97 protein-coding genes, 1 other RNA gene and 4 pseudogenes (2 of these 102 running past the window's edge) are annotated in these 115343 nt (G+C 57.5%); 51 read left to right on the top strand and 51 right to left on the bottom strand.

From position 1 onward, the window contains the following. The 4 genes from G9Q84_RS10800 to G9Q84_RS10785 all read right to left on the bottom strand — a co-directional run. Positions 1-227, bottom strand: partial view of a bifunctional protein-serine/threonine kinase/phosphatase gene (locus G9Q84_RS10800; RefSeq protein WP_181643285.1) — the beginning only. 1444 nt of this gene lie to the left of the window's left edge; only the first 227 of its 1671 coding nucleotides appear in the window; the start codon lies at positions 225-227; the stop codon falls past the left edge of the window. Further along, complete coding sequence (locus G9Q84_RS10795; RefSeq protein ID WP_181643284.1) at positions 227-1438, bottom strand: nitrate/nitrite transporter; 1212 nt, start codon at positions 1436-1438, stop codon at positions 227-229. Before G9Q84_RS10795 ends, G9Q84_RS10800 begins: the two co-directional genes overlap by 1 nt. 211 nt (positions 1439-1649) lie before the next feature. Next, positions 1650-2225 carry an ANTAR domain-containing response regulator gene (locus tag G9Q84_RS10790; protein ID WP_095185348.1) on the bottom strand — a complete coding sequence of 192 codons (576 nt, stop codon included), beginning with the start codon at positions 2223-2225 and terminating at the stop codon, positions 1650-1652. Between the two features lie 13 nt (positions 2226-2238). After that, entirely contained in the window at positions 2239-3465 is a 1227-nt protein-coding gene (locus G9Q84_RS10785; RefSeq protein ID WP_181643283.1) for a CmpA/NrtA family ABC transporter substrate-binding protein, read from the bottom strand. A gap of 249 nt (positions 3466-3714) precedes the next feature. Between G9Q84_RS10785 and sctC the strand changes: the two genes are divergently transcribed. From sctC to G9Q84_RS10760, 5 genes are all read left to right on the top strand, one after another. Further along, positions 3715-5163, top strand: coding sequence for a type III secretion system outer membrane ring subunit SctC (gene sctC / locus G9Q84_RS10780; protein ID WP_420875418.1), 1449 nt, complete (start codon positions 3715-3717; stop codon positions 5161-5163). A 15-nt stretch (positions 5164-5178) separates the two neighbouring features. Then, the gene (locus tag G9Q84_RS10775) at positions 5179-5403 is read left to right on the top strand and encodes a FliM/FliN family flagellar motor switch protein (RefSeq protein ID WP_032887609.1); all 225 of its coding nucleotides are present in this window, start codon (positions 5179-5181) and stop codon (positions 5401-5403) included. 142 nt (positions 5404-5545) lie between these two features. Then, complete coding sequence (locus tag G9Q84_RS10770) at positions 5546-5944, top strand: winged helix-turn-helix domain-containing protein (protein WP_032888085.1); 399 nt, start codon at positions 5546-5548, stop codon at positions 5942-5944. After that, positions 5937-6398: a transglycosylase SLT domain-containing protein gene (locus G9Q84_RS10765; RefSeq protein ID WP_032888087.1), complete on the top strand. Its 462-nt coding sequence runs from the start codon at positions 5937-5939 to the stop codon at positions 6396-6398. Before G9Q84_RS10770 ends, G9Q84_RS10765 begins: the two co-directional genes overlap by 8 nt. An 86-nt stretch (positions 6399-6484) precedes the next feature. Further along, positions 6485-7504, top strand: coding sequence for a quinone-dependent dihydroorotate dehydrogenase (locus tag G9Q84_RS10760; protein ID WP_095185350.1), 1020 nt, complete (start codon positions 6485-6487; stop codon positions 7502-7504). 123 nt (positions 7505-7627) lie between these two features. Here G9Q84_RS10760 and rmf read toward each other — a convergent pair whose 3' ends face one another. Then, positions 7628-7843: a ribosome modulation factor gene (gene rmf / locus G9Q84_RS10755; protein WP_002553055.1), complete on the bottom strand. Its 216-nt coding sequence runs from the start codon at positions 7841-7843 to the stop codon at positions 7628-7630. A gap of 532 nt (positions 7844-8375) precedes the next feature. Between rmf and rlmKL the strand changes: the two genes are divergently transcribed. Together rlmKL and G9Q84_RS10745 are read left to right on the top strand one after the other, a co-directional pair. After that, positions 8376-10643, top strand: a complete 2268-nt coding sequence (rlmKL, locus tag G9Q84_RS10750) for a bifunctional 23S rRNA (guanine(2069)-N(7))-methyltransferase RlmK/23S rRNA (guanine(2445)-N(2))-methyltransferase RlmL (protein ID WP_032887613.1) — start codon at positions 8376-8378, stop codon at positions 10641-10643. Positions 10644-10780: 137 nt separating this feature from the next. Further along, positions 10781-13177, top strand: a complete 2397-nt coding sequence (locus tag G9Q84_RS10745; protein ID WP_099602944.1) for a sensor domain-containing diguanylate cyclase — start codon at positions 10781-10783, stop codon at positions 13175-13177. A 52-nt stretch (positions 13178-13229) separates the two neighbouring features. Here G9Q84_RS10745 and dacB read toward each other — a convergent pair whose 3' ends face one another. Beyond that, complete coding sequence (gene dacB / locus G9Q84_RS10740) at positions 13230-14690, bottom strand: D-alanyl-D-alanine carboxypeptidase/D-alanyl-D-alanine endopeptidase (protein WP_032887618.1); 1461 nt, start codon at positions 14688-14690, stop codon at positions 13230-13232. Positions 14691-14928: 238 nt separating this feature from the next. Between dacB and G9Q84_RS10735 the strand changes: the two genes are divergently transcribed. After that, on the top strand, positions 14929-15273 hold the full coding sequence (locus G9Q84_RS10735) for a YggL family protein (protein WP_016979277.1): 345 nt from the start codon (positions 14929-14931) through the stop codon (positions 15271-15273). Between the two features lie 37 nt (positions 15274-15310). Here G9Q84_RS10735 and G9Q84_RS10730 read toward each other — a convergent pair whose 3' ends face one another. Further along, positions 15311-16501 (bottom strand): benzoate/H(+) symporter BenE family transporter, encoded by a 1191-nt coding sequence (locus tag G9Q84_RS10730; RefSeq protein WP_122757033.1) that lies wholly within the window; start codon positions 16499-16501, stop codon positions 15311-15313. Positions 16502-16727: 226 nt separating this feature from the next. On the opposite strand from G9Q84_RS10730, the gene G9Q84_RS10725 reads away from it, so the two are divergent. Beyond that, the gene (locus tag G9Q84_RS10725) at positions 16728-17492 is read left to right on the top strand and encodes a GntR family transcriptional regulator (RefSeq protein WP_181643282.1); all 765 of its coding nucleotides are present in this window, start codon (positions 16728-16730) and stop codon (positions 17490-17492) included. 138 nt (positions 17493-17630) lie between these two features. Here G9Q84_RS10725 and guaD read toward each other — a convergent pair whose 3' ends face one another. The 4 genes from guaD to xdhA form a co-directional block, all read right to left on the bottom strand. Continuing rightward, the gene (gene guaD / locus G9Q84_RS10720; protein WP_181643281.1) at positions 17631-18935 is read right to left on the bottom strand and encodes a guanine deaminase; all 1305 of its coding nucleotides are present in this window, start codon (positions 18933-18935) and stop codon (positions 17631-17633) included. 7 nt (positions 18936-18942) lie between these two features. Continuing rightward, positions 18943-19785 carry a xanthine dehydrogenase accessory protein XdhC gene (gene xdhC, locus G9Q84_RS10715; protein WP_181643280.1) on the bottom strand — a complete coding sequence of 281 codons (843 nt, stop codon included), beginning with the start codon at positions 19783-19785 and terminating at the stop codon, positions 18943-18945. A gap of 123 nt (positions 19786-19908) precedes the next feature. Then, complete coding sequence (gene xdhB / locus G9Q84_RS10710) at positions 19909-22308, bottom strand: xanthine dehydrogenase molybdopterin binding subunit (RefSeq protein ID WP_181643279.1); 2400 nt, start codon at positions 22306-22308, stop codon at positions 19909-19911. After that, the gene (gene xdhA / locus G9Q84_RS10705; protein ID WP_032887628.1) at positions 22301-23749 is read right to left on the bottom strand and encodes a xanthine dehydrogenase small subunit; all 1449 of its coding nucleotides are present in this window, start codon (positions 23747-23749) and stop codon (positions 22301-22303) included. The genes xdhB and xdhA overlap by 8 nt, the downstream gene beginning before the upstream one ends. Before the next feature lie 280 nt (positions 23750-24029). Here xdhA and G9Q84_RS10700 point away from each other — a divergent pair, with 280 nt between their 5' ends. From G9Q84_RS10700 to G9Q84_RS10670, 7 genes are all read left to right on the top strand, one after another. Beyond that, a complete protein-coding gene (locus tag G9Q84_RS10700; RefSeq protein WP_032887629.1) occupies positions 24030-24689 on the top strand; it encodes a GntR family transcriptional regulator in 660 nt (219 codons plus the stop codon). 2 nt (positions 24690-24691) lie between these two features. Beyond that, positions 24692-28180: a chromosome segregation protein SMC gene (gene smc, locus G9Q84_RS10695; RefSeq protein WP_181643278.1), complete on the top strand. Its 3489-nt coding sequence runs from the start codon at positions 24692-24694 to the stop codon at positions 28178-28180. A gap of 258 nt (positions 28181-28438) precedes the next feature. Further along, complete coding sequence (gene zipA / locus G9Q84_RS10690) at positions 28439-29302, top strand: cell division protein ZipA (protein ID WP_032887633.1); 864 nt, start codon at positions 28439-28441, stop codon at positions 29300-29302. Positions 29303-29389: 87 nt separating this feature from the next. Then, the gene (ligA, locus tag G9Q84_RS10685; protein ID WP_095185357.1) at positions 29390-31759 is read left to right on the top strand and encodes an NAD-dependent DNA ligase LigA; all 2370 of its coding nucleotides are present in this window, start codon (positions 29390-29392) and stop codon (positions 31757-31759) included. Positions 31760-31910: 151 nt separating this feature from the next. Continuing rightward, positions 31911-33077 (top strand): zinc-binding metallopeptidase family protein, encoded by a 1167-nt coding sequence (locus G9Q84_RS10680; RefSeq protein ID WP_181643277.1) that lies wholly within the window; start codon positions 31911-31913, stop codon positions 33075-33077. Between the two features lie 236 nt (positions 33078-33313). After that, positions 33314-33410, top strand: an RNA gene (ffs, locus tag G9Q84_RS10675) — signal recognition particle sRNA small type. Between the two features lie 260 nt (positions 33411-33670). Next, complete coding sequence (locus G9Q84_RS10670) at positions 33671-34753, top strand: type I restriction endonuclease (RefSeq protein WP_181643276.1); 1083 nt, start codon at positions 33671-33673, stop codon at positions 34751-34753. A 382-nt stretch (positions 34754-35135) separates the two neighbouring features. Here the strand turns inward: G9Q84_RS10670 and G9Q84_RS10665 are convergent, their stop codons facing one another. Together G9Q84_RS10665 and G9Q84_RS29085 are read right to left on the bottom strand one after the other, a co-directional pair. Beyond that, positions 35136-35747, bottom strand: a complete 612-nt coding sequence (locus tag G9Q84_RS10665; RefSeq protein WP_181643275.1) for a recombinase family protein — start codon at positions 35745-35747, stop codon at positions 35136-35138. A 147-nt stretch (positions 35748-35894) separates the two neighbouring features. Then, positions 35895-36104 carry a hypothetical protein gene (locus G9Q84_RS29085; protein WP_207182452.1) on the bottom strand — a complete coding sequence of 70 codons (210 nt, stop codon included), beginning with the start codon at positions 36102-36104 and terminating at the stop codon, positions 35895-35897. A 165-nt stretch (positions 36105-36269) separates the two neighbouring features. Between G9Q84_RS29085 and G9Q84_RS10660 the strand changes: the two genes are divergently transcribed. Beyond that, complete coding sequence (locus G9Q84_RS10660; RefSeq protein ID WP_181643274.1) at positions 36270-36572, top strand: hypothetical protein; 303 nt, start codon at positions 36270-36272, stop codon at positions 36570-36572. 551 nt (positions 36573-37123) lie between these two features. On the opposite strand, the gene G9Q84_RS10655 is transcribed toward G9Q84_RS10660, so the two are convergent. After that, positions 37124-37996 carry a helix-turn-helix domain-containing protein gene (locus tag G9Q84_RS10655; RefSeq protein ID WP_181643273.1) on the bottom strand — a complete coding sequence of 291 codons (873 nt, stop codon included), beginning with the start codon at positions 37994-37996 and terminating at the stop codon, positions 37124-37126. 495 nt (positions 37997-38491) lie between these two features. After that, positions 38492-39784: a site-specific integrase gene (locus G9Q84_RS10650; RefSeq protein ID WP_181643272.1), complete on the bottom strand. Its 1293-nt coding sequence runs from the start codon at positions 39782-39784 to the stop codon at positions 38492-38494. A 473-nt stretch (positions 39785-40257) separates the two neighbouring features. Here G9Q84_RS10650 and G9Q84_RS10645 point away from each other — a divergent pair, with 473 nt between their 5' ends. Further along, a complete protein-coding gene (locus G9Q84_RS10645; protein ID WP_032887639.1) occupies positions 40258-41304 on the top strand; it encodes an N-acetylmuramidase family protein in 1047 nt (348 codons plus the stop codon). A gap of 1 nt (position 41305) precedes the next feature. Then, positions 41306-41902, top strand: coding sequence for a hypothetical protein (locus G9Q84_RS10640; RefSeq protein ID WP_032887641.1), 597 nt, complete (start codon positions 41306-41308; stop codon positions 41900-41902). A 66-nt stretch (positions 41903-41968) separates the two neighbouring features. Here G9Q84_RS10640 and G9Q84_RS10635 read toward each other — a convergent pair whose 3' ends face one another. Next, positions 41969-42871: a DUF2167 domain-containing protein gene (locus tag G9Q84_RS10635; RefSeq protein ID WP_032887643.1), complete on the bottom strand. Its 903-nt coding sequence runs from the start codon at positions 42869-42871 to the stop codon at positions 41969-41971. Positions 42872-42932: 61 nt separating this feature from the next. Then, positions 42933-43796, bottom strand: a complete 864-nt coding sequence (locus G9Q84_RS10630; RefSeq protein WP_032887645.1) for a LysR family transcriptional regulator — start codon at positions 43794-43796, stop codon at positions 42933-42935. Positions 43797-43898: 102 nt separating this feature from the next. Here G9Q84_RS10630 and G9Q84_RS10625 point away from each other — a divergent pair, with 102 nt between their 5' ends. Continuing rightward, entirely contained in the window at positions 43899-44831 is a 933-nt protein-coding gene (locus G9Q84_RS10625) for a DMT family transporter (protein WP_095185362.1), read from the top strand. Positions 44832-44948: 117 nt separating this feature from the next. Here the strand turns inward: G9Q84_RS10625 and G9Q84_RS10620 are convergent, their stop codons facing one another. Beyond that, the gene (locus G9Q84_RS10620; RefSeq protein WP_095185363.1) at positions 44949-45710 is read right to left on the bottom strand and encodes a substrate-binding periplasmic protein; all 762 of its coding nucleotides are present in this window, start codon (positions 45708-45710) and stop codon (positions 44949-44951) included. A gap of 133 nt (positions 45711-45843) precedes the next feature. Between G9Q84_RS10620 and dnaX the strand changes: the two genes are divergently transcribed. The 5 genes from dnaX (at position 45844) to G9Q84_RS10595 (ending at position 51463) form a co-directional block, all read left to right on the top strand. Further along, entirely contained in the window at positions 45844-47895 is a 2052-nt protein-coding gene (dnaX, locus tag G9Q84_RS10615; protein WP_032887651.1) for a DNA polymerase III subunit gamma/tau, read from the top strand. Positions 47896-47938: 43 nt separating this feature from the next. Continuing rightward, positions 47939-48277 carry a YbaB/EbfC family nucleoid-associated protein gene (locus G9Q84_RS10610; protein ID WP_032887653.1) on the top strand — a complete coding sequence of 113 codons (339 nt, stop codon included), beginning with the start codon at positions 47939-47941 and terminating at the stop codon, positions 48275-48277. Between the two features lie 142 nt (positions 48278-48419). Beyond that, on the top strand, positions 48420-49454 hold the full coding sequence (locus tag G9Q84_RS10605; RefSeq protein WP_032887654.1) for an NADP-dependent oxidoreductase: 1035 nt from the start codon (positions 48420-48422) through the stop codon (positions 49452-49454). A 66-nt stretch (positions 49455-49520) separates the two neighbouring features. Then, on the top strand, positions 49521-50123 hold the full coding sequence (gene recR / locus G9Q84_RS10600) for a recombination mediator RecR (protein WP_032887656.1): 603 nt from the start codon (positions 49521-49523) through the stop codon (positions 50121-50123). Positions 50124-50314: 191 nt separating this feature from the next. Beyond that, complete coding sequence (locus G9Q84_RS10595; protein WP_181643271.1) at positions 50315-51463, top strand: acyl-CoA dehydrogenase family protein; 1149 nt, start codon at positions 50315-50317, stop codon at positions 51461-51463. Between the two features lie 107 nt (positions 51464-51570). On the opposite strand, the gene G9Q84_RS10590 is transcribed toward G9Q84_RS10595, so the two are convergent. Continuing rightward, positions 51571-52119, bottom strand: coding sequence for an adenine phosphoribosyltransferase (locus G9Q84_RS10590; RefSeq protein WP_032887660.1), 549 nt, complete (start codon positions 52117-52119; stop codon positions 51571-51573). Positions 52120-52198: 79 nt separating this feature from the next. Beyond that, positions 52199-52933 (bottom strand): fumarate/nitrate reduction transcriptional regulator Fnr, encoded by a 735-nt coding sequence (gene fnr / locus G9Q84_RS10585; protein ID WP_032887662.1) that lies wholly within the window; start codon positions 52931-52933, stop codon positions 52199-52201. Between the two features lie 153 nt (positions 52934-53086). On the opposite strand from fnr, the gene G9Q84_RS10580 reads away from it, so the two are divergent. Further along, a complete protein-coding gene (locus G9Q84_RS10580) occupies positions 53087-53542 on the top strand; it encodes a hypothetical protein (RefSeq protein WP_181643270.1) in 456 nt (151 codons plus the stop codon). 14 nt (positions 53543-53556) lie between these two features. Here G9Q84_RS10580 and hemN read toward each other — a convergent pair whose 3' ends face one another. The 14 genes from hemN to ccoN (G9Q84_RS10510) all read right to left on the bottom strand — a co-directional run bounded on the left by hemN (position 53557) and on the right by ccoN (G9Q84_RS10510) (position 67596). Continuing rightward, positions 53557-54939, bottom strand: coding sequence for an oxygen-independent coproporphyrinogen III oxidase (hemN, locus tag G9Q84_RS10575; protein ID WP_181643269.1), 1383 nt, complete (start codon positions 54937-54939; stop codon positions 53557-53559). 102 nt (positions 54940-55041) lie between these two features. Further along, positions 55042-55725 carry a sulfite exporter TauE/SafE family protein gene (locus tag G9Q84_RS10570; protein ID WP_032887667.1) on the bottom strand — a complete coding sequence of 228 codons (684 nt, stop codon included), beginning with the start codon at positions 55723-55725 and terminating at the stop codon, positions 55042-55044. Then, complete coding sequence (gene ccoS / locus G9Q84_RS10565; RefSeq protein WP_032887669.1) at positions 55718-55930, bottom strand: cbb3-type cytochrome oxidase assembly protein CcoS; 213 nt, start codon at positions 55928-55930, stop codon at positions 55718-55720. The genes G9Q84_RS10570 and ccoS overlap by 8 nt, the downstream gene beginning before the upstream one ends. Positions 55931-55952: 22 nt before the next feature. Then, on the bottom strand, positions 55953-58403 hold the full coding sequence (locus G9Q84_RS10560; RefSeq protein ID WP_122681184.1) for a heavy metal translocating P-type ATPase: 2451 nt from the start codon (positions 58401-58403) through the stop codon (positions 55953-55955). A gap of 112 nt (positions 58404-58515) precedes the next feature. After that, positions 58516-59055: a FixH family protein gene (locus G9Q84_RS10555; protein WP_032887673.1), complete on the bottom strand. Its 540-nt coding sequence runs from the start codon at positions 59053-59055 to the stop codon at positions 58516-58518. A 15-nt stretch (positions 59056-59070) separates the two neighbouring features. Further along, positions 59071-60486 (bottom strand): cytochrome c oxidase accessory protein CcoG, encoded by a 1416-nt coding sequence (gene ccoG, locus G9Q84_RS10550; RefSeq protein ID WP_032887674.1) that lies wholly within the window; start codon positions 60484-60486, stop codon positions 59071-59073. 351 nt (positions 60487-60837) lie between these two features. Next, the gene (gene ccoP / locus G9Q84_RS10545) at positions 60838-61815 is read right to left on the bottom strand and encodes a cytochrome-c oxidase, cbb3-type subunit III (protein WP_095185370.1); all 978 of its coding nucleotides are present in this window, start codon (positions 61813-61815) and stop codon (positions 60838-60840) included. Then, on the bottom strand, positions 61812-61997 hold the full coding sequence (locus G9Q84_RS10540; protein WP_003175465.1) for a CcoQ/FixQ family Cbb3-type cytochrome c oxidase assembly chaperone: 186 nt from the start codon (positions 61995-61997) through the stop codon (positions 61812-61814). Before G9Q84_RS10540 ends, ccoP (G9Q84_RS10545) begins: the two co-directional genes overlap by 4 nt. Before the next feature lie 6 nt (positions 61998-62003). Then, positions 62004-62612: a cytochrome-c oxidase, cbb3-type subunit II gene (ccoO, locus tag G9Q84_RS10535; RefSeq protein ID WP_003193167.1), complete on the bottom strand. Its 609-nt coding sequence runs from the start codon at positions 62610-62612 to the stop codon at positions 62004-62006. Next, a complete protein-coding gene (gene ccoN / locus G9Q84_RS10530) occupies positions 62612-64054 on the bottom strand; it encodes a cytochrome-c oxidase, cbb3-type subunit I (RefSeq protein WP_032887677.1) in 1443 nt (480 codons plus the stop codon). The genes ccoO (G9Q84_RS10535) and ccoN (G9Q84_RS10530) overlap by 1 nt, the downstream gene beginning before the upstream one ends. Positions 64055-64404: 350 nt before the next feature. Continuing rightward, positions 64405-65352: a cytochrome-c oxidase, cbb3-type subunit III gene (gene ccoP, locus G9Q84_RS10525; RefSeq protein ID WP_032887679.1), complete on the bottom strand. Its 948-nt coding sequence runs from the start codon at positions 65350-65352 to the stop codon at positions 64405-64407. Then, entirely contained in the window at positions 65349-65549 is a 201-nt protein-coding gene (locus tag G9Q84_RS10520) for a cbb3-type cytochrome oxidase subunit 3 (RefSeq protein ID WP_032887681.1), read from the bottom strand. The genes ccoP (G9Q84_RS10525) and G9Q84_RS10520 overlap by 4 nt, the downstream gene beginning before the upstream one ends. Positions 65550-65552: 3 nt before the next feature. Next, entirely contained in the window at positions 65553-66161 is a 609-nt protein-coding gene (gene ccoO / locus G9Q84_RS10515; protein WP_032887682.1) for a cytochrome-c oxidase, cbb3-type subunit II, read from the bottom strand. 10 nt (positions 66162-66171) lie between these two features. Further along, the gene (gene ccoN, locus G9Q84_RS10510; RefSeq protein WP_032887684.1) at positions 66172-67596 is read right to left on the bottom strand and encodes a cytochrome-c oxidase, cbb3-type subunit I; all 1425 of its coding nucleotides are present in this window, start codon (positions 67594-67596) and stop codon (positions 66172-66174) included. Positions 67597-67675: 79 nt separating this feature from the next. Between ccoN (G9Q84_RS10510) and G9Q84_RS10505 the strand changes: the two genes are divergently transcribed. After that, the gene (locus G9Q84_RS10505) at positions 67676-68368 is read left to right on the top strand and encodes an alpha/beta family hydrolase (RefSeq protein WP_181643268.1); all 693 of its coding nucleotides are present in this window, start codon (positions 67676-67678) and stop codon (positions 68366-68368) included. 254 nt (positions 68369-68622) lie between these two features. Here G9Q84_RS10505 and G9Q84_RS10500 read toward each other — a convergent pair whose 3' ends face one another. Continuing rightward, positions 68623-70188 (bottom strand): methyl-accepting chemotaxis protein, encoded by a 1566-nt coding sequence (locus G9Q84_RS10500; RefSeq protein WP_032887688.1) that lies wholly within the window; start codon positions 70186-70188, stop codon positions 68623-68625. Between the two features lie 58 nt (positions 70189-70246). Continuing rightward, positions 70247-70522: pseudogene (locus G9Q84_RS10495) on the bottom strand (CPBP family glutamic-type intramembrane protease); the annotation flags it as partial. Here G9Q84_RS10495 and G9Q84_RS29275 point away from each other — a divergent pair. The 5 genes and pseudogenes from G9Q84_RS29275 to G9Q84_RS10470 all read left to right on the top strand — a co-directional run. Beyond that, positions 70493-70985 (top strand): annotated as a pseudogene (locus tag G9Q84_RS29275) (EamA family transporter); the annotation flags it as partial. The pseudogenes G9Q84_RS10495 and G9Q84_RS29275 overlap by 30 nt on opposite strands. A gap of 99 nt (positions 70986-71084) precedes the next feature. Continuing rightward, positions 71085-71417: an IS66-like element accessory protein TnpA gene (gene tnpA / locus G9Q84_RS10485; protein WP_185160054.1), complete on the top strand. Its 333-nt coding sequence runs from the start codon at positions 71085-71087 to the stop codon at positions 71415-71417. Next, a complete protein-coding gene (gene tnpB, locus G9Q84_RS10480; RefSeq protein ID WP_181643266.1) occupies positions 71414-71749 on the top strand; it encodes an IS66 family insertion sequence element accessory protein TnpB in 336 nt (111 codons plus the stop codon). The genes tnpA and tnpB overlap by 4 nt, the downstream gene beginning before the upstream one ends. A gap of 80 nt (positions 71750-71829) precedes the next feature. Then, positions 71830-73400 (top strand): annotated as a pseudogene (tnpC, locus tag G9Q84_RS10475) (IS66 family transposase). Between the two features lie 22 nt (positions 73401-73422). Next, positions 73423-73517, top strand: a pseudogene (locus G9Q84_RS10470) (EamA family transporter); the annotation flags it as partial. A 222-nt stretch (positions 73518-73739) separates the two neighbouring features. Here G9Q84_RS10470 and G9Q84_RS10465 read toward each other — a convergent pair. From G9Q84_RS10465 to G9Q84_RS10450, 4 genes are read right to left on the bottom strand one after another with little or no spacing between them, the layout of a single operon-like run. Then, on the bottom strand, positions 73740-75143 hold the full coding sequence (locus G9Q84_RS10465; RefSeq protein WP_181643265.1) for an FAD/NAD(P)-binding protein: 1404 nt from the start codon (positions 75141-75143) through the stop codon (positions 73740-73742). 32 nt (positions 75144-75175) lie between these two features. Continuing rightward, a complete protein-coding gene (locus G9Q84_RS29805) occupies positions 75176-75556 on the bottom strand; it encodes a GtrA family protein (protein ID WP_181643264.1) in 381 nt (126 codons plus the stop codon). Between the two features lie 2 nt (positions 75557-75558). After that, entirely contained in the window at positions 75559-76521 is a 963-nt protein-coding gene (locus G9Q84_RS10455; protein ID WP_181643263.1) for a glycosyltransferase family 2 protein, read from the bottom strand. Further along, positions 76521-77915 (bottom strand): DUF6056 family protein, encoded by a 1395-nt coding sequence (locus tag G9Q84_RS10450; protein ID WP_181643262.1) that lies wholly within the window; start codon positions 77913-77915, stop codon positions 76521-76523. Before G9Q84_RS10450 ends, G9Q84_RS10455 begins: the two co-directional genes overlap by 1 nt. Before the next feature lie 943 nt (positions 77916-78858). Here G9Q84_RS10450 and G9Q84_RS10445 point away from each other — a divergent pair. From G9Q84_RS10445 to G9Q84_RS10405, 9 genes are all read left to right on the top strand, one after another. After that, the gene (locus tag G9Q84_RS10445) at positions 78859-79833 is read left to right on the top strand and encodes a glycosyltransferase family 2 protein (protein ID WP_338104092.1); all 975 of its coding nucleotides are present in this window, start codon (positions 78859-78861) and stop codon (positions 79831-79833) included. 4 nt (positions 79834-79837) lie between these two features. Next, positions 79838-80908, top strand: coding sequence for a dTDP-glucose 4,6-dehydratase (gene rfbB, locus G9Q84_RS10440; RefSeq protein WP_181643261.1), 1071 nt, complete (start codon positions 79838-79840; stop codon positions 80906-80908). Further along, complete coding sequence (rfbD, locus tag G9Q84_RS10435; protein ID WP_181643260.1) at positions 80905-81801, top strand: dTDP-4-dehydrorhamnose reductase; 897 nt, start codon at positions 80905-80907, stop codon at positions 81799-81801. The genes rfbB and rfbD overlap by 4 nt, the downstream gene beginning before the upstream one ends. Before the next feature lie 2 nt (positions 81802-81803). Beyond that, complete coding sequence (gene rfbA / locus G9Q84_RS10430; protein WP_181643259.1) at positions 81804-82688, top strand: glucose-1-phosphate thymidylyltransferase RfbA; 885 nt, start codon at positions 81804-81806, stop codon at positions 82686-82688. After that, a complete protein-coding gene (rfbC, locus tag G9Q84_RS10425; protein WP_181643258.1) occupies positions 82688-83233 on the top strand; it encodes a dTDP-4-dehydrorhamnose 3,5-epimerase in 546 nt (181 codons plus the stop codon). Before rfbA ends, rfbC begins: the two co-directional genes overlap by 1 nt. Further along, complete coding sequence (locus G9Q84_RS10420) at positions 83233-84054, top strand: ABC transporter permease (protein WP_181643257.1); 822 nt, start codon at positions 83233-83235, stop codon at positions 84052-84054. The genes rfbC and G9Q84_RS10420 overlap by 1 nt, the downstream gene beginning before the upstream one ends. A gap of 58 nt (positions 84055-84112) precedes the next feature. Continuing rightward, the gene (locus G9Q84_RS10415; protein ID WP_338104094.1) at positions 84113-85459 is read left to right on the top strand and encodes an ABC transporter ATP-binding protein; all 1347 of its coding nucleotides are present in this window, start codon (positions 84113-84115) and stop codon (positions 85457-85459) included. Beyond that, positions 85456-89376 (top strand): glycoside hydrolase family 99-like domain-containing protein, encoded by a 3921-nt coding sequence (locus G9Q84_RS10410; RefSeq protein WP_181643255.1) that lies wholly within the window; start codon positions 85456-85458, stop codon positions 89374-89376. The genes G9Q84_RS10415 and G9Q84_RS10410 overlap by 4 nt, the downstream gene beginning before the upstream one ends. A 457-nt stretch (positions 89377-89833) precedes the next feature. Continuing rightward, positions 89834-90541: an acyltransferase family protein gene (locus G9Q84_RS10405; RefSeq protein WP_274602996.1), complete on the top strand. Its 708-nt coding sequence runs from the start codon at positions 89834-89836 to the stop codon at positions 90539-90541. A gap of 803 nt (positions 90542-91344) precedes the next feature. On the opposite strand, the gene cysC is transcribed toward G9Q84_RS10405, so the two are convergent. The 3 genes from cysC to G9Q84_RS10390 all read right to left on the bottom strand — a co-directional run bounded on the left by cysC (position 91345) and on the right by G9Q84_RS10390 (position 94783). Beyond that, entirely contained in the window at positions 91345-91932 is a 588-nt protein-coding gene (cysC, locus tag G9Q84_RS10400; protein WP_181643253.1) for an adenylyl-sulfate kinase, read from the bottom strand. Between the two features lie 309 nt (positions 91933-92241). Next, positions 92242-93108, bottom strand: coding sequence for an EamA family transporter (locus G9Q84_RS10395; RefSeq protein ID WP_181643252.1), 867 nt, complete (start codon positions 93106-93108; stop codon positions 92242-92244). A 64-nt stretch (positions 93109-93172) separates the two neighbouring features. Continuing rightward, complete coding sequence (locus tag G9Q84_RS10390; RefSeq protein ID WP_420875419.1) at positions 93173-94783, bottom strand: methyl-accepting chemotaxis protein; 1611 nt, start codon at positions 94781-94783, stop codon at positions 93173-93175. 403 nt (positions 94784-95186) lie between these two features. Between G9Q84_RS10390 and aceK the strand changes: the two genes are divergently transcribed. Beyond that, positions 95187-96908 carry a bifunctional isocitrate dehydrogenase kinase/phosphatase gene (gene aceK, locus G9Q84_RS10385; protein ID WP_032887694.1) on the top strand — a complete coding sequence of 574 codons (1722 nt, stop codon included), beginning with the start codon at positions 95187-95189 and terminating at the stop codon, positions 96906-96908. 42 nt (positions 96909-96950) lie between these two features. On the opposite strand, the gene G9Q84_RS10380 is transcribed toward aceK, so the two are convergent. Continuing rightward, a complete protein-coding gene (locus G9Q84_RS10380) occupies positions 96951-97505 on the bottom strand; it encodes a hypothetical protein (protein WP_181643250.1) in 555 nt (184 codons plus the stop codon). 248 nt (positions 97506-97753) lie between these two features. Between G9Q84_RS10380 and hrpA the strand changes: the two genes are divergently transcribed. The 4 genes from hrpA to G9Q84_RS10360 all read left to right on the top strand — a co-directional run bounded on the left by hrpA (position 97754) and on the right by G9Q84_RS10360 (position 103994). After that, on the top strand, positions 97754-101665 hold the full coding sequence (hrpA, locus tag G9Q84_RS10375; RefSeq protein WP_181643249.1) for an ATP-dependent RNA helicase HrpA: 3912 nt from the start codon (positions 97754-97756) through the stop codon (positions 101663-101665). Positions 101666-101993: 328 nt separating this feature from the next. Then, on the top strand, positions 101994-103115 hold the full coding sequence (locus G9Q84_RS10370) for a beta-ketoacyl-ACP synthase III (protein WP_032887699.1): 1122 nt from the start codon (positions 101994-101996) through the stop codon (positions 103113-103115). 37 nt (positions 103116-103152) lie between these two features. Continuing rightward, positions 103153-103767, top strand: coding sequence for an RNA polymerase sigma factor (locus G9Q84_RS10365; RefSeq protein ID WP_181643248.1), 615 nt, complete (start codon positions 103153-103155; stop codon positions 103765-103767). Then, on the top strand, positions 103761-103994 hold the full coding sequence (locus G9Q84_RS10360; protein WP_032887702.1) for an anti-sigma factor family protein: 234 nt from the start codon (positions 103761-103763) through the stop codon (positions 103992-103994). The genes G9Q84_RS10365 and G9Q84_RS10360 overlap by 7 nt, the downstream gene beginning before the upstream one ends. Positions 103995-104114: 120 nt before the next feature. Here the strand turns inward: G9Q84_RS10360 and G9Q84_RS10355 are convergent, their stop codons facing one another. Next, positions 104115-105461, bottom strand: coding sequence for a putative porin (locus tag G9Q84_RS10355; protein ID WP_032887704.1), 1347 nt, complete (start codon positions 105459-105461; stop codon positions 104115-104117). 283 nt (positions 105462-105744) lie between these two features. Here G9Q84_RS10355 and G9Q84_RS10350 point away from each other — a divergent pair, with 283 nt between their 5' ends. Next, positions 105745-106869, top strand: a complete 1125-nt coding sequence (locus G9Q84_RS10350; RefSeq protein WP_032887706.1) for a GNAT family N-acetyltransferase — start codon at positions 105745-105747, stop codon at positions 106867-106869. Positions 106870-106881: 12 nt separating this feature from the next. Here G9Q84_RS10350 and aqpZ read toward each other — a convergent pair whose 3' ends face one another. The 5 genes from aqpZ to G9Q84_RS10325 all read right to left on the bottom strand — a co-directional run bounded on the left by aqpZ (position 106882) and on the right by G9Q84_RS10325 (position 112131). Next, a complete protein-coding gene (gene aqpZ, locus G9Q84_RS10345; RefSeq protein ID WP_032887707.1) occupies positions 106882-107583 on the bottom strand; it encodes an aquaporin Z in 702 nt (233 codons plus the stop codon). Positions 107584-107908: 325 nt separating this feature from the next. After that, positions 107909-109741, bottom strand: coding sequence for an ABC transporter ATP-binding protein (locus tag G9Q84_RS10340; RefSeq protein WP_181643247.1), 1833 nt, complete (start codon positions 109739-109741; stop codon positions 107909-107911). 81 nt (positions 109742-109822) lie between these two features. After that, positions 109823-110386: a peptidylprolyl isomerase gene (locus G9Q84_RS10335; RefSeq protein ID WP_032887711.1), complete on the bottom strand. Its 564-nt coding sequence runs from the start codon at positions 110384-110386 to the stop codon at positions 109823-109825. A gap of 3 nt (positions 110387-110389) precedes the next feature. After that, complete coding sequence (locus G9Q84_RS10330; protein WP_181643246.1) at positions 110390-111193, bottom strand: alpha/beta fold hydrolase; 804 nt, start codon at positions 111191-111193, stop codon at positions 110390-110392. 14 nt (positions 111194-111207) lie between these two features. Next, positions 111208-112131, bottom strand: coding sequence for a PA3225 family LysR-type transcriptional regulator (locus G9Q84_RS10325; protein ID WP_032887714.1), 924 nt, complete (start codon positions 112129-112131; stop codon positions 111208-111210). 49 nt (positions 112132-112180) lie between these two features. Here G9Q84_RS10325 and G9Q84_RS10320 point away from each other — a divergent pair, with 49 nt between their 5' ends. The 4 genes from G9Q84_RS10320 to G9Q84_RS10305 all read left to right on the top strand — a co-directional run bounded on the left by G9Q84_RS10320 (position 112181) and on the right by G9Q84_RS10305 (position 114821). Further along, a complete protein-coding gene (locus tag G9Q84_RS10320; protein WP_032887716.1) occupies positions 112181-112495 on the top strand; it encodes a hypothetical protein in 315 nt (104 codons plus the stop codon). Positions 112496-112646: 151 nt separating this feature from the next. Further along, complete coding sequence (locus G9Q84_RS10315; RefSeq protein WP_181643245.1) at positions 112647-113249, top strand: FMN-dependent NADH-azoreductase; 603 nt, start codon at positions 112647-112649, stop codon at positions 113247-113249. A 211-nt stretch (positions 113250-113460) separates the two neighbouring features. Then, the gene (locus tag G9Q84_RS10310; protein WP_032887720.1) at positions 113461-114336 is read left to right on the top strand and encodes a carboxylate/amino acid/amine transporter; all 876 of its coding nucleotides are present in this window, start codon (positions 113461-113463) and stop codon (positions 114334-114336) included. A gap of 68 nt (positions 114337-114404) precedes the next feature. Further along, the gene (locus G9Q84_RS10305) at positions 114405-114821 is read left to right on the top strand and encodes an Lrp/AsnC family transcriptional regulator (protein ID WP_032887722.1); all 417 of its coding nucleotides are present in this window, start codon (positions 114405-114407) and stop codon (positions 114819-114821) included. A gap of 28 nt (positions 114822-114849) precedes the next feature. Here G9Q84_RS10305 and G9Q84_RS10300 read toward each other — a convergent pair whose 3' ends face one another. Next, positions 114850-115343: the 3' portion of a phenylalanine--tRNA ligase beta subunit-related protein gene (locus tag G9Q84_RS10300; RefSeq protein ID WP_032887724.1), read on the bottom strand. The gene runs 184 nt beyond the window's last position; 494 of the gene's 678 nt are visible here — the last part of the coding sequence; the start codon falls outside the window, past its right edge — the gene reads right to left on this strand; its stop codon occupies positions 114850-114852.

Raw genomic sequence — 115343 nt, 5'->3', positions numbered from 1 at the left:
ACGCCCCAGGTTTGCGGCGTGGCGTAGTAATCCAGGGCCAGGGCCTGCAGAGTTGAGCGGGCGGCCAGGCCACCGTCTGCACACTGGCTCACGCCGTCGGCCATGGCGCACAGATAGCCTTTGCTCGCCGCCAGTTCCGCAGCGGGGGTAACCACCCGCAGCGCATCCTGGTTTTCCGCCCGTGGGCCGATGGCACTGGCGTGGGCGATGCTCAGTTGCAGGCTCATCAGACGCGCGCGGCGGTCACAGCGGCCGAACCCCAAGTAGTTCTCCAGCGGCGCTTGACGCCATGCAGACCGAACCAGGCCAATACGCCCAGGCTCGCGAACAACCACAAGGCCAATTGATAGCTTCCGGTGCTCTGCTTGATCGCGCCCATGCCCGCCGCCAGGGCGAAACCGCCGATGCCGCCGGCCATGCCAATCAGGCCGGTCATTACGCCGATCTCACGCCGAAAACGCTGTGGCACCAGCTGGAACACAGCGCCATTGCCTGCGCCCAAACCGAGCATGGTGCAGACGAAAAGCGCCAGCGCCGCGTAGGAACTGGGCAGGTTGAAACCGACTGCCGCGATGCAAATTGCTGCGACGCTGTACATGCCGAGCAGTGTGCGGATCCCGCCGAAACGGTCGGCCAAGGCGCCGCCCAGTGGGCGCATCAGGCTGCCACCGAACACGCAGGCGGCGGTGTAGTAGCCGGCGGTCATGGGGCTCAGGCCGTATTGATCGTTGAAATAGCCGGGCAGGGCGCTGGCCAGGCCGATAAAGCCACCGAAGGTCACGCTGTAGAAAAACATGAACCACCAACTGTCGCGGTCGCCCAGAGCCTTGAAGTAATCAGCCACGGACTTGGCTTTAGGGCGTTCAGGCGCATTTTTCGCGAGCCAGGCGAACACGATCAGGGTCAGGATCAGCGGAATCAGTGCGAAGCCGAACACGTTGCTCCAGCCAAAGGCCGCCGCCAGTACCGGGGCCAACAATGCAGCGAACACTGTGCCCGAATTACCGGCGCCGGCGATGCCCATGGCCTTGCCCTGGTGTTCGGCTGGATACCACTGGGACGCCAACGGCAACGCCACTGCAAAGGATGCGCCGGCCATACCGAGGAACAGCCCTAGCAACAAGGCTTGTTCGTAGCTGTGAACCCCCAGTTTCCAGGCGCCGAACAACGCGACAATCACAATCACCTGGCCAATCAGCCCGGCTGTCTTTGGGGATAGCTTGTCCGCCAGCATGCCCATCAGGAAGCGCAACACAGCGCCCGCAAGGATCGGTGTCGCCACCATCAAGCCGCGTTGTTGAGTGGTCAGGTGCAAGTCGGCGGAAATCTGTACCGCCAGCGGGCCCAACAAATACCAGACCATGAAGCTCAGATCGAAATACAGGAACGCGGCAAACAGGGTCGGGGTGTGCCCGGATTTCCAGAAGCTTGATTTCATCACGCACCTCAACGGTTGGGAGTCTTGTAAGAAGGCCTAGTGATGGAGCAGCCGGCTGAGGCCGCCCCACCGGCCCCGTGCTGCTGGGGCCAAAACGAAAAAAAGCCGCCATCGGGTTCGCGAGGGCAAACCGGATGTGCGACGTCTTTGTCGTGGAGGGGCAACCGCCGTTGGTTACCTGTGATGATTGTTTAGCAAGTCCCGCGCCACATCAGCCGAGCAGTTCACTCATGGCGATGATTTGCTCTGCCACTTGGATCAGTTTCTGTTGGCGGCTCATGGCTTGGCGGCGCATCAGTGTGTAGGCCTCTTCCTCATTACAGGCCTTCATTTTCATCAGCATGCCCTTGGCCAGTTCGATGCGCTTGCGCTCGGCCAACTGCTGGTCCCGCGCCTGAAGCTGGGCGCGCAAGGCTTGGTCGCTTTCAAAGCGGGCCATGGCCACGTCGAGGATCGGTTGCAGGCGCTGGGCCTGGATGCCCTCGACGATATAGGCACTGACACCGGACTTGATGGCCTGGCGCATCACGTTCGGGTCGTGCTCGTCGGTAAACATCACGATAGGCCGGGGCTGGTCGCGGGTGACGAGCACCACTTGCTCCATCACATCGCGGCCCGGTGACTCGGTATCGATCAGAATCACATCCGGGCGCACTGTTTCGACGCGTGCCGGCAAGTCGATGGTCAGGCCGGACTCATCGATTACCTCGAAGCCAGCTTCGATCAGCGCCGTACGCAGGCGCCCGACCTTGCGCGGGGTGTCATTGATCAACAGGATTCGCAGCATAGAAGTGCTCCTGTCAGCGCAAGGCTTGGCGGTTGGCGTGGTCGGCGATGGCATGCAATCGGAAACTGCGGGCGTAGCCGACGGGGTCCGAGCCGTCCCACACCTTGCCGTCGATCAGTTGGCTGCTGCGCATGTCCTGGCGTTGCGCATTGATGCCCAGCGCGTCTGCCGCCTGGCGATAAAGCGTCAGTTGCTGGACCTGGCGCGCAACGCCCAGGTAATCAGGGTCTTCGCGCAGCAGGCCCCAGCGTCGAAACTGGGTCATGAACCACATGCCATCGCAGAGATATGGCAGGTTCACTTCGCCATCGGCGAAAAAGCGCAGGGCATGGGGATCCTGCCAGTGGTTGCCCAGGCCATCGTTATAAATGCCCAGCAGGCGGGGTTCGATGCAGTCGAGAGGCGCGTCAAGGTACTCGCGGCCGCTGAGCAACTGCGCGGTGGAACGCCGGTTTTCGATACTTTCTTCAATAAAGCGGCTGGCTTCGAGGATAGCCATGACCAATACGCGGGCGGTGTTGGGGTATTGGTCGACGAAGGCCTGTGTGCAGCCGAGCACCTTTTCTGGATGGTTCGGCCAGATCGCTTGGGTGGTTGCCAGTGTAAAGCCCTGGTTTTGCGCGACTGCGCTGGCACTCCAGGGTTCTCCGACGCAAAAGCCATCAATCCGACCAGCTTGCAGGTGCGCAACCATTTGCGGGGGCGGTACCACGACGCTGTCCACATCCTGTAACGGATGAATGCCCTGACTTGCGAGCCAGTAGTACAACCACATGGCGTGGGTACCTGTGGGAAAGGTCTGGGCGAAGGTCAGTTTTGTTCGGCTTTGGTGCACGTGACGATCCAATGCCTCAGGAGTGACCACCCCTTGTCGTTGCAGGGCGTGGGACAGGTTGATGCTTTGACCGTTCTGGTTCAATCCCATCAGCACGGCCATGTCGGTGGGTGCGACGCCGCCGATGCCCAGGTGAACGGCATAGATCAACCCGTACAGGCTGTGGGCGGCGTCCAGTTCACCGCTGACCAGTTTGTCCCGCAGGTTGGCCCACGAGGATTGGCGCTTGAGGTTTAGCGTCAGGCCATAAGGTTGAGCGAAGCCCTGGGTTGCCGCCACCACCAAGGAGGCGCAGTCGCTCAAAGCCATGAAGCCAAGGTCGAGGCTGCTCTTTTCCGGAGCATCACTGCCGTTGACCCAGGCCAGCGGGTCTCTTGTCGGGCTGCTGCCAACCGAATCGTTCATCAACACCTACCTTTTCTTTCAAAAAAAAGCGCCGTTCCCTCAGATGGCGATGCAAGGCCATTGCGGGTAACGACGCCTTTGTCCGTAAGCTCGCTCCGCCGTTGGAGTGCGCTCTGATACCGAGTGCAAAGCAAGGCACATGCCACGGGCCTGGAAGCGCTGTCGGCCGTCACCTTTCCATCAAGATTGAAAATGGACGGCCTCTCAGTATGGCCGCCTCTCACTGCCAGGCCGCCCAGGAAACCTACGGTGTACGCTGACTTCCCCTTAACGACTCCCTGCCTCTGGCTACTGCTTGCCGCGCTGATGCTGGGAGGTGCCGATGCCCATGGCGAAACCTATCAGGCGCAGGACGAGAGCCTGCATACCGTCTTTACTGCCTTGTCCGTGCCTATGGGCCTGCCCATTGTCGTGAGCAGTGAAGTGGCGCGCACACGCATCAGTGAAGTCATTGACCTCGATACACCTCAACACGCCCTGGAGACGCTTGCATTGCAATACGGCTTGATCTGGTACAGCGATGGGCAGGCGCTCTACCTCTATGACGTCAGCGAAGCAAAAAGCTCGACCGTGACGTTGTTGCATATATCCGTCGACAGGTTTCGTGCCCTCATGCGCCGCTCGGGGATTGATGAAACGCGCTACCCCCTTAGGATCAGCGGAGCTCGGACATTCTCCGTGTCGGGTCCGCCTAATTATGTCGATCAGGTGTTGCAACTGGCCCAATTGATGGACCTTGAACGTGCTGATTTGCGCGTGGGTACCCAGGCGTTTGCTGTCGTCCAGGTACTCAACACCCATGTTGCTGACCGGGTGTACTCCATGGGCCCGGAAAAGGTCACGGTGCCGGGGATCGCGTCGCTGATCGACACCCTGCTGGCGTCTGAGGAGGACGGACCACTGGCCGACAAGAGTCTGGTGGTGATCCCCTATTTGGATACCAACAGCCTGCTGATCAAGGGCGAACCTGAGCAATTGGGTTTCATCGAGCGATTGATCGCCGAGTTGGACACACCCAAGCGGTCTGTCGAAGTCTCGCTCTGGATGGTGGACGTGGAGCGTGACGACCTGAAAAAACTGGAGCCTGCCTGGGATAAGGAGGCGAAGGGTCAGGCCACGCGAATCCTGGAACCGATTGACGATAACCGCTTGATGGCGCAAATCGCCACGCTGGAGCATCGGCGGCGAGCGAAAGTGATGACGTTACCGGTGATTCTCACCCAAGAGAACGTGCCAGCGGTATTTCAGGATAACCACACCTTCTATCTGCCCGCTCCCGGACAGGATCATGCTGATTGGAAGCCTGTGCATTACGGCTCCCAAGTCAGCGTGTTGCCGCGTTTTGCCGAAGCGAATCAGATCGAGATGCTTCTCCACGTTGAGGATGGTCGCCAGATGAGCCAGGCCGGTCGGCGCGGCAAACCGAGCGCGGTCGGGCGGGTGAGTATCAGTAGCGTGGTGCAAGTGCCGCAGGGCAAGCGCCTGTGGTTGGGGCCGTTTAGCCGTGAGGCCAATGAGCAGGGACGAAACGCCGTATCAAATGGCTCGGCCAAGGTTCGTCTGTTTGTGATTCAGTCCCGGGCCGTGGGTAGCGAGAAGGCCTTACCGGCAGGCGTTGGTGCGCCGCCGTTGACTGCGGCGCAATACGAACGAGTGCAACGTGCGTTTGTGCACCCGGGTCGCGATATCTCTCCGTGAAAAAGGTGCTAACCCGTGCATATGGAAATTCTTCTACAGGAACAACTGGTCAGTTTCAGGCGCCTTTCAGCCTTTGCGCCTGGGAAGGTGCTGCCATTGGCGCCTGGAATCAACCACTGCGTGGAGGTTCGGGTTAACGGCCGGCTATTGGCGTTGGGGGAGTTGGTGCAGTTGGAGGATCGCCTGGGGATTGAATTGCACGAGGTCTATCGAAAAGGGGCATCTGACAGTTGTAAATGAACGGTCTTACAGGGTGATGCTGAAAAGCGGCGGCTGTATGGGTTTTTTCCTAGCGTGGGCTGCAAGGCGGTTTTTTATAGTCATGACGTGGGCACAAGAGCCAGTACTGGAAATAAGGAATGAGTCGGATGCCGAGGTGGATATGGCCGTCGTGAATGATGGGTTGACTGCGACTTCCCTGTATTTCTCCCAGTGGATACTGCATGGCGATGGTCGTCTAAGCGGTAAAGTCAGCGATGTTCAGTTGCCGCCCAAGGAGCTGCATGTTTTGCGGTTGCTGCTTGCCTCTGGCGGTGTCCTGATGACCAAGGATCATTTGCTTGAACTGGCCTGGCCACAAGGGGAGGTCGCGGAGGAGTCACTGACCCGTTGCATTTACTCGCTGCGCAAGCATCTTGGAGCCGACAAGGGTTTTATCAAGACCATCTACGGTCGTGGGTATCGCTTCACCTGTCCGGTGAACGTTGAGCGGCATGGGGCCGGGCATACGGATGCCGCGCAGCACCTGTGTTCGGCCTGTGGCCAGCTCAGGCGTGGCTAAGCTGTGGCGCAGGCTGCTGTTGCTCGGCCTATTGATCAGCGCAAACCAGGCGTTTGCCTACTGCTGGGAGGAAACCGCCAGTCGCTACGGTATCGAGCCTGAATTGCTGCAGGCTATCGCTGCCGTGGAGTCGGGGTTTCGTGCAGATGCGATCAACCACGCAAACCAAAATGGTACGCGTGACATCGGCCTGATGCAGATCAACAGTATCCATTTGCCCCGCTTGCTCAAGCTGGGCATTACCGAGGAGCGGCTGTTGAGTGAGCCGTGCCTCTCAGTGGAAGTAGGCGCTTCCATACTGGCCGATTTCATTCAGCGCTTTGGCTACAACTGGACGGCGGTAGGTTCCTACAATGTTGGCGCCGGCTCAGGCCCTCAGCGCGACGCATTGCGCATGCGCTATGCAGAGAAAATCTGGGCACGCTATGAGTTGCTCGTACAGCAGCGCTATTGATGTTTGGGTAGCACGCCTCGCGTGCACCCCGTCACCCCGGCTATAATCGCCGCCACCTTTCGCCGCCATCCGAGTCTAGCCCGCCCATGTATACCCTGGCCCGCCAGCTGTTGTTCAAACTCTCCCCGGAAACCTCCCACGATCTGTCCCTGGACCTGATCGGCGCCGGTGGCCGCCTGGGGCTCAACGGCCTGGTGTGCAAGGCACCCGCAAAAATGCCGGTATCAGTGATGGGGCTCGACTTCCCCAACCCGGTCGGACTGGCCGCTGGCCTGGACAAGAACGGCGCGGCCATCGATGGCTTCGCGCAACTGGGTTTCGGTTTTGTCGAGATCGGCACCGTGACGCCACGGCCGCAGCCCGGTAACCCCAAGCCGCGGATCTTCCGCCTGCCTGAAGCCGAGGCGATCATCAACCGCATGGGTTTCAACAACCTCGGCGTCGATCACCTGCTGTCGCGGGTTGAGGCTGCGAAGTACAAGGGCATCCTCGGCATCAATATCGGCAAGAACTTTGATACACCGGTTGAGCGAGCGGTGGACGACTACCTGATCTGCTTGGACAAGGTCTACGCCCACGCCAGCTATGTCACCGTCAACGTCAGCTCGCCGAACACACCGGGCTTGCGCAGCCTGCAGTTCGGTGACTCCCTCAAGCAGTTGCTCGAAGCCCTGCGCCAGCGCCAGGAAGATTTGGCAGTGCGCCATGGCAAGCGCGTGCCGCTGGCCATCAAGATCGCCCCGGACATGAGTGACGAGGAAACCGTGCTGGTAGCCCAAGCCCTGGTGGATTCGGGTATGGACGCAGTGATCGCTACCAACACCACCCTCAGCCGTGTCGGCGTCGAAGGGTTGGCCCATGGCGACGAAGCCGGTGGCCTGTCAGGTGCGCCGGTGCGGGACAAGAGCACCCATATCGTCAAGGTGTTGGCTGCTGAGTTGGCCGGGCGTTTGCCGATCATTGCAGTGGGCGGTATCACCGAAGGCAAGCACGCTGCCGAGAAGATCGCCGCCGGCGCGAGCCTGGTGCAGTTGTACTCCGGGTTTATCTACAAAGGCCCGGCGCTTATTCGTCAATCGGTGGATGCGATAGCAGCATTGCGTTGAAGGATCGCCCAATAAAAAGGGCTCCTTAAAAGGAGCCCCTGGGCCGAAGCCCGCCGCCTTGAGAGGGCGTGCGTGGTTAAGTCGTCATCTATTCGTGGTGGTGTCGGAATTAAGTGCCCTTGATTAGCCGACGGCGTGAAGTTCGTTGAGTCTGTGGATTCCCGCAGTGCCAGTCATACCGTCCCAGTTGTCGCCTCGTCCTTCTCGCCAGCCGTTGATCCAGGCTTGGCGTACCGACGGTAGAGTAAATGGGCAAAGCTCACGGGATTTGCCATGAACGCCATATTGATATCCGCGTAAAAAAGCTCTTTCCAACGGATCACGCTTAAGTCTTCTCATAGGGTGTTTCCCTCACTTGTTGACTGTCTTGATATCCTTCGGCCTCGTCTGAGGCCGGGCAGAGTTTTTCTGCCGTTGGTGGGCTCGCTGCCGGCGTGGCGAGCCTAGGTGTTGGCGTCGTTACGGCGCCAACCTGTGTTGAGTTCTAACCAATAGGTCACACGGATTCAATGATCGTTTTGTCATAAGCACGTAACGATTACGATGCTATAGCCATAAGCTGGGATGGCTTTTCGCCCCTTTTTTGAGGCAAAGCCAGCTATGATGCACCCTGCAAAGAGGATGGGTTTAATCCTTTAGTGAGAATGCTGGCCCGTTGCGGTCGGTTACTATTCGACGAAGGGTCGGAATATTTCTTTTTGTTGCTTAAAAAAATCACTCTGCCCCGTCAATAAAGGCTCAAGGGCCCGTCAGACGGGGTGGGACGGCACATTCGTGCCACGCGAGCACTCTTCGAGAAAAGTGCTTGATTGAAAACCGAACCGGCGATGCGTCGCCCGTTCATTTATTGCTGAAAAGCCTGGAATGCCCCATGTCGGACCGTTTTGAACTCTTCCTCACTTGCCCCAAGGGCCTCGAAGGCCTGCTGATCGAGGAAGCCGTCGGGCTTGGCCTTGAGGAAGCCCGCGAGCACACCTCGGCCGTGCGCGGCATGGCCGACATGGAAACCGCCTATCGCCTGTGCCTCTGGTCGCGCCTGGCCAACCGCGTGTTGCTGGTGCTCAAGCGCTTCCCGATGAAGGATGCCGAAGACCTCTACCACGGCGTGCTGGACATCGAATGGGCCGACCACATGGTCTCCGACGGCACCCTGGCGGTGGAGTTCAGCGGTCACGGTTCGGGCATCGACAACACCCACTTCGGCGCGCTGAAGGTCAAGGACGCGATCGTCGACAAGCTGCGTACCCCGACCGGCGAACGCCCGTCCATCGACAAGATCAACCCGGACCTGCGCATTCACCTGCGCCTGGATCGTGGCGAAGCAATCCTGTCCCTCGATCTTTCCGGCCACAGCCTGCACCAGCGCGGCTACCGCCTGCAGCAGGGCGCGGCGCCGTTGAAGGAAAACCTGGCGGCGGCGATCCTGATTCGTGCCGGCTGGCCGCGTATTGCTGCCGAAGGCGGCGCGCTGACTGACCCGATGTGCGGTGTGGGGACCTTCCTGGTCGAAGGCGCGATGATTGCCGCCGACATGGCCCCCAACCTCAACCGCGAACTGTGGGGCTTCACCACCTGGCTTGGCCACGTGCCGGCGCTGTGGAAGAAACTTCATACAGAAGCCACTGAACGTGCCGCCATCGGCATGAACAAAACCCCGCTGTGGGTGCGTGGCTACGAGGCTGACCCCCGTCTGATCCAGCCCGCGCGCAACAACATCGAGCGTGCTGGTCTGAGCCATTGGATCAAGGTGTACCAGGGCGAAGTCGGCACCTTCGAGCCGCGCCCGGACCAGAACCAGAAAGGCCTGGTGATCTGCAACCCGCCCTACGGCGAGCGTCTGGGTGACGAAGCCAGCCTGTTGTACCTCTACCAGAACCTCGGCGAGCGTCTGCGCCAGGCCTGCATGGGCTGGGAAGCCGCGGTGTTCACCGGCGCACCGGACCTGGGCAAGCGCATGGGCATTCGCAGCCACAAGCAGTATTCGTTCTGGAACGGCGCGTTGCCGTGCAAATTGCTGCTGATCAAGGTCAACCCGGATCAGTTCGTTACCGGCGAGCGTCGTACCCCGGAACAGCGCCAGGCTGAACGTGAGCAGGCTGTTTACGACCAAGCCCCGGTCGAGCCACAAGAGCGCCAGTACAACAAGAACGGCAACCCGATCAAGCCAGCCCCGGCTCCTGTGGTCGAGCAGGCGCGCCTGAGCGAAGGCGGGCAGATGTTCGCCAACCGCCTGCAGAAGAACCTCAAGCTGCTGGGCAAGTGGGCCAAGCGTGAAGGGGTGGATTGCTATCGCGTGTACGACGCCGATATGCCCGAATACTCCATGGCCATCGACCTGTACCACGATTGGGTGCATGTGCAGGAATATGCCGCGCCGAAGTCCATTGACCCGGAAAAAGCCTCTGCACGTATGTTCGATGCGCTGGCGGCGATCCCTCAGGCGCTGAACATCGACAAGAGCCGCGTGGTGGTCAAGCGTCGTGAGCGCCAGAGCGGCACCAAGCAGTACGAGCGCCAGAGCGCCCAAGGCAAGTTCACCGAAGTCAGTGAAGGCGGCGTGAAGCTGCTGGTCAACCTCACCGATTATCTCGACACCGGCCTGTTCCTAGACCATCGCCCGATGCGCATGCGTATCCAGAAGGAAGCGGCCGGCAAGCGTTTCCTTAACCTGTATTGCTACACCGCCACCGCCAGTGTGCATGCAGCCAAGGGTGGCGCGCGCAGCACCACCAGCGTCGACCTGTCCAAGACCTATCTGGACTGGGCGCGTCGCAACTTCTCCCTCAACGGGTTCTCCGACAAGAACCGCTTGGAGCAGGGTGACGTGATGGCCTGGCTGGAGGCCAGCCGCGATGAGTTCGACATGATCTTCATCGACCCGCCGACCTTCTCCAATTCCAAGCGCATGGAAGGCATTTTCGACGTGCAGCGTGACCACGTGCAGTTGCTGGACCTGGCGATGGCACGCCTGGCACCGGGTGGTGTGCTGTATTTCTCGAACAACTTCCGCAAGTTCGCGCTGGAGGAAAACCTCAGCGAGCGCTACACGGTCGAGGAAATCAGCGACAAGACCATCGATCCGGATTTTGCGCGCAACGCCAAGATCCATCGGGCCTGGAAAATCACCGCTCGCGGTTAACCAACAGCCTGAAGCCGCAAGCCTGGTTTAATCCGGTCTTGCGGCTTTTTTACGCTGGTCAAACTCTGGGCCGATAGCTATAACTTAAGGCCTAGCCAAAGTGACACCCCCGCACGCTGGCGTTGTGAGTGTTGCTTATGCCGATGCAAGCCGTTCGCCCGAAAATCCTAGGCTTTATCAGTGAACAGGCGTCGGCTTGGCTGGTGGCATTGGTGGTGTTTCTGGCGGGCTGTACCCTGACGCTCATCGTCGCCTGGGCGTCCTTCGATCTCTATCAACAACAGGTGCGCCAGCGTTTCCAGTTGCTGGTCAACGAGCGGTATACCCGCCTGCAGGAACGCTTCGAAGATCAGGAACAGCGCTTGAACAGCCTGCGGCGGTTCTTCGTCAATTCCGACGACGTGTCCCGTGAAGAATTCGATGGTTTCGCCCAGCCTTTGCTATTGCGCACCCGGGCCTACGCCTGGGCGCCGCGCGTGTCTCGCGATCAACGCAGCCAGTTCGAACAAGAGGTGTCCCGCCAGCGTGGTGCGCCCTTTGTCATCCGTGAGTTAAATAGCGCCGGAGAACTGGCCCCGGCGCCTGAGCGTGATGAATACGTGCCGGTGCTCTACAGCCAGACTCAAAGTCTGCTGGGCTCTCCATTGGGTTTTGATCTGCTGGCCCAGCCCCTGCGGCGCTCAGCCCTTGAGCGCGCACAAAAAAGCGGCAAGCTGGCGGTTTCCCAGCCCATGCAACTGGTAGGCGTTGAGCCTGCTTATGCCACTGGCGTATTGCTGGTGGCGCCGGTCAGTCACCTGTCCACTTCCGAGCAGTCCCAGCATGAGCCCTTTGGCTACGTGATGGCCGTGATCAGCATGCGCCAGTTAGTAGCTGACGGCTTGCCCAAGCCGGAACGGGACAACCTGGTGATGCAGATCGTCGATACCTCCGACCTACAGAAACGTGTGCTCTACGAATCGAGCAATAGCGTGGCAAACGGCGACCTGATCGGTGCGCGCCGTCTTACCTTGGGGGACCACGTTTATGCCCTGACCCTGCGTCCGAGCCAGGTGTTCGACCAGACTAACCATTCTTCGTTGATCACGATCCTGACGATGGGCGGGTTGCTCAGCCTGTTGCTCAGCGCTTTGCTCTATGTGCTGGTGAGCCAACGCCAGCGCGCCGTGAAGCTGGTGGAACAGCGTACCGTGCAGTTGCGCCTGCGTGAGCAGGAGTTACGCGGTGCCCATGGCCAACTGCGCAGCGTGCTGAATGCGGCGACCCAGGTCGCCATCATTGCCACCGACTTACGCGGCGTCATCAACACCTTCAATGCCGGTGCCGAACAAATGCTCGGGTTCTCAGCCGAGCAGGTGGTGGGTAAGTTGACCCTGGAAAGCTTGCACTTGGCGTCGGAACTGGAAGCCCGTGCAGCTAGCCTGAGCGTGGCCTTGGGCAAGCGAATCCCTGCCAGTCAGGCGATGCTGGTCGAGAGCCCGGATAACCTGCACGAAGCCCGGGAATGGACCTTGGTGCGCGAGGATCGCAGCCAGTTGACTGTGAACATGCTGGCCACTGTGTTGCTGGATGATCACGGTTTGTGGATCGGGCACTTGGCGATTTACCTGGACATTACCGAGCAAAAACGCGCTTACGAAGCATTGGCGGCCCGTGACCGCCTGCTCAAGAAACTCAGCGCCCATGTGCCCGGCGGTATCTTCCAGTTCACCCTGGAGCCCCGCGAAAACTGGCGGTTCATCTATGCCAGCGATGGTATGCGCGACATTTATGAAATCGAAACCGGTGTGTTGCAGCAGGACGCGAAGAAAGTTTTCGAGCGTATCCACCCGCTGGACGTGGAGCGGGTACGAGCCTCGATTCGCCTGTCGGCGTTGCAGTTGAGCCATTGGCGCGAAGAGTACCGGGTGCAGTTGCCACAACGGGGTCTGCGCTGGATTCGCGGCGAAGCCACACCGGAAGAGTTACCGGGTGGCGGTACGCTGTGGCATGGCTACGTGTCGGACATTTCCGATTTGAAGCGGGTTGAAGAGGAGCTACGCGCACTGTCCATCACTGATTCCCTGACCGGAATTCACAATCGCCGCTATTTTCAGGACCGACTCAGGGCCGAGATGGTGAGGCTCAATCGGACCAGCGGGGCATTGTCGGTGATCATGCTCGATATCGATCACTTCAAGCGCATCAACGACAAGCATGGTCACGCGGTCGGCGACGCGGTGTTACAGGAGTTGTGCAAACGCATCGGCCAACGCTTGCGTCGTTCCGATGTTTTCTGTCGGCTGGGTGGCGAGGAATTCATGGTGCTTTGCCCCAACACCGGTGGCGAACAGGCCTACAGCCTGGCGATGGAATTGTGGCAGTCGCTGCGCAACGAGCCTATGGAAGCGGTGGGCATCGTCACTGCCAGCTTTGGTGTGGCCAGTTGGCGGATCGACGAAGGCATTGATGGGTTGTTGCTGCGCGCCGACTCGGCCGTTTATGTAGCCAAGCAGGCGGGCAGGGATCGGGTAGAGGCGACGCCGCTGTGTTGAGTGACCTTTGTGGTGAGCGGGCAAGCCGCTCACCACAGGCCCCAGTTCAGCGTCAGAGTACTGGGGCTGAAGCCGCCAATTTAGGTTGGCGATACAGGTCCAGCAGCACCTGATCCAGCACCGACGAAGCGCCCCATGGCTTCGGATCGTTGAGAATCGCCACCACCGCCCAGGTATTGCCGTTGTTGTCGCGGCTGAACCCGGCAATGGCGCGTACGGTGTTCAAGGTGCCGGTCTTGACGTGGGCTTCGCCGCGCATCGCAGTGGTCTTCAGGCGTTTGCGCATGGTGCCGTCGGTGCCGGCAATCGGCATCGAACTGATGTATTCGGCAGCGTAGGGGCTTTTCCAGGCGGCTTGCAGCATCGCGGCCATCTCGCGGGCGCTGACCCGTTCGGCACGGGACAGCCCGGAGCCGTTCTCCATCACCAGATGCGGTGCAGTGATACCTTTTTTCGCCAGCCACTGACGCACTACGCGTTGCGCGGCCTTGGCGTCGTCGCCGTCGGCATCGTTGCGAAACTGCGCGCCCAGGCTCAGGAACAACTGCTGCGCCATGGTGTTGTTACTGTATTTGTTGATGTCGCGGATGATTTCCGCCAGGTCCGGCGAGAATGCGCGGGCCAACACCTTGGCATCCTTGGGCACGGGTGCCTGGATATCACGGCCCTGGATGCTGCCGCCCAACTCCTGCCAGATTGCCCGCACGGCGCCGGCGGTATAGGTGGCATGGTCGAGCAGCGACAGGTACGTCTGGGAGCTGCAGCCGTCGCCCAGTTGGCCACTGACGGTGACCGTCACGCTGCCATCGGCGGCAGTGACCGGGTTGTAGCGCACGTCGCCGGTGCATTGCTTGGCGTTGGAAACCTTGACCTGATTGTCGATGCGAATACTGGCGATCGGCGGCTCCACCGATACGATCACACGGCCTGAGTCGTTGCGGGTCACAAAGCGCAGGGCCTTGAGGTTGACCAGCAGGGCGTCGGGCTTAACCAAGAAGGGCTTGTTCTCGTCGTTGCCGTCGTCATTGAATTCCGGCAGTTGTGGCGGGATAAAGAAGCCACGGTCCAACACCAGGTCGCCAGTGACTTGCTGTACGCCATTGGCGCGCAGGTCGCGCATCAGCAGCCAGAGTTTTTCCATGTTCAGCTTGGGATCACCGCCGCCCTTGAGGTAAAGGTTGCCATGCAACACGCCGCCGCTGAGGGTGCCGTCGGTGTAGAACTCGGTTTTCCACTGGTGGTTGGGGCCGAGCATTTCCAAGGCGGCGTAGGTGGTAACCAGCTTCATGGTGGAAGCGGGGTTTACCGAGACGTCAGCGTTGAAGACGGTGGGGGTGCCAGGGCCGTTCAGGGGGATCATCACCAGTGACAGCGCGGTGTTTTGCAGCTTGGCTTTGGCCAGGGCCTGCTGAACATTCGGGGGGAGGGTGTTATTGACTGGGGCAGCTGTGGCGCTGAGGGCCAGTGGCAAGAGGAGACCGGCTAGCAAGACTGAACGTAAAGATTTGATCATAAGAAATGAAACCCTACTGCTGAGGAGGGTGAAAAAGGCGAGGGGTAAATAGGAAAAATCCCTCATTGGTCATGAAAGTGTCGGCATTATGCCCCAAGGTGGGCGCGCTTGTGGCTGAACCATAGCTGGAAATCAGCGTTTTTTTTACAGGCAAAGTGCCGCCTGTCCCAGAGAGTCGGGCAATCGTCGCCTTAAACTGCTAAAGTGCCGCCCGTTATTACTTATGAGGATTGTTCCAATGGCGACTAACCGTTCCCAGCGTCTGCGCAAAAAACTGTGCGTTGATGAATTTCAAGAGCTGGGTTTCGAACTGAACCTGGACTTCAACGAAGGCCTGAGTGAAGAAGCTATCGACGCTTTCCTCGAAGCATTCATTAAAGAAGCCATGGAAGCCAACGGTCTGGGCTATGTCGGCGGCGATGACTTCGGTCTGGTTTGCCTGCAGAAGCGTGGCTCGGTCTCCGAAGAGCAGCGCGCTGCTGTTGAAGCCTGGCTGAAAACCCGTTCCGAGCTGACCAAGGCTGAAGTCAGCCCGTTGCTGGACGTGTGGTATCCGGAAAAGCCGATCAACGCGGCTAAGTGATACTGAAAAAAACGGCGACCTGAGGGTCGCCGTTTTTTTATGCCTTGCGCCAGTTCAGAATCAGCAGCGTCAATACCCCCGCCACAATCCCCCAGAACGCCGACCCGATGGAAAACAACGTCAAGCCTGACGCGGTGACCATAAAGGTGATCAGCGCCGCTTCCCGTTCCTTCGGCTCATTCATGGCGATACTCAAGCCGTTGATGATCGAGCCAAACAACGCCAATGCCGCAATCGACAGCACCAGCTCCTTGGGCAATGCTGCGAACAATGCCGCCAACGTGGCGCCGAACACGCCTGCAACCCCGTAGAAAACCCCGCACCACACGGCCGCGGTGTAGCGTTTGTTGTGGTCTTCGTGGGCATGGGGCCCGGTGCAGATGGCTGCGCTGATCGCCGCCAGGTTGATGCCATGGGAGCCAAAAGGTGCCAGTACCAGCGAGGCCAGGCCGGTGGCTGTGATCAGTGGTGATGCCGGCACGTTGTAGCCGTCGGCGCGCAACACGGCGACGCCGGGCATGTTTTGCGAAGTCATTGCCACCACAAACAGCGGAATGCCGATGCTGATCGTCGCGGCCAGTGAGAAGTGCGGCGTGGTCCAGACCGGCGTCGCGACTTCCAGGTGGAAGCCGCTGAAATCCAACAGCCCCATCACCCCGGACAGCGCGGTGCCGATCACCAGCGCGGCCAGCACCGCATAACGTGGCGACAGACGCTTAATGATCAGATACGTGAAGAACATCCCCAGCACCAGGCCGGTGCGATGCTGCGCGGCAACGAAAATCTCGCTGCCGATCTTGAACAGGATCCCTGCCAATAAGGCCGCCGCCAGTGAGGCAGGAATGCGTTTGACCAGTTTTTCAAAGCTGCCGGTCAGCCCGCAGATCGTCACCAGCACCGCACAGGTGATATAGGCACCGATGGCTTCGCCATAACTCACGCCGCCCAGGCTGGTGATCAACAGCGCCGCGCCAGGCGTGGACCAGGCAATGGTGATCGGTGTGCGATAGCGCAGGGACAGGCCGATGCTGCACACCGCCATGCCGATGGAAATTGCCCAGATCCATGAGGAAATCTGCGCGGTGGTCAAGCCGGCGGCTTGTCCGGCTTGGAACATCAGCACCAGGGAACTGGTGTAGCCGGTCATCATCGCAATGAAACCCGCGACGATGGCCGATGGAGAAGTGTCGGCCAGCGGGCGCAAAGGCGCTTGAGTGGCTTCGGTCATGGAGAGGTGTTCCTTTTACCTGGGTATTTGCCGGTGATGGCGCAGATTCAAGCCTAAACTCAAACGTAACTAGTCATTGCAATACAGCCGCCGGCGCAATCAGCCGTACAGTGTGTTGGCGCATTGGGTTGTGTACAATGTGCCGTGTTTTTAGGTGATACTTGCCAGCGACCCTCGCTTGCCGTATTACCGTTAATTCGCCGCCGTTCTCCAAACCCGAGTGCCCATGAACGAACAGTTGCAACCTCTCAAGAAACAACCGCGAGCCGGCAAGGCCGGTCGCAGCGGAACCCAGGACGATATCGTCTATGCGCATATCTTCGAGGCCATCCTCGAACAACGCCTGGCGCCCGGCACCAAATTGAGCGAAGAAGCACTGGGCGAAATCTTCGGCGTAAGCCGCACCATCATTCGTCGCGCACTGTCGCGCCTGGCCCATGAAGGCGTCGTGCTGTTGCGGCCCAATCGTGGCGCGGTGGTGGCGAGTCCAAGCGTGGAAGAGGCGCGCCAAGTGTTCCTGGCACGGCGTCTGGTGGAGCGGGCGATCACCGAGTTGGCGGTGCAGCATGCTACCGCCGAACAACTGGCCGAGCTGCGCCAGATGGTCAACGACGAGCGCGACAGTTTCTCCCGTGGTGATCGCGGTGCGGGTATCCGCCTCTCCGGCGAATTCCACCTCAAGCTGGCCGAAGCGGCAAAGAACGCGCCGCTGATCAGCTTCCAGCGCAGCCTGGTGTCCCAGACCTCACTGATCATCGCCCAGTACGAAAGCGGCAACCGCTCGCACTGTTCGTATGATGAGCACACCCAGTTGATCGACGCGATTGAAGCGCGGGACGCGACACTGGCGGTGAATTTGATGATGCATCACATGGATCACATCGACAGCAAGCTCAACCTCGACGAGGAAAGTGCGTCGGATGATTTGCATGCGGTGTTTTCGCATTTGCTCCAGACCAAAAAGCCGGTGCGTTCTTCGGTCAAACTGTAATTTCCCCGTTTCACCCGGAAACAAATGTGGGAGGGGGCTTGCTCCCGATAGCGCTGGATCAGTTAACACATGACTAACTGAACCACTGCCATCGGGAGCAAGCCCCCTCCCACGTTTGGTTTTGTGTAGCGGTTGAGATCAGCGTTGGTGCACGAGTTGGCCGGCAGCGTAGGTCTGCAACACCGTCCGATCATCCCCCAGCGTCATCAACACAAACAACGTATCGGCAATGTTGTTCGCCTGTTTCAAGCGATAGCTGAGCAGCGGCGTGGCGTTGTAATCCAACACCAAAAAGTCCGCATCCGTGCCCGGCTGCAACGTGCCGATCTTGTCCTCCAGGCGCAGTGCACGCGCTCCGCCGAGGGTCGCCAGGTACAGCGATTTGAACGGGCTCAACCGCGCCCCTTGTAGTTGCATGACCTTGTACGCTTCGTTCAACGTTTGCAGCAGCGAGAAACTGGTGCCGCCGCCCACATCAGTGCCCAGGCCCACATTCAACTTGTGCTTCTCGGCCATTGGCAGGTTGAACAACCCACTGCCGAGGAAAAAGTTCGACGTCGGGCAGAACGCTACCGCCGAGCCCGTCTCTGCCAGCCGCGCGCACTCGTCATCACACAGGTGCACGCCGTGGGCAAATACCGAACGCTCGCCCAGCAGGTTGTAGTGGTCGTAAACATCCAGATAGCCTTTGCGCTCCGGGAACAACTCCTTCACCCATTCGACTTCCTGCTTGTTCTCACTGATGTGCGTCTGCATGTACAGGTCCGGGTACTCGCCCAGCAGTTGCCCGGCCAATGCCAGTTGTTCCGGCGTGCTGGTCGGTGCGAATCGCGGCGTGACGGCATAGTGCAGACGGCCCTTACCGTGCCAGCGCTCGATGAGCGTCTTGCTTTCCTGGTAGCCGGTTTCGGCAGTGTCGGTGAGGTAGTCCGGCGCGTTGCGGTCCATCATCACTTTGCCAGCGATCATGCGCAGGTCGAGTTTCTCGGCCGCTTCGAAGAATGAGTTCACGGACTGCGGATGCACGCTGCCGAACACCAGCGCCGTGGTGGTGCCGTTGCGCAGCAGTTCCTTGATGAAAATATCCGAGACTTCGTCGGCGTGGGCCTTGTCGGCAAATTGGCTTTCACACGGGAAGGTGTAGGTGTTGAGCCAGTCCAGCAACTGCTCGCCATAAGCACCGACCATGCCGGTCTGCGGCAGGTGGATATGGGTGTCGATCAGGCCTGGGGTGATCAGCGCGTCCTGGTAATGGGTGACTTCGATGTCGGCCGGCAGGGTCGGCAGCAGGTCGCCAGCATGGCCGACAGCGCTGATCTGGCCGTTGTCGATCACCAGCAGACCGTCTTCGAAATACTCATAGGACGCTTCGATCCCAACGATGGCGGGGTCGGCGATGCTGTGCAGGATGGCGGCACGGTAGGCTTTGCGAGTCAAAGGCATGGTTATCTCAATTCGTGGCTTGGCTGCGGCGTGACACCGGCAGCAATTTGGCAATGGGTTCGGCGCTCGCGGTGTGCTGGCCGAAATTAGCGTTATAGGTGGCGATGATTTCGCCGGCGATGGAGATGGCGATTTCTACCGGTAATTTGCCCTTCACCTCGGTGAGGCCCATGGGGCAGCGCATGCGTTGCAACTGCGCGGCGTCGAAGCCACGGTCACGCAGGCGGTGTTCAAACTTGACGCGCTTAGTCTTGGAGCCAATCAGGCCGAAGTAGGCGAAGTCATTGCGCTTGAGCAGGGCGGCGGTGAGTTCCAGGTCCAGCGCGTGATTGTGGGTCATGACGATGCAATAACTGCCCGCCGGCAAGTCGGCAATTTCGTCGACCGGTTCTTCGCTGACGATTTTACGCACGCCCTGGGGGATATGTTCCGGGAACTCCTGATCGCGGGAATCGATCCAGCGTACCCGGCACGGCAGGCTCGCCAGCAAGGGCACCAGCGCGCGGCCGACGTGACCTGCGCCGAATACCGCAATCTGCGCCTGCACCTGGCCCATCGGTTCAAACAGCAACACGGTGACGCCACCGCAGCACTGGCCCAGGCTGGCACCGAGGCTGAAGCGCTCCAAATGAGTGTTTTGCTGGCCGCGCGCGAGCATCTCGCGGGCGATCTGCATGGCCTTGTATTCCAGGTGCCCGCCACCGATGGTGTCGAAGGTCTGCGCGGCGCTGATCACCATCTTCGAACCAGCATTGCGCGGCGTGGAGCCGAGTTCTTCGATGATGGTCACCAGTACGCAGGGGTCGCCTCTGTTTTGCAGGTCGGCGAGGGCGCTGATCCAGTTGTTCATGTTTACCTCAACATTACTGTTGTCAGTCAGGCCGCTATTGGGGGCAAGCCCCCTCCCACATTTGAGGGTATTCACAGATCAAAATGTGGGAGTGGGGCTTGCCCCCGATGGCAGCGCCTCGGTCTAGAGCGAAGCCATCTCGGTATCAGCCTCAACCACCTTCGCAGCAGCCAACTTGCGCATCTGCTCACACCCCCACAACACTCGCTCCGGCGTCGCTGGCGCATCGATTTTCGGCTGATGGCGATAGTCACCCAGACTCGCCACCGCATCCTTGATCGCGCACCACGAGGCAATCCCGAGCATGAACGGCGGTTCGCCCACGGCCTTGGAATGGAACACTGTGTCTTCCAGATTTTTGCGGTTTTCTACCAGCTTCACCCGCAGATCCAACGGCATGTCCGCCACCGCCGGGATCTTGTAGCTGGCCGGGCCGTTGGTCATCAGCTTGCCCTTGTTGTTCCACACCAGCTCTTCCATGGTCAGCCAACCCATGCCCTGGATAAAGCCGCCCTCCACCTGGCCGATGTCGATGGCCGGGTTCAGCGAGGCGCCTACGTCATGCAGGATGTCGGTGCGCAGCATTTTGTATTCGCCGGTCAGGGTGTCGACGATCACTTCGCAGCAGGCTGCGCCGAAGGCGAAGTAATAGAACGGCCGCCCGCGTGACTGGCTGCGGTCGTAGAAGATTTTCGGGGTCTTGTAGAAGCCGGTGCTCGACAGCGACACCTGAGCGAAGTAGGCCTGCTGGATCAGTGCCTCAAAGGTCAGGATCTGGTCACGCACGCGCACATGGCCGTTGTGGAATTCAACGTCCGCCTCGCTCACGTCGTATTTGCGCGCCGCAAATTCCACCAACCGTTGCTTGATGGTTTCGGCGGCATTCTGCGCGGCTTTGCCGTTCAGGTCCGCGCCGCTGGAAGCGGCGGTCGGCGAGGTGTTGGGCACCTTGTCGGTGTTGGTGGCGGTGATTTGCACGCGGTCGATTTCCACCTGGAACACTTCGGCCACTACTTGCGCCACCTTAATGTTCAAACCCTGGCCCATCTCGGTGCCGCCGTGGTTCAGGTGGATACTGCCGTCGGTGTAAATATGGATCAGCGCACCGGCCTGGTTCAGAAAGCTGGCGGTGAACGAGATGCCGAACTTCACCGGTGTCAGCGCCAGGCCTTTCTTCAGGATTGGGCTGTGCGCGTTGTACAGGCGAATCGCTTCGCGGCGCTCGGCGTATTGGCTGCTGGCCTCCAGTTCGGCGGTCATCTCTTCGAGCATGTTGTGCTCGACGGTCTGGTAGTAGTGGGTGACGTTGCGCTCGGTCTTGCCATAGTAGTTGGCCTTGCGCACCGCCAGCGGGTCCAGCGCCAGATGGCGGGCGATGGCGTCCATCACTTCTTCGATAGCGACCATACCTTGGGGCCCGCCGAAGCCACGGTAAGCCGTGTTGGACGCGGTATTGGTCTTGCAACGATGGCCGTTGACCGTGGCATCGCCCAGGTAATACGAGTTGTCGGAGTGGAACATGGCACGGTCGACAATCGAGTTGGACAGGTCCGGCGAGCAGCCGCAGTTGCCGGCCAGCTCCAGGTTGATCCCGTGCAGGCGGCCGCTGTCGTCGAAGCCCACGTCGTATTCGATATAGAAGGGGTGGCGCTTGCCGGTCATCAGCATGTCTTCCACACGCGGCAAGCGCATTTTGGTCGGCTGTCCGGTGAGGCGCGCCACCACTGCGCACAGGCAGGCGGGGCTGGCGGCCTGGGTTTCCTTGCCACCGAAACCACCGCCCATGCGGCGCATGTCGACGACGATTTTGTTCATCGACACATCGAGTACTTCGGCTACCAGTTTCTGCACTTCGGTGGGGTTTTGTGTGGAGCAGTAGACGATCATGCCGCCGTCTTCGGTGGGCATCACCGACGAGATCTGGGTTTCCAGGTAGAAGTGTTCCTGGCCGCCGATGTGCAGAGTGCCCTGGATACGGTTTTTCGCCGTTGCCAGTGCGCCTGCCGAATCGCCGCGTTGATGGGTATGACTGTCGAGCACAAAGTGTTTTTTGCGGTAGGCCTCGACCACGTCCAGCACCGGTTCCAGGTCTTCGTATTCGATCACGGCGGCCATGGCGGCTTTGCGTGCGGTGTCCAGGTCACGGGCGGCAACCGCCAGTACCACTTGGCCAACGAACTGCACGGTATCGATGGCCAGCAGCGGGTCGCCGGGCATCAGCGGGCCGATGTCTTTCAGGCCCGGTACGTCTTCGTGAGTGATAGCGATGCGCACACCTTCGAAGGCGTAGCAGGGCGCGGTGTCGATGCTGATGATTCGGGCGTGAGCGCGGTCAGACATGCGCGCATACAGGTGCAACTGGTTGGGGAATTCCAGGCGGTCATCGATGTACTGCGCCTCACCGCTGACGTGCTTGGCGGCGCTGTCATGCTTGACGCTGCGACCGACTCCGGAGGTCAGGTCCTGGGCGAACAGCTCGGCGAGTTCGGCCTGGGTTTTTTCCACGGCGTGATGGTTAGACATAAGCGGTCACCCGAGTCTCGATGTGCGGCGTTTGCAGTTCGATGAAGTATTTACGCAGCAGGTTTTGCGCGCTGAGCAGGCGATATTCCTTGCTGGCGCGGAAGTCCGACAGCGGCGTGAAATCCTGGGCCAGGGCGGCGCAGGCTTTCTCCACGGTGGCGGCGTTCCAAGTGGCGCCGACCAATGCGGCTTCGCAGCTTTTCGCGCGTTTTGGTGTCGCGGCCATGCCGCCGAACGCGACGCGTGCCTCACGAATTACGCCGTTGTCGATCTTCAGATTGAAGGCTGCGCAGACGGCGGAAATGTCATCGTCCAGGCGCTTGGAAACCTTATACGCACGGAACAGCGTATGGCCCTTGGGTACGATGATTTTCTCGATGAATTCACTGTCCTGGCGGGCGGTCACGCGGTAGTCGATGAAGTAGTCTTCCAGAGCCAGAGTGCGGCGTACGTCGCCCTTGCACAGCACGATCTGCGCGCCCAGGGCGATCAGCAGTGGCGGTGAGTCGCCGATGGGTGAGGCGTTACCGATATTGCCGCCCAACGTGCCCTGGTTGCGGATTTGCAGAGAGGCGAAGCGGTGCAGCAGCTCACCGAAGTCCGGGTATTCGTGATGCAGTGCGGTGTAGCAGTCAGAGAGGGCGGTGGCGGCGCCTATTTCCAGGCGGTCGTCGAACGATTCGACGCGCTTCATTTCTTCAATATTGCCGACGTAAATCATCACTGGCAGTGTGCGGTGAAACTGGGTGACTTCCAGCGCCAGGTCGGTGCCGCCGGCCAGCAGGCGGGCTTGGGGGTAGGCGTCATAGAGGTCGGCCAGGTCGGCCACGGTCAGCGGCACCAGGCAGCGTTTGTCGCCGCTGTTGAGCTCGCCCGTTTGGGTCGGCGCGATGGCTTTGAGGCGTGCAATGGTCTCGGCCTGGCGGCTGTCGAACTGATCCTGGGGCTTGTTGCAGCAGGCCTGTTCGGCGGCTGCAAGAATCGGGCGGTAGCCGGTGCAGCGGCACAGGTTGCCGGCCAGGGCTTCATGGGCTTTCTGGCTGTCGGGAGCGTCGCTGTTCTTTTGCAGGGCGAACAGCGACATCACAAACCCTGGAGTGCAAAAGCCGCATTGCGAACCGTGGCACTCAACCATGGCTTGCTGCACGCTGTGCAGTTGGCCTTGGTGCTTGAGGTCTTCGACGCTGATCAGTTGTTTGCCGTGCAGCGACGACACAAAGGTCAGGCACGAGTTAAGGCTGCGATAACGAATCTGCTCGACGCCTTGATCGTCGCGATGCAGCTCGCCGACCACCACGGTGCACGCACCGCAGTCGCCGCTGGCGCAGCCTTCCTTGGTACCGGATTTGCCCACGTGCTCACGCAGATAGTTGAGCACGGTCAGGTTGGGGTCCAGGGCGTGCTCGCTACGGAGTTCCTGGTTGAGTAAAAACTGGATCACGGAAGGCCTCGCAGACTCATTATTGTTGTTAACCGCTTTTCGCCGAATCTAGTCATGTCTGACTTTTCGGTCAATGATTTTCTGACCAGCAGGTCAAGAAAATGCGATCGCAACACTCTCAATTATGGTCCAGTCTTTTGGAACCGGCGTTTTTGCGGGCTTACGCTGCTCAGCCGCTGCTTATTTCATGCCAAATTCGCCACGGTGGGCGTAGCGCCATCAGCCAGCCAATGCGCTACACTGCCGCGCTTGTACCGATAGAAGATTTTGAAGGGAAAACATGACGTTCAAGGCGCCGGACAGTCTCGCCGAGCAAATCGCTCACCACCTCGCCGAACGCATTATTCGCGGCGATCTCAAGCCTGGTGAGCGCATCCAGGAACAGAAAGTCACGCTGGCGCTCAATGTCAGCCGTGGTTCTGTGCGCGAAGCCTTGCTGATCCTCGAACGGCGCCACCTCATCGCGATCCTGCCGCGCCGTGGCGCCCACGTGACCGAGCTCACCGCACACAAGGTGCAGAGCCTGTGCACGCTGATGAGCGAGCTGTACATCCTGCTCGGCAATGCCGTCGCCGAAGGCTGGCAGACCCAGGCCGACATGGCGCCGTTCGTGCAGATCCAGCAGCGCCTGGTGACCAATTTCGAGCGTGAGGACATCCGCGCCTTCGTCGAAGAATGCTTTAACGTGATGCGCGCCGCGTACCCCTTTGCCAACAACCCGTACCTGCAGGAAACCGTCGAGAACCTGCAACCGGCGATGAACCGCGCTTATTACCTGGCCCTGGATCAGCGCAAGGCCTCCATGAGCGAGTACCTGGCGCTGTTCGAGCAACTGCTCGCCGCCGTACTGGCCCGTGACGTGCCGCAGATTCGCCTGGTGCTGTCGGCCTACTGCCAGCGCAGCAGCTCGTTGGTCATCGCAGCGTTGGCGGACGGCTAAGCGTGCGGCTCAAGTGCATCAAACTGGCGGGGTTCAAATCCTTCGTCGACCCGACCACGGTGAACTTCCCCAGTAACATGGCGGCGGTGGTCGGGCCCAATGGTTGCGGCAAGTCGAACATCATCGACGCCGTCCGTTGGGTGATGGGCGAGAGCTCGGCAAAAAACCTGCGCGGCGAGTCGATGACCGACGTCATCTTCAACGGCTCCACCAGCCGCAAGCCGGTGAGCCAGGCCAGCATCGAGTTGGTGTTCGATAACTCCGACGGCACCTTGATCGGCGAGTACGCGGCCTACGCGGAAATTTCCATCCGCCGCAAAGTCACGCGCGACAGCCAGAACAGCTACTTCCTCAACGGCACCAAGTGCCGTCGACGTGACATCACCGATATTTTCCTTGGCACCGGCCTGGGCCCGCGCAGCTACTCGATCATTGAGCAGGGCATGATCTCCAAGCTGATCGAAGCCAAGCCCGAAGACCTGCGTAACTTTATTGAAGAAGCGGCCGGCATCTCCAAGTACAAAGAGCGCCGCCGCGAAACCGAAAACCGCATCCGCCGTACCCACGAAAACCTTGCCCGCCTCACCGACCTGCGCGACGAGCTGGAGCGCCAGTTGGAGCGCCTGCACCGCCAGGCCCAGGCGGCCGAGAAATACCAGGAATACAAGGGCGAAGAACGCCAGCTCAAGGCACAACTCTCGGCCCTGCGCTGGCAGGCGCTGAATGAGCAAGTGGGGCAGCGCGAAGCGATCATCGGTACCCAGGAAATCAGTTTTGAAGCCTTGGTGGCGGAGCAACGTAACGCCGACGCCAGCATCGAGCGTCTGCGCGACGGGCACCATGATCTGTCCGAACGCTTCAATCTGGTGCAAGGCCGCTTCTATTCGGTAGGCGGCGACATCGCCCGTGTCGAGCAGAGCATCCAGCACGGCCAGCAGCGCCTGCGCCAATTGCAGGACGATCTGAAGGAAGCCGAACGCGCGCGTCTGGAGACCGAATCTCACCTGGGCCATGACCGCACCTTGCTGCTGACCCTGGGCGAAGAGCTGGACATGCTCACCCCAGAGCAGGAAATCACCAGCGCCGCCGCCGAAGAAGCCGCCGCGGCCCTGGAAGAATCTGAAACCACCATGCATGGCTGGCAGGAACAGTGGGACGCTTTCAACCTGCAATCCGCCGAGCCGCGTCGCCAGGCCGAGGTGCAGCAGTCGCGCATCCAGCAACTGGAAACCAGCATGGAGCGCCTGGCCGAGCGCCAGCGCCGCTTGCAGGAAGAGCGCGTATTGCTCGCCGCTGATCCGGAAGACGCCGCGATCATGGACCTCAGCGAGCAACTGGCCGAAAGCGAAATGACGCTGGAGGAGCTGGAAGCCAGCGAAGAACAACAAGTGGAGCGCCTGGAGCAACTGCGTCAGCAACTTCAACAGGCGACCCAGGCCCAGCAGCAGGCCCAGGGCGATTTGCAGCGGCTCAATGGTCGGCTGGCATCCCTTGAAGCCTTGCAGCAAGCTGCGTTGGACCCAGGTACCGGCACCGCCGAATGGTTGCGCGACCAGCATTTGGCCGAGCGGCCACGCCTGGCGGAAGGCCTGAAGGTCGAAGCCGGCTGGGAATTGGCAGTGGAAACCGTGCTCGGTGCCGATCTTCAAGCAGTGCTGGTGGATGACTTTGGCGGTTTCGACCTGGCCGGGTTTGCCCAAGGCGATCTGCGTTTGCTCAGCCCCGCCGCCGATGGTGCGCGGGTGCCGGGCAGCCTGCTGGATAAGGTCGAGGCCGCCATTGACCTGTCGCCGTGGTTGGGCCAAGTCAAACCGGTGGATTCCCTGGAGCAGGCCCTGGCCCAGCGCGGTCAATTGGCAGCCGGCGAAAGCCTGATCAGCCGCGATGGCTATTGGGTCGGCCGGCACTTTTTGCGGGTTCGCCGCGCCAGTGAAGCGGAAAGTGGCGTTCTGGCCCGTGGCCAGGAAATCGTCAACCTGATCGCTGAGCGCGAAGAGCGTGAAGCGACCCTCGAAAGCCTGGAAACCGAACTGCAAACCCTGCGCGCCACCCAGCGCCAGCAAGAGACCGGCCGCGAACACCTGCGCCGTCTGTTGCAGGACGAAGCGCGTCAGCAAGGCGAGTTGAAGGCGCAACTGTCGGCGAGCAAAGCCAAGGCCGAACAACTGACCCTGCGCCGTACCCGTCTTGATGAAGAAGTCGCCGAGATGGGCGAGCAACGCGCCCTGGAACATGAACAGATCGGCGAAGCGCGCCTGCACTTGCAGGAGGCGCTCGACAGCATGGCCCTCGATACCGAGCAGCGCGAACTGCTACTGGCCCAGCGCGACAGCTTGCGCGAACGCCTTGACCGCGTGCGCCAGGAAGCCCGGCAGCACAAGGATCACGCGCACCAATTGGCGGTACGCCTCGGCTCGCTGCGCGCCCAGCATGATTCCACACGCCAGGCCCTTGAACGCCTGGAGATGCAATCCGAACGCCTCACCGAAAAGCGCGAGCAACTGAGCCTCAATCTGGAGGAGGGCGAAGCGCCGTTGGAAGAGCTGCGCCTCAAGCTCGAAGAATTGCTCGACAAGCGCATGACCGTCGACGAAGAACTCAAGACTGCGCAGATCGCCCTGGAAGACGCCGACCGCGAATTGCGCGACGCGGAAAAACGCCGAACCCAGGCTGAGCAGCAATCCCAATTGATTCGCGGCCAACTCGAACAACAGCGCATGGAGTGGCAAGCCCTGACCGTGCGCCGCAAAACCTTGCAAGACCAATTGCTGGAAGACGGCTACGACCTGCACGGCGTGCTCAACACCCTGACCGCCCAGGCCAACGAGAAAGAAGCCGAGGAAGAACTTGAGCGGATTGCTGCACGTATCCAACGCCTGGGCGCGATCAACCTCGCGGCCATCGATGAATATCAGCAGCAGTCCGAGCGTAAACGTTATCTGGATGCCCAGGACGCCGACCTGGTCGAAGCCCTGGATACGTTGGAAAACGTGATCCGCAAGATCGACAAGGAAACCCGTAATCGCTTCAAAGATACCTTTGATCAGATTAATAGCGGTTTACAGGCGTTATTCCCGAAAGTTTTCGGCGGTGGCAGCGCTTACTTGGAACTGACGGGCGAAGATCTACTCGATACAGGGGTAACGATCATGGCGCGGCCTCCAGGTAAGAAGAACAGCACCATTCATTTGTTGTCCGGCGGCGAAAAAGCCCTGACCGCATTGGCCCTGGTATTTGCCATCTTCAAATTGAACCCGGCGCCGTTCTGTATGCTCGACGAAGTTGACGCTCCATTGGATGACGCTAACGTTGGACGCTATGCACGACTGGTCAAAGAGATGTCCCAGACCGTGCAGTTCATCTATATCACCCACAACAAGATCGCCATGGAAATGGCTGATCAGTTGATGGGTGTGACGATGCATGAACCGGGCTGTTCGCGTTTGGTCGCAGTGGATGTCGAAGAAGCGATGGCGATGGTGGAATCCTGAGCTGCGCCATGAGAGATAGTTTTCATGCGATGTCAGGTGATTTACCGGTCAAGTGAAAGTGGCAAATGGACATATTTGTTCAAGGCATTTTGACAGACGGTGTAAAGTTATCTTTGGTCGTGCTAGTTTAATGTCAATTTTTCGTGTGCGTGGGCAAAACGTCAGTCAGAACATAGAGTTGGCGCCACGTTTTAAAGCGGTTTGCACGGTGCTAAACCCCTTATTTTTCAGCATTTTTTATTAGAGGCACGGGATTACATGGAAATCGGTCTGCGCGAGTGGCTGATCGTCATCGGCATTATTGTCATTGCCGGTATTCTTTTTGATGGCTGGCGCCGCATGCGCGGTGGCAAGGGCAAGCTCAAATTCCGTCTGGACCGCAACCTGTCCAACTTGCCTGACGACGACGGCAGCGCCGAGCTGCTGGGGCCGCCCCGTGTGCTGGACACGCATAAAGAGCCGCAACTGGACGAGCACGACTTGCCGTCGATGAGCGCGCCGTTGCGTGAAGCCCGTGAACCGTCCTCCAAACGTGGCAAGCGCGCCAATGCCGCCGTGGCCGAGCCCCATCAGGGCGACCTGAACCTCGACGTCGACGAAGGCCCGAGTTTCAGCAGCCGTGACGATGACTTCCCGGACGAAAACGTTGGCAAGAACGCGCCGCGCCAATCGGTTAACGATCAGCCTGCTGCTGAAGAAGTGCTGGTGATCAGCGTGATCTGCCGCGACGCCGCCGGCTTCAAAGGCCCGGCCCTGTTGCAGAACATCCTCGAAAGCGGCCTGCGCTTTGGCGAGATGGATATTTTCCATCGCCACGAAAGCATGGCAGGCAACGGCGAAGTGCTGTTCTCCATGGCCAACGCAGTCAAGCCCGGCACCTTCGACCTGGACGACATCGACCTGTTCAGCACTCCAGCGGTGAGCTTCTTCCTTGGCCTGCCAGGCCCGCGTCACCCGAAACAAGCGTTCGATGTGATGGTGGCTGCAGCACGCAAGCTGTCCCAGGAGTTGAACGGCGAACTGAAGGACGACCAACGTAGCGTCCTGACCGCCCAGACCATCGAACACTACCGTCAGCGCATCGTCGAATTCGAGCGTCGCGCCCTGACACAGAAACGCTGAGGTTTGGCTTCAAGCGTTGTCGATAGAATTAAGCGCACCAACATTTGAGCAGCTTCGGCTGCTCTTTTGCTTTATGAGAGAACACCCATGACCGCCGCCCACACCCGCATCCTCGAACTGCGCGCTGAACTGGATCAGCACAACTACCGTTACCACGTCCTCGACGAGCCGAGTATTCCGGACGCCGAGTACGATCGGCTGTTCCACGAGCTCAAGGCTCTGGAAGCTGAGCATCCGGAACTGGTCACACGGGATTCGCCGACGCAGCGGGTCGGCAGCGCGGCGTTGTCGGCGTTCACTCAGGTCAAGCACGAGATCCCGATGCTCAGCCTGGGCAACGCCTTTGATGAAACCACGATGTTGGAGTTTGATCGCCGGGTGACTGAAGGCCTGGACTTGCCGGTGGGCGACCTTTTTGGCGCTGGTGCTGAAGTGGAGTACAGCTGCGAACCCAAACTGGACGGCCTGGCGGTCAGCCTGCTGTATCAGGACGGTGAGTTGGTGCGCGGTGCCACCCGAGGTGACGGCACCACTGGCGAAGACATCAGCGTCAACGTGCGCACCGTGCGCAATATCCCTTTGAAACTGCACGGCAGCGGCTGGCCGGCGACCTTGGAGGTGCGTGGCGAAGTCTTTATGTCCAAGGCCGGCTTCGAACGGCTCAATGCCTCGCAACTGGAAGTCGGCGGCAAGACCTTCGCCAACCCGCGCAATGCCGCCGCCGGCAGTCTGCGTCAGTTGGATTCGAAAATCACCGCCAGCCGCCCGCTGGAATTCTGCTGCTATGGCATTGGCCAGGTAACTGCTGACATCAGCGATACCCACATCGGGAACCTGCAGCAGTTGCAAAAATGGGGCATGCCCATCAGTCATGAACTGAAGCTGGCCAAGGGTATTCAGGATTGCCTGGATTACTACCGCGATATCGGCGAGCGGCGTAACAGCCTGCCCTATGAGATCGACGGCGTTGTCTTCAAGGTCAACAGCATTGCTGCTCAGCGTGAATTGGGCTTCCGCGCCCGTGAGCCGCGCTGGGCCATCGCCCATAAATTCCCGGCGATGGAAGAACTCACTGAGCTGCTCGACGTGGAATTCCAGGTCGGCCGCACCGGCGCCGTCACCCCGGTAGCGCGTCTGAAGCCCGTCAAGGTCGCGGGTGTGACTGTGTCCAACGCCACCTTGCACAACATGGATGAAGTGGCGCGTCTGGGCGTCATGATTGGCGACACTGTGATCATCCGGCGCGCTGGAGATGTGATCCCTCAAGTGGTGTCCGTAGTGCTTGAGCGACGTCCGGCCGATGCCCGCGCGGTACCGGTTCCCGAGAGCTGCCCGGTGTGTGGCTCGCACGTGGAGCGCACTCAACTGGTCAAGCGCAGCAAGGGCAAGGAAACCGTCAGCGAAGGCGCCGTGTACCGCTGCGTCGGGCGCCTGGCCTGTGGCGCTCAGCTGAAGCAGGCGATCATTCATTTTGTCTCGCGCCGGGCCATGGACATTGATGGGCTGGGTGACAAGACCATCGAGCAACTGGTGGATGAAAAACTCATCGGTTCGCCAGCCGACCTCTACACGCTCAAGTACGAGCAGATCATCGACCTGGAAGGCTTCGCCGACATCTCCAGCAAGAAGCTGATCGCCGCCATCGAGAACAGCAAGACGCCGACCCTCGCGCGTTTTATCTACGCGCTCGGCATCCCCGACGTGGGCGAGGAGACCGCCAAAGTGCTGGCACGCTCGCTGGGGTCCCTTGAGCGCGTGCAGCAGGCCTTGCCGCCGGTGCTGACGTACTTGCCCGACGTGGGCCTTGAAGTGGCGCACGAGATCCACAGCTTCTTTGAAGACAGCCATAACCAGGAAGTGATTGGCGCACTGCTGTCGCCGGAGAAGTGCGGCCTGCAATTGCAGGATCAGGGCGACCTCAGCGCCGAGTTCGCCGCTAGCACCACCTTGGGCGGCTTGCTCGACAAGCTGCACGTACCGTCCGTGGGCCCAGGCGCTGCGCAGAAGCTGGCGGACAAGTTCGGCAGCCTGGAAGGCGTGATCAAGGCCGACTGGCTGGACATGCGCCAGGCGCTGCCCGAAAAGCAGGCCAAGGCCGTGCGCGACTTCTTCGACAACCCGGACAACGCCCAGCACGCCTTGGCCATTGAGCAGCAGCTCAAGGACTTCGGCATGCACTGGCAAAGCGAGAAAAAGGTCGTAGAAGGCTTGCCTGAAGCCGGACACACGTGGGTACTCACTGGCTCCCTGGAGCTTATGAGTCGCGACGTGGCCAAGGAAAAGCTCGAAAGCCTCGGCGCCAAGGTGGCCGGTTCCGTCTCGGCGAAAACCCACTGCGTGGTGGCCGGGCCGGGTGCTGGTTCGAAACTGGCAAAGGCCAGCGAGTTAGGCTTGAAGGTGCTGGACGAAGAGGCCTTCGTGGCCTTTCTCGCCACGCACAACATTCCAGTCAGTTGACCCTCACCTGTAGGCGTCCGGCTTGCCGGCGATCGCGCGCCAAGGAGTGCCATCGTCGGCACGCCTGACGCCTATAGGGATGTCATCCCATTTTTGGAACGATCTTCGAAGGGAATTGATCTAGTCTTGGTCACCCCAGGAAGAGATCGCCATGTTCCGCTACTTCGAGCAACTCAGTTCGCGCATTGCCGCACCGTTCATGGCCGAATCCTCGCGCAACAGCAAGGTTTGGCAATGTCGTTGCGGCCAGTCCCTATTCTTTCGCAACAGCCAATGCCTGGCATGCGCAGCGCTGCTGGGCTATCAACCCCGGCAAAGTCGCTTGTCCTCGCTGCAACCCGGCCCCGTCGAAGGCACCTGGCTGCAGGACGATAACCTCGACGCCGGCGCCTTTCGCCGCTGCGCCAACCTTGGCACGCCTGCCGCCTGCAACTGGCTGATTCCGGCCCACAGCACCGCACCGCTGTGCGTGGCCTGTAGTCTCAACCGCACGATCCCCGACCTGTCGATCCCGGAAAACCATGAGCGCTGGCGCAAGGTAGAAACCGCCAAGCGCCGGTTGGTGGCGCAACTGATCAGCCTGGGCCTGAGCGTCGTGCCCAAGAGCGTTGACGAAGACACCGGCCTGGCCTTCGATTTCGTTGGCATCGACCTGGAAGGCAACGCCCCGATGACAGGCCATTCGAACGGCTTGATCACCCTCGACATCAAGGAAGCCGACGACGCCCACCGCGAAAAAATCCGGGTGCAGATGCGCGAGCCTTACCGCACCTTGCTCGGTCACTTTCGCCATGAGGTCGGCCACTATTATTGGGATCGCCTGATCGCCAATACCCACTGGCAGGACTCCTTTCGCACCCTGTTCGGCGACGAACGCGCCAGTTATGCCGACGCCCTTGACCAGCATTACCAAAACGGCCCGCGTCCTGACTGGCAGCAAACTTGCGTCAGCGCCTACGCCACCATGCACCCTTGGGAAGACTGGGCCGAAACCTGGGCTCATTACTTGCACATGATGGACGCCGTCGACACTGCCCTAGGCTTTGGCATGAGCGCCCGCGAGATGGACCTGGATTACCAGCCGTTCCCCCTTACTACGCTTTACGACCCCCAACATCCCAGCGGTCCTGCGTTCCTGTCGTTCGTTAACGCCTGGATTGAACTGGCGGGCATGCTCAATGAGCTGTCGCGCGCCATGGGCCAGCCGGATTTCTACCCGTTCGTGCTACCACCGGCGGTGATCGCCAAGCTGCACTTCATTCACTTGGTGATCCAGGAAGAGGGCGGCCGGGCGGATGAGGTGTTGCAGGCGCAATGACGAACCAATGTGGGAGGGGGCTTGCCCCCGATAGCGTTGGGTCAGTCACTGATTTATTGGCTGGCAGTCCGCTATCGGGGCAAGCCCCCTCCCACAGGGGATGGCGGGGAAGCTAATGGCCATGGCAAGTGCTTGAACCCCTTCATATTTTTAATCCGTCACCAACGGTTGTAACTTCCGATGAGATCGGTACAATGGCCCCGCTTGCCGAGAGGCAGGCGTCGTTATGGTGACCCCATCGGTCCCCCCGCAACGATTACCCGTGAACCTGGTCAGAGCCGGAAGGCAGCAGCCACAGCGGGAACATTGTGTGCCGGGGTGTGGCTGGTGGGGTTACCACCTATCTCTAAGTCCTTGATTTTACAAGGATTTCTCAGTCAAAAATCTCGAAGTGTGACAGCGTGTAGGTACACCGAAGTGGTGCATCATGCTCGACATTTTAGCTTGCAGCCTACCTCCTTCCAAGTCTCTCTCCGCATCGTCTCAATTTTCGCAATCCACCACTGGTCTCTTCGTTCGGCTGGGGTGTGATTCAGAATTGCCAGCATTGGTGGCTCCCACTAGGATAGTGCTCTCTATGCAAGGAACGAGATATGGAATTTCTAGAGCGACTGAACGCGTTATCCGCCAAAATTCGACAGCAGGGCGCTGCAATCCAGACGGAAGAGGCTACGAAGATTGCCTTCGTGATGCCTTTCATCAATTCCGTGCTCGGGTATGACGTGTTTGATCCTTCAGAAGTGACGCCAGAGTACATCTGTGATGTCGGGACCAAGAAGGGTGAGAAAATCGACTACGCAATCATGAAGAATGGAGAGATTCAAATTCTGATTGAATGCAAGAAGATTGGAGAACCGCTGAATATCAATCATGCCAGTCAGCTTTTCAGATATTTCCACGTCACCAATGCTCGGATTTCGATCCTGACCAATGGGCGGGTCTACAAGTTCTTCACTGACCTTGATGCACCGAACAAGATGGATGAAAAGCCATTTCTAGAGCTTGATCTGCTCGATCTTGATGAGCATGTGCTTCCTGAGCTTCAGAAGCTCACCAAGTCGGCCTTTGACGTCGATTCGATCATCAGTGCTGCTGGCGAATTGAAGTATGTAAGCCAGATCAAGAAGGAAATGGCGGTTCAGTTCAGTCAGCCGACTGAAGATTTCGTCAAGTTCTTCGCTGCTCGTGTATATGATGGGATCATTACACAAAAGGTTCGGGAGCAGTTTACTACTTTGACCCGGAAAGCGGCTGCTCAGTTTCTCGGGGATCAGGTTAATGATCGTTTGAAGTCTGCTATGAGCGGTGCTGTCGAACCATCCTATGCAATGGCGGCAGTGCAAAGCGATGCAGCAAATGATACCCCCGAAGAGTCTACTGAGGATCGCGTGCAGACGACACTTGACGAGCTGGAGGGCTTTCATATCGTCAAGGCTATCGTAAGGACAGTAGTTGACGCGAAGCGAATTGTCCATCGAGACACGCAAAGCTACTTCGGTATTCTACTCGATGACAACAACCGTAAACCAATTTGCCGACTCCATTTCAATCGGAGTCAGAAGTACATCGGTCTTTTCGATGGGGAGAAGAACGAAACTCGACATCCGATAGAGTCGCTAGATGATATCTTTGTTTTCGCAGAACAGCTGAAAGGGGTTATCTCGTACTACGAGTAATTTTTTATCTCGATCGTTCATTCGCACTGAGAGGCTCCCCACTTTCCAGAAAATGGGTGGGGTAGTCCGCTTCTATTCTTGGTGGAAAGAGCCTTTAAGTTTGCAGCGATATAACTCATGGCGGCTATAATTAGAGCTGTTCTGGTGCAGCAACCGGACAAGTGACTTTGACACGGTTTTCTATCCCGCCCCGAAAATTTCCAGTGCACTTACATATCTATTCGATTATCTAGCTGGAAATGTAATGTGTTGTTATTGCCCGAGGTGCTTAGCCAAGTGCGAGCTGGTCAATAGGAATCGTTCTTGATTTCAAAATAAGTTAGGGCAATCAGGGTTCGTCGCCCCTGACCGGGCGGCAGGGACGTGGCAAGCATCAATGATGTTACGCGGCCTTCACTCGTTGCACCGTGGACACTGCACAGCCGACAATCTCGGCAGTCTTGCGGATACTCTTACCAGCCTCGAGACATGCCTTGATGCGGTTATGAAGTGCCTGATCGATCTGTCGGCCCTTGTACACCTCTCTGGCCTTGGCTTTCTCAATACCCTCAGCCTGACGGCGGCGACGGTCGTCATAGTCCTTGCGTGCGACCACAGCGAGCATGTCGAGCAGCATTCCGTTTACGGCAGTGATCATGCCTTTGGTGAAGTCATCTTGGCCTTGAGTGGGCTTCAATGCTGCATGGCTGGTAGCCAAGTCAAGGGACACCACTGTGACTTTCTTGGCTGCGATGATGGCTTTCAGGCTCGCCCAGTCATCGGGAGACAAGCGAGAGAGCCTATCCACCTGCTCAATCAGCAGCACATCACCATCGTGGCTATCGTCCAGTAACCGGAACAGCTCAGCTCGGTCTAGCTTCGTCCCTGATTCGTTCTCGGTGTAGAAGGAAGCGATCTTATGACCGTTGTCAGCAGCAAACTGAATCAGAGCGCCTTTAGCACGATTGGCGTCTTGAGAGTCGGTCGAAGCTCGGAGGTAAGCACGGATGAACATGATGCTGAATGCCTTGTACCGTTTTGGGTGTGCCGATTGTATCTGTGCTCGTTTGGGTTGTCTATAGGCGTAGTCGGTACACCTGCAAGGCGCCATCAAGCCGTACTCGCTGATGTATACGCAACTAGGTGCACTGGTGATACAGAATCAGTCGCGTCGGAAAATCTCCCAAAGCACTTGGTTACCAGCCGGAGTAAGTGAGGCGTTGATAAACTCGGCTTCGTCACTACTCGTACCCGTTACCAAGCCCCTGCCGAGCAACATCCTAAACGTCGAGGCATCTTCCTTGGCAATCCTCGTTTTCCTGCCTTCGTGAATTGCGATCAAAAGCCTTTCCTCCGTCACAAACATACGCATAGCAGTATTCCTTTCGTTCTCTGGAGCTGAACTGGTGAGGAAGCAGCTCTATCCTGTGGTGGTGAGTATGTATCTTCAGGGGGGATGCTAACTCACCTTGACCCTTTGCACTTCTGTACAATCTGGCAATCTGATATTGGAGCGCCAACAGGCAAAGGGGTAGGGATGAAACATCTGGTCATTAAGGTTGTGAGCTTTTTCGCATGGTTAGGTATCCTCTTCAGTGTCATCGGAGGTGCCATTGTGGGTTCCGGAGCAGGCCACCAAGTCATCGGTGCAATACTGGGTTTTCTGGTTGGCTGCTTCGGTTCGGGCATTTGGTTCCTACTGGTGTCTATGCACGACAAGCTCACGATCATTGCAGACGCAGCCAGTGGTCATGACTCTTCTGTTCGAAAAGCACCAATCCTCGCACCAGAGGAAAAGACTCCGGGGTGGTTGGATGTAATTTCGGGGGGTAAGCCTTAAGTCGACTTCCTATCCGGCCACTACTGGGTCGTTCGCACCGAAAGCGGCAAGCTTTCAGTAGTTCATGCTCAATCGTTGAACGCCACTGACCTGACGGTCGAACAGAGCACCAATAACAAATCATCACAAATCCAGCTCTTGCCTTTGATCTTGACTATTGGTGCAAGATGGTTAGCGAGAGCTAACGATGGTATCTGTACAAGCTTCGCTTGACTGGTTGCACCACAAGGCGGTCAGCCTTCAGGTTTTTGGGGATGATATTGTATATCATTCATCCCCCTTTCCATTTCAGTAGAATCAACCTGTAAGCGCCGCTTAAACGGGGTACCCATCATGCTCCGCATACCAAGTACATCAAGGTCAAAAGCGAGAAGCCTTGGAGTGTGCTGATGCTATTGGATTGGATGGTGTGCTGATCCAGTATCGGGACGATACGACTACTGTTGTTCTAGCTCATGCCTCGCATGAAATGGTATTCCACCCAATGCTCCGCATTGAAGTGCTTCTATGATACATGCGGCCGAATTAGTCCCCCCCCCGAGTGAAGCCGCTCAAGCGGCCTGCAACTCGACCTGCACAGTCTGCATTTCGTCACGCCACTTCCTGATGGTCTTTGCCGATACATCAGTGTCCCTCTCAATGGCCTTAACCGCCATGCCTTGTGCGAGCATCCGTAACACATCCTGCTTCTTGGAGTGCTGTTGACGAATAGGGAAAGCTACGACACTTGAAGATGCTGGAAGCATTGGGTATTCCGCTTCGTACTCTTCCGCAGTCCTAAACTCGGTCAAGGTGCGTAAGTCGTGGTGAAGCTTCGCCAGCTCTTCGGTGCTCGGTCTGTAGAGATCGTCACTGTCATCCCATTCGCATGCTTTCGGCTCAGGCTCGATGCCATCCATCTCGTTGATGAGGGATCGAGGGCGGCACTCCATCATGCTAGGGATGATCAGCTCAATCGCCTTGACGTAACGTCTGGCGTGTCTCTCTCCGAGGCGAAGTAAGTCTTCTACCGCTTCGTTGGTAACGACAGGAAGGCTTTCGATAATCACGGCAAGGTTACGTACAGACAATGGCATGGACTTTCCGCCTGTCCCGATAGGGCGGTCATGCCAATCCAGCCTCGCTACTCCTTCTATAACGCTTTCTGCAAAGACCGGGTAGCGTCCCCAATACGTCGTGTAACCGATGAAGCCATAGAATGGGTTCACAATGATCTTGGGCTTTCTCCCGCGCTCACTCTTTGTCTTACGTGGGGCCTTCGTTCTGGTCTTCGGTGCATTGTCTGCCAGCCACTGTTCGGCGTTAGCGGCGATACGCGCATTCAATGCTTCCACTTCTGCTGGGGAGAGTAGGTCGGAAGTGGGGAGGAATTTACTGGTGGCGGTGGTGTTGGTACGCGATTTGAAGGCGAGCGGATGCGACATGGATTGTTCTCCTTTGTTAGTTCATTTCGATAGGCAATTCCTCTCGGTAGCTGCCGGTTAGGGTTGGTAAATCACAGGCGTTAAAAAGCCCCCTTGCAAGGCACCAATTTGGTGGTCGCGGTGGAGGCTTCTAAGCTGTCTGTCTACCTACTGGGTAGGCGGAGAAGTATACACGATTTCGATGATCGGTCAAGACCGGACTTGACAAGCTAGATTTCGCCAAAAACCAGTTTCATGGTGAGGAACGCCTTTTGCTTAGTCCAGACAACAATGTAAGCCCGTAAACACTGGACAGAACGGAAGTGGGTGATTGGAATGTGAAGGCAGTGGTGCAAGTTTTGCCGAGGTTTATCAAAGTTTTCAGCAGGTTTCCGATCCGTGCTCAAGTAGCTCGAAAGTCTAGAACGTCTGCCTCCATAAGCTAATGAGCAGCCATGTTGATGGTGTCCAGTGATGGGGCGCTGGCGTGTGAACCAGTCGCCCAGTCTCTGTTGGTCAGGTGATGTGTTTCAGTGCCGCCGCCATCGCTTTCAGCGGTGTCCTGCTGCCATAGATGCCGAATGTCACCGAGCTGTCCTCATGTCCTACGATTCGCTTGATCAGTGAATCTTGCACACCAGCGTCCCGCAAATCATCAATCAGCGTATGGCGGAAGCTGTGGAACGTCTTCTTCGGATCAGTGATGCCGCACTTCGTCTTGTATCTGCCAAACCACTTGGAGGGGGCATGGCCCAGCTTTCCTCTTACTGGCTCCAGTTCAGGGAACAGGCGATCTACTCCAGTCGTTCGGACTGATTCAACCTGCTGTAGTAGGCCAAGCTCGATCAAGGTGGGGTGGAGGGGTAGCAAGCGTCGGCTGCTGGCGTTCTTGAGGTTCTGGCCTTCACGGCTGTCATCGATGCGGATGCACTGCATGCCCTGTTGCTCGATGAAGTCATCCACCCGCAATTGGCAGAGTTCTTCCAATCGTGCCCCGGTGGCTCGCCCTAGGAGCGGCAACCAGTAGCGCCATGGATGCTTTCGGGCTTCTGTTTTGAGTGCATCCAGATTGAGCAGGGTGGTCAGATCGTGTCGATCAAAGGACAACCGTGCCTCCTTGGCCGATCCAGTCATCACCTTCATGCCCACCAGAGGATTATCCACTACATATCCATTTGTCTTGCACCAGTTCAGGAAGGCAGAGAGCTTGCGTAAGCGATTGTTCACGGTAACGGCGGTGATGGTCTTGTAAGTGGCGCCTGACTCAACCACCTGCTTTAGGGTCTTGCCCTCGTACTCGGGGCGTAGGCCGAAGTATTGCGGGCAGCGACTCAAACGATCTTTCAACAGGCGGGCTTGCTGGACGTCGAATGCTTCCACGGGCATGTCACCCATCAGTTCGAACAAGTCTCGTAATGAGCGTTCGATTTCGTGCGTGCTGACCTCACGCCATGTGCCACCACGTTTTCCTTCTTCTATATAGAGCTTGGATAAGCTGGCGAGTGTAGGGCCGTCGCTATTCCGCTTCATGGTGGCAGCTGGCGCCTTCCTTGGAGCAGTCTGGATGGGCTGCGTTGGGGTAGCATCTCGCCACTCCGAACACAGCCTACGCAGCGTCTGAAGGTCGGCCATGGGGTGGGCGTTCAAGTGGCTGTGGACTTGCTGGGCGAGTGAAGCAGCGAGGAACAGGGCGCTCTGCCGCTGCCGGATGTTCAGGCTCAAACGTAAAGTGTGACACCTCGGGAAGAGGAGCTTGGGTAGCTTGAGATTGAGGTAATAGAGCGCCCCGCGCTTGATCATGTAAGCCATGGGTGTGACACCAAAGTGTTACAGCAAAGTGTGACAGTGCTGGCTACACCCCAAGTTTTTACTGCCCGTGCAGGGAGTTTGCACGGTAGAGATATTGCAACCAAAAGAGCCTGAAACCCTTGTACCGTAAGGCCCGCAACGATTGCCGAGCATGCTTGCATGCCACCCGGTCAGAGCCGGAAGGCAGCAGCCACAGCGGGAACATTGTGTGCCGGGGTGTGGCTGGTGGGGTTGCCTCCATAACGCTCCTCCTTGCAATACCCCTTCGATTCAAATCAAAACTTCTTATTTTCAGCCAACTGCCGATCTTTATTGCGCAGTCGATGACGGCTGTTTCACAACTTTCCAAACCCCCGCTGGACAACCCTAAACCGCCTTGTTAGTTTGCGCCGGCCACTTGTTTCAGAATATGACAATGGCGCTGAATTGATATTGAAGTGCTATCACTTCTTTAACTAACAAGGATGTCTGTGATGAAAAGCCTGCAAGGTTTACCTCGTCTTATCAGTGCTTCGGTAGGCGCTCCGGGTAAAGCCCGCAACTTGCCCGCCGATGTGCAGTGCATCCAATATTTATTCAATCTGATCATTCCCAAGATGGGTTTCCCGTTGGCCGAAAACGGCAAATGCGATGGTCAGTTGGTGCAGTGCATCAGCCAGTATCAGTTTCGCCATCTCAAATACGCCCATCCAGATGGTGTGGTCGACCCCACCGGTCGCACGTTTAACAGCCTGATCGAAGAGGCGGTGAAGGTGCCGGTGAAGTCCTTCCCGACGATGCGTATACCGAGTTTTCTCAACGCATTTGGCAACAACCAGGGCGACGCGGTGCAGGCCACGGTCAATGTGTACCTGGACCGCATGCGCGCGATGATTGAGGCCGAGCGGCGTAACCGGCAATTGATGCTCCAGGCCACGTGCGACGGGGGCATGACCCTTAGCGAAACGGACTTCCAGAACGCCGCTACGCAACTGGGTAGCGGTATTTCGGTGAATATCATCAAGGCCTTCGCCACCGTGGAATCTGGCGGGCGCTCCGGCTTCGGGCCGGCCAAGCTGCCGGTGATCGCCTTTGAAGGTCACCTGTTTCGCAAATACACCAAGCACATCTATGACCAGGCGCACCCGCTGCTGTCCTACCCCTACAAGAAAAAAGCAGGGCCGCAGTGGCAGGCGAACAACAAGGACCAGACAAAGGCTTGGGAAACCATGGCTACCGCATTCGCCCTGGATCAGGAAGCCGCATTGATGTCGGCATCGTGGGGCATGTTCCAGATCATGGGTTTCAACTTTGCGTCGTGCGGGTACAAGACGGTATTTGAGTTTTCGGCGGCATTAAAGGTGAATGCTGGCAACCAACTAAAGGCGTTCCTCGGCTTTTGCAGTAAGAGCCCTGCGTTGATGAAGGCCATGAAGGCCAAAGACTTTACTGGAATGGCGCGTAACTATAACGGTGAGGACTACGGCAACTACGACGTCCTTATGCAAAAAGCCTACGAAAAACTTGAAGGGAAAAAATAGGATGATCCGTTTACTCGCGATAGGTGTGTTGTCGTTGTGCGCCGTGGCACCTGCCATGGCTGGTTCGGCCGCGCTGCATTCGGGCAAGTACGAAGGGCTGATGCTGGCAGTGACGCCGGAGCATCAGGTCGAAGGTTTTTACACGGAATCAATGGGTGAGGGCGTGACGCGCAGCTGTGCGTTCTACCTGCAAGGTAAGCCCGACGCGCTCACCACTTGGCTCGACGACGCCTACCCTGGCAGCGTGGCGCCGTCGTCCGACGGTGTGACCCTGACCGTGGAAGAAGGCCGTCAGCATCCCGGCTGCATCAACGTACTGATGCCGGAAATCGCCACCGGCCTTGATCTGACCCAGACCGCCAGTAAGAAGTGGATCGGCCTGGTCACAGTGTCTGCCGACAAGGCTTACTTGCAGAAAACCCCCGGCGCCAAGGCGGCCAAGCGTCCGTATATCGTCAAGAACGATGTGGTAGGGGTGCTGGCGTTCAAGGATGGCTGGGCTCAGGTTGAGTTCATCAATGCTGAGGATCGCTCGTTTAAGGGTTGGATCACCCAGGATCAATACAGTCGTCTGGCCGCGCCCACTGCAAAAAACTGAGCAGAACCGCGCGCACAAAAACGCCGCAACGTGTCCAGCACGCTGCGGCGTTTTTGTGTGCGGCGGTCAGGCCTTGTTGCGGTTGAACAGCTTGCGGATCACCGCGAACAACGCCACGACACCTACCACCAGAAACTTTTTCGCGGCCAGCAGGAAGATCCCGATCTTGGCGAATAAACCGGCCTTGGCGGCAATCCCGCCGGCAACCAACGCGGCTAGGCCGTAAGTGGCGAGCTTGTCGGTTTTCGGGTTGAAGTCGGTGTAGAGGTTGCCGTCGGTGAAGTTGGTAAACGCCAGGACCTTGGGCAGTTCCTGCTTGATGGTCGGCAGGTCGGCCATCGCCGCGACGGCATTGAGTTCCAGTACGCCCTCACGGCCCAGCACGCGGATGCTGTAGTTGAGGGTGTTCTGGTCGGCGTCGTCGGCCTTCAGTTCACGGGCCCAGTACATCTTGTGGGTGGTGTCGTCGTAGCGCGGCGGCTCGGCCCAGCCCACCAGATGCAGGCCGGCGTAGCCTTGTTTCTGGCGTTCCTTGTTATCTGTTTCGTCTTCTTCCTGCATTTGCTTGAGCAGGTCGGAGTAGTCGATTTTTGCGGCATCTTCGTCGGAAATATGCCCGTCGGCCTTGTAGCTGACGATGACGCCCCAGCCGCGTTCCGACAGTGGGCTGACGGCTTTAGGCACGATCATGCCCAGGGTCTTGAAGCCCGGCGGGTTGCCCCAGCCATCGGTGAGCAAGCGCTCAGTGTCGGCGGGGTCGAGGTAATAAAATTCGTCGTTGAGCTTGAGGGTGGCAATGCCACTTGGGAGCGTGACGGTGCCGGTCTTTTGCTTAAGTGACGCCAGAAAGTGCTCGGCCGTTTCGGCGGGGGCACTGGCCTCAACGGGGGCAGGCGAGGCAGCAGCAACGGCAGGTGCGGTAGGCAGGCTCAGAGCGGCCGCCGCCAACAAAAGGCGGAAGTAATTCATGGTAGTCCCTTACATTTTGAATTAATTTCGTAAGAGGATAACCGAAACAACATGTTGCGAGTTAGCCGAAAGTCTCCCGCAACAGCCCCGCGAATGCATCCCGTGCCAGGTGGCGTTGGGTGTCCTTGTGCCAGAACAGCAGGTTATCCACGGCCGCCAGCTCTTCAAATCGATAAGACGCCAGCTGATTGGCCTGCTCATAGCGCGCCAGGATGCCTTCCGGCGCCAATGCCACGCCAATCCCGGCGCTGACGCAACCGATGATCGTGCCCCAACTGGCATAGCTGGCAATGGTCGGTTTGAAGTTGTGCGGCTTGACCCAGTTTTCCAGTGCTGCGCGATACGGGCAGCCAGGCGGCCAGACCAGCAAGGTGCGGCCGGCGAGGTCCTCGGCGCCATTGATGGGTGCACTGGATGCGCTGGCGATCAGCACCAGGCGCTCGCTGTAGACCACGCTGTGTTCGAGCTTGGAGCGTTTGTTGCCGGCGGCCACGAGCGCCACGTCCAGGCGATGGTGTTGCAGGTCGTCGAGCAACGGGCCCCAGGCGCCTGTCACCAGTTCCAGGCTGACATCCGGGTAGCGCCGGTGATACTCCGCCAGCAGCGGCGGCAAACGTCCGCTGGCGCTGGATTCCACCGCGCCGATACGCAAAGTGCCACGGGGAATGGCGCTGGCGTCCACGGCGCGTTTGGACTCATCCACCAGCGCCAGAATGCGCTCGCAGTACTCCAGGAAAATCTCACCGGCGGCACTGATCGCCAGCCCACGCCCGGCGCGGATGAACAGTGGTGTGCCCAGCTCGCCTTCCAGCTGCTTGATGCGCGTGGTGATGTTGGACGGCACGCAATGCAGCAGCACGGCTGCTTGGGCCACGCTGCCGGTTTGTGCCACGGCTCGCACCATTTTCAGTTGGGCCAGTTCCATTGCTCAGTTCCAGTGATTGCAGAAGTCAGAAACGGTTAATTGTCCTGCGCCTTACGGCGGCCAAGACTGACGGCACACCTTCTCAGTTTCTGGACGCCGTCGATGAATAACCCTTCACCCGCAAAGCTTACGCTAGTCATCGCCAGCGTCATCCTGTGTTGGGCCTATTCGCCGATTGGCGTGCACATGGGGCTGCACAGCTACAGCCCCGGACAATTGGCGTTGTTAAGGTTTTTGATTGCGTCGGTGTTCATGGGCGGTGTGGCACTGGTGATGGGCATCGGTCGGCCGCGCTTGCGGGACTTTCCGTGGTTGCTGGTGCTGGGGTTCTTCGGCGTGTTCCTGCACCACACCAGCCTCAACTATGGGCAGCAATGGGTCACGGCAGCGGCGTCCAGCGTACTGGCGCAGTCGGCGCCGCTGTTCAGTGTGCTGATCGCGTTTTTCTGCCTGAAGGAGCGGGTCAGCGCTTGGCGCTGGGGCTGCGTATTGCTGGGGCTGCTCGGCGTGCTGGTGGTGATCTGGGGGGATCAGGGGCTGGGTGAGATCGACCCGCGTGGCTTGTTGATCCTGCTGGCGGCGGTGTCGTGGAGTGTGTATTTCGCCCTGCAGAAACACTATGCCCACCGCTACAGTCCGCTGACTATGGCGTGCTACATGGTGTGGGCGGGCACCCTGATGCTGTGCGTGAACCTGCCGGGCCTGCCTGCTGCGGTGGTGCAGGCGCCGTTGGCGGAGAACGTCGCGGTGCTGGTACTCGGTATTTTTCCCAGCGCCTTGGCGTATCTGGCTTGGGGTTATGTGTTGAAGCATGTGGAGGTCAGTCGCGCGTCGGTGGCGATGTACCTGATCCCGCCGGTGGCGATGGTGATGGCCGCGACGTTGCTGGGTGAACACATTGCCTTGCAGGTGATGATGGGCGGTGTGATCGTGCTGGCCAGCGTGGCGGCGATCAGTCTGGAAGGGCGCTGGCGGTTAGTCGTTCAGACAAAACGCACGCAAACGGTGGCCATCGAAGTCCAGGGCCGGCGGTGACTGGATAACGATGGCGCCGCATTCTACCCATCGGTCCCGCAGCAAGAAGCCCACTTCACCGCCGGCTGTAAGCTGGACTGCGGCTCGACCAGAGCCCGAGCCTATAAGGAGCGGCTGTCAGTTTTTGTCAGGGGCGAGCAGGGGCGCCGGGTTTTCGCCGGTGTACAGCTTGATGATGTCGTCGATTTCGCCGGACATTTTCATCCGCAACAAGGTGCGCAGGATTTTTTGCGCCGGCACGTCGGGATCGTTACGCACGATGCAACCGAGGTTTTGCTCGTCAATCAACGCGACCTTGTGCAGCCGCTGGCTGATCGGCATTTTCTGGTTGAAACGGTCGACGATCCATTCGTTGCTCACCGCATAGTTGAATCGCCCCGCCACCAGTTTGTGCAGCACCAGCTCTTCGCTATGGGCGTCGTCGCGGGTGAGTTGGCCGTTGGCAAACAGCGGGTCGAGGGCGGCATAGCGATAGTTGAGCACCGTGCCGATCGGCTGAGGTGCCAGCTTGAGCACCTGTACCGGCTGGTTTTGCGCACTGACCAGCACATTGCGCTGCACCATTAAAGGCAAGCTCCAGATGTAGTCGCCGGACAGGTTGTCGACCCACGCCTGGGTGACATAACAGCGCACATCAATGTCGCCGTGTCCCATGGCCGCAGAGATGCGTGCCCGGGCCAGCACGTGGAACTGCGCCGGATGGCCAACCTGGGTGGCCAGGCTCAGCATCACGTCATACAAAATGCCCTGGGTCGGCCGACCGTTCTCCAGTTGCACCATGGGCATCGCCCAACTGTCGGAAACCGAGAAGCGCAGCGGTGCAGGCGCCGCCAGGCTAGCCGTGGTCATCATCCATAAAGCGCCCAGGACTACGCGCATACACTCTCCGGGTTCAGGCCTTTTGGAGGCCAGTCAGCAGAGCTTAGTCAGATTAGGCGAGCGTGCCGGATGCAATTTCCCCCTTGCTCCGCTAGCATTACCGGCTTCCGCTTCCCAGTTGCGACGGTTTTCGATGAGTTATCAGGTTCTTGCACGTAAATGGCGTCCGCGCTCGTTCCGCGAAATGGTCGGCCAGACCCATGTGCTCAAGGCTCTGATCAATGCCTTGGACAGCCAACGGCTGCACCACGCCTACCTGTTCACCGGTACCCGGGGCGTGGGCAAGACCACCATCGCGCGCATCATTGCCAAATGCCTGAACTGTGAAACCGGTATCACTTCGACGCCTTGTGGCACTTGCTCGGTGTGCCGCGAGATCGACGAAGGGCGTTTCGTCGACCTGATCGAGATCGACGCCGCGAGCCGCACCAAGGTCGAAGACACCCGCGAGTTGCTCGACAACGTGCAGTACGCGCCTAGCCGCGGTCGCTTCAAGGTCTACTTGATCGACGAAGTGCACATGCTGTCCAGCCATTCCTTCAACGCGCTGTTGAAAACCCTGGAAGAGCCGCCGCCCTACGTCAAATTCATCCTGGCCACCACCGACCCGCAGAAACTTCCTGCAACGATCCTGTCGCGGTGCCTGCAGTTCTCCCTGAAAAACATGACCCCCGAGCGCGTGGTCGAGCATTTGACCCACGTGTTGGGTGTCGAGAACGTACCGTTCGAAGACGACGCGCTATGGCTGCTCGGCCGTGCCGCCGATGGTTCGATGCGTGATGCCATGAGCCTTACCGACCAGGCCATCGCCTTCGGTGAAGGCAAGGTCATGGCCGCCGATGTGCGCGCCATGCTCGGCACCCTCGACCACGGCCAGGTGTTCGATGTGCTGCATGCATTGATCGAAGGTGATGCCAAGGCGTTGCTCGAAGCCGTGCGCCACCTCTCGGAGCAAGGCCCGGACTGGAATGGCGTGCTCTCGGAAATCCTCAACGTCCTGCACCGCGTCGCTATCGCCCAGGCTTTGCCGGAAGGTGTCGACAACGGCCATGGCGACCGCGACCGCGTGTTGGCCCTGGCCCAGGCGTTGCCGGCCGAAGATGTGCAGTTCTACTACCAGATGGGCCTGATCGGTCGTCGGGACTTGCCTTTGGCGCCGGACCCGCGTGGGGGCTTTGAAATGGTCCTGCTGCGCATGCTGGCGTTCCGGCCAGCTGATTCGGCCGATGCGCCGAGACAGCCGCTAAAGCCAGTGGGGATCAGCCAGGCCACAGTTGATTCCGCCAAACCAGTGGCTGGCGCGGCGGTGGTTGCGCCAGTGGTTGCTGCCCCGGTTGCGCCGGCGCCTGAGCCAGCCCCTGTGGTGGTGGCACCTGTGGTTGAGCCGGAGCCGGTGGTTGAGCCCGAGCCTGTCGTCGACTTGCCTTGGAATGACCCGGTAGAAGCCGAGGTCGAAGAAGTCGAACAGCAGCCCTATGTTGAGCCCGTGCTCGAAACCGCCAGCGAGCAGCCTGAGCTGACGCCTATGCCTGCGCCGACACCGGACAGCGTGGTGCCAGCCGCTCCTGAGTGGGTTTCAGCACCGGTTCCCGAGCCGACAGTCGCCCAGGTTGAGGCCGCAACCCCAGGCATCGACCTCGACGACGAGCCGCCGCTGGACGAAGACTACATCGAGCCGGACATGGATTCGGCCTACAGTTACCTGGACGATTTGGCCAGCGAACACACCGCCGAACCGGCCCCCGAGCCCGAAGCAGAACCCGCGGCAGCCCCGGCCACCGGCCTGGCGTTGCAATGGCTGGAACTGTTCCCGAAACTGCCGATCTCCGGCATGACCGGCAGTATTGCCGCCAACTGCACCCTGATTTCCGTCGACGGCGACCATTGGCTGTTGCACCTGGACCCGGCCCACAGCGCCCTGTTCAACGCGACCCAGCAACGGCGCCTCAACGATGCCCTGAACCAGTACCATGAGCGCACGCTGACCATCACCATCGAGCTGATCAAGCCCGAGCAGGAAACCCCGGCCCAGGCCGCGACCCGCCGGCGTATCAACCGTCAGCGCGAGGCTGAGGATTCGATCCACGCAGACCCGCTCATCCAGCAAATGATGCAACAGTTTGGTGCGGTCGTTCGTCACGATACTATTGAACCTGTCGAAGCCCCGGTGACCCAAGCGTCATGACACCGGGCTATTAATTGATCCACGTACTTTTGAGGTGATTCCCATGATGAAAGGTGGCATGGCCGGCCTGATGAAGCAGGCGCAGCAGATGCAGGAAAAGATGGCCAAGATGCAGGAAGAACTGGCCAACGCCGAAGTCACCGGTAAAGCCGGGGGCGATATGGTCAGCGTGGTGATGACTGGGCGTCACGACATCAAGCGCGTGAGCATCGACCCAAGCGTGCTGCCAGGCGTGGGTGAAGATGACCTGGAAATGCTCGAAGCGCTGTTCGCCGCGGCCGTCAACGACGCCGTGCGCAAGATCGAAGCCAATAGCCAGGACAAAATGTCCGGCGTGACCGCTGGCATGCAACTGCCACCGGGCATGAAGATGCCGTTCTGATTCTCCAGCGTTAGCTAGACTCCAATGCCAGGCCCAGTGCCTGGCATTTTTGTTTGTGCCTATTCAATCGAATCCCGATCGAACCCTGGCCCGGCACCCATGGTCTGCAACCTATACCGATGAATTCGATAAGGAGCCCCTGATGCCTCAAGAACTGACCCTGAACCAACGCATCGTGCTGGTCTCGCGGCCCCAAGGCGCGCCCACTCCGGAAAACTTTCGCCTGGAGCGCGTGAGCTTGCCGGAGTTGGCGGACGGCCAAGTGCTGCTCAAGACCCTCTACCTGTCCCTTGACCCCTACATGCGCGGGCGCATGAGCGACGCACCTTCCTACGCCGCCCCGGTGGAAATCGATGAGGTGATGACCGGCGGTGCTGTCAGCCGTATCGAGCAATCCCGTAACCCTAAATTCGAAGTGGGTGATCTGGTGGTCGGCGCCACCGGTTGGCAGAGCCACAGCATTTCCGACGGCCGCAACCTGATTCCGGTGCCCAAAGGTCTCGCCAGTCCGTCCATGGCGTTGGGCGTATTGGGGATGCCGGGTATGACCGCCTACATGGGCCTGATGGACATTGGTCAACCCAAGGCTGGGGAAACCCTGGTGGTCGCCGCTGCCTCCGGCGCAGTCGGTTCGGTAGTGGGCCAGGTCGCCAAGCTCAAGGGCCTGCGCGTGGTCGGGATTGCAGGCGGTGCGGACAAGTGCCGCTATGTCGTGGATGAACTGGGCTTTGATGCCTGTATCGACCATAAGAGCGCAGACTTCGCCGATCAACTCGCCCAGGCTTGCTTCAACGGCGTGGACATCTATTTCGAGAACGTCGGTGGCAAGGTGTTCGACGCCGTGGTGCCTTTGCTCAACCCCAAGGCACGCATTCCTTTGTGCGGGCTGATTGCCGGCTACAACGCCCACGAAGCCCCCAGCGGGCCTGATCGCTTGCCGGCGCTGCAACGCACGTTGCTGACCAAGCGGGTGCGCATCCAGGGCTTTATCGTGTTTGATGACTACGGTGATCGTCAGCCAGAGTTCCTCAGTGCCATGGCGCCCTGGGTCCGCGACGGTAAGATCAAGTTCCGCGAGGACGTGGTCGATGGCTTGGAGCAGGCGCCCGAAGCCTTTATCGGCCTGCTTGAAGGGCGCAACTTCGGCAAGTTGGTGGTGCGGGTCGCGCAGGATTGAGGATTTGACGCTAATCCGGGGCGCGGGTATAAACCGCGTCTCGTTGTTTTGTCGGACCATTGCCCCATGAGCTTCAGCCCCCTGATTCGCCAACTGATCGACGCCCTGCGCACGTTGCCGGGTGTCGGCCAGAAAACCGCCCAGCGCATGGCGCTGCAACTGCTGGAGCGTGATCGCAGCGGCGGCACCCGGTTGGCCCAGGCCCTGAGCCAGGCCATGACGGGCGTCGGCCACTGCCGCCAGTGCCGAACCCTCACCGAAGAAGACCTTTGCCCGCAATGCGCCGATCCGCGTCGCGACGACACGTTGCTGTGTGTGGTGGAAGGCCCGATGGACGTCTACGCGGTGGAGCAGACCGGTTATCGCGGGCGTTACTTCGTGCTCAAGGGCCACCTGTCGCCGCTGGACGGCCTGGGTCCGGAGGCCATCGGCATTCCGCAACTGGTGGCACGTATCGAAGAGCAGGGCACCTTTACCGAGGTGATCCTGGCCACCAACCCGACCGTGGAAGGTGAAGCCACCGCCCATTACATCGCCCAACTGCTGAGCAACAAAGGCCTGATCACTTCGCGTATCGCCCATGGCGTACCGTTGGGTGGGGAGTTGGAGCTGGTGGATGGCGGCACGCTGGCGCATTCGTTCGCCGGTCGCAAGCCGATCGCGCTCTAACAATAAACACCAGCCAAATGTGGGAGGGGGCTTGCTCCCGATGGCAGTGGATAAGTCATGAATCTATTGGCTGACACACTGCTATCGGGAGCAAGCCCCTCCCACAATGGTTTTGCGGTGTGATTGAGATCTGTGTTGCTAACCAAGCAAGCGCTTGGTAATTTCGCTCCACCTCTCCGTGGAGCTTGCAGATGTCTGCCTATCAGGACTACTTCGACCCCAGCCACCAATTGCTCCGCGACAGCGTGCGCCGTTTTGTCGAGCGGGAGCTGTTACCGGGCATCGAGCAATGGGAGGAGGCGGAGAGCTTTCCCCGAGCGTTGTACCTTAAGGCCGGTGCGGCGGGGATCCTCGGTATCGGTTATCCCGAATCCTTGGGCGGCAGTCACGAGGGCGATCTGTTCGCCAAGGTGGCCGTCAGCGAGGAATTGATGCGCTGCGGCTCCGGCGGCGTGGTCGCGGGATTGGGCTCGCTGGATATCGGCTTGCCTCCCATCATCAAATGGGCGCGGCCCGAAGTGCGCGAACGTGTGGCCCCGCAAGTGCTCTCGGGCGAGAAGATCATCGCCTTGGCCGTCACCGAACCCAGCGGCGGCTCCGATGTAGCCAGCCTGCGCACCCGCGCCGTGCGTGATGGCGACGTTTACCGGGTCAGCGGCAGCAAGACCTTTATCACCAGCGGCAACCGCGCCGATTTCTACACCGTTGCTGTTCGTACCGGCGGGCCAGGCTTTGGCGGCATCAGCCTGTTGCTCATCGAAAAAGACACCCCGGGTTTCACCGTCGGCCAGCCCCTGAAGAAAATGGGTTGGTGGGCGTCGGACACGGCAGAGTTGTTCTTCGATGATTGCCAAGTGCCCGTAGGCAACCTGATCGGCGCCGAGAACATGGGGTTTGCCTGCATCATGGGCAACTTTCAGAGTGAACGGCTGGCGCTGGCGTTGATGGCCAATATGACCGCGCAGCTTGCGCTTGAGGAAAGCCTCAAATGGGCCGCGCAGCGTGAAGCATTTGGCAAGCCCATTGGCAAATTCCAGGTGCTCAAGCATCGCCTGGCGGAAATGGCGACGGCTGTGGAAGTGTCCAGGGAATTCACCTACCGCCAAGCCGCCAAGATGGCCGCTGGCAAGAGTGTGATCAAGGAGATATCCATGGCCAAGAACCTGGCCACCGATACCGCCGATCGGGTGACTTATGACGCCGTGCAGATCCTCGGCGGCCAGGGCTATATGCGCGGCAGCCTGGTGGAGAGGCTGTATCGCGACAACCGTATCCTGTCGATCGGCGGCGGCACTCGTGAAGTGATGAATGAAATCATCAGCAAACAGATGGGGCTTTGAGGCGGCTTACCTGCCTCATCGGGGCAAGCCCTCTGCCACATTTTGATGTGTAAACACCTTCAAGTGTGGGAGGGGGCAGCCCTTGATAGCGTCAGTCCAGCCAAATATTACCGCTCGGACAGCGCAAATTGCGTCAGGCAAAACGTCGGAATTCCCATGTCTTCCAAACGCTGCGAGCCACCCAGCTCCGGCAAATCAATAATTGCCGCGGCTTCAAAAATCTTCGCACCCATGCGCCGCACCAGGTTCGCCGCAGCGATCAAGGTCCCGCCTGTGGCGATCAGGTCATCGAACATCAGCACCGAGTCGCCTTCGCACAGGCTGTCGGCGTGCACTTCCAGGAAAGCTTCGCCGTATTCGGTCTGATAACCCTCGGCCAGGACATCGGCCGGCAGCTTGCCCTGCTTGCGGAACAGGATCAGCGGTTTGTTCAGTTGGTAGGCAATGATCGAACCGATCAGAAACCCGCGGGCATCCATCGCGCCGATGTGGGTGAAATCGGCTTCGACATAGCGATGGGCAAAGGTATCGGCCACCAGGCGCAGGGCCTTGGGCGATTGGAACAGCGGCGTGATGTCACGGAAGATCACCCCAGGCTTGGGGAAGTCGATGACGGGGCGGATCAGGGATTTGATGTCGAACGAATCGAAGGTCATCGTCGAAGAGTCCTGGGAGGAAAACGGACTCGAAGTATACCTGCGGCCTCACCGATTGGCGCGGCCACAAGTGTCTGCATCAACCCTCTAGAGAACCACCCGCCAGCGCACACAGCTGGATCGGGTCGAGAATGTGCACTTCCTTGCCTTCGGCGGCAATCAACTCGTTCTGCTGGAAACGGGTGAACACGCGGGACACGGTTTCCACCGCCAGACCCAGGTAGTTGCCGATTTCGTTACGCGACATGCTCAAGCGGAACTGGTTGGCCGAGAAACCGCGTGCCCGGAACCGGGCCGACAGGTTGACCAGGAATGTCGCGATGCGCTCGTCGGCGGTTTTCTTCGATAACAGCAGCATCATCTGCTGATCGTCACGAATTTCTCGGCTCATCACGCGCATCAACTGGCGGCGCAGTTGAGGTAATTGGATGGCCAGTTCGTCCAGGCGTTCGAAGGGGATTTCGCACACCGACGTGGTCTCCAGCGCCTGGGCCGACACGGGATGCATCTCGGTGTCCATGCCCGACAAACCCACCAGTTCGCTGGGCAGGTGAAAACCGGTGATCTGCTCCTCGCCGTTGTCGCTCAGGCTGAAGGTCTTCAACGCGCCCGAACGTACTGCATAGACGGAGTCGAACTGATCGCCCTGACGAAACAGGAACTCGCCTTTCTTCAGCGGGCGACCACGTTTAACGATGTCGTCCAGCGCATCCATGTCTTCCAGATTCAGCGAAAGTGGCAGGCAGAGGGGGGCCAGGCTGCAATCCTTGCAGTGAGCCTGGCTGTGAGCGCGCAGTTTGACTGGCTCGGACATTTCTTAAATCCTTGTGGGAAAACACACATAAGACGTAAGGGTAACGCACTGGGGGGCAGTGAGGCCAGCGTGTACAAAAAACAGACAGCCGTATAAAGCTTTGTGTATCGGTGCCGATACATATGTGTACGTTCATGAGCAGGAGCTCAGCGCATGTTGATCATCGCCGCCAACAACCCCTCCATCCGTGTGCCAAACCCAGAGCCGGCCCCGCCCGCTGCGGCGGTTGAGACGCAGGATGCCGTGTCAACGCCTGCCACGAGCGAAGGCGTGAAGGTGAGCATTTCGCCGGATGGCTTCAAGGCTGCGGGTGCGGCCAAAAGTGCCAACGCCGATATCGACGACAGCGGTCTGGACGACAACGTTAAGCAAGTTCTTAAAATGATCCGTCAGTTGAAGCAGCAGATCGCCGAAAAATTGGCGGAGCTTCAGGCCATCGCCGCGGACAAAAGCCTGACGCCGGAGGAGGTTCAGGCCAAGGTCGCTAACGTGCAAGGTGCCATCAGTTCCTTGCAGGCCGGCTTGATGACGGCCCAAATCTCCTTGGCCAATGCCATGAAAACCATGAGTGCCGATCAGGCGCTCAAGGCCGCTTCGTTGTCGATGTAACTAGGTCGATGTAACTAGATCACCCGTGAAAACCGTTGCCGGTTCTGGTGTTCCAGGTACGCGTCGAACACCATGCACACCGAGCGCACCAGCAAGCGCCCTGCGGGCAGCACCCGAATGCCCTGGGCGTCGAGCGCGATCAGGCCGTCCTTGGCCATGGCCTCAAGTTGCAGCCAGATCTCATCGAAGTACCCGCGAAAATCAATATTGAAGGCCTGTTCGATACGCTCGAATACCAGGCTGAAATTGCAGATCAACTGCTGAATCACTTCCCGTCTTAGTCGATCGTCTGTGGTGCAGACCAAGCCACGGCTGGTCGCCAGCTGCGCGCCGGCCAGGGTGTTCTGGTAGCCGTTGAGGTCACTGCTGTTCTGGCAATACAAGTCGCCGATCTGGCTGATCGCCGACACACCCAGGCCGATCAGGTCGCAATGGCCGTGGGTGGTGTAGCCCTGGAAATTGCGTTGCAGTGTGCCTTCTTCTTGGGCGATGGCGAGTTCGTCATCCGGCAGAGCGAAGTGGTCCATGCCGATGTAGCGATAACCCGCCTCGGTCAATTGCGTGATGGTGGTTTGCAGCATCAGCAGTTTTTCCGCCGGTGCTGGCAGCTCGTCGCTGTCGATGCGCCGCTGGGGCATGAAGCGCTCCGGCAGGTGCGCATAGTTGAACACCGACAGGCGATCCGGTTGCAGCTTGATCACTTCTTCCACGGTGCGCGCGAAGTTGATCGGCGTTTGCTTGGGCAGGCCGTAGATCAGGTCGATATTGATCGAGCGAAACTGCAAAGTGCGCGCCGCATCGATTACTGCGCGAGTCTCTTCCAGGCTTTGCAGGCGGTTAACGGCCCGCTGCACCTCGGGGTCGAGGTCTTGCAGGCCAATGCTGACGCGGTTGAAACCGAGTTCACGCAGCAGGCCCATGGTGGCCCAGTCGGCTTCGCGCGGGTCGATTTCGATGCCGTAGTCGCCGGAATCATCATCGAGCAAATTGAAGTGCTGGCGCAGGGAGCCCATGACCTGACGCAGTTCGTCGTGGCTGAGAAACGTCGGCGTGCCGCCGCCGAAATGCAACTGCTCCACCGGCTGTTTCGGGTCGAGGTGGCAGGCCACCATTTGGATCTCCTGCTCCAGGCGGTGCAGGTATGCCTGGGCGCGGCCACGGTCTTTGGTGATCACCTTGTTGCAGGCGCAGTAGTAGCAAATGTTCGCGCAGAACGGCACATGCACATACAGCGACAATGGGCGCACAGCCTTGCGACTGTCGCGCAGGGCGTGTAGCAGGTCGAATGTGCCGACCTGGCTGTCGAATTGTATGGCGGTGGGGTAGGACGTATAGCGCGGTCCCGCCAGGTCGTAGCGATGAATCAGATCGGTGTCCCAACGAATGGCGTCGAGCATGCGGGCGTCCCCCGGATAGGCTAGTGGGCCGAGTCTAGAGGCGTGGGGCAGAGGGCATCTTGATTTGCATCAACGAGCAGCGGCGCTATGCCACATGGCCTTTTAGTGGCCCATCAGCCAGTGCTGGTGCGGCCCTGGCAAGGTCCAAATACCGAACACAATGACCAGCAATCCACCGGCCATGCGCACGCTGCGTTTGCGCAATAACGCGGTGACGCGTTCGGCGGCCAGCCCAGTCGCCAGCAGCACGGGCCAGGTGCCCAACCCGAACGCGAGCATCAGCAAGGCACTGTCCAGCGCATTGCCCTGGCTCGCGGCCCACAGCAGGGTGCTGTAGACCAACCCGCACGGCAACCAGCCCCACAGCGCGCCCAGCAGTAGAGCGCGGGGCAGGCTGGACACCGGCAGCAAACGGGTGGCAACGGGCTGGATATGCCGCCACAGGCCGCGCCCGAGGCTTTCGATACGGGTAAGGCCGCTCCACCAACCGGCCAGGTACAGGCCCATGCAGATCAGCAGCAGACCGGCCAGCACGCGCATGAACATCGCCGCCGGGCTATTGGCCACGGCCCAGCCGGCCAGGCCGATCAACAGCCCAGCCGTGGCGTAACTGAGGATTCGCCCCAGGTTGTACGCCAGCAGCAGGCGAAACCGGCGACTGCGTTGTTCCTTGGGAATTGCCAAAGTCAGCGCGCCCATCAGCCCGCCGCACATGCCCAGGCAATGACCGCCGCCCAGCAGGCCCAGAATCAGCGCGGAGACCAGCAGCGGCGCCAATTCAAGCATGAGGTGGGTCTTTGGGCGGTTGTTCCGGACCGTTGGCTTCGTCGATGGCGGCCAGGTGGTTCGGGTCCTGGTCGTCGAACAGCACGCTGTGGGCCGGGCCGTCGAGGTCATCGTACTGGCCGCTGTCCACGGCCCAGAAGAAGATGTAAATAGCGATGGCCACTATCAGCAGCGCCGCCGGAATCATCACGTATAAAGCTGGCATCTGCACTCCATGCCCGCGCGGCTCACGCGGGCAGCGGGCGGGTGATTGAGGGGGCGCTGGCGGCCTGTGCGCTCGGCACGCGAGTCAGGCGCAGGGCGTTGAGTACCACGGTCAACGAACTGATGGACATGCCGACTGCCGCCCAGATTGGCGTGATCCAGCCCAAAGCAGCAAACGGCAACATCAGGCCATTGTATAGGCCCGCCCAGAGCAGGTTTTCAATAATCACTCGTCGGGTGCGCCGCGCCAGGCTGAAAGCCTGCACCAGAGCGTCGAGGCGATTGGAGAGCAACACCGCATCGGCACTGGTCTTGGCCAGGTCGGTGGCCGAGCCCATTGCCACGCTGATATCGGCGGCGGCGAGGACGGGGACATCGTTGACGCCATCGCCGAGCATCAGCACCTTGCGACCTTCCTTGTGCAGCTGTTGCAGCACGTGCAGCTTGTCGTCGGGACGCAGGCCGCCGTGGGCCTCGTCTATGCCCAGCTCAAGGGCGACACTGGCGACCATCGGCGAACTGTCCCCGGACAGCAGCAGTGTGCGCCAACCGCGCGCCTTGCAAGCGGCGAGCAGGGCGGGGGCGTCGCTGCGCAGGCGGTCATCCAGTACGAACCAGGCGAGGGCGCCGCTGCGGTCGCCCAGCAGCAGCCATTGCCCGGCGTCGTCCGGCGGAGCGGGGATCGGGCAGCCACTGAGTTCGCAGACGAAACCCGGCTGGCCGATGCGCAGCAGACGCTCGCCCACTCGACCTTCCAGACCGAGACCGGGCGTACTGAGCACTTCGTCAGCGGCCAGTGGCGCACGGCCAAAGGCGCGGGCAATCGGGTGTTCCGAGCGGTTTTCCAGGGCGGCGGCGAGACCCAGGCAGTCGTCGCTGCCCAATTCGCCCAGCGGCCGGATCGCGCGCAGGGCCAGGCGACCTTCGGTGAGGGTGCCGGTCTTGTCGAAAATCACCGTGTCGATCTGGTTCAGGCCCTCCAGCACATGGCCACGGGTCAGCAGCAGCCCGAGTTTGTGCAGGGTGCCGGTGGCGGCGGTCAGGGCGGTAGGTGTAGCGAGGGACAACGCACATGGGCAGGTCGCCACTAACATCGCCAGCACGATCCAGAACGCTCGTGATGAGTCCAGTTCCCACCACAGCAGGCCGATCAGCGCAGCGGCGATCAGCGAACACAACAGGAACCACTGCGCGGCGCGGTCGGCGATTTGCGCCAGTCGCGGTTTTTCGGCCTGGGCGCGCTCTAGCAGGCGCACGATGGCGGACAGGCGGGTCTCGTGGCCAAGGGCGCGCACTTCGACGGTCAGCGCGCCGTCGACGTTGAGGGTGCCGGCGGTGACGGTGTCGCCGACTTGGCGCGGTTGCGGCAAGTACTCGCCGGTGAGCAGGGACTCATCAATGCTGGACTGGCCATCGAGGATCACGCCGTCTGCTGGCAGCACCGCGCCCGGATGCACCAGCACGCGGTCGCCCAGGGCCAGTTCGCTCAACAGGATGCGTTCGCTCTGGCCGTCGTCTTTCAAGCGCAGGCACGACGCAGGCAACAGGTTGACCAACTGCGCAGTGGCCGCCGCCGTGCGCTCCCGGGCACGGCGTTCCAGGTAGCGACCGGCCAGCAGGAACAGTGCAAACATGCCCACTGCATCGAAATACAGCTCGCCGACGCCGGTGATCGCGGTCCATATTCCCGCCAAATAAGCCCCGCCAATGGCGAGGGATACTGAAACGTCCATGGTCAGGTGCCGCGTGCGCAGGTCGCGCATGGCGCCCTTGAAGAACGGCGCGCAGCTGTAGAACACGATGGGGGTTGTCAGAAACATCGCCACCCAGCGCAGGATTACATGCAGCTCCGGGCTCAGGTCGATATTGAATTCCGGCCAGGTGGCCATGGTTGCCATCATTGCCTGGAACCACAGCAGCCCGGCGACACCGAGTTGGCGCAAAGCCAGGCGGTTTTCGCTGGCCAGTTGCTCGGCGGCGCGGTCGGCCTGATAAGGATGGGCGGCATAGCCGATATGGCGCAGCTCACTGAGCACTTGGCTCAACGGCAATTGCCCGTCGGCCCAGCGCACCTGCAAGCGATGGTTGGACAGGTTCAACCGCGCCTCGGCAACGGCGGGCAAGCTGCGCAGGTGTTTTTCGATCAGCCAGCCACAGGCGGCGCAGCTGATGCCTTCCATCAACAGGGTCGTTTCAGCCAGTTCGCCTTGGTGGTGCACGAAGGGTTTTTGCACGTCCGCGCGGTCGTACAGCGCCAGTTCATCCACCAGTTGCACCGGCAGCGTTTCGGGGTTGGCCGAGGCTTCGCTGCGGTGCTGGTAATAGCTTTCCAAACCTGCGGCCACGATTGCTTCGGCCACCGCCTGGCAGCCCGGGCAGCAGAGTTCGCGGCGCTCGCCGAGGATATCGGCGGTGAACCGGCTGCCGGGCGGTACGGGCAGGGCGCAGTGGTAGCAGGGAGTGGGGGTGGTCATGGTTCGGGATCTTTGGTGGCTGGGAAGGCCCCATCGCCGGCAAGCCGGCTCCTACGAGAGGGGTGTGGGTCTGTAGGAGCCGGCTTGCCGGCGATGCGCGAAGCGCAGGTGTTTATTTCTTCAGGTCTTCGGCACCCTGCAACGGTTCATCACCCAACAGCAAGTCTTTGTCGTGGCTGACTTCTTCTTCCTCGAACAGCCGCCAGGTCTTGTCGCCTTCCACGCCCAGCAGTTCCACGAAGCGGCGGCCTTCGACTTTGTCGGTGACCTGGCCGATGTAGCGGCCGGGTTCGCTGTCGCTGCGGGCCAGGTTGATTTTGCGATCTTTCTCCGGCTGAGTCGGGGAAATCAGGTTCAGTTCCAGGGTGTTCGGGTTGCTGTAGCCGGTGAGCTTCAGCTCGACTTCACCGGTCAGTTCGTCCAAATGCAACTTGGCGCGCAGTTGCAGGGTCTGCGCCAGGCGTTCGCGGTCCAGTGAGCGGTTGATGCCCTTGCCAGCCTCGTAGTAGTTGTCGTTGACCAGGTTGTCCGGGTTGTTTACCGCGATGGTCACCATGGACAAGGTCAAGGTCACCGAGCAGGCGAGGATCCCGATGATGATCCAGGGCCAGAGGTGCTTGTACCAAGGGCTTGCGGCAGTGGCTAAGGGCATTGTTCCGTTCTCTCTTTATCGAACTTGTGGGCCGATGAATCGGCTCTTGGCTTCAATGTTGACGCTGGCGTCATCGGCATCGGTGAGGGTGAATTTCACCTCGTTGGTGCTCGACGGCAGTTGTTCCGGCGCACTCGACAGTTCCACTGGCATGCTGACGATATCGCCGGCAGCCACCTTGATCTCGCGCCGGCCCTGCAGCTTGAGGTCTGGCAGGCCTGATGCGTCGAGCACGTAGGTGTGGTCGCGCTGGTCCTTGTTCATGATCTTCAGGCTGTAGACGTTTTCGATACGGCCTTCGGCGTTTTCGCGGTAGAGCACGCGGTCTTTGCTCACGTCGAAGCCCACCAGCGACCGCATGAAGAACGCCCCGGCCAACAGGCTGATCATCGCCAGCAACACCAGGGCGTAACCGATCAGGCGTGGGCGCAGCTTGTGGGTTTTCTGCCCGGACAGGTTGTGCTCGGTGGTGTAGCTGATCAGGCCGCGCGGGTACTCCATTTTGTCCATGATGTTGTCGCAGGCGTCGATGCACGCGGCGCAGCCGATGCACTCGATTTGCAGACCGTCGCGGATGTCGATGCCGGTGGGGCACACCTGCACGCACATCGTGCAATCGATGCAGTCGCCCAGGCCTTGGGCCTTGTAGTCGATCCCTTTTTTACGCGGGCCACGCAGCTCTCCACGACGTGGGTCGTAAGAGACGATGAGGGTGTCTTTGTCGAACATCACGCTCTGGAAACGCGCGTACGGGCACATGTAGATGCACACCTGTTCGCGCAGCCAGCCGGCGTTGCCGTAGGTGGCGAGGGTGAAGAAACCGACCCAGAAATACGACCAGCCATCGGCCTGGCCGGTGAAGAAATCGAACACCAGTTCGCGGATCGGCGAGAAGTAGCCGACGAAGGTAATCCCGGTGGCAAAACCGATCAGCAGCCACAGGCTGTGCTTGCTGAATTTGCGCAGGAATTTGTTGGCGCCCATCGGCGCTTTATCCAGCTTGATGCGTTGGTTGCGGTCGCCTTCGGTGACTTTTTCGCACCACATGAAGATCCACGTCCACACGCTTTGCGGGCAGGTATAACCGCACCACACGCGGCCGGCGTACACCGTGATGAAGAACAGGCCAAACGCCGCGACGATCAGAATGCCCGACAGCAGGATGAAGTCTTGGGGCCAGAAGGTTGCACCGAAAATGAAGAACTTACGCTCCGGCAGGTTCCACCACACGGCCTGGTGGCCACCCCAGTTCAGCCACACCGTGCCGAAGTAGAGCAGGAACAAAGCAGCGCCGCCGAGCATTCGTAAATTGCGGAACAGGCCGGTAAAGGCGCGGGTGTAGATTTTCTCGCGCGGGGCATAGAGGTCGACGGTGGCGGTCGAGTGTTTGGCAGGCGGGGTAACGTCATGTACCGGTATTTGGTCGCTCATCATTGCATCCCACGGCGGTGGAGATTTGCCTCGGCCAGTACGTGCCAACCGGGGTCAAATTAGGGGTCTTGCAGTGGCGTAATGATACGCCCCCGATGCTGCGCAAGGGGTGCGACCTTTGGTCGCGTTGGGGAAAATCAATTGATGGTGTACGTGATCTGGATCAATTGACTTGTGAAGTATGGACGGTTTTTGCGGGCTCAACCTTCAAAAAGCCGAAGATCCAATGTGTGAGGGGGCTTGTTCCCGATAGCGGCGTGTCAGTCAGAGTCACTAATACTGATCCACCGTCATCGGGAGCAAGCCCCCTCTCACAAGGGTTTTTTGGTGTTTCTGGGTAAGGGGGTCGCCTTACTGCTCCTCGGCCTTCTTATCCCCATGGGACAAGCTGTAAACATACGCCGCGAGCAAGTGCACCTTGTCATTGCCTTGCAATTGTTCCTGCGCCGGCATCTGGCCCTGGCGGCCGAAACGGATGGTCTGCTGCAGTTGGGCGAAGCTCGAACCGTAGATGAAGGCGCCGGGGTGGGTCAGGTCGGGCGCGCCCATTGCTGGGGTGCCTTTACCGGCTGGGCCGTGGCAGGCCACGCAGTTGGCGGCGAAGAGTTTTTCGCCGTTGGCTACGTCGGCCTTGACGCCTTCGGGCAGTTTGCGGCCGTCGAGTTGAGTGACCACGTAGGCCGCCACGTCGCTGACACCCTCTTCTTGCAGCACCGGAAGCCAGCCCGGCATCACGGCATGACGGCCTTTCATGATGGTTTCCTTGATCGTCGCCGGCTCCCCACCCCAGCGCCAGTCGGCGTCAGTCAGGTTGGGGAAGCCGTAGGCACCCTTGGCGTCGGACCCGTGGCACACCGAGCAGTTGGACGCGAACAAGCGGCCACCCATCTTCAGGGCTTGCGGGTCTTTGGCGACTTCCTCAATGGGCATGGAGGCGAATTTGGCGAAGATCGGACCGAACTTGGCGTCCGACCGGGCCATTTCCTTTTCCCATTCGTGCACACCGGTCCAGCCGGTCTGGCCGTTGGCGAAGGGGGTTTGTTTGTCGTTGTCGAGGTAGTTGTAGCCCGGCAGCAGGCCTTTCCAATTTCCCAGGCCTGGGTACAGCACCAGGTAGCCAAGGGCAAAAATGATGGTGCCGACGAACAGCATGAACCACCACTTGGGCAATGGGTTGTCGTACTCCTCGATGCCATCGAACGAGTGGCCGACGGTCTCGTCGGTTTGCTCGGCGCGCTGGCCCTTGCGGGTCGACAGCAACAGCCAGGTCAGGGCGAAAATGGTACCCAGACTGAGGACTGTGACGTACAGACTCCAGAACGTAGTCATTCTTTGTTACTCCTAGAAGCTTGCTCGACGTGCTTGATGGCTTCGGGATCATCCGCAAAGGGCAGCAAGGTCGCGTCTTCAAACTCCGACTTGCGCTTGGGGCTGAACACCCACAACGCCAGGCCGATAAAGGCCACCATCACCACAACGGTGCCCAGGCCACGAATCATCCCGATATCCATGAAGAATCACCGTTTGCTTTTGATGATGGTGCCCAGGCCTTGCAGGTAGGCCACCAATGCGTCCATTTCGGTCTTGCCCTTTACGGCTGCAGCTGCACCGGCGATGTCTTCGTCGGTGTAGGGCACGCCCAGGGTGCGCAAGACTTCCATCTTCTTCGCGGTGTCCTTGCCGTCGAGCTTGTTTTCCACGAGGAACGGGTACGCCGGCATTTTCGACTCAGGCACCACGTTGCGCGGGTTGTACAAGTGCGCACGTTGCCAGTCATCGGAGTAACGCCCGCCAACACGGGCCAGGTCAGGGCCGGTGCGCTTGGAGCCCCACAGGAACGGGTGGTCCCATACGCTTTCGCCGGCGACCGAGTAGTGGCCGTAGCGTTCGGTTTCGGCGCGGAACGGGCGGATCATCTGCGAGTGACAGCCCACGCAACCGTTGGCGATGTAGACGTCGCGGCCTTCCAGTTCAAGGGCGGTGCGCGGCTTCATGCCTTCCACCGGCTTGTTGGTCACGTCCTGGAAAAACAGCGGAACGATCTGGGTCAGGCCGCCGATACTCACGGCGATGACCATGAAGAAGGCCAGCAGGCCGATATTCTTCTCGACTACTTCATGCTTCATCAGTGGGCTCCCACAACGGCAATCTTGGCGGCGGCTTCGGCTTCTGCCGGGTCCGAGGCACGCACGGTGCGCCAGACGTTGTAGGCCATGAACAGCATGCCGGCAGCGAAGAACGCACCGCCCAAGGCACGGACGATGTAGCCCGGATGGCTGGCTTGCAGCGCTTCGACGAACGAGTAGGTGAGGGTGCCGTCATCGTTGATCGCACGCCACATCAGGCCTTGGGTGATGCCGTTGACCCACATCGAAGCGATGTAGAGCACGGTGCCGATGGTGGCCAGCCAGAAGTGCGTGTTGATCAGCCCGACGCTGTGCATCTGCGCACGGCCGAACAGTTTGGGGATCATGTGGTACAGCGCACCGATGGAGATCATCGCCACCCAACCGAGGGCACCGGCGTGAACGTGGCCGATGGTCCAGTCGGTGTAGTGGGAGAGCGAGTTGACGGTCTTGATTGCCATCATCGGCCCTTCGAAGGTCGACATGCCGTAGAACGCCAGGGATACCACAAGGAAGCGCAGGATCGGGTCGGTGCGCAATTTATGCCAGGCACCCGAGAGGGTCATCATGCCGTTGATCATGCCGCCCCAGCTCGGAGCCAACAGGATGATCGACATCGCCATGCCCAGGGACTGTGCCCAGTCCGGCAGTGCGGTGTAGTGCAAGTGGTGCGGGCCGGCCCAGATGTAGAGGGTGATCAATGCCCAGAAGTGCACGATGGACAAACGGTACGAGTAAATAGGACGTTCGGCCTGTTTCGGCACGAAGTAGTACATCATCCCCAGAAAACCGGTGGTGAGGAAAAAGCCTACGGCGTTATGCCCGTACCACCACTGGATCATCGCGTCCGTCGCGCCGGCATACGCCGAGTAGGACTTGAACAGGCTGACCGGCAGCGATGCGTGATTGACGATGTGCAGCATCGCCGTGACCACGATGAACGCACCGTAGAACCAGTTGCCCACGTAGATGTGCTTGGTTTTGCGCTTGACGATGGTGCCGAAGAACACCGCACCGTAGGTCACCCACACAATCGCCAGCAAAATGGCGATCGGCCATTCCAGCTCGGCGTATTCCTTGGTGGTGGTGTAGCCCAGTGGCAGGCTGACGATGGCGCCGACGATGACCGCCTGCCAACCCCAGAAGGTAAAGGCGGCGAGGCCATCGGAGATCAGTCGCGTCTGGCAGGTTCGCTGCACGACATAGTAGGAGGTGGCAAACAATGCACATCCGCCGAAGGCGAAAATCACCAGGTTGGTGTGCAGCGGGCGTAGGCGACCGAAGGTCGTCCATGGCAAGTCGAAATTCAATTCCGGCCAAACCAGTTGCGAGGCGATGAACACCCCGAGCCCCATGCCAAGGATCCCCCAGACCACCGTCATGATGGCGAACTGGCGGACTACCTTATAGTTATAAGCAGTCGGACTGATTGCTGTGCTCATTCTAAGGTTCCACGGTTTAGGTTTTTTTATAGGTAAAATCGGCCGCAAGTATGTAGAAAGCGAGGGGCCATTGCAACGCAATGGCTGACCTGGATCAATGCGTTCCACGCCAGATTCTGCGCCCTTTCCATGTTTGGCGTAAGGACAAAATCAGAAATCGAAAGCTGATCGAGTGGACAGGAAATTTTGGGGGTCGCAACGACTGTCGTCGCGTACGCCAAGATCGGTCCGCTGTGCAAGCAAGCGTAGACCCGAATGGCAGTAGGGGAAAGTTGTGCTTTGGAGGGGTGTGACACTTGGTCGCGTAGCGCGGTAGAGCTGCCGCCCCAAATTGGGGCGGCAGTCAGGTGTTACTGAGCTGCGCTTTCTGGCATTGCACCATCAGCGTTGTGAGACAGGCTGTACACGTAAGCTGCGAGCAGGTGCACTTTGTCGTTGCCCTGCAACAGTTCCTGCGCCGGCATCTGGCCCTGACGGCCGTGACGAATGGTCTGCTGCAATTGCGCCAGGCTGGTGCCGTAGATATAGCCGCCTGGCAGCGTCAGGTTCGGCGCCCCCATGACTTCCATACCGTGGCCTTCCGGCCCATGGCAAGCCACGCAGGTGGTGTTGAACGCCGCTTTGCCCGCATCCAGGTCGGCAGTGCTATCGGCCGGCAGTGGCAACTTGGCCAAATCGTGACGTACATAGGCAGCGACGTTTTTCACACCGTCGTCACCCAGCACCGTACCCCAGGCCGGCATCGCCGCGTGGCGACCGTTCAGGATAGTGGTCTTGATGGCCTCAGCCGAGCCGCCCCAGCGCCAGATGTTGTCTGCCAGGTTAGGGAAGCCGAACGCGCCCTTGGCGTCCGAGCCGTGACACACCGCGCAGTTGGACGCGAACAGGCGACCGCCCATCTTCAGCGCTTGCGGGTCTTTAGCGACTTCTTCAACGGGCATGGCCGAGAATTTGGCGAAGATCGGCCCGAACTTGGTGTCGGCCTTGGCCATCTCCTTGTCCCACTCCTTGGCCGAGGTCCAACCGTCTTCATAGCCCGGCAGCACACCTTTCCAGTTGCCCAGGCCCGGGTAGAGCACCAGGTAGCCGACCGCAAACACCAGGGTGCCGGCGAACAGCATGAACCACCACTGGGGCAGCGGGTTGTCGTATTCCTCGATACCGTCGAAGGCGTGGCCCATGGTCTGGTCGACACTGCCCTTGGTCTCGCCCTTGCGGGTGGCGATCAATAGCCAGGTCAGCCCGATCAGGCTGCCGAGGGTCAGTACGCAGATCCATGTACTCCAGAATAGGGTCATGGCCGATTGCTCCTTGTTGCAGGCTCTTCTTGAGCGTCGGATGGAGAAGGTTCATCGGCGAAGGGCAGCAGGCGCGCCTGCTCGAATTCCTCATTGCGCCGGTTGTTGAACACCCACAGCGACAGGCCGATAAAGGCGATGGCAACGACCAGCGTGCCAAGGCCGCGGATGGTGCCCGCATCGAATTCAAATCCCATGGCTCACCTCTTGCTCTTGATGGCAGTGCCGAGTACTTGCAGGTACGAAACCAGCGCGTCCATCTCGGTCTTGCCCTTGAGGCTGGCCACGGCGCCACTGATGTCGTCGTCGGTGTATGGCACGCCGAGGGTGCGCATTACTTTCAACTTGTTCTCGGTGTGGCTGCTGTCGACCTGGGCCGTGACCAGCCACGGGTAGGCCGGCATCTTCGACTCGGGCACTACGTTGCGCGGGTTGTACAAGTGCGCGCGGTGCCAGTCGTCCGAGTAGCGGGCGCCAACGCGGGCCAGATCCGGGCCGGTGCGCTTGGAACCCCACAGGAACGGGTGATCCCACACGCTTTCGCCCGCCACCGAGTAGTGGCCGTAGCGTTCGGTTTCGGCGCGGAACGGACGGATCATCTGCGAGTGGCACTGCACGCAGCCTTCGCGGATGTAGATGTCGCGGCCTTCCAGTTGCAGCGCGGTGTAGGGCTTCATGCCTTCCACCGGCTTGTTGGTCACGTCCTGGAAGAACAGCGGGACGATCTGGGTCAGGCCGCCGATGCTCACGGCGAGCACCATGAGCAGCATCAGCAGGCCGACGTTCTTTTCAATCGTTTCGTGTTTCATCACAGACTCCTCAGGCCAGCTGCGCAGTGGTGGCGGCTTCGACAGGCTGCGGCGAACGCACGGTGCGCCACGTGTTGTAAGCCATCAGGAACATGCCGCTGAGGAACACCGCACCGCCCACCAGCCGCACGATGAAGCCTGGATGGCTGGCCACCAGGGTTTCGACGAAGGAGTAGGTCAAGGTGCCGTCTTCGTTGATCGCACGCCACATCAGGCCCTGGGCGATGCCGTTGACCCACATCGAGGCGATGTAGAGCACGGTGCCGATGGTGGCCAGCCAGAAGTGCGCGTTGATCAGGCCGAGGCTGTACATCTGCTCGCGACCGAAGACTTTCGGGATCATGTGGTACAGCGCGCCGATGGAGATCATCGCCACCCAACCGAGGGCGCCGGCGTGTACGTGGCCGATGGTCCAGTCGGTGTAGTGGGAGAGGGCGTTGACGGTCTTGATCGCCATCATCGGGCCTTCGAAGGTCGACATGCCGTAGAACGCCAGGGACACCACCAAAAAGCGCAGGATCGGGTCGCTGCGCAACTTATGCCAGGCGCCCGAGAGGGTCATCATCCCGTTGATCATGCCGCCCCAGCTCGGAGCCAGCAGTACCAGAGACATCACCATGCCCAGGGACTGCGCCCAGTCCGGCAGCGCGGTGTAGTGCAAGTGGTGCGGACCGGCCCAGATGTACAGGGTGATCAGCGCCCAGAAGTGCACGATGGACAAGCGATAGGAATACACCGGACGTTCGGCCTGCTTGGGCACGAAGTAGTACATCATCCCCAGGAAGCCTGCGGTGAGGAAAAAGCCTACCGCGTTGTGCCCATACCACCACTGCACCATTGCATCCGTCGCACCGCCGTAGAGGCTGTAGGACTTGGTCAGGCTGACCGGGATTTCCAGGTTGTTGACGATATGCAGGATCGCCACGGTGATGATGAACGCACCGAAGAACCAGTTACCGACGTAGATGTGCTTGGTGTTGCGCTTCATCACCGTGCCGAAGAACACGATGGCGTAGGCCACCCAGACAATGGTGATCAGGATGTCGATCGGCCATTCCAGCTCGGCGTATTCCTTGGAACTGGTGTAGCCCAGCGGCAAGGTGATCGCAGCCAGCAGGATGACCAACTGCCAACCCCAGAAGCAAAACGCGGCGATTTTCGGCGCGAACAGCTGCGTTTGGCAGGTGCGCTGCACCGAGTAGAACGAGCTGGCAAACAGTGCGCAGCCGCCGAAAGCGAAGATCACCGCGTTGGTGTGCAGCGGGCGCAAGCGGCCGAAGCTGGTCCAGGGCAAATCGAAGTTGAGTGCGGGCCAAACCAATTGGGCGGCGAGAAAAACCCCGAGCCCCATGCCGACGATGCCCCACACCACCGTCATAATGGCGAATTGGCGGACCACCTTGTAGTTATAGGCGGTACTTAAAGTAGTGTTCATGGTTCCCCATCCACGGTTCAACCCAAGCAAATGCGGCACTTGGGCTGGAGTTATAGGCAGACTAAATAGCGAGGCAAGCATGGGCAAAGAGCACAAGGCCAGTATTGACGGGGATCAATGGGCGCAGTGTGTGCGGGAACACGGCTGGTTGTGGGATGTCGCGAAAGGGTCTATCGCGCGTACACCGGTGACGCTGATCCTGGCCCACGGCGCTGGCGCACCGATGGACTCATCCTTCATGAACGACATGGCTGCACGCCTTGCCGGGCATGGCGTCAACGTGTTGCGCTTCGAGTTTCCCTACATGGCCCAGCGTCGATTGGACGGTGGCAAACGCCCACCCAACCCGGCGCCGAAACTGCTGGAAGCCTGGCGCGAAGTGCATGCCGAGGTGCGACGTCATGTCGCTGGGAAACTGGCCATTGGTGGCAAGTCCATGGGCGGGCGCATGGCGAGTCTGTTGGCCGATGAATTGGCCGCGGACGCGTTGGTGTGCCTGGGTTATCCGTTCTACGCGGTGGGCAAGCCGGAAAAACCGAGGGTCGAGCATTTGGCCGAGCTAAAGACGCCGACGTTGATTGTGCAGGGCGAGCGCGATGCGCTGGGCAATCGGGCGGCGGTGGAGGGGTATGTGTTGTCACCGAGCATCGAGGTGAGGTGGCTGGTGGCGGGGGATCATGATTTGAAGCCGTTGAAGGCTTCGGGCTTCAGCCATGAGCAGCATCTGGAGGCTGCGGCGGTGCAGGTCGCCAGGTTTCTCGGCGCCTGTTAGGGATGTATCGGGACGTAGGTATCTACACATCTTCGATGCAAACATGCCCTGAGAAAACGAGGCTGTTGTGGGGAGCGGGCTTGCCCCGCGCTGGGCTGCGCAGCAGCCCCAAAACCTGCCAGTCGGGTGTTGCTGAAAAAATGCGGTGTCTGGGTTAGGGCTGCTTCGCAGCCCAGCGCGGGCAAGCCCGCTCACCACAGAGTTATGTGTCTGCCTTTAGGCGTTGTGTAGATAACCCTGCCCCCGGGAGCGTTCTAGCGGTTAAAACGCTCCACCAGCGAGTACTGGGTATTGGCGGTATGCGTCAATTCCTCACTCAACTGCGCCGAGTTCATCGCCTGCTCCGAGGTCTGATCTGCCAACAGCGCAATGGTGCTGATGTTACGGCTGATCTCTTCGGCTACCGAGCTTTGCTCTTCAGTCGCCGCTGCAATTTGCGTGGTCATGTCAGTGATGTGCGCCACCGCTTCACTGATGCCCACCAACGCCTGATCCGCCTCCATCACCCGCGCCACGCCTTCTTCGGCCTGGCGATGCCCGGCGTCCATGGTTTGCACGGCTGCGGCGGCGGTGTGTTGCAGCTTGGCGATCAGGGCATGGATCTGCCCGGTCGACTCGGCCGTACGCTGCGCCAGCTGCCGTACTTCGTCGGCTACCACGGCAAAGCCACGGCCCATCTCGCCGGCACGAGCGGCTTCGATAGCGGCGTTCAATGCCAACAGGTTGGTCTGGTCGGCAATGCCCTTGATCACGTCAACAACGCCGCCGATCTCATCGCTGTCCTTGGCCAGTTGAGTGACGGTCACGCCCGTCTCACCCACGGCAACCGACAGACGCTGAATGGCCTCGCGGGTTTCCCCCGCGATATCGCGGCCGCGACCGGTCAAGCGATTGGCTTCCTGAGTGGCGTCAGCCGTGCGCTGCACATGGCTGGCGACTTCCTGGGTGGTCGCGGCCATCTGGTTGACCGCTGTGGCCACCTGTTCGGTTTCCACGCGCTGGCGTTCCAGGCCGCTGGAGCTGTTGTGGGCCAGGGTGTTGGACTGCGCCGCTTGCTCGTTGAGATGCTCAGCAGTGTCCTGCAAGCGTGTAAGGCATGTCTTCAGACGCGCTTCCTGGCTGAGGATCGACATCTCTAAGCGCGCCTGAGCGCCACGGCTGTCGGTGTACATCTGCGCGATCAACGGGTCGGAGGTGGTCTGCTCGGCCAAACGCAGCAGGCGCTTGAGACCGCGCTGTTGCCAGCTCAGGCCCAGCAGGCCCAAAGGCACCGACAAACCCGCCGCCAGGGCAAAGCCCCAGTGGGAGTTGAGCGACACGCCAATCATGAAGCTCAACTGGCTGATCAGGATAAACGGCAGCCAGTCCTGCAACACCGGCAGCCACTTGTCCCGCTGGGGAACGGCCGACTTGCCCTGGTTGATACGTTGGTAGAGCGCTTCGGCCCGGCGGATCTGCTCGGCGGTGGGCTTGATGCGCACCGATTCGTAGCCGACTACCTGATTGCCTTCGAAGACCGGCGTCACATAGGCGTTAACCCAGTAGTGATCGCCCGTCTTGCAGCGGTTCTTAACGATGCCCATCCATGGCAAGCCTTGTTTGAGCGTGGCCCACATATGCCCGAACACCGCCGCCGGCACATCCGGGTGACGAACCAGGTTGTGCGGGGCGCGTACCAGTTCTTCGCGACTAAACCCACTGATCTCGACGAAAGCATCGTTGCAGTAGGTGATCACGCCTTTGGCATCTGTGGTTGAGATCAACCGTTGCTGAGCGGGGAAGGTACGTTCGCGCTGGGTAACGGGTTGGTTATTACGCATGGTTGTTCAATCCGCAAGGCTTTCAGGGGGTATCGGCGGTGCCGGGGGTTTATTTAACTTATTTTTGCAACAATTGGCTCGCCAGCGTCGGGTATGTAAACAGCTCGGAGTGAGGGGGGCAGGCTGAAATGCGTGACAATTGCTGGGCCTGAACCGGCGAAGCGGTAGGTTAGGCCATAGCGGACTAAGGCGATGCTCGTTAATAGCACGCAGCGCCAACCCGTACCCAAATGCACCAAGCCCAAGAGCAACGAAGCCAGCAGCAAGGCGAGGTTCTGGCCATGATGAAGGTGTTTGAAGCGCAGGGCAGGCCGTACTGGACGTAGCCACGGAACTGAAACTGCCGGGTCCTAGCAAGCCCCTGCTGCACGCGGTGGCGACCGGCTTGGTGTTGGTGAGGGCTTACCAAATTTCCTATCTGCTTGATCTGGGCCTAAAAGTCACGCCCGGGGTTATGGTGACCATCATGGGCGTTAACCCGATCCTTAGCGTGGTGTTGATGGACTGCAGGGTTTCTGGCGACGTGTGTTTGGCCAGGGGCTCGGTTGGCGGAGTAGATCATGGCTGCCTATCAGGGTACTGGCCTCTACGGAATGATCTCGGCTCTATCACGCAAATGCACATCACAGACAATCCTTTGGATTTTACCTGTGCCATATGTAGCTGGTCTGTTCCTGTGCGCAGTGTTTGTGCCGTTTAAACCATTTCACTTTGAGCAAAGTGCCAGCTTTTACGTACCTGTACTGTGGATGGGGTTGCCAGTGCCACTACTGGCGATACTTTTGATGTACCGTATGCGTCCGGCCAACACACCTTCCTGACCCCAGCGCCAAAGGCGATGGTGTCCACCTCAAAAATAAGTGGACACCATTTCTAGCCTTTTAAGCGGGTCTTTCATGCAGTCACAACGACGTTCCTATTCAAAATCCTTCAAGGCTCAGGTCATTCAAGAGTGCGCCCAGCCAGGGGCCTCGATTGCCAGCGTTGCGCTGAGCCACAGCCTTAACGCAAACCCCGTCCATAAATGGATTCGAGTCCAAACGCAGAAAACCATGACTCTGCAGCCTGCCTTCATTCCGCTGCCCTTGCAGCTAGCCGGCGTAAATTCGCAAGCCGCGTCGCCGACTATATGTCTCGAAATCCCGCACCCCCGCGGCAACGTCAAAGTGAACTGGCCAACCGAAAACGCCGCTGCCTGTGCCACCTTTCTGCGAGATCTGCTGCGATGATCCGCATCTATACCATCTGGCTCGCCACCGAGCCGATGGACATGCGCGCCGGCACCGACACCGCCATGGCCCGCGTGATTTCAGTGTTCGGTGCGGCGCAGCCGCACTGCGCTTATCTGTTCGCCAACCGCCGCGCCACCCGCATGAAAGTCCTGGTGGACGACGGGCTGGGTATCAGGTTGGCGGCGCGTCGGCTCCACCAAGGCAAATTCGCTTGGCCTGGCACGCGCCACGGTTCACAAATGGAGCTGAGCGCCGAACAGCTACACGCCTTGATACTGCGCTTGCCATGGCAGAGGGTTGTCCCCGGAAACGCCATTTCCGTCCTCTAAGCCGAATCATGCCCCATCCGGCAGCGCAATTGTCCGATCAGCCTGTCGTCCTGTTTACGCTGATCTGGCAAGATCGCGGCATGACTTCGATCTCCGACCTCGATCAACTGAACCCCGAACAACTGCGTGCACTCGCGGCGCAGTTGCTGCAACGCGTCTCGGCGCTCGACGAGCAAGTTGAAACGATGGGCAAGACCGTCTAGGTCATGGACAAGAAGATCCATTACGACAAAACGTTGATCGAAAAACTCAGCCACGAGATCGCCCAGCTCAAGCGTTTCAAGTTCGCCAAACGCAGCGAGCAAATGAATCCGGAACAGGCCAGTTTGCTTGACGATCTGATCGATACCGATATCGCTGCCATTGAAGCGGAACTGGAGTCGCTGCAAGTTACTCCGGCACCCCCCCAGGAAAAGCAGAAACCCAAACGTCGCGCCTTGCCGCCTGAGTTTCCCCGCACGCTGATCCATCACGAGCCGGACAATACGGAGTGTGCCTGTGGCTGCGCGCTCAAACGCATCGGTGAATATGTCAGCGAGAAGCTCGATTACACACTTGGCGTGTTCACCGTGGATCGCCATATCCGTGGCAAGTGGGTCTGCGACAGTTGCGAAACACTGATCCAGGCCCCGATGCCAGCGCAGGTGATCGACAAGGGTATCCCGACTGCGGGCTTGTTGGCCCACGTCACGATTGCGAAGTTTGCTGACCATCTGCCGTTGTATCGCCAGGAAGCCATGTTTGGCCGCGCCGGCCTAGTTATCCCGCGTTCGACCCTCGCCCAATGGATTGGCGCCTGTAGCGTGCATTTGCAGCCACTGGTCGATGCGCTGCGTGAAGTGGTGCTTGAACAGCCGGTCGTTCACGTTGATGAAACGCCGGTGCAAATGCTTATGCCGGGCACCAAGAAAACCCATCGTTCCTACGTTTAGGCTTACGCCACCAGCCCGTTTTGCGAAACCTCGGCTGTAGTTTACGACTTCAGCCTCAGCCGGGCCGGCGAGCATGCGAGTAACTTCCTGCAAGACTGGAAGGGCAAGCTGGTCTGCGATGATTTAGGCGGTTACAAGGCCAGCTTCGAACTCGGCGTGACTGAAATCGGCTGCATGGCCCATGCGTGGCGCAAGTTCTTCGAACTGCATGCGACTCACAAGATCGCGCTGGCTGAGCAAGCCTTGCGTTACATGCAGACGCTGTACGAGATCGTGGGGGAAATCAAGGATCTGGAACCGGACATACGCCGCCGAATACGGCAAGAAAAGGCGGTACCGCGGTGATGGATGCGTTGCATGGCTGGATGGTTGCCCAGCGCGATATCGTGCACAACGGTTCGGCCATTGGCAAAGCCTTGGATTACAGCTTGAAACGCTGGACGGTGCTGTCGCGCTACCTCGATGACGGGGCCGTACCTATTGATAATAATTTGTGTGAGAGCCAGATACGGCCTTAGGCGCTGGGGCGCAAGAACTGGCTCTTTGCTGGGTCGCTACGCAGCGGCAAACGCGCCGCTGCGATCATGAGTTTGATCCAGTCGGCCCGGAACAATGGGCACGATCCATATGCCTACCTGAAGGATGTGCTGACGCGCCTGCCTACGCAGCAGGCAAGTGAGATTGCAGAGTTGCTGCCGCATAGGTGGCGTCCGGCTTAGTCGTGCAAGACGGTTTGCCCGTACGCTTACGATGTACCGCCTTATTCGTGGGGCATTTTGGTGAATGTCACCAGTATGTTTTACTTGGTGCCGGCGGTGACTGCGATGATGGATTTTTGGTAATCGCTCACGAACTGCTCACCGACGATGCCACAGTAGACGGTTGACCCATCTTGGGGTAGGTGAGGTTTTGGACCGCATGCAATTGGCCTGCAGTATTGAGTCCGCAGAGGGTGTAGCTGATTATTGTTGGGTTGGGGTTGTATTCGTAAAGGCTAGATGCTAAGCCTCCCTCCTTCGTCGTTCTGGGCTTAGGAGGGTTAGGCAACTCGTAGGGAGTTATGGCTCCGAGAGTGAGGTTTCGAGAGTGTCCGCCATAAGCTTCACGTACTCTCGCAGTTCTGGCACTGCAGTGGCCTCCCAGTCGCGTGCCTGGAGGAAAGGGCCGACGTAATACAGCCAGCGCGATTCTTCTAGATTACTATCCATCAGCGCCCCTGAAGGAGCTATTTCCATGCTTGTTCCGAGTGCATCGGGTATCAGTAAGCCACTAGTACGCAGCGACGCGAGAAGCGGGTCGTCCAGTTGTCGCAGGTCGAATGCTGGGGTCGTGCAATTGATCACGGCAGCTACTTCAATGCGTTCCTCACTCTGTGCGCCACGGCGCCGCAGATGAACGCTGACATAATCCGAGCTTGAATCGTAGCGTGTTATCCGTCCTGCGAAGAGTTTGAGTTTTCCGGTGTCAATCTCTGCCTGCATGCGTGCCCCTGGTTGTGGCGCGCAGCGGTGACGGTGCGTGTCCCAGTACGGGCGTACATGGCGCAAGAAGCGTTGCCGCTCAATGGTGGGAAGTGCATGCCACAGTTGTGATGTTGTAGATCTCAGTCCACCAATCACGTCCCTCCAATCCCCCCCATTACGGGTCTGCTGCTTTGCCGCGTCACGGACTGCGCGTAAATAGTGGCGAGTCGTACAGTTCTTGAGCATTTGCTGCGAAAGCTGCCCATCATAGAGAGGATGTGAGCTCAATACACGATGAGGTTGAGGGGAAAGGCCTCGACGAGAAACTGAATAAACCATGCCCCTGTGCCCGCGATCACGTAGGTCAAGTACGACGTCCAGCATGGTAAGGCCGCTGCCGATGAGCAGCACGGGGTCACTTTCTCCAATATTGCCTAATGCGCCGGTTTGCCACGGATCGTGGACATAGCGAGAGCTCTCGTAGAAGCTTCGATATTCCGATGCAATTGCAGGCTTTTGACGCGCGCAATGGCCAGTGCTCAAGACGACTGTATCGGCGTCAACATATTCACCGCTTTCCAAGATGAGTCTTGCAGCCTTGCCAGAATTGCTTGGTGTTACCCGAATGACCGTCCCTATCAAAACTTTGAGCTCAGTACCAGTTGATGGGGTTTTTGATGCGTCGTTCAGCAGTGCCGTCAAGTAGTCGCCATACAAAGTACGATTTACAAATGATCCTGGCGTCATAGTAGGGTCGTATTGCACCGCGTACTCGTGAAAGCCAAATTCCTCTTCTGGCAACGCCCCCATCCTCCCAGCAGGAACATTCAGGACATGGGCTCCGGCATGAGTGCCGTAAGCCACCCCTCTGCCCAGTGTCCCAGCACGGGTAATAAGAACGATGTTGAGTGAATTAATTGAATGCTGCCGCAGTAACCGTATCGCCAGCGTCGAACCACAGAAGCCCGCACCGACAATTACTATGGTCTTCGACTTCATTTTTAATGCTCCAGTTATGTGTACTCAAAAAACTAGTCTTTAAATACAAAATACCGATTGAGTGTGTATGAGACAATTACTACAAGAAAAATAGAACCTATAACTCCAATTAGGTAATGCGCTTGTAAATAAACTGATAGCCACACTGCGCTCCATGAGATCGCCAATCCAATCAGACTAACAAGGAAAAATTTAAAGTACAATTTAATTGATCTCTTTTTTTGAAATGTCCAATTTGCATTAAAAAAGTAAGATGTCATGTTGGCAAAGAGAAAGGCGATGACATTTGCTATGGGAGGCGCGAGTAAAAATAATTCAACTATAAGCAGAACCAAGCCTATGTGAATGACTGTGTTGCAGACGCCAACACAGCAGAACCTTATAAATCTTACTAAGTCTTGGTCTTGAGTCATGGTTAATGACCCTTTTTGTGTACGGAGCGTACAATAAACGGGGGGCGTCGTTTGGCTTCTAGATATATTCTGCCCACGTATTCGCCGAGCACACCGAGGCCGATCATTTGCAAGCCAGACATAAAGAGGAGTATGGAGGTGAGCGATGCATAGCCGGGAACGTCTACTCCGAATATTATCGTGCGTCCTACAATGAAGCTGCCGTATATAAACGAGCACGCTGCAACGAGAAAGCCAATGTATGTCCAAATTTTAAGGGGGACAATGGAGAAGGAGGTGATACCTTCTAATGCAAGATTCCATAACTTCCAACCCGAAAATTTACTGGTGCCTATATTTCTTTCCGGTCTGACATAGTCAACGGTGATCGTGCGAAAGCCCGCCCAGGCAAACAGACCTTTCATGAAGCGCCTTGCCTCGGGTAACGTTTTTAATACGTCTACCACTCGACGATCCATTAGTCGAAAGTCGCCAACATGATGGGGGATATCTACATCTGAAAGTCGATTGATCACGTTATAAAAAGCGCCAGCAGTAACCCGTTTCAAAAAGCTGTCGCTTGAGCGGTCGATCCGCCTAGCTAGAACCACGTCATAACCCTCTTGCCATTTTTCAACCAATGCCGAAATCAATTGTGGTGGGTCTTGCAGGTCAGCGTCTAATGGGATGATTGCATCACCCGTCGCTTGTTCGAGGCCGGCAGATAAGGCTGCTTCTTTGCCAAAATTTCTTGAAAGGTCGACGATCACCAATTTAAACGCGGTAACATTCGATTCCATAAGCTTTTTTAGAGTATTGTCTGTGCTTCCATCGTTAACCGCGATGACTTCCCATGAAAATCCATTGTGGTCAATGCTGTCAGCAATGGCTTTCAGCGTGGATTCAACGTTGGCCTCTTCGTTGTAAAAAGGCGTAACTAACGAAATGGTTTTTTTATTTGCAGTGCTGGATTCTACGTCGAACATTATTTTGGCTCGCTTGGTGCGTGTGGAGTGATGGTCAGCTGGCAATTAAAGTATTTGCTCACTTGAGTTAAGCTGCTAGCTACCCATTCCTCTCTGTTATTTAGTATTCCTATATCATTGCGTATCGGGATAAGTTGAATGGGTAGGCCTTCTTGGCATTCAATAGTCCCTTGTTTTGTGAAAATGAATTCGGAGCGCGAGTTGACTTCTCTCGAAAATTCTGAGTACTCCGAAAATACTTGGGTAGCCATGCCCATGCTAGCCAATCCAAGGCAAGATATAGTTACGAGTGCTAATCTCCTAGGCAGAAATGTGACAATTTCATAAAAGCATCTGATAATAAATATTATTAATATTACCCAGGTTAGAAAGAATGCTCTAGGTTCGACGTAGGGGGCCTTTACTACGGAGGCGATACAAAGAACAGCAGGGATTAGCAAGAAATAAAACTTGACAGGTTGATCCCATATTTTGATTTTTAAATAGGTCGCGATTGCAACAGCAGTTAATAAGGCGGCCAAAAGTTTTGCGCTGCTATTGAAGAATGCTTGGATTACAGCGATAGCCTGCCAGAAATAATAGTTTAAGGAGGGGGGCGGAATATGAAGCGCTTCGATATAGTAGGCTGTCCTGAATTTGGTGGATGGAGCTAGCATTAATGCGCACCAGGCCACGAGATAAGCCAGAGTTATGAGTCCGAGTTTCCAGCTAAAATTTTTATTGTCTTTATAATTTTTATATGTCATACATGCCATGTAGGGGATTATTGAAGGCGGGACGTTTTCAAATGAGAGGCCACATATAATCGCTAGTGTGATAGCAGCTAGGGTGCTCGGCCAAGATCTTAGTAAATGCTGGTAAATACGTGAGGAGTGAAAAGGCAAAATAAGCAATAGGGTAAGTACCATTGGCTGTAAGTAGCCAGCTGTTGCTGTCTGCCAGAAGAATATTTCCAGTCGCGGCCATAGCAGAAAACATGTTGCTAATACGAGCATGCTTGAAAGTATTAAACTTTCAAAGTTCCATTTTTTTTGTGGTGTGGAAATGAGTGCTAGTAAAAATGTAAATGTGGATATGAATAAAATCGTCGCTATCGAAAACAAGGCTTTTGGCATTGCGAGCCAGAAAATTGAGAGCTGCTCACCAAAACGAGCGTTCCAATTTTGGATCTGGTGTGTGGATTTGTCTAGTACCCAGTTGATGCGATCAAATAAATTGGTATTTTCAAATGGTCTGCTAAGTGCATAGTCTTCGCCATTTGTTGGTGAAATTGAAAAGGTCAGCGCAGATGTCAATATCAGCAGAAAAAGAAAAATCGCGGTCAATAGTGTTGTCGACGATATTGAGTTCTGTTCCGAAATTTTATTATTCCCTATAGCGGCATGAGGGGGCATGCAGAATCTCCGTAAGAAAGTATCGGGCACTGTTGCAGTTTCTGGGGGCGGGGTTGCGCTTGCTAGACTGTAATCTGAAGCAAGGATAGTGTACGCGATTGTCTTAATGGTTTGCGAGTGTCGCTACCGTGCGCGGCAGGCTCCTGCCTTGTCCGCTGGGATCGGAGCTCTTCGATAACGGCAGGTGGGAACCTGTCACGGATGGGGGCGGCAATAGGTGCTACCGTCACCGTCAGCTGCGCGTTCACCTCTCACCCAGAGAAAAACTGCTGCTCTGCCGCGTACGTTGACTGACCCGGCTCTTCGGTCCAGGTTCCGATTTATAGGACGGTGGTGGTTTTCTGCATAGCAGTCGATTACTACACATAGATTGAGGCGTGAAAGCCGCATCAATGATCGAGCCGGGTTTGGTCGTTGTCTTTTTGTCAAATTTGATCGGCTGGCGTACCCGCCTGGGATTTGGCGGATATCGTTACGGAGAGTGAGGCGGCGAGTAGTCGCCTGCGTATTCTGTTTATGGTCTTAGGAGCGGGGGTTGTGTAGTTAAAGGCTGAGAGCCCCTGCCAGTGATTGATTCGATTGAGCGAGTCTTTTTTGATTTCTATCGTGCCTGCATAAAAATATGGGGATGGCTCACATACTTTGGATGATTATGCGCCGAACCAATTCGGTCCTATTGCTTCGATATTAATGAAGCATTCACTTATGGGTATTGTCATCAATGCTGCAGTGGTCGGTTTGTGGGCGTCACACTAGGCTTTCCTACCCCTTGAGGGCAGGCTCAAACCCAGCAGTGCTCGCCCGCCGTGCCGGGTGGTAACGTCCGACAACTGGTTGAAGACTACAGATTGTGCGTACACGCGATAACTGTAATAATTCTGTCTTTCTCAGGGCGCATATCCATGTTTCCTACGGGATATTAGTAGTTCGCGAAGGGATATCTGTGTCTATTTTTGCTTTGCGCAGTACATCTGCTCTCAAGTCGCACGATTCCTGCACAGCAAAAGTTGCGGTGCTGATGTGCACGTACAATGGCGAAGCCTACCTTTCCGAGCAGCTCGATTCGTTTGCGCGCCAGACTCATGTTAAATGGGTCTTAGTGGTATCTGACGACGGCTCTCAAGACGGAACCCTTTCGCTTCTCGACCGTTACAGCACTAGGTGGGGAGGCGAGCGCCTGAGGGTTCTGAATGGCCCCGGCCGGGGGTTTGCAGCGAATTTCCTTTCGTTGACTTGTCGTAATGATATCGATGCCGACTTTTTTGCATGGTCAGATCAAGATGACATCTGGACGGATGACAAGCTTCAGGTAGCGCTTGCTTGGTTGCAGACCATTCCCAAGCATGTTCCGGCTCTCTATTGCGGTCGTACTCAGTTGATCAGCGACTCAGGCGAGCCTTTAGGTTTTTCCCCTCATTTCTGTCTGCCCCCTGGTTTTCCTAATGCGCTTGTGCAGAGTATCGCCGGTGGCAACACCATGGTTTTCAATCAGGCTGCTCGTGAACTGTTGCGTAAGGCGGGATCTGAGCTGAAAATCCCCGCCCACGATTGGTGGGCGTATCAGTTGATATCAGGTGTTGGAGGGGCAATTCACTATGATCCCGAACCCAAGATGCTCTATCGGCAGCACAGTGAAAACCTGATTGGTAGCAATTCGGGCTGGCTTGCGCGATTGATTCGTCTGCGCATGGTATTCCAAGGTAGATTCTACGAATGGAATGAGCAGAATATTTGTGCTCTTGAATCCATGCAGCAACACCTTTGCGAGGAGCATCTAGCGACTCTTGCTCGCTTCAAGGCCGCAAGAGGGCAAACATTTTTTCGACGCGTCCGGGGGATCCGGTTGGCTGGTTTGTACCGGCAAACTTTCATGGGGAACCTTGGGCTGACTCTCGCAACATTACTGAAAAAGATCTGACTTAATGACTATCTTAGTAACCGGCGGTGCTGGCTTTATCGGTGCCAACTTTGTATTGGATTGGCTTGCTCAAGTAGACGAGCCCGTGATCAATCTGGATAAGCTGACGTATGCCGGCAACCTGGAGAATCTCAGTACGCTTGAGGGTGATAAACGCCATGTATTCGTGCACGGTGACATCGCCGACACACATTTAGTTGAGCGCTTGCTTGCTGAGCATAAGCCGCGGGCCATATTGAATTTTGCTGCAGAGTCGCACGTCGACCGCTCGATCCATGGCCCGGAAGACTTTATTGAAACCAACGTTGTCGGCACCTTCCGTTTGCTTGAGGCTGTGCGTTCCTACTGGAAAGGGCTACCAGCCGATGCGCAACATGCATTTCGTTTTCTGCACGTCTCGACTGACGAAGTGTATGGTTCTCTGGCTAAAGACGAGCCTGCGTTCACCGAACATCATCAGTACGAACCTAATAGCCCTTACTCAGCCAGCAAGGCCGCAAGTGATCATTTGGTACGTGCCTATCACCACACGTATGGCTTGCCGGTCCTTACAACCAATTGCTCAAACAATTATGGCCCGTATCATTTCCCGGAAAAACTTATTCCGTTGATGGTCGTCAATGCGATAGCGGGTGAGGCTTTGCCGGTATATGGCGATGGTCAGCAGATTCGTGACTGGCTGTACGTTAAAGATCACTGCAGTGCCATTCGCCGTGTTCTAGAAGCTGGCAGTGTTGGCGAGGTCTACAACGTTGGTGGTTGGAATGAAAAGCCTAACTTAGAAATCGTCCACACTGTTTGCGCCTTGCTCGATGAGCTGCACCCCCGCGCAGATGGCAAACCGTACAACGAGCAAATTGCCTACGTGGCGGACCGCCCTGGGCATGATCGTCGTTATGCTATCGACGCTCGCAAGCTGGAGCTAGATTTGGGTTGGAAACCGGCGGAAACGTTTGAAACCGGTATCCGCAAAACCGTAGCCTGGTACTTGGATAATCAGGTTTGGGTTAGTAATATCCAATCGGGTTCTTATCGCGAATGGGTAGAAAAAAATTACGCCCAGCGCTTCGTATGAAGATTCTTTTACTTGGTAAAAATGGCCAGGTAGGGTGGGAGTTACAGCGCAGCTTGGCCACTTTTGGCCAATTGCTTGCGTTGGACTCGAGAAGCCAAGACTACTGTGGTGACTTGAACGATCTGCGAGGGCTGGCTGCGACTGTGCAGCGTTTTGCCCCGGACGTAATCGTTAACGCTGCTGCTTACACCGCAGTGGATAGGGCCGAGAGCGAGCCAGACCAAGCGCTACGCGTGAACGCAGAAGCTCCGGCAGTATTGGCCGCAGAAGCTTTGAAGCTGAACGCTTTGCTAGTGCACTATTCCACGGATTACGTCTTTGTTGGCAATGGCGATACGCCTTGGCAGGAAAGCGACCCGGCCTGCCCTCTCAATGTCTATGGCTCTACCAAACTTGCGGGTGAACAGGCGATTCAGGCATCCGGTTGCTCTCATCTAATCTTCCGAACTAGCTGGGTGTATGGCACGCGGGGGAACAACTTCCCGAAGACGATGCTACGTCTGGCTCAAGAAAGAGACAGTCTGGGCGTCATTGATGATCAGTTCGGCGCACCCACCGGCGCCGATCTCTTGGCTGATGTAACAGCACACGCTATTCGCGTAACGCGCCAGCAGCCAAAGCATGGGGGGATTTATCACCTTGCGGCGGCGGGCGAAACCACTTGGTACCACTATGCCCGTTTCGTACTTGAACAAGCTAAAACCGCAGGAGTACAACTCAAGGTGCCCCCAGCCTCCTTGGGGGCGATAGCGACAGCAGCGTACCCTACACCTGCCAAGCGGCCACGTAACTCACGACTCAACACTAAAAAATTGCAGAATGCCTTTTCATTAAGCTTGCCCCAGTGGCAAGTAGGTGTGGCACGGATGCTCATAGAAACGCTAGAGAAATAAACATGCTCAAACGTAAAGGAATCATTCTGGCTGGCGGCTCAGGTACGCGTCTGCACCCTGCAACTTTGGCTATCTCCAAGCAACTGCTGCCGGTATACGACAAGCCAATGATCTACTACCCGCTCAGCACGTTGATGCTGGCGGGGATTCGCGACATTCTGATTATCTCGACGCCACAGGATACGCCGCGCTTTGAGCAGCTATTGGGAGATGGCAGCAATTGGGGGTTAAATATTTCCTATGCAGTGCAGGCGGCCCCTGATGGATTGGCCCAAGCGTTTATTATTGGCGAGGACTTTATAGGCAATGACCTGTCGGCATTGGTGTTAGGCGACAATATTTACCACGGTCATCATTTCAATGAGTTGCTCAGCAGTGCAATGGTTCGTGAGGAAGGTGCCAGCGTATTTGCGTATCACGTGTACGACCCAGAGCGTTACGGGGTTGTCGAATTTGATAGCAAAGGCAAGGCGGTGAGCCTGGAAGAGAAACCCCTCGAGCCAAAATCAAACTACGCGGTAACCGGCCTATATTTTTACGACCGGCAAGTCGTTGATATTGCTAAGAGCATTAAACCTTCGCCTCGCGGTGAGTTGGAGATAACTGACCTCAACCGTATATATATGGAGCAGGGTGAGTTGTCGGTAGAGATCATGGGGCGGGGGTACGCGTGGCTTGATACAGGTACCCATGATTCGCTCCTGGAGGCGAGTCATTTCATCGCTACGCTTGAGCATCGCCAGGGCCTTAAGGTCGCCTGCCCGGAAGAGATCGCCTTCCGTCAAGGCTGGATCAGTGCAGAGACGCTTGAAAAGCTCGCCGCCCCCTTGGCAAAAAATGGTTATGGCCAATATCTAAAACGCCTGCTTCACGAGAAAATTTTCTGATGAAAGCGACACCTTTAGCAATTGCAGACGTAATGCTATTCGAGCCGAAAGTTTTTGGTGACGAACGTGGTTTCTTTTTCGAGAGCTTTAATCATCGCTCTTTTGAAGAAGCCATTGGTCGATCCGTACGGTTCGTTCAAGATAATCACTCTCGATCTGTGAAGGGGGTGTTACGAGGTCTGCACTATCAAATTCAGCAGACACAAGGAAAGCTTGTACGAGTTGTCGCAGGCGAAGTTTTTGATGTCGCCGTGGACATACGTCGTAGTTCTTCTACCTTTGGACAATGGGTGGGAGCTTACCTGTCGGCTGAAAATAAGCATCAGCTCTGGGTACCAGCGGGCTTCGCGCACGGTTTTGTGGTGCTGTCCGAAACTGCAGAGTTTCTTTATAAAACCACAGATTATTATGAGCCAACTTTTGAACGGTCTATACTTTGGAGTGATCCAGATTTAGCTATCGACTGGCCTTTAAATGGAAATCCCGCATTATCTTCGAAGGATCAGCAAGGGGCTTTGCTAGCCGAAGCTGAGGTTTTTGACTGATGCAGAATTTCCCCGCCTCTCCTGTTGAAATGATTGCTGGCTTTTGGCGTAATCGTTCGCTAATTGGTGCACTGGTAAAACGCGATATCTTGGGGCGATACCGCGGTTCAACACTGGGCCTATTTTGGTCTTTTTTTAATCCGGTCCTAATGCTTGCAGTTTATACGTTTGTATTTAGTGTGGTGTTCAACGCTCGCTGGGGAACTGGGGGCGGTGGTTCAAAGACTGAATATGCTCTCGTATTATTTGCCGGTCTAATAGTATTTAACGTTTTTTCGGAGTGTGTTGCACGGGCTCCTGAGTTGGTTTTGTCGAACGTTAATTACGTAAAAAAGGTCGTCTTTCCGTTGGAGGTTTTGAGCTGGGTCTCATTAGGGTCAGCACTATTTCATGGCTTAGTCAGCTTAAGTGTGTGGCTGGTCTTTTACTGTTTTTTCTTCGGTGCTCCACATTTGACTGTGCTGTATTTTCCCGTTGTCATTCTCCCGCTCTTGATATTTTCAATGGGACTTTCCTGGGCGCTTGCGTCTTTGGGTGTATTTCTACGTGATATATCTCAGGTGATTGGTGTCATTCTCACAATGCTGATGTTTCTCTCCGGGATATTTTATTCTGTGTCGTCTTTGCCAGAAGACTATCAAGTCATCATGCAAATGAATCCTCTTGTTACTATTATTGACCAGTCAAGAGCAGTTCTGATTTGGGGACAGCAACCCAATTTTTTGCTTTTGCTTGGCTATTTGGCAGGTGCCTCGGCGGTGGCTTGGATAGGTTTTGCTTGGTTCCAGAAGACACGTAAGGGGTTTGCCGATGTCCTCTGATAATGAAGAGTTGACTTCCGTTCCTGAAGAAGTTAGGTCTAGCGATTGCGGGACTGATATCGCTGAAGATACAGCAATACTCATCAGTAATCTGAGCAAATGTTTTCAGATATACGAAAAGCCGAGTGACCGTTTACTCCAAATGCTGTCGCGTGGATCCAAGAAGTATTATCGTGAGTTTTGGGCTTTAAAAGGTATTTCTTTTGAAGTCAAGAAAGGCGAGACGATAGGAATCGTCGGCCGCAACGGTAGTGGAAAATCTACATTATTACAGTTAATTTGCGGCACCTTGAATAGTAGCGGCGGTAGCATACAAGTTAGTGGTCGCATAGCTGCGTTGCTTGAGCTCGGATCAGGTTTCAATCCAGAGTTCACCGGTCGCGAAAATGTTTACATGAATGCGGCTATACTTGGTCTCAAAAAAGAAGAAATTGATTCTCGCTACGCAGAGATTGAAAGTTTTGCCGAGATTGGTCAGTTCATTGATCAGCCTGTCAAAACGTATTCGAGCGGTATGGCTGTTCGCTTGGCGTTCGCGGTCGCCATTAACTCAGATCCTGAGATTTTGATTGTAGATGAAGCTTTATCTGTCGGCGATGAGCTTTTTCAGCGTAAATGTTTTTCTAGGATAGAGGCGATTAAAAAAAATGGTGCGACAATTTTGTTTGTCTCACATTCAGGAGCAACAGTTGTAGGTCTGTGTGATCGTGCGGTTTTGATTGATCAGGGTGAGCTCCTTAGTTCTGGAACGCCAAAAGAGATTGTCGGGAAGTATCAAAAGTTACTATATGCTCCGACGCATAAGCAACAAAGTATACGAGCGGATCTTCGAGTCGATCTCTCTCGGGCAGTAAATGAAGAAGGATCAATAGTTGGAATAGACCAGCCCGAGGAGTACTTTGACCCGGACCTAGTTCCAAAGAGTACTTTGGCGTATGAATCTCAAGGAGCGCATATTAGTGATGTGCACATACTGACGCTCGCGGGCGAAAAAATTAATTGTTTGCGGCGAGGTATAGAGTATCGCTATTTCTATAGAGTTAAATTCCAAAAAACCGCGACGCTTGTTAGATTTGGTATGTTGATCAAGTCTGGCATGGGAATTGAGTTGGGAGGGAGTGCATCGGCGCCCACTGCCGAGCAGTGTATTTCTTATGTTAACTCTGGCGCACAATTTGATGTCGAATTTAAATTCAAGTGTATGCTTAACTCGGGTACGTATTTTCTGAACGCCGGCGTTCAGGGGGCTACCGACGCCGATCAGATATTTCTCCATAGAATACTAGATGTTTGTATGTTTCGAGTCTTGCCGGAAACTGATAACTTGGCGACCGGCATGGTTGATTTCAGCTGTTACCCAAGTTGGTCTGAGGCAACCTCTCACGAAGACAAGGTGTCAGTATGAGTTCATTTTTTTCTAAAAACAGCAACACACAGCATATCGTTGTAGTTCTTGGGATGCATCGAAGTGGAACTAGCTCTTTGACCCGAGGGCTGAAAGTGCTTGGGGTTGACTTGGGTGCCAATCTATTTGATGGAATAGAGGGTAATAACGACAAAGGTTTTTTTGAAGACGTGGACGTTAATAATTTTAACGTCGAGCTTCTTGGATCACTAGGGCGCGATTGGCATTCTTTAGAGCCTATTCACCCGGATGAATTGAACAGTTCCGCCGTTCAAGAGTTTAAGTTAAGGGCAATACAGCTTTTACGCAGTAAGATAAGGTCTTCTCCCTGTTTTGGATTGAAAGATCCCCGCATAACTCGCTTACTACCGTTCTGGTCGTCAGTTTTTGAACACTTGAAACTGAGGGTTAGTTACTTAGTCGCCTTTAGACACCCGATGAGTGTTGCCAGGTCTCTGCAGCGCAGAGATGAGTTTGAATTTGAGAAGGGATATCTCCTCTGGGCTGATCATATGCTGGCCGCCTTGAGGGATACCTTTGGCCAGGAGCGCGTTGTAGTTGAATATGACCGTCTGATGAGACAGCCTGAGAAGGAACTTCAGAGGATTGCGACAGAGTTCGAACTAGACTTCGATCCTAATGGTAAAGCACTTGCGGAATATAAAACGGGTTTCCTAGACAGTTCTTTGCGGCATACAGAATTTCAACCAGAGGATTTGTTGATTGACCCGTTAGCTCCTGCTGGTACGGTCGAGCTTTATCAACTCCTTCTGGCGCTGTCAGAAGACCGCCTCGTTCTTGATGCGGTGGAAACTAAGCTGACGGTCGAAAATCTAACACTGCAGTTGAAGAAAAGTTACCCGTTGTTGAGGTTTCTGGACCGTAAGGATATCGAGCTTAATTCCCTGAATGCATGTCTCCTTGATACAAGGGGGCAGTTAGCTGCTTTGGGACAGGAACTCATGCTAAAGGGCAATGAGATTGAGGGACTTGGTCAGGCCATCCTTCAACGTGATGGTCATATTGCTAGCCTAAATGAAGCTATTGCTCAGTATGTGGAAAAAGTCAGTGCCGCCAACGATATAGTCACTCAGTACAGCGATAACGTTAACATCTTGAATCAAGAGTTGTTAGAGCGTAACGAAAAGATTGATGCGCTTAATCAAAAGGTCAGTCAACTAGATGCGTTGGAAGTGAGCTTAGCTGAACTTCAGAATGATTTTCATGCCTCAAATGTGGAAAATAAGCTATTGGAAGCAAAGAGTCGTGACTTTGAGCACCTCATTCTGCAATTGAACGAAAGCATTGAAAAAGTATCGTCTGAGCGAAATGATCTTTTACAGAGATTAGAAGAGTCAAAAGCTGAGTTCGCTATAGCATTAGATACATTTGAAAAAAGTGTTGAAGAGAATGAAAAGCTGCATGTTCAGACAGTCGCTGATTTGGAGGCGCTCGTCGTTGCAAATGGGCATACAATTGATGGCAGTACAGTGGGACTGATCAAACCAGACAGTGTGATAGACAGGAACTGTTGCGATACCATGGAAAATAATGCTGTGGACGATCTCGATGGTAGCGCGCCGCCTGATAAGGATGTGTCCACTCAAAATCGATATATCGCTCAGTTAGAGGCGTCATACGAGATTGCCAAGCAAGAAATATCCGATCTTGAAGCAAAGGTTTATTACGCTTGGAAAGAAGTCGATGAGCTGAAAAATGCTAATGCCGAAGCTAGATATAAACATGATGTGCTGCTCAATAGCACTTCGTGGCGTATAACAGCTCCTCTTCGGTTTGCTGTGCGTAATTTTATAATCAAGCCTCGAGCTTATGGTAAGCGCTTGGTCGTCGGCTGCTCGCGAGCGTGCTGGCGCGCGCTTCCAATATCAGCACCTAATCGATTAAAGCTGAAGGGGGCTCTTTATACGGTGCTTCCATTTGTGTTTGTGGGGACTGAGAATTATAAACAATGGAGATTTTATACAGATTCTCGAAAAGCCAGTCTTGAAGCTCAGCAACTTCTTGATGCTAATGTACGTGATAATACAAGTATACCAGCTGTAGTTGCAGGCATTCCAAGAATTCAGTTCGACTCAACTCAAAATAGATTTGTAGAGTATCGTAAAAACCCTGCGATTGAACCGGTTGTAAAACTGATAGCCTTTTATCTTCCTCAGTTTCATCCCTTTCCTCAAAACGATGAGTGGTGGGGAAAAGGCTTTACTGAGTGGACGAATGTAACGAAGGCGTTCCCTAATTATGTGGACCATTACCAGCCCCATTATCCGATTCACAGTGGCTATTATGATTTACGTGTTGCTGAGGTAATGGAAGAGCAGGCGCGTCTTGCAAAAGAGTACGGTGTCTACGGGTTTAGTTATTATTTTTACTGGTTCGCCGGAACCATATTGATGGACAAGCCTCTAGAGCAGATGCTGGCCAATCCAAAAGTTGAGATGCCTTTTTGTTTTACTTGGGCCAACGAAAACTGGTCCAGGCGCTGGGACGGACAAGAGAATGATATTCTTATAGCTCAGCATCATAGCGATGCTGACTCTTTAAATTTTATTCGACATCTTATGAAGTATTTCAAAGATGATCGCTATATAAAAATAGATGGTAAGCCGCTTCTGATTATTTATCGCGCTAGTATTATTCCTGATATGGAAAAAACAGCGATGATATGGCGTCAGGAGCTTGAAAAAAATGGTTTTCCTGGACTTTATCTGGTTTGTGCTCAAAGCTTCGGAATTAGATCGCCTGACGAGTTTGGTTTTGATGCCTCGGTTGAGTTCCCACCTCATACCGTAAGCAGTACTGATATACGTCATGAGTTGCAGATGACCAATTCGGAGTTCGGTGGTCATATATTCAGCTATGATCAGGTTGTAGCTAATGCCGTAGCCAGTAAAGAGCCTGACTATAAATTATTCAGAGCGTCTATGTTGTCTTGGGATAACACTGCCCGTAAACAACACAATAGTCATACCTTCCATGGCTTCAGCCTTCTCAGATATAAGCAGTGGTTGTCTTCAATTACCAATAATGTATTCAATAATGCAAAATATTCAAAAGACGAAAAGTTGGTTTTTGTCAATGCATGGAACGAGTGGGCAGAGGGAACCCATCTTGAACCTGACCGGAAATTCGGGTATGGATATTTGCAGGCTACGTATGATGTGCTTGCTGAATATGATATGTCCAAGGTTTCGCGTTTAGCATACAGGCGCTCCACGCGCGAAGCCGATTATGCGGTTGTCCTGCATCTTCATTATCAAGACCTCTGGGATGATATAAAGAGGTATCTTGAATCCTTCGGAGAAACGGCGTTCGACCTATACGTAACTGTGACCTCCTCCTCCGCAGGCTTGAGAGTTGCAAAAGAATATCCTAAAGCTCATATCCACTTGGTTGAAAATCGCGGTCGTGATGTGCTCCCTTTTTTGAAGGTGCTTGAAGTCATCAAAGATATGAATTATGTTGCTGTTTGTAAAATTCATTCTAAACGTAGCATATATCGGGATGATGGGGATAAAATTCGAGACGATCTTCTTGAGCAGTTGTTGGGCTCTAATAGCACTGTCCTGAATATCGTTGATCGTTTTCGTCAGCAGCAGGACCTTGGTATGTTGGCGCCTGGGAAATATCTTATTCCTCACACAGATCATAATATGACTTATTGTGGCCCCGTTGTTGCGGAACTCTCATCAAAGCTACATATAAATTTTTCATATAGTGAATTTATCGCGGGTTCGATGTTTTGGTTTCGACCGAAGGCTCTAGAGGCACTGCTGTCAATTGAAGAATCTTTATTTGAGGTGGAAGAAGGGCTTGCTGATGGCACGCTTGCACACGGTGTAGAAAGGATTCTTTGTCACGTGGTCATGAAGTCGAATCATAATGTCAAGACCATATAATTATTGGTTTGCATAGATTTAAATACCAAGCACTAATGATGCTGTGCTCATTGGCAGCTAGGATGTTTCTTTGGTCGATATGAGCACTAATCGGGCGTACGGCGGCCCCGGTTAGTGCGTTTTTTTGAGTTTTTCCGTGTCTAGAATATTTGCGTGAGGCGCTTAGTTTTTTACTCCGAACGGAGGTGTTTTTTAGTTGTTGTGTGAGCTATAAAATAATTATTAATTATTAATTATTAATTATTAATTATTTCTGTGTTTTTTTTTTTTTTTTGATTGGCGCGGTACAGGAGGGAATGTTGTGAATGATAATAAGATAACATCTATACAGTCAATGCGGGGTATAGCTGCATCCTGTGTTGCTTTATTCCATCTTTCAAGTATTACTTTTTTTCCGACAGTGAGTCCTCCTGGTTCAATTGCATGGTTAGTTGAGGCGGGCTAATCTGGATTTAGTTTGTTTTTTATTATAAGTGCGTTCACTATGTGCCTCTCAACAGAGGGGCGGAGTGAAAATGGATTTATTCCATTTTTCATACGTCGGTTTTTCAGAATAGCGCCATTGTTTTATCTCTGGATAGTGTTGGCGTGCGCACGGGATTATCTGCTTTTTGATAAGCTTCATACCGGAGCGGAGATTTTTTGGAATTCAATTTTCTTGATTAATTTCAAGAGGTATTATATTGAGGCTATTCTTTGGGCTGGTTGGACCATTGGAGTGGAGATGATATTTTATGCGTGCTTTCCGTTTGTATTTAAATTTACGAAAAGTGTTCGGGATTCAGCCTTGTTTTTAGCTGTTGTTACAGCGACAGGTTTGCAATGGTCGTCCCATTTTTTAATCGAACATAACGATGTGAAGTATGCAGCACTCGGCTTTGCTTCCAGGTTTCCGATATTTATTTTGGGCATTGTCTTGTATCGACTTTATTTGTTTTCTGATGTTATCAGTAAGGAAAGCCGCAGATATTTCTCTGTAATGGCAATTATGGCTGGTTTGGTGCTGATGATTTATACATCAGAACAAAAGATTGGCTTGGCGGGATTACCGGTTGATTACACACAATCCTTGGCATGGGCAGCAGTGATGTATGGACTTCTAATCAGCCCGCGCGGGCTTTTAAATCTTAAACCATTAGTGTTTGTTGGTGATGTGAGTTATTAGGTCTATTTGTCCCACGCCACGGTACTTCATCTTCTTTCCATGATGGGGCTCTTTTCCTGGATAGCATCTCTGACCGGGGGGCTGGATTTTTATTTTATTTTGGATCCTTTGTGGCTGGAATGATTGCTGTGCTCGCTATTTCTTACGTGACATATAGGCTAGTAGAAAGTCCGGGCATTCTCTTAGGCTCCCGGCTTTAAGAGGTTACCGGCTTCGTAAGCGGGTCATTAATGAGTAAGCGTTCCATAACCCGACTGGGCGTGTTTTGGTAGAGTAGTTCGTATCCGCCCTATGAACCTCCGCATGCGTAGGGCCGCTTATGGCTTGTGCAGGACTTCTATACATCGCAACCGGCAGAGGCTCGCGTTTGTTACGTCGCGTGGTCTAGGAGACCAATTGTCTGCATTTGTTTTATCATTACGCTTGACAGCGCTTTTAGCTTGGATCTTTCCGTTATTCGGCTCTCGCTCATTCGGCATTTTTAGCAAAAAATGGTCCTCAGGAAGTTCTTTTGGCATGACAATCATGCCCCAATTATACCTAATCAGGCGGCAACTTGATCCGCTAAAATCCTAGGCGGAAGCTGTATGCGATCATTGTGCAATCTGCAAGTAGGGATACATTTGGGGACGTGACTACCATTAGTCGCTATCAATGGCCGTACTACGCGCCCAATGCATTGCGGCCCCATGGCAATAGACCGATTGATGATAACCACCTCGCGTCGCTTACGTTCGATTAAAAATTTGATCGCCGCAGCAAAACTGTGAATACTAGCGCCGCTAATCACAACTGTCTTCAGCTTATGATTTTTCTTCCAGCTTCTTGATAATTCGGGCGACAGTAGTACTCAGGTCCTCCTCAAGCGTATTCACCCTTATTTGCGGTGCGGAAGGGTGTTCATACGCGGAGTCAATGCCTGTAAAGTTTTTTATCAGGCCCTCTCTTGCTTTTTTATAGAGCCCTTTTGGGTCGCGCCGCTCACATTCTGTAAGTGGTGTGTCAATAAAAACTTCTACAAAGTTCGCGTCGCCAATAACGCTTCTTGCCAGTGCCCTGTCGCGTAAAAAGGGTGATATAAAGGCCGTGATAACTATCAGGCCTGCATCTAAGAATAACTTTGCTACTTCTGAAACTCTTCGGATGTTCTCTTCGCGATCGGAATTGTTAAAACCTAGGTCTTGGCAAAGTCCGAGTCTGACGTTATCTCCATCGAGAAGATAGGTGTGACGTCCCGCGTTCGCTAGCTCCAATTCCAATGCATTTGCGATAGTCGATTTTCCCGCTCCACTTAAACCGGTAAGCCATATAACTTTCGGTTGTTGACCCTTGATTTTGGCTCTATGTTCAGCCGTAACGATTTGAAGCTGAGAAGTTATATTCTTATTCATCTGAACTCTTGTGTAGCAATGTGTGGGGGATCTGTTCTCTTTGTTACTCAGCTGTCATGGATCATTGCATTTAAAGTATTCATTATGCATCTTAGCTCTGACCAAGTGTAGCTGATGCTAGTTTGACGCTCAATTCTATTTCTAGTTCAATCACCGGGAATGCTTTGGAAACGCTGACGGTCATAGAGCATTATTTGAGAATATCGGCTCGACACTGTATTGGATCCATTCTGTGCTCTCTTCTCTTCGGATCGACTAATTGGGTCGCCTCAACCAATTTGTAATTGATGTCAGGCATTTCCATGGCCTTTAGTGGCGTGTGGCCCCAACACCAACCCCAACGCCCCCCCAAACATGCGCCATCGACAACGGCTCCCCCAACAACAGCGCCCTCCACAACACCCCAAACGGCGGGATCAAAAACGTTGTCGTCATCGACCGCACCGGCCCTATAGCCGTCATCAACCGAAAGTACGAAACATACGCAAACGCCGTACACCCCAACCCCAACCCGAGCAACGATGCCCACACCTCCCAGCCACCCCAGCTCGCGGGCGGATGCAGGGCGGCGCTGTAGGCGAAGAGCGGCAACAGAAACAACGTCGCGCCGAGCATGCTGCCCAAGGCGGACAGGCGACTGTCCAACCCGCCACGCTGGTCCAGCCAACGCCGCGCGAGGAAGCCGGCGAAGCCGTAACAGGTGGTCGCCACCAGGCAGGCCACTGCGCCCATCAACAGCTCAAAGTCAAAGGCCACCGGCCCGGCGCGCGTGAGTACGCCTACACCAAGCAGGCCAAGGCTCACCCCGGCGATTTTTGAAGCGGTGAGCCGTTCGCTGAAGAACAGCCCGCCGATCAATACGCCCATCAGCGGCGTGGTGGCATTGAAGATCGCCGAGTAACCGGCCGGCAGCACTTGGGCGGCCACGGAGTACATGGTCGCCGGGATCCCGGAGTTGATCACGCCGAGCAACAGGACTGTCTTGAACTTGCCCTGGAAATCCCATCGCACTCGCATTACTGCCAGCATCACCAGCAGGCCGGCAGCGGCAATCGATACGCGGAAAAACGCGGTCGGCACGGGGCCGATTTCCGGGGCGATGATGCGCATGAACAAAAAGCTCGCGCCCCAAATGGCAGCCAGCCCCAACAGGTACAGGGTGTCGACAGGTCTCACGGAATATTCCTACATCAATAAGGCCGCGAGTCTTGCCCAGTCACCTGTCCGACACAATCACTGTTTACACGACAAATCGCGTCACCAAACCGTTGAGGTCCACTGCCAGGCGCGATAATTCCTGGCTGGCGGCCGAGGTCTGGGTAGCGCCGGCGGCGGTCTGGGTGGACAGGTCGCGGATATTCACCAGGCTGCGGTCCACTTCGCGGGCCACCAGCGCCTGTTGCTCGGCGGCGCTGGCGATCACCAGGTTGCGCTGGCTGATCTGCGAGATGGCGGCGGTGATTTTCTCAAGGGCGCTGCCGGCGCTGTTGGCCCGTTGCAGGGTCTGGCCAGCGTGCTCTGCGCTGCTGTTCAACGCTTCGACGGTGTCCTGCGTGCCTTGCTGGATACCGCTGATCATCTGCTCGATTTCTTCGGTGGAATCCTGTGTGCGCTGCGCGAGGGAACGCACCTCGTCGGCAACCACCGCAAAACCGCGCCCGGCTTCACCTGCGCGCGCCGCTTCAATCGCAGCGTTGAGGGCCAGCAGGTTGGTTTGCCCGGCAATCCCACGGATGACTTCCAGCACCTTGCTGATGTCCTGGGCCTGTACCGCCAGGCCTTCGGCTTTGTTCGAGGCGCCGAGTACTTCATCCACCAGGTTCTGGATCGAGCTGATGGTTTCGCTGATCTGGTAGTGGCCGTGCTTGCTGTCTTCATCCGAGGCCTGGGACGCTTCGGCGCTGGACACCGCATTGCCCGCCACTTCGTCCACGGCCGCGCTCATCTGGGTAACGGCGGTGGCGGCTTGTTCGATTTCATCGTTTTGCGCTTGCAGGCCGCGCGTGCTCTGTTCCATCACCGAGCTCATTTCTTCGGCGGCCGAGGCCAGTTGTTGCGCCGATTCGCTGATCCCACGGATGGTGGTCTGCAACTGCGTCTGCATGGTGACCAGGGTGCCAAGCAGTTGGGCCGGCTCATCATTGCCGCTGACGTTGATCGGTTGGCTCAAGTCGCCGGCGGCGATGGTGCGCGCCACGGACAGCGCTTGGCTGAGCGGCGCGGTGATGCTGCGGGTCAGCAGCCACGCCAGCAGCAAAGTGGCGATCAGTGCAATCACGATGATCAGGCCGACCACCCATTGCGCGCTCGAATACATCTGTGCAGCGGAGTCCGCGGCGGCTTCGACACCGTTCTGATTGAAGACGATCAGCTTTTCCAAACTCTGGGTGAGGAGGGTGCCTTGAGGCGCAAGACGGTTGTTGAGCAGGTCAATAGCGTCTTGTTGCTGATCCTTATCGATCAAATCAACCATTTGGCCGACGATCGCCAGGTAGCCGGCCACGTCGGTTTTGACCTGCTTGAGCATCTCGCGCTCTTCGTCATTGGTCAGCAGGGTTTCATGGCGGGCCAGCAGGGTTTGCAGTTCGTTGCGCTGCAGGGTGATCAGGTTTCTGCTGTTGTCACGCACCCGGGACTCATCGGTGGTCACCAGGCGCAAAGCCTCCAGGCGGATACTGGCCGCGAAGGTCGCGCTGTCGTGGATATTCTCGATGCTCGGCATCCACGACTGCTCGATGACCAGCGCGCTTTCGCGCAGCTTGGCCATCTGCCCCAGGCCGAACAGGCCAACAATCACCAGCAAGCTGGTCAACACCCCAAAACTCAGACTGGCACGCAGACCGATCCTCATGTTCCTCAATGACATCTCAATGCTCCTTGGGCAATTAGAACCTGCTCCCGGATCGGTCTTTTGACCTTGTTAGGGTGGGAGAGGGCGCGCTGTATATCAAAGTGCCATCAAGGTGGTAATCGGGGTTTCCCTTAGTTGGATCCAACGCTAGAGGCGGGATCAAAATTGGAATCGACCCCGCAATTTCTGGCACGAGCTGCCAAGCCCCGCCGTTAGAGCCTATTGGCCAAACGGAGGACGACTAATAGGTGTTTTTATTGACCGTATGGTCGAATTAAAAAAATTGAAAACAAATGTACGATGTGAACGAAGTTGTACAACGCAGCGCAAAAAATCAGCCTTCTCCTGCTTACATACACTGGCTAAGCTCAGGGCTTCCCGATGCTCGTTCGAGGTTTTCCGCATGTCGCAACCCACGCCCGCCCTCGCTATCGCCCGCACGATCCTCGACGGCTTCGACGATTACCGTGAGCACTTTCGACAGATCACCGATGGCGCCCGCGAGCGTTTCGAAAAGGCCCAGTGGCAGCAGGGCCAGGCGGCGTCGGCGGCGCGGATCAACCTGTATGAAGAGAAGGTCTCTGAGGTGATCGCTGGCCTGCGCGCCCGTTTCGAAGACGCGGACTTACTGGATGTCGACCTGTGGCCCTTGGTCAAAAGCGCCTATATCGACTTGATCGACCTGCGTTTCGACGATGAGCTGTCCGAGACTTGGTACAACTCGATCTTCTGCGGCCTGTTCAGCCACGACCTGATCAGCGACGGCTGCATGTTTATCCACACCACTCGGCCCAGCCTGCGTCGGGCGCGGGCAGCGCAGACCCGCACCTATACGCCCGCCGGTAAAATCGGCGAGATGCTTGCGCAGATCTTTGCGGACTACCGTTTCAGCGAGCCCTACGCCGATCTGAACGCAGACCTGCAGCGCCTCGAAGCGCAATTACGGGAAAACTTGCCCGATTGGGTGTGCAAGGACCCGGACCTCAAGGTCGAGTTGTTTTCTTCGGTGCTCTACCGCAACAAAGGCGCCTATCTTGTAGGTCGCCTCTACACCCGAGAGGAACAATGGCCCCTGGTGATTCCGTTGTTGCACCGCGAAGGGCAGGGCATCCAGATCGATGCGTTGATCACCGACGAAGCCGATGTGTCGATCATCTTTTCGTTTACGCGCTCCTACTTCATGGTCGACGTACCGGTGCCCGCGGAGTTCATCGGTTTCCTCAAGCGCATCCTGCCGGGCAAGCACATCGCCGAGCTGTACACCTCCATCGGCTTCTATAAGCATGGCAAGTCGGAGTTCTATCGCGCGCTGATCAATCACCTGGCCACCACCGACGACCAATTCATCATGGCGCCGGGCGTGCGGGGCATGGTCATGAGCGTGTTCACGCTGCCGGGTTTCAACACCGTGTTCAAGATCATCAAGGACCGCTTTTCACCGTCGAAAAACGTCAACCGCGCCACGGTCATCGAGAAGTACCGGCTGGTCAAAAGCGTCGACCGTGTGGGGCGCATGGCCGATACCCAGGAGTTTGCCGACTTCCGTTTCCCCTTGAGCAAGTTCGAGCCCGAGTGCCTGGCCGAGTTGCTGGAAGTCGCCGCCGGCACCGTCGAAGTAGAGGGCGACACCGTGCTCATTCGTCACTGCTGGACCGAGCGGCGCATGACCCCGCTCAACCTGTACCTCGAAAACGCCAACCCCGCCCAGGTGCGCGAAGCCCTGGAGGACTACGGCTTGGCCATCAAGCAACTGGCGGCGGCGAATATCTTCCCCGGCGACATGCTGCTGAAGAACTTCGGCGTCACCCGCCACGGCCGCGTGGTGTTTTATGACTACGACGAAATCTGCTTTCTCACCGAAGCCAATTTCCGCCACATCCCCGAGCCACGCACGCCCGAGGATGAAATGGCGTCGGAACCCTGGTACTCCATCGGTCCGCTGGACGTGTTCCCAGAAGAATTCCCGCCGTTCCTGTTCGCCGACGCCGGGCAGCGCAAGCTATTTGATGAATTGCATGGCGAGTTGTACAACGCCGACTACTGGAAGGGACTGCAAGAAGCGATTCGCGCGGGGAAGGTGATTGATGTGTTTCCGTACCGACGCAAGGAGCGCGGTTACTCCTGAAGGGCGAGGTGTGCTGGAACCCCCGCCCTGAGTCGGCCGGCGTCAGACGATGACACATACGCCCTTGGTTGCCTCCACGCCCATGCTCCTTAAATGTTGCAGCGGGGGCCTCAAGTCACTTTGCTTGGGTAAGTAATGGCCTGACGTATTGGATAGACAGACTTTCCCCAGCAGGTTTTTTTTCATGTACCCGGCACTGACGATCTTCTGCGACTGACCGGGGCCAGCGCCGATTTCGGCAATGGCGGTGTGAGACATCCACTTGGGTGGCACGTTTTTGTCGATGTTGCCGACTACCAATTGGCCGCCCTGGGTAAGCACAAACTTATTCAACGAAGTTGGTTTATCCAGGATCTTCAGGTCTTTTGGCTGATTGACGTTCACCAACTGAGCTCTGGGGTTTTTGGGGTTCAGCGCCGCGCCTGCCAGGTGCAGCTCCGCATTCAGGTCCCGCGCTTTTGTATTGTTCAGCAGCGCATAGCCAACGGAAGTGCAGCAGGGTAACGGCGAGCCTTTATAAGGCGTGACGTCGTGATGTGTGTTGGCGTGTGAATGCGAGAAACTGCCGCTGGTAGAGCGATGGGGATCAATAGGCATACGAAATCCTCTTGGGGGGGCAGATTTGAACCCCGCGTCGCTCGCTCAATACATCGGATTTCAGCTTTAACGCGTGGGAACGGTGGTCGGATTTTTGTAGGAACCGTCCTTGTGATGGGGTTGCCAGCGCCGTTACCCGATGACGCAACGTCTCCCGTCCTGTCGAAATCTGCGACAATCGCGTCCATTCCATCGACTGATGCTGCGCAGGCCTCACCTGCCTCACCCAAAAGACCCTTGCCGCCCTGATGACTGACCAAGCGCCCGCTATTGACCAACTGCTGAAAAACCTCGATCACGCCATGCTCGCCGACCGCCACCGCTTGCGGCGGCAGTTGCTTGAGCTGCGCAAGAAGCCCGACGAGGAAAAACTGGCGCAGTGGGTCACGCGCATGCAGGCGTCCTGCGCCCAGGTCACGGCACGGCGCTCCAGCCTGCCGGTGATTCGCTACGACGACAGCCTGCCGATTGCCGCCAAGCGCGACGAGATCAAGGACGCGCTGAACAAACATCAGGTACTGATCATTGCCGGCGAAACCGGTTCGGGTAAAACCACCCAGTTACCGAAAATCTGCCTGGAAATCGGTCGCGGCCAGTACGGTTTGATCGGTCACACCCAGCCACGCCGGATTGCCGCGCGCAGCGTTGCCAGCCGGGTTGCCGAAGAGTTGGCCACGCCTTTGGGCGCGTTGGTGGGCTATCAGGTCCGGTTCGAGGATCAGAGCGATTCCAACACCCTGATCAAGCTGATGACTGACGGTATCCTGCTGGCGGAAACCCAGAACGACCGTTACCTGGAACGCTACGACACGATCATCGTCGACGAAGCCCACGAACGCAGCCTGAACATCGACTTCCTGCTCGGTTACCTGAAAACCCTGCTACCGCGTCGCCCGGACCTCAAAGTCATCATCACCTCGGCCACCATTGACCTGGAGCGCTTTTCCAAGCACTTCGACGATGCACCGATTGTCGAGGTCTCGGGTCGCACGTTCCCGGTGGACACGTGGTACCGCCCGCTGACCCTGGAGCAGGACGAAGAGGGCAACCGCGTCGAGGATGACTTGACCGTCGACCAGGCGATTCTCGCCACCCTCGATGAAATTGCCGCTTACGAGCGCAGCGAACGGCGCAGCCCCGGCGATGTGTTGGTGTTTTTGCCGGGCGAGCGCGAGATTCGTGACGCCGCCGAGATGCTGCGCAAGGCCCAGCTCAAGCACACGGAAATCCTGCCGCTGTACGCGCGCCTGTCACCGGCCGAGCAGCAGCGGATTTTCCAATCCCACCCGGGCCGGCGCGTGGTGCTGGCGACCAACGTCGCGGAAACCTCGCTGACCGTGCCTGGCATTCGTTATGTGATCGACAGCGGCACCGCGCGCATCAGCCGCTACAGCTACCGCGCCAAGGTGCAGCGCCTGCCGATCGAGGCGATTTCCCAGGCCAGTGCCAACCAGCGTAAAGGTCGGTGTGGCCGGGTCGAGCCGGGTATCTGCATCCGTCTGTTCAGCGAAGAAGATTTTATCGGGCGGCCGGAATTTACCGATCCGGAGATCCTGCGTACCAACCTCGCCGCCGTGATCCTGCAGATGCTGCACCTGCGCTTGGGTGAAATCACCGACTTCCCGTTTATCGAACCGCCGGATGGCAAGGCGATCAGCGACGGTTTCAACCTGTTGCAAGAACTCTCGGCCGTGGACCGCAACAGCCAACTCACCCCGCTGGGCCGCCAACTGGCGCGCCTGCCGGTGGACCCGCGCATGGGGCGCATGTTGCTGGAAGCCGCCAAGCTCGGCAGTTTGCAGGAAGTGCTGATCGTCGCCAGCGCCATGTCGATCCAGGACCCGCGCGAGCGTCCGCCGGAGCGCCAACAGGCCGCCGACCAGGCTCATGCACAGTGGAAAGATCCCGATTCGGACTTCGCCGGGCTGGTCAATTTGTGGCGCGGCTTTGAAGAACAGCGCCAGGAGCTCACGGCCAGCCCGTTGCGCAACTGGTGCCGCAAGAACTTCCTCAACTACCTGCGCCTGCGCGAGTGGCGTGATTCCCATCGCCAGTTGAGCCTGATCTGTCGTGACATGCAGTTGACCATCAACAAAGAACCGGCTGACTTCCCGAAACTGCACAAAGCGGTGCTCTCCGGCCTGCTCAGCCAGATCGGGCAGAAGACCGAAGACGGTGACTACCTCGGTGCGCGCCAGCGGCGCTTTTGGATTCACCCCTCGTCGGGTATCGGCAAGAAGCGTCCGCAATGGCTGATGACCGCCGAACTGGTGGAAACCACCAAGTTGTACGCGCGGATGGTCGCCAAGATCGACGCGGACTGGATCGAACCGCTGGCCGGGCACCTGATCAAGAAAAACCACTTCGAGCCGCATTGGGAGAAGAAGCGCGGCCAAGTGGTGGCGTTTGAGCAGATCACTTTGTTCGGGTTGATTGTGGTCGGGCGTCGGCCGGTGCATTACGGGCCGATTGACCCGGTGGTGTCCCGCGAGCTGTTTATCCGCGAAGGCCTGGTGCGCGGCGAGATTCAATCCCGCGCCAAGTGCCTCACGGCCAACCAGCAACTGCTGGAACAACTCGACGAACTGGAAGCCAAGGCCCGCCGCCGCGACATCCTGGCCGATGAAGAAACCCTGTACGCCTTCTACGACGCGCGTTTGCCGGCGGAGATCCACCAGACCGCCACCTTTGACAGCTGGTACAAGGTCAACAGCCAGAAAGACCCGCAACTGCTGATCATGCGCGAAGAAGACGTGCTCGCCCGTGAGGCCAGTGAAGTCACCGCCGCGCATTACCCGGACACCCTGCACTTGGGCGATCTGGAACTGGCCCTGAGTTACCACTTCGAACCCAACCACCCGCGCGACGGCGTGACCCTGCGCGTACCGGCGCCGCTGTTGCCGGCCTTGCCGCCGGAACGTTTGGAATGGCTGGTGCCGGGGGTGATCGAAGCCAAGTGCATCGCCCTGGTGCGCAACCTGCCCAAAGCGCTGCGCAAGAATTTCGTGCCGGTGCCGGACTTCGTAAAGGCCGCACTGCAACGCATCGAGTTCGGTCAGGGCTCGCTGCCCCAGGCGCTGGGGCGTGAACTGTTGCGCATGACCGGCGCGCGGGTCAGCGATGAAGCTTGGGCCGAGTCGGCGCAGCAGGTGGAAAGCCACCTGAAGATGAACCTGGAAGTGGTCGACGGCCAAGGTAAGTTCCTCGGCGAAGGTCGCGACTTGGCTGAGCTGACCGCACGCTTTGCCGAAGCCAGCCAAGCCGCGTTGGCCGTGCCGCAAACGGCGAAAAGCCAGCAGCCGGTGGAAGCCAAGGTGTTCGCCGCTGTGGCCGAGAAAACCCAGCAAAAGATCGCTGGGCTGTCGATGACGGTGTACCCGGCGCTGGTGGAAGAAAACGGTACGGTCAAGGAAGGTCGCTTTTCCACCGCCGCCGAGGCTGAGTTCCAGCATCGCCGCGCGTTGCAGCGTCTGCTCATGCAGCAACTGGCGGAACCGGCGAAATTCCTGCGCGGCAAGCTACCCGGCCTCACCGAGTTGGGGCTGATGTACCGTGAATTGGGGCGTATCGATGCGCTGGTGGAAGACATCCTGCTGGCGAGCCTAGACACCTGCGTGCTCGAAGGCGAAGCCAGCCTGCCGCGTGATGGCGCTGGTTTGGCCGCTTTGGCCGAACGCAAGCGCGGCAGTTGGACCGAACACGCCGAACGCCAGGCGCGCTTGACCCTGGAGGTGCTGAAACTCTGGCATGGCTTGCAAAAGCGCTTCAAAGGCAAGATCGACCTGGCGCAGGCGGTGGCCTTGAATGACATCAAGCAGCAACTGAGTCATTTGGTCTATCCAGGTTTTGTGCGGGAAACCCCGGCGCAGTGGTTCAAGGAGCTGCCGCGTTACCTCAAGGCCATTGAGTTGCGTCTGGAAAAACTGCCGAGCCAGGTGCAAAAAGATCGGGTGTGGAGCAGCGAGCTCAGCGGGCTGTGGGCGCAATACCAGAACCGCCTGAACAAGCATGCCCAGGAAGGTAAGCGTGATCCTCAGTTGGAGCTTTATCGCTGGTGGCTGGAGGAATATCGGGTGTCGTTGTTTGCCCAGCAGTTGGGCACCAAAGTGCCGATTTCCGACAAGCGCTTGAGCAAGCAGTGGACGCTGGTCGAGGCCTGATCCCTTCACGATTTCCAGCATCAACAGGTTTCAATGTGGGAGGGGGTTTGCTCCCGATGGCGGTCTATCAGAAACAAATTCTGTAACTGACACACCGCTATCGGGAGCAAGCCCCCTCCCACACATTAAAAAGGTGTTTGTCTGGGAAGTGGCGCCAAACCCCAGCGTTTGTGGCAAACTTCGCGCCCATAAATGCCGGGATCGTCGTAGCAGCGACGCGATGGAATAAAGCGATGCCAGTTTGATGTCCGCTGGGCGGAATAGAACTACTCACAGTTTGGTACGACGGTACCAATATCTTCTGCCTGACAGATTTAGAGGAACGACCGTGCATAACGTCGTCATCAGCGGCACTGGCCTTTACACCCCTGCCAACAGCATCTCTAACGAAGAGCTGGTGCAGTCTTTCAATACCTACGTGCAGCAGTTCAATGCTGACAACGCCGCTGCCATCGAGCGTGGCGAGGTGCAGGCGCTGACTGAGTCCAGCGCGGCCTTTATCGAAAAGGCGTCAGGCATCAAGAGCCGCTTCGTGATGGACAAAGACGGCATTCTCGATCCGCAGCGCATGGCCCCACGCCTGCCTGAGCGCAGCAACGACGAATGGTCGGTGCTCTGCCAGATGGCCATCGGCGCCGCCGAACAAGCCCTGCAGCGTGCGGGCAAGACCGCCGCCGACATCGACGGCGTGATCGTCGCTTGCTCCAACCTGCAGCGCGCCTACCCGGCCATTGCCATCGAAGTCCAGGAAGCCCTGGGTATCGCCGGGTTCGGTTTTGACATGAATGTGGCGTGCTCCTCGGCGACCTTCGGCATCCAGAACGCCGCCAACAGCATCCAACTCGGCCAGGCCCGGGCGATCCTGATGGTCAACCCGGAGGTCTGCACCGGCCATCTGAACTTCCGCGATCGCGATAGCCATTTCATCTTTGGTGACGCCGCTACTGCTGTGGTCCTGGAACGTGCCGACCTGGCAACGTCCGAGCACCAGTTCGATGTGGTGAGCACCAAGCTGCTGACCAAGTTTTCCAACAACATCCGCAACAACTTCGGCTTCCTCAACCGTGCGGCGGAAGAGGGCATCGGCGCGCCCGACAAGCTGTTCGTGCAGGAAGGCCGCAAAGTCTTCCGCGACGTATGCCCGATGGTGGCCGAGCTGATCGGCGTGCACCTCGAAGAAAACCAGTTGAACGTGGCCGATGTGAAACGCTTCTGGCTTCACCAGGCCAACCTGAGCATGAACCACCTGATCGTGAAGAAACTGCTGGGCCGCGAAGCCACGGTAGAAGAGGCCCCGGTGATTCTCGATACTTACGCCAATACCAGCTCTGCTGGCTCGGTGATTGCGTTTCACACCTACCAGGATGACCTGCCCAAGGGGTCGGTTGCGGTGCTCAGTTCGTTCGGTGCAGGCTATTCCATCGGCAGCGTGATCCTGCGCAAGCGTTGATCCTGCGACAGGCCTTGCAGTGAAATCGAGGTAGACAATGGCAGCAGCGGACCACGCGCATCTGCTTGAACGCCTGCTCAAGGGTGATCAACGGGCTTACAAGGAGTTGGTCACCACCTACCAGAGCGCCATGCGGGCGGTGGCATATGCCATCGTCGGCCAGCGCCATGCCGATGAAATCGTCCAGGACGCCTGGCTGTCGGTAGTGCGCAACCTGTCCAAGTTCGAAGGCCGGTCCAGCCTCAAGACCTGGCTGCTGACCATCACCGCTAACGCCGCCAAGGGGCGCTACAAGCAGAATCGTCGTGAGGTGTTGCTCGACGATTTGCCTTCGCCCCACGGCACCATCGGCGATGACCGCTTTACCCCCGACGATGGCCACTGGGCGGTCGCCCCCTTTGCCTGGCATCAGGACACGCCGGAAGCCTTGCTGACCGAGGATGAGCTGCGTGATTGCCTGGAGCATACGCTGCTGAGTTTGTCGCAGTTGCAAAGCAGCGTCCTGGTGCTGCGTGAACGCCAGGGCCTGGAGTTGGAGGAGATTTGTAATCTCCTGACGCTCTCACTCTCCAATGTCCGTGTGCTGTTACATCGAGGACGGCTTAAAGTCTTTGCCACGGTGGAGCATTTTGAGGAAACGGGCGAATGTTGACCTGTAAAGAACAAGTGGCACGTTCCAGTGACTATCTCGATGGGCAATTGACCTTTCGCGAGCGCTTGCTGGTGCGTCATCACTTGATGTTCTGCCCGAACTGCCGCCGGTTTATCCGTCAGATGCGCCTGATGCAGGCGACCCTGAAGATCATGCCGGATGAGCCGGTGAAGGATGTGGATGCCTTGGCGCAACGGCTGGCTGCCGAGCGGCTCAAGGATCAATAAAGGCGGGGTAGAAGCAGACTCGCGTGGCGCGATCGAACGGATGATGGGGATCGATCTCGCCACGCAAGGCTGTTGCAACCACCTCGGGCCGTCCTGGCCCAAGGCTTATTACACGTACTGTTAGAACTTGGCTTCTGCGTCCAACTGCAGGGTATTGGCATTGGCGTCGCGGTAACCTGCGACGCTGGCGTAGTCTGCCTTGGTCAGGAAGTAAGTCGCGCCAATGGCGAAGTTCTTGTCGATGTCGTAACCGACCTTGAACTTGTGACCCCGTGCACCGGTGAAGCCGCCGGCGAAGTCCGAGTCGGTGAGGGCACCCACCACCGCGTAACGCTGCACATCGCGGTAGTTGTAGTCCAGGTTCAGGCCAAACACCTTGGACTTGGCACCCAGCAACCAGGCTGTGTCCTTGTCTTTATCAGTGGCTTTGGTGTTTTGCACGTACTGGCCGTAGAACGACAACGGTACGGCCAGGCCGCCGATATCGATTTGGCTGAAGCCTTCGTACAGGCGGTATTCGCTGGCATTGCCGGCCGTGGTGTTCGCCACGGTTTCAGCCGGGGTCAGGCACTGGAAGGAACCGGCGGTCGGGCAGCGGCTGTCTTCGTCATTCTGGAACGCATAGACACTGCCGCCCAGCGTCAGCTTCAGGTTGTCGGTCAGGGTGAAACGCGAGCCCAACTGGCCGGCGGTCATGCGCAGGTCATTGCGAAATTGCACGCCGTCGCCATTGACGTTGTCTTTGAGGTTGTAGTTACCCAGGCTGCCGAACAGCTCGGCGCTGCTCCCCAGTGGGTATTTGTAGGTCAGGGCCAGACCTTCCGGGTTGATATCGCTATCCCAGATCACGTCGCCCATGCTGACCCACGGTTGCAGCATCTTGCCGCCGATCACGTGCAGGTTTTTGATTTGGTCCGGGTGGTAGTCGATGTAGCCCAGGTCCAGCCAGATCGACTTCTTGTTGAAGTAGCCATCCAGGTCCTGGTTGGTGGAACGGGCGTCGTCGCTGCTACCGGTAGCAATGCGGATGCCGGTATCTACTTGTGGGTTGATTTCGGTGTAGGCGCCCAGACGCGCGCGGATGCGCTCACGGTCCTTGTCCTTGCCGCCATTGTTGGGGGTGCCATCGATCTTGATGGTCTCGTGGCGGAAACGTACGTCACCCTTGAATTGTGTCTTGGCTGCCCAAGCCAGCTTCTGGTCGAAGCTGCTCAGCTCATTGGTTTTTTTCGCGGTGGCCGCGATCTGTTCGTTGCTCTCTTGCTGAGCTTGCCGGGCGATCTGCTGTTCTTTCTGGTCTTTGGCCAACTCGTTTTGCAGTTCGGTGTACTGCGAAGCGGTGATCTGGCCGTTGGCCTTGAGCATGTCGAGCAGTTTAGCGTCGACTGCAGCGCTGGCCGGAACGCTCAGGGCCAGTAACAGGCCGCCGCACAGGGCCGCCGCAGTTTTAGTGGAAGCAAGACGCATATCAATCTCCGAAAGTGAGGAGGGATGGCAAACCATCCAGGACACAACCGACCGATGACGGACGGAAAAATAGCCGACTGGTAGAACCAGGCGCTCTAAAAACAGGCGTCAGTATCGCGATGGTTTATGACGCAGCAGTGGCGAAGTGATGTCATCTGTGTGACAAATTCTTCTGCTTTGGAACTATTGTTTTAGAGCCTTGTCGGGCGATTTGAGGGTGTGTGAAACCTAGCGATAAGCGATACTCGCGGAGCTTTTACGCCCTGATGTAGTGAGGATGCCGATGCCGTTGCAACGCCTGCAAAGCTTGTCCGAAATAGCCCCGCAGACCTGGGATGCCTTGGTGCCTCAGGCCCAACCGTTCGTGCGGCATGCGTTCCTGAGCGCCCTCGAAGACAGCGGCAGCGTCGGCCCGCACTCCGGCTGGCAGCCGGAGCATTTACTGCACTGGGAAGGTGATCGGCTGGTGGCGGCACTGCCGGGTTATCGCAAGTGGCATTCTTATGGCGAATACGTGTTCGATCACGGCTGGGCCGATGCCTGCGAGCGGGCCGGTATCGAGTACTACCCCAAATTGCTGACAGCTGTACCGTTCAGTCCGGTCAGTGGCCCGCGCCTGTTGGCGGCCAACGCACAGGACGGTTTCGAATTGCTCAACAGCCTGCCGGGCTACCTGGAAATCGAAGGGCTCTCCAGTGCGCATATCAACTTTACCGATGCCTTGGCCGATGAGGCCTTAGCCCTGCAACCGGGCTGGATGCAGCGCCTGGGCTGCCAGTTTCATTGGCAGAACCGTGGCTACCGTGACTTCCAGGATTTCCTCGACGCCCTGAGTTCACGCAAGCGCAAGCAGATGCGCAAAGAGCGTGAGCAAGTTGCGGGGCAGGGTATCGACTTCGAATGGTTGCAAGGCCATGAGTTGAGCGAGGCGCAGTGGGATTTTGTCTACGCCTGCTACGCCAACACCTACGCGGTGCGCCGCCAATCGCCTTACCTGACCCGCGCGTTTTTCAGCCTGCTGGCCGAACGTATGCCCGAGGCAATCCGGGTGGTGCTGGCCAAACAAGGCGCGCGGCCGGTGGCCATGGCCTTCAGCCTGATCGGCGGTGATAGCTTCTACGGCCGCTACTGGGGTTGCCTGGCGGAGTTCGACCGCCTGCATTTCGAAACCTGTTTCTACCAGGGCATGGACTACGCCATCGCCCACGGCGTGCAACGCTTCGACGCTGGCGCCCAGGGCGAGCATAAATTGATTCGCGGGTTTGAGCCGGTGATCACCCACTCCTGGCATTACTTGCGCCATCCAGGGTTGAAGAATGCCGTGGAGGATTTTCTTGAGCGTGAGCGGGTAGGGATTCTGGCGTATGCCGAAGAGGCGAGGGCGGCCCTGCCTTATCGGCAGGGCTGACCCCCGCTGGTTTCAGGCTGAGTCCTCCCTGCCCAGCCACCGATAGGTAACACCGCCGATGACCGCACCGAGGATCGGCGCGAGCCAGAACATCCACAATTGCTGGATCGCCCACCCGCCCACGATCAGTGCCGGCCCGGTACTGCGAGCCGGGTTGACTGAGGTGTTGGTGACAGGGATGGAGATCAAGTGGATCAAGGTGAGCGCCAGGCCAATGGCGATGGGCGCGAGGCCCTTCGGGGCGCGGTGGTCGGTGGCGCCGAGGATGATCAGCACGAACATGGCCGTCATCACCAGCTCGCACACCAACCCCGCCGCCATCGAATAACCGCCCGGCGAATGCTCGCCATAGCCGTTGGAGGCCAGCCCGCCGGCCAGTTCAAAGCCAGGCTTGCCGCTGGCGATGAAGTACAACAATGCGGCGGCGACTACCCCGCCAATGACTTGGGCCACGATGTACGCCGGTAACTCCCTGGCCGGAAACCTCCCGCCCACTACCAGCCCCACCGATACCGCCGGGTTGAGGTGACAACCGCTGATATGCCCAATGGCAAACGCCATGGTCAGCACCGTGAGCCCGAACGCCAGGGACACGCCCAACAACCCGATCCCGACAGCAGGAAACGCGGCGGCCAACACCGCACTCCCGCAACCGCCCAACACCAGCCAAAACGTACCCAGCCCCTCTGTGACTGAACGCTTGAACAAAGACATGCAGCACGTCCTTGATAGATCACTCTACCGAATCAGTAAATCAATGATGCTCCCTGCAGATTTACTTCAGCGCCCGTCTGGGCACTGCACTCAGTACAGCACGGTTTTTACACAAATCCAGGCGATGAAAAAGCGCCAAAGGGCTGTGGGCGTTGGCGCGAACTGCACATTCTACTGAGTGGCTGGCTACTGAATGGCTGTGAGCAAATGTGGGAGAGGGCTTGCCCCCGATAGCCGTGTGTCAGTCACCGATGCAGCAACTGACACACCCTCATCGGGGGCAAGCCCCCTCCCACATTTTGAACGGCGTATAGGATTGAAATCCTCAGTCGATTCCGACAAAACCGCCCGTCTGGTGCTGCCACAACCGCGCATACAAGCCCTTATGGGCCAGCAACTCGGCATGGCTGCCGCTTTCGGCAATCTGGCCTTTCTCCAGCACCACCAAGCGATCCATCCGCGCAATCGTAGACAAGCGGTGTGCAATCGCAATCACGGTCTTGCCTTTCATCAGGGTTTCCAGGCTTTCCTGGATCGCCGCTTCCACTTCCGAGTCCAGGGCCGAAGTGGCTTCGTCCATGATCAGGATCGGCGCATCTTTGAGAAGCACGCGTGCGATGGCAATACGCTGACGTTGGCCACCGGAGAGTTTCACCCCGCGTTCGCCCACGTGTGCATCCAGCCCGGTGCGGCCTTCGGAGTCTGACAGCAGTGGGATGAACTCATCGGCGCGAGCCTTGTGCACGGCGGCCCAGAGCTCTTCGTCGGTGGCGTCGGGCTTGCCGTACAGCAGGTTGTCGCGGATCGAACGGTGCAGCAGCGAGGTGTCCTGCGTGATCATGCCGATTTGGGCGCGCAGGGATTCCTGGGCGACCTCGGCTATGTTCTGGCCATCGATCAGGATGCGCCCGCCTTGCAGGTCGTACAGACGCAGCAGCAGGTTGACCAGGGTTGATTTGCCCGCCCCGGACGGGCCGATCAGGCCGATCTTTTCACCGGCCTTGATCTCAAGGTTCAGGCCGCCAATGATCCCGCTCTGTTTGCCGTAGTGGAAATCCACCTGCTCAAAGCGTACTTCGCCACGGGGCACCGTCAGGCGCGGCGCGTTGTCGCGGTCAATCACCGCCAATGGCTGAGCGATGGTCTTGAGACCGTCCTGCACCATGCCGATGTTTTCGAAGATGCCGTTGACCACCCACATGATCCAGCCGGACATGTTGACGATGCGGATCACCAGACCGGTGGCCAGGGCAATCGCGCCCACGGAAATCAGCGACTGGGTCCATAGCCACAGGGCGAGGCCGGTGGTGGTGACAATCAGCAGGCCGTTCATGGTGGTGATCACGATGTCCATGCTGGTCACCACGCGGCTGGCCAACTGGGTTTTTTCGGTCTGCTCGATGATCGCTTCCTTGGCGTACTCCTGTTCGGATTGGGTATGGGCGAACAGCTTCAAGGTGGTGATGTTGGTGTAGCCGTCGACGATGCGGCCCATCAGTTTGGAGCGCGCCTCGGAGGAAATCACCGAGCGCTCCTTTACCCGTGGCACGAAGTAACGCAGTGCCAGGCTGTAGGCGATGATCCAGGTCACCAGCGGGATCATCAGGCGCCAGTCGGCCTCAGCGAACAGCACCAGCGAACTGATGGCGTAGATCGCCACGTGCCAGATCGCATCCACCGCCGCCACGGCGGAGTCGCGCAGGGAGTTGCCGGTCTGCATGATGCGTTGGGCGATACGACCGGCGAAGTCATTCTGGAAGAAGTTGAGGCTCTGTTTGAGCACATAGCTGTGGTTCTGCCAGCGAATCAGGCTGGTCATCCCGGGGCTGATGGTCTGATGCACCAGCAAGTCATGCAGTGCGCCGAAGATCGGGCGCAGCAACAGGGCGACAACGGCCATCCAGATCAGCTCGGTGCTGTGGGCCTGGAAGAAGTCAGCGGGTGGGGTGCCTTGGGCGAGGTCGATGATGCGGCTCAGGTAGCTGAACAGCGCGACTTCGATCAGCGCACCAATCAGTCCAACTACCAGCAAGGCGGCAAAGTGCGGCCACACCTGGCGCAGGTAGTAGAGGTAGAAGGGCAGGACTTTATCGGGAGGGGCTTCGCTGGGTGCGTCGCGGAAAATATCGATCAGTTGTTCAAAACGACGATAGAGCATTGAGTATGACGCCCGCTGTGCGGGCTCTCCTTTCAAATGCGCGCGCCGCCTTGTGGGCCGCGCGCGGAACTACCTGCTACCTCAGTCGATGCGCTTGGCCGACTTGATGTACACAGGATCGATTGGCACGTTCTGCATGCCCTGCTTGGTAGTGGTTTGCGAGTTGACGATCACATCAACCACGTCCATGCCCTTGACCACTTTGGCGAACACGGCATAACCGGCATCGCGACCCGGATCGAGGAAGGCGTTGTCAGCCACGTTGATGAAGAACTGGCTGGTCGCCGAGTTCGGGTCATTGGTGCGCGCCATGGACAAGGTGCCACGCACGTTATGCAGGCCGTTGCTGGCTTCGTTCTTGATCGGTGCTTCGGTCGGCTTTTGCGACATCGACTGGGTAAAACCGCCACCCTGGACCATGAAGCCCGGGATCACACGGTGGAAAATCGTGTTGGTGTAGAAACCCTTGTCGACATAGGCCAGGAAGTTCTTAGTACTGATCGGCGCCTTGACCGGGTCCAATTCGATTTCAATGTCGCCGTTGGTGGTGGAGATCAATACGTGTGGCGCCTTGGCGGGTTCGGCCGCCATCAGGTTGGCAGCGAACAGAACGGAACCGGCAAAGAAGGCGATTTTTTTCAGCATGGGTCAGTGATCCTGGGTAGTGGTTTCGACTGTCTCTAGAAAATCGAGCAGGGTGGTATTAAAGACTTCGGGTTGGTCCAAGGGCGTGGCGTGGCGGGAATCCTTGATCACCACCAGCCGCGCATCGGGCAGCAGTTTTACATAGTTTTCTTTCTGGGCCACGGGGGTGTAGTCGTGGTCGGCGCTGATGACCAGGGTTGGACAGGTAATCCTCGAAAGTCGTTCCTGCACGCCCCAGCCCACAATCGCATCGAAGCTGGCGAGATAAGCACGTTTGTCGTTTTTTGCCCAGCGTTCGGCCATCTTGCGGCGCAGGTCGGCCTGCGCGGGTTTGGGGAACAGCCGGTCGCCGAGGGCATTGCCGATGGTCGCCAGGCTGAGCACGCGGGCCAGCGTCCAGCGCTTGGCCCACTGCCAATAGTCATCGGCACTGCGCACCTTGACCTCGGGTGCGCTGTTGACGATGCACAGGCTTCTGACCAACGTAGGTTCATCCACGGCTAACTGGAAAGCGATCATGCCGCCCATGGACAGGCCCACCACATGAGCGGCAGGCAGGTTCAGGTGCTCGAACAGCGCCACCACGTCATGGGTGAACCCTGGGATGCTGTAACGCTCACGCGGTTTGTCTGAGCGACCATGACCGCGTACGTCCACCACGATCACCCGGTAGTGCCTGGACAGTACCGGAATCTGCAATTCCCAATCCTGGCTGCTGGAGCCCAGGCCGTGGATCAGCACCAGCGGTGTGCCGTGGCCGTATTCCTCGTAGTGCAGGCTGCATCCTTCGTGGTCGAACCAGGCCATGGATGAACTCCGTTTCAGGCTTGTTGGGGGGCGGCGAAAGGTGCGTCCAGGGGCGCCGTGTCAAACGTGCGCAGTAACTCCACGAGGATCTGCGTCGCTGGCCCCAGGGGTTTGTCCTTGTTCGAGTACAGGTAGAACGCGGGGTGACGGCTGCCGCCCTGTTCCAAGGGTAGTTGCTTGAGCACGCCCTCGGCGAGTTCGCGTTCGATCATGTGCCGCGGCAGCCAGGCGAAGCCCAGGCCGCTGCCGACAAAGGCGGCCGCGGTGGCCAGGCTGCCGACGGTCCAGCGTTGTTCGGCGCCGAGCCAGCCCACATCCCGTGGCTGCTGGCGGCCGGAGTCGCGGATCACCACTTGCATCTGGCTTTCCAGGTCCTGGAAGCTCAGCTCGCGATTCATACGGTGCAGCGGATGCTCGGGGTGGGCCACGGCGACGAATTCCACGTCGCTCATTTCCGTGCCCAGGTAACCGGGGATGCTGAAGCCGCAGATCGCCAGGTCGGCCACGCCTTCGATCAACAACTCTTCAACGCCGGACAACACCTCTTCACGCAGGCGCACGCGGCAACCACGGCTTTGCGGCATAAAGGCTGTGAGGGCGCGCACCAGGCGGGCGTTGGGGTAGGCAGCGTCCACGACCAGCCGCACTTCGGCTTCCCAGCCCTGTTCCATATGGTGGGCGAGGTCTTCCAGCTGACTGGCGTTTTTCACCAGTTGCCGGGAGCGGCGCAACAGCACTTCACCGGCGTCAGTGAGCACGGCTTTGCGCCCGTCGATGCGCAGCAGCGGCACGCCAAGCTGGTCTTGCATGCGGGCCACGGTGTAGCTCACCGAAGATTGCGAACGGTGCAGCGCTTCGGCCGCCTGGGCGAAGCCGCCATGGTCGACCACGGCTTGCAGCGTGCGCCATTGATCGAGGGTAACGCGGGGCGCTTTCAAGATAGGTTCCTCTTGTCCTAAGCTGGCGGTCCTTATTGGAGACTGCCGAATGAGAAAATTTTGTTATGTGCTATTGGCGCTGCTGCCGATGAGCGCGTTTGCGTACCCCATCGACGTGACAAAAAAGATCAGTGGCGTGAGCGTGGACTACACCGCCTCAGACGTGGACGGCGACATCAGTTCGATTCAACTAAACAACTACGGCACCAACGATGCCCTGTGCTCGGTAGTCTTCACCAATGGCCCGGAGGCACCACGCCGACGCACGGTCTCGGTGCCGGCAGGCAAAAGCACCAACACCACGGTCAAGTTCAACCGCGCCATTATCAAGATGCGGATTGCCTTGGACTGCGCGCCAAAATAAAGGGGTAGCGGAGCATGTCTACAGGAATACTCCGCATATCAACAAATTTCTAGATGGGTTATAGCAGTTTTTTGCGCTTTTTTATCGAATGAGCCATGGTTAATCTTTTCTCCATCGACTTACAGCATTTACAGATGGAGCCTACGAAGCCATGTCCAACGTTCTGATCATCGAAAGCAGCGCCCGCCAACAGGACTCGATCTCCCGTCAACTGACCCAGCAGTTCATCAGCCAATGGCAGGCCGCCCACCCGGCAGACCAGATCACCGTGCGCGACGTGGCCCTCAACCCGGTGCCGCACTTGGACGCCAACCTCCTTGGCGGCTGGATGAAACCTGCGGATCAGCGCAACGACAGCGAGCAGGTGTCCCTTAACCGCTCCAACGAATTGACCGACGAACTGCTCGCCGCCGACGTACTGGTGATGGCCGCGCCGATTTACAACTTCGCCATCCCCAGCACCCTCAAGGCCTGGCTGGATCACGTGTTACGCGCTGGTGTGACCTTCAAGTACACCCCCACCGGCCCCCAGGGTCTGTTGACCGGCAAGCGTGCCATTGTCCTTACCGCGCGCGGCGGCATCCACGCCGGCGCCAGCTCCGATCACCAGGAACCTTACCTGCGCCAGGTCATGGGGTTTATCGGGATTCATGACGTCACCTTCATTCACGCCGAAGGGGTGAACCTGAGCGGTGACTTCCAGGAAAAAGGCATCAACCACGCCAAGGCCCTGCTGGTGCAGCTCGTGGCATGAGCCGCTTGATCCTTTAATCGTCAGATAATCGCGCGGTGTTTATATCGCTCCACGCAAACCCTTCAAGTACGCGTACGAACCTCCCTTTGCACTTGTTGCTCCTAAGTGCTCCTGCCCGACTGACGCTTTAGCGAGGTCGGGTTTTTTTTGCCCTGAGTTTCTTCAAACCCTGAAAACCTTTAATGTCGCGCCCATTCGAAGCGAGGCACACATGGGCTATCTACTGGTTGTCACCCTGATTCAGGCATTTTCCTTCAGTCTGATCGGCGAATACCTCGCCGGTCATGTCGACAGTTACTTCGCCGTGCTGGTGCGCGTCGTGCTGGCCGGGCTGGTATTTATCCCGCTGACCCGCTGGCGCTCGGTAGAGCCGGCCTTCATGCGAGGCATGCTGGTGATCGGCGCGCTGCAGTTTGGCGTGACCTACGTGTGCCTGTACCTGAGTTTTCGCGTGCTCACGGTGCCGGAGGTGTTGCTGTTCACCATCCTCACGCCGTTGCACGTGACGCTTATCGAAGATGCGCTTAACCGGCGGTTCAATCCCTGGGCCCTGGTCGCCGCCTTGGTGGCAGTGGCGGGGGCGGCGGTGATTCGTTTCGATCAGATCACGCCTCACTTCCTGATGGGCTTCCTGCTGCTGCAACTGGCCAACTTCACCTACGCCGCCGGGCAAGTGATGTACAAGCACCTGGTAGCGCGTTATCCGAGTGACCTGCCGCACTACCGGCGCTTCGGTTACTTCTACCTCGGTGCGTTGCTGGTGGTGTTGCCGGCGTTCCTGCTGTTCGCCAAGGCCGACTTTCTCCCGCAAGCGCCGCTGCAATGGGGTGTGTTGGTGTTCCTCGGGCTGGTCAGCACGGCGCTGGGCATGTACTGGTGGAACAAGGGCGCGTGTTTGGTGCATGGCGGCACGCTGGCGGTGATGAACAATCTGCATGTACCAGTGGGGTTGTTGCTGAACCTGCTGATCTGGAACCAACACGAACCCCTGGGCCGCCTGGCGTTGGGTGGGTTGGTGATTCTCGGGGCGGTGTGGATCAGTCGGTTGGGCATAAAGCCTGCGCCTGGCGTAAAGTCTGCGACGTGATGGCCCCAAGGCATGCGTGAGCGGCAATGAAAGTCTGTTATAGAAAAGAACGGTGTGGGGGCGGCAGAGTGGACAAGATTGATGAACTGATCATTGCAGCCTTGAAGGACGACTCCCGGGTCAGCCTGGCGCAATTGGCGCGGCAAGTTCATAAGTCGCGAACAGCGGTGGAGTCGCGTGTCCAGAAGTTGATTGAAAAGGGCATCATCCTAGGCTTCACCATCAACGTAGCCGAGGGCGATGAGACCCTGCAAGCGGCGTTCTTGATGCTGACGCTCAATGGCAGCAACTGCCACCTGGTGTTTCCGAAGATCCAGCAGTTCAGCCAAGTGGTGCACGCCTACTCACTGTTTGGCGACGTGGACATGATGCTCGACGTTCGCTACAGGAGCTTTGAAGAACTGATGGTCTTCAAGGAAAGCCTGCTGAACATCGAGCATGTGAAGGAAGTCGTGGTCAACCCCGTGCTGAAGGCCTGGCGCTAGGCGCCGGCCGTTTCTTCAACGCGTGGCTTCAGGCGTGATCGCGAACCGTTTCAAGGAAGTGATGGCTCAGGTTCGGCATTTTCTGACGAAGCGTGTCCACCAGCTCTTCGATGACGCCCTGGTTGAATTGAAGCGACGTGTCGTCATGCCCCAGGATCACCACCAGAAGCCTTGACGAGTCCTTCGTCAGCCGGAAGTCATGGGCGTCGGCGTCAACCTTGCCGATGCTCGCCAACGGCACATCCCCGCAGGTATAGACGATATCGCCAACGGGAATGGTGATGGCCTTCTTGGCAAACAGTGGGCGTAGAACCCTTGGTTTGTCAGAGCGCATCACGTAGATGTCATCTTTCTGATGATAGGTGTGCACACCGATGCTGACCCCATGACGGATGGAGACGGCGTTATAGGCGTCAACGATGTTGTTGATGGGGTATACGCCCTTGGCGATGAAGCGCCGCAGCAGCTTTTCGTTGGCGCTGACGGTGTTTTCGTAGCCGAGTTTTTTGAGCTGCTTGGCAA

The sequence above is a fragment of the Pseudomonas sivasensis genome (assembly GCF_013778505.1).
Classification (GTDB): Bacteria; Pseudomonadota; Gammaproteobacteria; order Pseudomonadales; family Pseudomonadaceae; genus Aquipseudomonas; species Aquipseudomonas sivasensis.
This window is presented reverse-complemented; position numbering and strand designations above follow the sequence as displayed.

Bases quoted from the DNA above. Each gene is read 5' to 3' on its own strand.
- ccoN (WP_032887684.1), bottom strand. From the start codon at position 67,596: ATGAACACTACTTTAAGTACCGCCTATAACTACAAGGTGGTCCGCCAA.
- G9Q84_RS10365 (WP_181643248.1), top strand. From the start codon at position 103,153: ATGGCAGCAGCGGACCACGCGCATCTGCTTGAACGCCTGCTCAAGGGT.
- xdhB (WP_181643279.1), bottom strand. From the start codon at position 22,308: ATGTCTAACCATCACGCCGTGGAAAAAACCCAGGCCGAACTCGCCGAG.
- G9Q84_RS10630 (WP_032887645.1), bottom strand. From the start codon at position 43,796: ATGGAACTGGCCCAACTGAAAATGGTGCGAGCCGTGGCACAAACCGGC.
- G9Q84_RS10330 (WP_181643246.1), bottom strand. From the start codon at position 111,193: ATGGCCTGGTTCGACCACGAAGGATGCAGCCTGCACTACGAGGAATAC.
- G9Q84_RS10570 (WP_032887667.1), bottom strand. From the start codon at position 55,725: ATGCTTGAATTGGCGCCGCTGCTGGTCTCCGCGCTGATTCTGGGCCTG.
- aqpZ (WP_032887707.1), bottom strand. From the start codon at position 107,583: ATGTCTTTGTTCAAGCGTTCAGTCACAGAGGGGCTGGGTACGTTTTGG.
- G9Q84_RS10350 (WP_032887706.1), top strand. From the start codon at position 105,745: ATGCCGTTGCAACGCCTGCAAAGCTTGTCCGAAATAGCCCCGCAGACC.
- G9Q84_RS10335 (WP_032887711.1), bottom strand. From the start codon at position 110,386: ATGCTGAAAAAAATCGCCTTCTTTGCCGGTTCCGTTCTGTTCGCTGCC.
- G9Q84_RS10610 (WP_032887653.1), top strand. From the start codon at position 47,939: ATGATGAAAGGTGGCATGGCCGGCCTGATGAAGCAGGCGCAGCAGATG.
- G9Q84_RS10410 (WP_181643255.1), top strand. From the start codon at position 85,456: ATGAGTTCATTTTTTTCTAAAAACAGCAACACACAGCATATCGTTGTA.
- rmf (WP_002553055.1), bottom strand. From the start codon at position 7,843: ATGAGAAGACTTAAGCGTGATCCGTTGGAAAGAGCTTTTTTACGCGGA.
- G9Q84_RS10390 (WP_420875419.1), bottom strand. From the start codon at position 94,783: ATGAGGATCGGTCTGCGTGCCAGTCTGAGTTTTGGGGTGTTGACCAGC.
- rfbC (WP_181643258.1), top strand. From the start codon at position 82,688: ATGAAAGCGACACCTTTAGCAATTGCAGACGTAATGCTATTCGAGCCG.
- G9Q84_RS10605 (WP_032887654.1), top strand. From the start codon at position 48,420: ATGCCTCAAGAACTGACCCTGAACCAACGCATCGTGCTGGTCTCGCGG.
- G9Q84_RS10560 (WP_122681184.1), bottom strand. From the start codon at position 58,403: ATGACCACCCCCACTCCCTGCTACCACTGCGCCCTGCCCGTACCGCCC.
- G9Q84_RS10635 (WP_032887643.1), bottom strand. From the start codon at position 42,871: ATGAATTACTTCCGCCTTTTGTTGGCGGCGGCCGCTCTGAGCCTGCCT.
- aceK (WP_032887694.1), top strand. From the start codon at position 95,187: ATGTCGCAACCCACGCCCGCCCTCGCTATCGCCCGCACGATCCTCGAC.
- rfbD (WP_181643260.1), top strand. From the start codon at position 80,905: ATGAAGATTCTTTTACTTGGTAAAAATGGCCAGGTAGGGTGGGAGTTA.
- G9Q84_RS10700 (WP_032887629.1), top strand. From the start codon at position 24,030: ATGACGTTCAAGGCGCCGGACAGTCTCGCCGAGCAAATCGCTCACCAC.
- dnaX (WP_032887651.1), top strand. From the start codon at position 45,844: ATGAGTTATCAGGTTCTTGCACGTAAATGGCGTCCGCGCTCGTTCCGC.
- G9Q84_RS10655 (WP_181643273.1), bottom strand. From the start codon at position 37,996: ATGTCGCATCCGCTCGCCTTCAAATCGCGTACCAACACCACCGCCACC.
- ccoP (WP_095185370.1), bottom strand. From the start codon at position 61,815: ATGACTACGTTCTGGAGTCTGTACGTCACAGTCCTCAGTCTGGGTACC.
- G9Q84_RS10355 (WP_032887704.1), bottom strand. From the start codon at position 105,461: ATGCGTCTTGCTTCCACTAAAACTGCGGCGGCCCTGTGCGGCGGCCTG.
- G9Q84_RS10310 (WP_032887720.1), top strand. From the start codon at position 113,461: ATGGGCTATCTACTGGTTGTCACCCTGATTCAGGCATTTTCCTTCAGT.
- tnpB (WP_181643266.1), top strand. From the start codon at position 71,414: ATGATCCGCATCTATACCATCTGGCTCGCCACCGAGCCGATGGACATG.
- hrpA (WP_181643249.1), top strand. From the start codon at position 97,754: ATGACTGACCAAGCGCCCGCTATTGACCAACTGCTGAAAAACCTCGAT.
- ccoN (WP_032887677.1), bottom strand. From the start codon at position 64,054: ATGAGCACAGCAATCAGTCCGACTGCTTATAACTATAAGGTAGTCCGC.
- G9Q84_RS10640 (WP_032887641.1), top strand. From the start codon at position 41,306: ATGATCCGTTTACTCGCGATAGGTGTGTTGTCGTTGTGCGCCGTGGCA.
- G9Q84_RS10725 (WP_181643282.1), top strand. From the start codon at position 16,728: ATGAACGAACAGTTGCAACCTCTCAAGAAACAACCGCGAGCCGGCAAG.
- G9Q84_RS10520 (WP_032887681.1), bottom strand. From the start codon at position 65,549: ATGGGATTTGAATTCGATGCGGGCACCATCCGCGGCCTTGGCACGCTG.
- G9Q84_RS10455 (WP_181643263.1), bottom strand. From the start codon at position 76,521: ATGTTCGACGTAGAATCCAGCACTGCAAATAAAAAAACCATTTCGTTA.
- G9Q84_RS29085 (WP_207182452.1), bottom strand. From the start codon at position 36,104: ATGCGTATGTTTGTGACGGAGGAAAGGCTTTTGATCGCAATTCACGAA.
- G9Q84_RS10645 (WP_032887639.1), top strand. From the start codon at position 40,258: ATGAAAAGCCTGCAAGGTTTACCTCGTCTTATCAGTGCTTCGGTAGGC.
- G9Q84_RS10420 (WP_181643257.1), top strand. From the start codon at position 83,233: ATGCAGAATTTCCCCGCCTCTCCTGTTGAAATGATTGCTGGCTTTTGG.
- G9Q84_RS10680 (WP_181643277.1), top strand. From the start codon at position 31,911: ATGTTCCGCTACTTCGAGCAACTCAGTTCGCGCATTGCCGCACCGTTC.
- ligA (WP_095185357.1), top strand. From the start codon at position 29,390: ATGACCGCCGCCCACACCCGCATCCTCGAACTGCGCGCTGAACTGGAT.
- G9Q84_RS10555 (WP_032887673.1), bottom strand. From the start codon at position 59,055: ATGCCCTTAGCCACTGCCGCAAGCCCTTGGTACAAGCACCTCTGGCCC.
- rfbA (WP_181643259.1), top strand. From the start codon at position 81,804: ATGCTCAAACGTAAAGGAATCATTCTGGCTGGCGGCTCAGGTACGCGT.
- G9Q84_RS10590 (WP_032887660.1), bottom strand. From the start codon at position 52,119: ATGACCTTCGATTCGTTCGACATCAAATCCCTGATCCGCCCCGTCATC.
- G9Q84_RS10670 (WP_181643276.1), top strand. From the start codon at position 33,671: ATGGAATTTCTAGAGCGACTGAACGCGTTATCCGCCAAAATTCGACAG.
- dacB (WP_032887618.1), bottom strand. From the start codon at position 14,690: ATGATCAAATCTTTACGTTCAGTCTTGCTAGCCGGTCTCCTCTTGCCA.
- G9Q84_RS10620 (WP_095185363.1), bottom strand. From the start codon at position 45,710: ATGCGCGTAGTCCTGGGCGCTTTATGGATGATGACCACGGCTAGCCTG.
- rfbB (WP_181643261.1), top strand. From the start codon at position 79,838: ATGACTATCTTAGTAACCGGCGGTGCTGGCTTTATCGGTGCCAACTTT.
- G9Q84_RS10450 (WP_181643262.1), bottom strand. From the start codon at position 77,915: ATGCCCCCTCATGCCGCTATAGGGAATAATAAAATTTCGGAACAGAAC.
- G9Q84_RS10360 (WP_032887702.1), top strand. From the start codon at position 103,761: ATGTTGACCTGTAAAGAACAAGTGGCACGTTCCAGTGACTATCTCGAT.
- G9Q84_RS10770 (WP_032888085.1), top strand. From the start codon at position 5,546: ATGGCCGTCGTGAATGATGGGTTGACTGCGACTTCCCTGTATTTCTCC.
- zipA (WP_032887633.1), top strand. From the start codon at position 28,439: ATGGAAATCGGTCTGCGCGAGTGGCTGATCGTCATCGGCATTATTGTC.
- hemN (WP_181643269.1), bottom strand. From the start codon at position 54,939: ATGCTCGACGCCATTCGTTGGGACACCGATCTGATTCATCGCTACGAC.
- ccoG (WP_032887674.1), bottom strand. From the start codon at position 60,486: ATGAGCGACCAAATACCGGTACATGACGTTACCCCGCCTGCCAAACAC.
- G9Q84_RS10500 (WP_032887688.1), bottom strand. From the start codon at position 70,188: ATGCGTAATAACCAACCCGTTACCCAGCGCGAACGTACCTTCCCCGCT.
- ccoP (WP_032887679.1), bottom strand. From the start codon at position 65,352: ATGACCCTATTCTGGAGTACATGGATCTGCGTACTGACCCTCGGCAGC.
- G9Q84_RS10465 (WP_181643265.1), bottom strand. From the start codon at position 75,143: ATGAAGTCGAAGACCATAGTAATTGTCGGTGCGGGCTTCTGTGGTTCG.
- guaD (WP_181643281.1), bottom strand. From the start codon at position 18,935: ATGCCTTTGACTCGCAAAGCCTACCGTGCCGCCATCCTGCACAGCATC.
- recR (WP_032887656.1), top strand. From the start codon at position 49,521: ATGAGCTTCAGCCCCCTGATTCGCCAACTGATCGACGCCCTGCGCACG.
- G9Q84_RS10760 (WP_095185350.1), top strand. From the start codon at position 6,485: ATGTATACCCTGGCCCGCCAGCTGTTGTTCAAACTCTCCCCGGAAACC.
- tnpA (WP_185160054.1), top strand. From the start codon at position 71,085: ATGCAGTCACAACGACGTTCCTATTCAAAATCCTTCAAGGCTCAGGTC.
- xdhC (WP_181643280.1), bottom strand. From the start codon at position 19,785: ATGAACAACTGGATCAGCGCCCTCGCCGACCTGCAAAACAGAGGCGAC.
- ccoO (WP_032887682.1), bottom strand. From the start codon at position 66,161: ATGAAACACGAAACGATTGAAAAGAACGTCGGCCTGCTGATGCTGCTC.
- G9Q84_RS10315 (WP_181643245.1), top strand. From the start codon at position 112,647: ATGTCCAACGTTCTGATCATCGAAAGCAGCGCCCGCCAACAGGACTCG.
- G9Q84_RS10730 (WP_122757033.1), bottom strand. From the start codon at position 16,501: ATGACCGAAGCCACTCAAGCGCCTTTGCGCCCGCTGGCCGACACTTCT.
- ccoO (WP_003193167.1), bottom strand. From the start codon at position 62,612: ATGAAGCATGAAGTAGTCGAGAAGAATATCGGCCTGCTGGCCTTCTTC.
- ccoS (WP_032887669.1), bottom strand. From the start codon at position 55,930: ATGCCAGCTTTATACGTGATGATTCCGGCGGCGCTGCTGATAGTGGCC.
- G9Q84_RS10380 (WP_181643250.1), bottom strand. From the start codon at position 97,505: ATGCCTATTGATCCCCATCGCTCTACCAGCGGCAGTTTCTCGCATTCA.
- G9Q84_RS10795 (WP_181643284.1), bottom strand. From the start codon at position 1,438: ATGAAATCAAGCTTCTGGAAATCCGGGCACACCCCGACCCTGTTTGCC.
- G9Q84_RS10580 (WP_181643270.1), top strand. From the start codon at position 53,087: ATGTTGATCATCGCCGCCAACAACCCCTCCATCCGTGTGCCAAACCCA.
- rlmKL (WP_032887613.1), top strand. From the start codon at position 8,376: ATGTCGGACCGTTTTGAACTCTTCCTCACTTGCCCCAAGGGCCTCGAA.
- fnr (WP_032887662.1), bottom strand. From the start codon at position 52,933: ATGTCCGAGCCAGTCAAACTGCGCGCTCACAGCCAGGCTCACTGCAAG.
- G9Q84_RS10540 (WP_003175465.1), bottom strand. From the start codon at position 61,997: ATGGATATCGGGATGATTCGTGGCCTGGGCACCGTTGTGGTGATGGTG.
- G9Q84_RS10660 (WP_181643274.1), top strand. From the start codon at position 36,270: ATGAAACATCTGGTCATTAAGGTTGTGAGCTTTTTCGCATGGTTAGGT.
- G9Q84_RS10790 (WP_095185348.1), bottom strand. From the start codon at position 2,225: ATGCTGCGAATCCTGTTGATCAATGACACCCCGCGCAAGGTCGGGCGC.
- G9Q84_RS10785 (WP_181643283.1), bottom strand. From the start codon at position 3,465: ATGAACGATTCGGTTGGCAGCAGCCCGACAAGAGACCCGCTGGCCTGG.
- G9Q84_RS10505 (WP_181643268.1), top strand. From the start codon at position 67,676: ATGGGCAAAGAGCACAAGGCCAGTATTGACGGGGATCAATGGGCGCAG.
- G9Q84_RS10595 (WP_181643271.1), top strand. From the start codon at position 50,315: ATGTCTGCCTATCAGGACTACTTCGACCCCAGCCACCAATTGCTCCGC.
- cysC (WP_181643253.1), bottom strand. From the start codon at position 91,932: ATGAATAAGAATATAACTTCTCAGCTTCAAATCGTTACGGCTGAACAT.
- G9Q84_RS10320 (WP_032887716.1), top strand. From the start codon at position 112,181: ATGAGAAAATTTTGTTATGTGCTATTGGCGCTGCTGCCGATGAGCGCG.
- G9Q84_RS10735 (WP_016979277.1), top strand. From the start codon at position 14,929: ATGGCGACTAACCGTTCCCAGCGTCTGCGCAAAAAACTGTGCGTTGAT.
- G9Q84_RS10745 (WP_099602944.1), top strand. From the start codon at position 10,781: ATGCCGATGCAAGCCGTTCGCCCGAAAATCCTAGGCTTTATCAGTGAA.
- G9Q84_RS10665 (WP_181643275.1), bottom strand. From the start codon at position 35,747: ATGTTCATCCGTGCTTACCTCCGAGCTTCGACCGACTCTCAAGACGCC.
- G9Q84_RS10625 (WP_095185362.1), top strand. From the start codon at position 43,899: ATGAATAACCCTTCACCCGCAAAGCTTACGCTAGTCATCGCCAGCGTC.
- G9Q84_RS29805 (WP_181643264.1), bottom strand. From the start codon at position 75,556: ATGACTCAAGACCAAGACTTAGTAAGATTTATAAGGTTCTGCTGTGTT.
- G9Q84_RS10340 (WP_181643247.1), bottom strand. From the start codon at position 109,741: ATGCTCTATCGTCGTTTTGAACAACTGATCGATATTTTCCGCGACGCA.
- G9Q84_RS10650 (WP_181643272.1), bottom strand. From the start codon at position 39,784: ATGGCTTACATGATCAAGCGCGGGGCGCTCTATTACCTCAATCTCAAG.